We start from the raw sequence: 115343 nt of genomic DNA, 5'->3' as shown, positions 1-115343 counted from the left end.
TTTGATATAGATGATACTTTGATTAATTTAAGGGAATATGCATTCCAGTTATATAATGAAAAGCTCAATAAAAATGTAGAGTTAACAAAATTCAAAGCCTTGAAAACCTTGGAGATTCATGAATTGTTCGAGATGAGTAAAGAAGAAGGCGGAAAAATGTGGAATAGCCTTGCCGAAGAAATCTATTATTCCTCGTGCCCGGCGTTTGAGGGGGCAGTGGAAGCATTACAGACCCTTGAAAACGAAGGACATGAAATCTTTTATATTACGGCAAGAAAAGCCGAGCATGGTGAACGGACGAAACAATGGATGATCGAGAATGGATTCCCTGTAAAGGACGACCATTTTTATTGTGGCATGAAAGACCATGAAAAAATTGAAACGATCAAGAAATTGGAGCTGGACTATTATTTCGATGATAAACCGGCCGTTTTGGAAACGTTGGTGGGCATTCAAACGAAGGTATATGCCATCGATAATTCCTATAACCGTGAGATAGAGTCCATCCCAAGACTGACAAACTGGTCGGAGCTGAAGCAGGTTATATCCAAGTAAGACAGGCATGTATATGAGATGGAGGATGACTGGAAGGTACCCGGATCATCCTCTTTTTTCACCAATAATGAATGGTTATTCATTTATATCTGTTATAACTCACCCAGACAAGGTAGAATGGTTTTAATGATAGAATTCTAAAATGAAAGGGATGGGTCTAAGATGGATATCAATGTGGAAGGTTCGTTGATTGGCGCACTTGGGATAGAAATGAAGGAATTGAGTAATGGGAAAGTCATTGCGACCATGCCCGTCGATGAACGGACAAAACAGCCATTTGGTCTATTGCATGGAGGCGCATCGGTCGCCCTGGCCGAGTCGGTTGCGAGCATCGGTGGTTTCCAGCTGGTCGACGGCACGAAACAAGCGGTCGTCGGGCTTGAAATCAACGCAAATCATGTAAGGGGTGTCCGTTCGGGCCTTGTCACTGCAGAAGGGAACATCCTTCATCATGGGAGAACGACCATGATATGGGATGTGAAGATCCGGGATGAAGAAGGAAACCTGGTCTGCGTTTCCAGATGTACGCTGGCAGTCATCGACCTGCCAAAGTGAGAGTGAACAAAAAGGAGCTGCCGTTGGGTAAAACGGCAGCTCCTTTTTTGCTTCATCGGCTTTTCTTCAAATCATCCTGGACACTTTGATCCCACATTTTAACGCCAGAATGGTAGGCGGAGCGGTTGATCAAATGTCCGGCTACTGGACTGGTCATGAAGATGAAGATGATGGCTAGTACGACACGGAAATCGAAATGACTGTGCTTGTAATAAAAGTATAAGAGTGTCCCAATCAGGATGAACATGATCCCGAGGGTGGAACTTTTGGATACGGCATGATTTCGTGTATAAACATCAGGCAACCGGATAATGCCGAAGGCGGATACCAAGAATAGAAAGACACCGATCAAAATAAAGCCTGCAGAAAGAAATTCAGCGATTTCGGTCATTTTCGATGATCTCCCCTTTCTCAAGGAACTTGGCGAAAGCGACCGTTCCGATAAATGACAGGATGCCGAGCAACAGGATGGCTTCTAAATAAGCATTCGTATCCATGACGATGGATGCGAGCGCCACGAGAGCGATGAGGTTGATGCCCATCGCATCCAGGGCAATGACCCGGTCAGGAACAGAAGGTCCTTTAATTAACCGGTATAGAAACCCGAGCATGGATAGTGAGACACCGAGCAAAGCGATTTTAAGTAAAAGATCGAACATTATTTGCTCACCTCCATGATTGCTTTTTCAAATGTGTATTTAATGCTGTCGACGGCTTCTTCTTTATCAGCGATATCCATCGCGTGGATATAAAGGATGCGATTGTCTTCCGAAACCTCCACAACCAGGGTGCCTGGGGTCAGCGTGATTAAATTGGATAGGACGGTAATCTCCCAATCCTTCGTAAGCACGGTCTCGTATGCGAAGATACCCGGTTTCATATCGAGCCTTGGCTTAAGTATGACCTTAAGTACGCTAATATTGGATAACAGGAGCTCCCTGGCGAAAATGAAGAACAGCCGGATGACGGCATACACTCGGTTGAGATAAAAACGGCTGGTGAAAAAATGACGGAAGATAAACAGGATGCCAAGTCCTAAAACATAGCCAATGATGAAGGTGCTTCCGTTGAATTCATTTTTCAAAAACATCCAGATGATAGCCAGGAATACATTCAGTAAAATTTGAAAGGACATCAGGCATTACTCCTTTAAAACCGCATCGATATAAATATCGGGATTCATTAATGTGTCAACGGCTTGTAAAATATAGGGGTAAACCGCTTCTGTTCCCACTCCGTATAAGACGGAAATGGCGACAAGCAGGACCGCAGGGACAAGCATTGTGTTGACCGTTGCCTTACCTAGGGTATACGCGACTTTCGGGGTTCCCCAAAAACCGTGTATGAAAATTTTCATCACAGAATATAGGACCATCAAACTTGATAGCAAGACCATCGCCAAGCCAATATAGGCTCCTTTGTCGGCTGCCCCTTGAAGGATCATCAGCTTGCCGGCAAATCCGCTGAATGGAGGGATTCCGGCCAGTGATAAGGCTGCGATGAAGAAGGTCCAGGCAAGGCCAGGATATTGCTTGATCAATCCGCCCATATTCCGTAAATCATCAGAGCCACTGATCTTAATCATGATGCCCACCAATAAAAACAGTGCGGCTTTGATTAACATGTCATGAATGATGTATAAGATCGATCCGGATAAGGCTGGTTCATTCATCAACGAAATTCCGAAGATGATGACGCCGACGGCAATGATGATATTATAAATGATGATTTTTTTAACATCCCAATAGGCGATTGCACCGATGACTCCCATGATGATGGTTAAAATCGCCAGGACTTGGAGAAACATATGGGTGAAATCTTGGTCATGATGAAACATGAGTGTATAGGTCCTGAAAATGGAATAGACCCCGACTTTGGTAAGCAAGGCTCCAAATAAGGCCATCACGGGGATAGGCGGTGCATAGTAAGAACCCGGAAGCCACTGGAATAGCGGAAAAATGGCTCCCTTCAAGCCAAAGACGATCAAGAAGCCGATCGCGATGACCGATAGGATGGCAGGTTGTCCTGCCTCTGCTATCCGCTGACTCAGGTGTGCCATATTCAACGTGCCGAGCACCGAATACAGATAAGCGACCATGATGACGAAAAAGGAGGAAGAAAGAACATTGACGGTGATGTACTTCAATGATTCCCTCAGCTGAATTTTCGTTCCTCCCAAGACAAGGAGTACGTAGGAGGCCATCAGCATGACTTCAAAAAAGACGAATAGGTTGAACAGGTCACCGGTAAGGAATGCCCCATTTACGCCAATCAGTAAAAATTGAAAGACAGGATAGTAATAATGGGCCTCACGTTCTTTCCCTATGGAGTAAAACGAGTAAACCAGTATCGCCAATCCAATGATATTCGTGGTCAGAACGAGTAAGGAGGCAAGCATGTCAGCGACAATCACAATACCGAAAGGCGCATCCCAGCTGCCGACTCCCAGTGTCAAGATCCCTTCATTATGAACGGAAAGGACCAAATAGATAGCAATCCCGATTCCGATGAGGGATGAAATGAAAGAAATCCCTCGTTGAAGCTTGATTTTTTTTGAAAAGAAAATAAGGATGATGCCTGTAAAAAGCGGTAATAAAACAGGCAAGAATGGTAGATTAATCATTTGTGTCGGTACCTCTCATTTCTTCCATATCGTCCGTCCCCAGTTCCTGGTAGGTCCGGTAGGCAAGTACTAATAAAAAGGAAGTGACACCGAAGCTGATGACGATCGCCGTTAAGATGAGAGCTTGTGGAAGCGGGTCAACATAAGACGTCGCCACATCCCCAAGCAATGGGACGGAACCTCCTTTTAAACCACCCATCGTTAAAATCAAAAGATGGGCCCCATGACTAAGCAACCCTGTACCGATGATGATCCGCAAAATGCTCTTGGATAGCATCAAGTAGGTTGCACACATAAATAGAATTCCTATGACAATGGCCATTAAAAGTTCCATTATTCACTCTCCCCTATCGTTTGAATAATGGTCATCGTTACACCAACAACCACGAGGTAAACGCCTAAATCAAAAAGTACCGCTGTATGAAGCGAGATGTGACCAAGGATGGGAAAATCGATATAACGGTACACATGAGTCATGAGCGGAACCCCGAACAGGAGCGAACCGGCTACAGTCAGGGCAGAGATGAATAAACCTGCACCTATCATCAGTTTATAGTCAATCGGCAAGATCTCCGCGACGGTTTTAATGTCATAGGCGAGTAAAAGAAGGACAATCGCCGCTGATGTCATCAATCCGCCGACAAACCCGCCCCCCGGTGAGTAGTGGCCGCCTAAAAAGATGGAAACGGAAAAAAGTAGGATAACAAAGGCCGCAACCTTTGTCACCGTTTGAAGAATCAAGTCATTTTGTTTCATGATTTATCTTTCCTCCCAGTCAGTCGCAATTTAATCATCGCGAAGATCCCGAGTGCTGCGATGGAAAGAACACTTATTTCAAACATCGTATCAAGTCCGCGGAAGTCAACGAGAATGACATTGACCACGTTTTTTCCTCCTGCTTCCTTATACGCATTTTCAAGGTAATAACTTGAAATGGAAGCAAATAGCTTATTGCTATGCGCTGATAAAGCAATCAATGTGACGATCACGCCAACGCCAATTGAAATCAAGGCATTATTCAACCTGAATGTCATCCGCTCTTCCTTCCTGCTTGCAAGTAATGGTAAATGGAAGAAACAGAGCAGGAAAAGCGCGACGGAGATGGTTTCAATGACAAGTTGCGTCAATGCCAAATCCGGTGCTCTAAGCAAGACGAAAAATAGGGAAATGGTATAGCCGACCGCCCCTAAGAGGATGATCGATGTTAAACGGGATTTCGCAAATAGAATGGCAATCGATCCAATCACGATGATAGCCGCCAAAACGACTTCATAGACGCCGAATGGAGCAAAGTTTCCTGTATCGAGTACAAAGGCATCTTTCCAGTAAAGGGAAAAGCCTAAGGAAAGGATGAAGAAAAGGAAAATCGAGAGCAGATAGTTTCGAATCGACCCTGTCATGAGAAACTTCATGATGGTAGATGCCGAGCGTTCCATCCCCTTTAATCCATGATCATAAAGGGAGTTCAATGAAAAACGGTCTGGCACTATCCGATAGATGCCGTTCCATTTGGATAACGTTTTGTATAAAATGATCCCTACCACAATGATTCCGATCGTCATCCATACTTCCGGCTGGAAACCATGCCAGAATGCGATATGAACATGATAATCCGGGTCTGCCAAGCTTGGCTGTATACTCGCCACAGCCGGCTCGATGATTGACGAAGATAGTAGATTAGGGAAAATCCCGAATACAAGGACCAAAGACGCAAGGATAATCGGTGAAATCAACATGCCAATCGGTGCTTCATGCGGTTTCTTATCCAAATGTCGAAGTTTCCCTGTAAAAGGCTTAAGAACGACAATCATGCTGTAAATGAAAGTGAAAACACTAGCAACCCAAGCCACTACCGGGAATAACACGCCCCATGTCTCCATATTGAATATATCCAGTTCCAATACATTCACCATGGCAGCCAGGAACATTTCCTTACTTAAGAACCCATTGAACGGAGGAAGCCCGGCCATGGAAAAGGCACCGATGATGGCCACCGTAAAGGTGATGGGCATCAGCTGCATCAAGCCACCAAGCTTGCGGATGTCCCTTGTACCAGTTTCGTGGTCAATAATACCTGCCACCATGAATAGACTTCCTTTGAAGGTTGCATGGTTAATCAAGTGGAAGACGGCGGCCACTGTTGCGGCCAGGTATATATTGTCTCCCAGCGTGTCATAGTGAAGGGCAGCGGCTCCGATTCCCAATAGAGACATGATCAAACCAAGCTGACTGACGGTGGAAAAGGCAAGAATCCCCTTTAAGTCCGTTTGTTTCACAGCTGAGAATGAACCCCAGAATAAGGTGACCAACCCGGCAATCGAAACGAGCCAGAACCAGACACCGGATTCCGCAAACACCGGGCTTAGACGGGCAACCAGATAAATGCCAGCCTTGACCATTGTCGCGGAATGGAGATAGGCACTGACTGGTGTCGGTGCTTCCATGGCATCAGGTAGCCAGATGTGAAATGGGAACTGTGCCGATTTAGTGAAGGCACCCAGTAAAATGAGTAGAAGAGCAGGGATGAAAAGCGGATGATCCAACAGTTCGCCGCTTTGAGCTATCAGTTCCCTTATGCTGTAGGTGTTTCCCATGATGGAAAGGAGCACGATTCCCCCAAGCATGCTTAATCCGCCAAAGACGGTGATCAGAAGGGATTTCTGAGCTCCATAACGTGAGCGTTCCCTTTCGTTCCAATACCCAATGAGTAAAAAGGATGACAAACTTGTAAATTCCCAAAATGAATAGAGAACGATTAAATTGTCGGAAAGGACCACACCAAGCATGGCGCCCATGAATAGTAAGAGAAAGACATAAAACTGGTTCAGTTTTTCTTTTTCTTTTGATAGATAAAAGATGGAATACAAAATAACGAGTGAACCAATCCCCGTTATGAGCAGAGCGAACAAAAGACCTAGCCCGTCTACATAAAAGTCAATATGTATTCCTAGTGAAGGAATCCAAGTAGCCCGTTCAGTAATGGACTCCCCTTGTTTGGTTGAAGAAATGAACCGGGAAAAATAGCTAAATAGAAGAACGGGTAGAATCAGTACAAACCAGCCAGTATGTATTCGACGTAAATACTTGTATAAAAACGGTATTAAGATGGCCAAAAGAAATGGTGATAATACCGCCCAATGAAGCAAAGACATAAACTCCCCCCTTATAAACGAAGTCATCGCCTTATTATGCATTTTTTTACACAATCCTAGACGGTAAAGTATCTTCGTTGAATGTGTTTTTTTTATATGTGTTACGTGTCATTCCTAAAAGTATAACCCAATTTTTGAGGGTTTGCATGACATAAGGAGCGAGGAATGCTGATTGATATCGAGTTTTATATATAGGTAGAAAAGGAGCGTGAAACGGCTCAAAAAATATTTTCAGAGGGGTGCAAAGAGGGGAATATATGTAAAAATCCATTGTGAAATCCTTTTATATCTTGCATAATAATAGGATAAAAGATACATGGATGGAGAAAAAATGAAAAACACGTATTTACTTAGTTATTTCCCGATCATTGCGATACTACTGTTTAGTCTGTCCTTTGCGATTTATGGGGAAATGCAGGTGCTTATCTTATTCGGGGATTTAGGAATCTATCAAGGGATGCTGGAGTTCTTTTCCGAGACAGGAATTAAGCTTGCCTTGATGATTGTGTTGTTGTTGGTCATGTTCATGGTGTTTGCAGCGCTGAAGTTAATCTCGGACACGGTCATTGAGCTTTCCCTTCTATTCTTTTCCAAAGATTCGGATGGGAAAGCATTGACGAGCATCAGGATGGGGTCGGTCATTTATGTGATCGGCGGAGCTTGTTCATTGTTCAGCGTCCAATTCCTCCCGGGGCTCATTTCCATCTTCCTTATCACGAATGTCGTGGCCCTGATTTACTTTGTGTTTAAGTTAAGCTCCAGTGTGAATGTATCTGGGCTGGTCGGGCTCATCTTCTTTCCCATCTTCGTATGGACCGCGTTAGTCGCCATCGTCGCTTATTCAGGATTGAAGTTGTATAACAGCGTGATTGCCAGCCTACCGATATAGCGAATACTCATCCATATACGGAGAAAAGAGCTGCCGGGAACATCCGGCAGCTCTTTTCATCGTGTACTTGGTTCCTTATATCAGTGCGTTGATCTTGTTTTGTATGGAAGTGGCATTCGTTGTGAACAAGATATACGTTTCAGATACAGTATGAAGCACGATACGATCCGTTGTAGCATATGGCGTGCCAATTCTAATCGCACGTTTATCTTCACCCGCATATGTATCATCTTGAGTCACCTTTATGATTTCGGAAATGGGTATTTCTATTGTGGATAGTTGCCATTTAATGATTAAATGATCCTGTGATTTTTCAATTGCGATTCCTAGCATCATAATCCCTCCGTCGTCTTATCATGACTTGCTTTTACCATTCAGCGGCTTGGCTGATTGCCTTCCATATCTCTATCTGGGGCTGTCGCGAATAGACGGCTTGCAGGTTGGCTGGCTTATCTTTCCCAACCCAGACGCCGGTTGTATAGTTTCCTGTCAGGCCGACGAACCAAATGTCTTTGGCATCATTGGTTGTGCCTGTTTTTCCCCCGATATATTCAGACGGGAAATAGGCTGAGCGTGCCGTCCCATTTGTGGTGACTTCGTGAAGAAGCTGCCGCATTTTGCTGACGGTGTCTTTATTCCACACCTTTTTCGATTGATTTTTCCATTTATAAAGAACGTTTCCTTCTTGGTCTGTGACCTTCGTGATTGCCCGTGCAGGCTGGTAGCGGCCATCATTGAATGAGGTAAAGGCATTGGTCATTTCAAGAGGGCTCATCCCGTATTCAAAACCGCCGATGGCCGAACTGATGTGGTGATCTTGGATGGACACCTTTTTGAATTGAAAGGCATTAAGATAGCTGAAGCTCTTTTCTATGCCGGTCTTTTCAAAAAGCCTGATGGCCGGCGTATTATAGGATTGTGCAAAAGCATTCCTTATAGTGACCATGCCGTAGCTCGCCCCATTGTAATTTTGTGGACAGTAGCTGTTGCTACAATAGTTTGCCCCGCTAACAAGCTGATTGATATCCGCTCCCGTTTCTTCTATATAAGGTGCATAATCCAGAAGAGGCTTTATGGTCGAACCAGGTTGCCTGTAACTTTGGTATGCCCGGTTGAAAGAATTTTTTTTATAATCCTTTCCCCCAATCAAAGAGACAAGCTGGTGCGTATGATGCTGTATAACCACTGATGCACCTTCGATATCATTGAATCCGATTTTCGATTGCATGGCCGACTTGGCCTGGGTCTGTAGATTGATATCGAGTGCCGTGTGAATGGTCACGCCAGATTTCAGAAGCTTTGTGACCTGTTCATTCAGTTTGGCTTCCGCTTGATTGCGTGTGACTTCATCCGAGCTTTTCAATGGTTTTGTCAGACCTTCCGCCGAAGCGACCAGGTTTTTCAACTCTTGATGGACATATGTCACATAATCAGGGTATAAATCGATGTTGGTGGACAAGTCCAACCTGATTTCCTTTTTAATGAGTTTATCGAATTCCTTCTGCTCCAGTTTACCTTGGACAACCATTTGTTTTAGTATCCGCTCTTGACGCTTTTTCGTGTTATCAAAGTGTTTAAGAGGGTTATAGAGTTCGGGATTATTAGGAATGGCTGCAAGAAAGGCCACTTCGGCCTTTGATAGATCCTTGATCGATTGGCTGAAGTAGAGTTGGGAAGCCGCCTCGATTCCGTAAGCCCCGTTGTTGAAGTAAATGGCATTCATATAGAGCTCGATGATTTCGGACTTGGACCGTTTCCGTTCTAGCTGGTAGGCGTAAAAGAGTTCACTTAGCTTTCGGTTATACGTCTTGTCATGGGTAAGGAAAACATTCCTGGCCAATTGCTGGGTGATGGTACTCCCGCCTTGTTTGATTGCACTCTTCTGTGAATTGACAAGCAAGGCCCTACTGATCGCGGTTATATCAATTCCCCTATGCTCATAAAATTTTTGATCTTCCGTGACAATGAACAGGTCTTCTAGAAACACGGGGATATCGTCAAGCTTCAAATAGATCCGGTTTTCTCCATTGGGAATTTCACTAATCACTTTCCCATTTGCGGCCGTCATGTAACTGGTCTGAGCCAGGTCAATCTGATCGAAGGGGATGCGTTCATCCAAGACATGATGGGGAGTTTCAGCTAAAGACCACTCCTGATAGGAAAGAAAGATGAAGATGGATAAGACAGGAACTAAGAAGAAAATCGTGATATAGCCAAGGTACGCGCGCATAGTTCAACTTCCTAACTAATATATTTTTAGTAACTTAATGGAAAAGATGTGGGTAAAAAAGAGTGGTCCTTTCGCTTCGTTTCATCCATCATAATCCAATTAAGGAAGATGATAAAGGGTTTCTTCTGAAGTTGCTTAACGCAATGGAGAAAAACTGGCTGGGTGAATGGCTCTGGCTTAATGAAAATCAAATAAAAACTTATTTCAATCTTCTGTTATAATATTCTTACGGAAAAAATAACCAAATTTAGTCGGTGGAAAGATGTCATGAATAAGGAGGGTTCGGAAAATGGATGGACAACAGCAGTATGTATTCATTGATTTTGAATTTACAATGCCCGAAGGAAAGGCAAATCCAGTTGGTTTCTACCCGGAAATCATTGAGGTCGGTTTAATCGCAGTCGTAAACGATACAGTCCAAGAACAGTTTTCTTCCTACGTTAATCCGTCAAGGTTTCCAGAATTGACGAATCGATGCAAGAAATTCCTGAATATCACCCAAAACCAGGTGGATCGTGGAATTTCATTTGAAGAATTGGTTACCTTTTTAGCAAAATTGGATGAGAAGCATCCAACGACCATCGTCACCTGGGGTAACATGGATATGAAGGTGCTTCGTCAGAACTGTCAAAAAGCAGGTCTGAATTTCCCTTTCACGGGGAAACAGAGCGATCTTTGCCTGGAATACAAGCGTTTCTTCGGAGATCAAAATCAAACGGGATTATGGAAAGCCGTACAGGCCTATGGAAAAGAGGGGACAGGTAAGCATCATAGGGCCCTTGATGATGCCATTACCACGTATAATATCTTTAAACTGGTGGAGAAAGACAAAAGTTATATGAAAAATCACGAACCGACGACAATCGGTGACCGCATCGATTTATCCAAAGTATTGAATCATTTAGCGTTATAAAAGCCAAATCAATTTCTATTGATTTGGCTTTTATTATATGTTATTTAAAATAATCCGCTGCTAGGTCTTCAAGCAGCTCCAAACTTTTGTTGTTCCATTCTGTTTGGCTTTCGGTTAAAGTGCGGGCCATCTTCTCAACAGATACCCGTAAGGATTCCTTATAATCTGGAATGTCCCCATCGTATACCCTCACCATATTCATCGGGACATTGGTTTGTTCCCGGAATGCCAGGGCACGTCGTTGATGAAACATGGATACTTCCGTTTGCTTCGGATTATGAAGGTCTCCCTGCATAGGGTGCTTCATGACTGCCAATACTTTTACAAGATATGCAGAAGGACGGATATCGGTGATTTCCCCGATATATTTCCCTGTTTTATAAATGGCGGTTACCTTATCGCCAACCTTGAATTCATGCTCGGACATTCCTTCATCCACCTTTCTTGTTCACTCCCTACATGATACATAAGTACGATGATTTTATACAATGAATTTGTTTACTGTATCAAAGATGCATTTTTTTCCGAAGTCGTGTAAAGTGTAGAAATGAAGGTTAAAGAATGGAGATATGAGCCATTTATTTAAAAACGAAAGAGGTAATGAACCATGACAACATTTCCACAATTAACAACCGAAATATCGGAAAATGAAAAAGCGGTGATCATGCAGACGACGCTTGGTGATATTAAAATCAAGCTGTTTCCCAAGCATGCTCCTAAAACAGTAGAAAACTTCTTAACACACGCTGAGAATGGATATTACGATGGAATCATCTTCCACCGTGTCATAAAGGATTTCATGCTACAAGGTGGAGATCCGACAGGTACAGGAATGGGTGGGGAAAGCATCTGGGGCACGAATTTTGAAGATGAATTCTCCATGGAACTGTTCAATCTGCGCGGAGCCCTTTCCATGGCGAATGCGGGTCCAGGAACGAACGGAAGCCAATTCTTCATCGTTCAGGCACAGCATGTAGACAGCAGAATGGGTGAACAAATGAAGCAAGCCGGATATCCGGAAGAAATCATCAGTGCTTATATGGAAAATGGCGGAACACCATGGTTAGACCACAAACATTCCGTATTCGGCCAAGTTATCGAGGGCATGGATGTTGTCGATACGATCGCCAATGTAGAGACGGTTGCGGGAGACAAGCCAGCTGTGGATGTAGTCATTAAAGGCATTACGATTTTATAAACGAAGGTACGTGAAGCGGGGGGCATAGGGCCTCTCGCTTTTTTAATTTCTAAGGGAGGAACTTGACTAGTGGATTGATTCAATAATTGTTATAATGAGGAAAAAGATCATTTTTCAGGAAGGATGAAATAGATGGACGTTCTATACTCCGCACTATTAGGTATGTTTCTTTATTTTCCGGAAGACAAAAGTGAATATATTCCCGCAGGCATTACCTGTGTCATCTTTTTGATTGCAGCTGGGTTTACGATGAGGGCCATCATCAGATACTCGAAGAAAGAAGAATTGAAGACGAAGAAGTTCGAGGAGGAAGTGACGAAAAGAAACCGGCATCTACAAGATGATTCCCTTTCTTGAACGGCTTTGTGCTTCTGACTACCTTGTTTTAGCAAAACAGGAAAACATGGAACAAATAAACTAGTTCCCATTTTGGCATAAGCATTTTATACTATAAGCTATAGAGAGAGAGTTTTGGGGGCGGAAAGTGTTATGCAAATCATAGCGAAGAGAATGATTGCGACAGATACGGTCAAGAGCTTCTTCATGGAACATTGGGAGACGACTCAAGTCGTCTTTTCAATCGGCATGTTCCATTATGCGGAACTCGATGGATTTGCGGTAATGGATGGGGATGAGAAAATCATGGGGATGGTCACGTATAAAGTGCTGAATCAACAATGTGAAATCATTTCCCTGAACAGTGAGCATGAGAATCAGGGCGTGGGCTCATCCTTACTTTATGTGATTGAGAATATCGCCAAGGAAAAGAATTGCCACTCCATTAAAGCCATTACCACGAATGATAATTTACAGGCTTTGAAGTTCTTTCAAAAACGTGGGTATGTCATTTCCGAGATTGTGAGGAATGCCGTGGAAGAATCAAGAAAGACAAAACCGGAAATCCCGTTTTACAGCTCCGATGGCATTCCAATACGGGATGAAATCATTCTCGAAAAACTAGTTTAAATAGGAGGAATGGATATGTTTAAGAAAATGGCAGCAGATGCTCTGGGTCTCAGTGATATAGGAAGTGTGATTAAGCCTGCTGATTATGATAAGGTCGATGCTGATGATTACATCATGCATGAAGATGACGAGAAAATTTATTTCCTGATTAAATCGAAAACGGATGAATATTGCTTCACGAACCAAGCGTTCATCCATCTCGACGGAACAAGTGCCATCAGCAAGAAACGGATGCTGACCAGATATAGCTATAGCCAGTATGAGTTTTCGCATGTGACATTAGAAACCGCTGGTACCGTCGATTTAGATGCTGAGATTAAATTCTCGATCGGTGCTAAAACCTTCTCGATTGACGTGCATAAGAAATTCATCGAGGAATTGAAGGATCTATTTAAATCACTCGTTAAAATTTCGGAAATTTGCCATGAGAATGCCTATGCCCTTCAATTTGCGCAACAAAGCGTAAACTTGGCCTCATCGACATTGAATCAAGTCCGTACAGATGGCAGTCAAATGGTGTCCAGCTTCAAGGATATCAATGCCGTTGCGTTTGACTGGTTGATGGATAGCCGCAAGAAGTACCATGTGAAAGATTTCGGGTATGTGTTCGAAAAATATATCAATAATTAATATCCATAATCCATACAAAAGCGGACACAGCGATGTGTCCGCTTTTTCGTTTAGTTATTGAGGTCATTCAAACCTGGAGCATGTTCACTAGGCATGTCCGGCATCTCTGGAACTGGAAATCCTTTAGGTGGTTCCATGACAGAAAGATTGCCGCCATTACGGCTTGGTGTCTCCCCTTGGAATACTTCGCCGATCCGGGTTTGGTCAAGCCTGAAGTTGAATTGGGCATTATGGTAGCCCAAATCTACATATTTCCGGCATTCCGGATATTTATTCAGGTCATAATTTGGGACAGGGAAGATTTTACCCCAATCCACTCCCAGTGTTTCTAAAGCCTTTGCAAACGCATTTTGATGGGCGTTGTCACGTACCATGAGGAACGCAATGGTTTCACGCAAGGTTTTATTGGAGCTCATTTCATAAATTCTCGATTTTTGAAGGACCCCCGTCGATTCAAGCATCACATTGTTTAAAAGGTTGGCAATTAAGTTTCCATGATCGTATACCCATGACCCATTCCAAGGGTTGCCTCCTGCATCTACGGGAAGGGAAGCTTTGGCACCGATGATAAAATGATGAGGGTTCGCACCAGACTGGATCACTTCCTCAAGCGGGGCACCATTTGGACCTGAATTTCCCGGCAGGTTCCCACCTGCTTCATTAAGTAACTGATTGATTGTGGTCTGAACAAGCTCCACATGGCTCAGTTCCTCAAGGAACACCCCTCGGATTAAATCCCGATATTTTTTTTCCTTGCCGCGGAAGTTGGCGCTTTGAAACGAAAACTGCATCAATGTACGCATTTCTCCGAATTGGCCACCGAGCGCTTCTTGAAGAACTTTTGCAGCATTGGGATCGGGTTTGTCCGGTACGATCATATTAATTAGATCCTCTTTATAAAAATACAATGAGATAGCCTCCTTTAAGATTTGGTATCATTAGTTAGTTTTTGCAGGATTGTTCAATTTATTCTCGAGGGAAAAAATACCTTTATGGAATGCGCCAAAGAGAGAAATACTAGGGAAAGGTTGATTATGAAAGGGTGTTGCATATGCTATCCAATCAGCAACTAAATAGCTTCCAACAGCAACTTCAGCAAACGAAGCACCGGTTGGGAGAGCAATTAGAGGAATCTTACGCACTTGGCTTAAGAAAGAACGTACGAAATTGGACAGGGGAACTATCCGTGTATGATAACCATCCGGCGGATCAAGGAACGGAATTATTCGAACGTGAAAAAGATTTGGCACTTGGGGAGCATTATCGTGATGAAATCAGGGATATCGATCGAGCGCTTAAGGCCATTGATGAAGGGAATTATGGAAAATGTGAGGTTTGTTCGAAGGAGATTCCGCTTGAAAGGCTGAATATTGTTCCGACCACGACTTTTTGTGTGGAGCATAGCCCATCTCAAGAGACTTCCCATAATCGTCCGGTCGAAGAGGAGGTGCTTGGTCCAAGCTTCGCCACATATGATTGCGATGGGACGAGCTCTGTCGGATATGATGCGGAAGATAGCTGGCAAGACGTAGCTAGATATGGTACATCGGAGACGCCTTCCGACTTTGCCTATCCACCAAGTGATTATGAGGATACGTATATCGATTCGTCTGAAAATGTAGGATTCGTCGAGAACTATGAGAATATAGCCGGTGTGGATCTATATGGGGAAAACTTAACGGTTTATCATAACGTCCAATACCAGGAAATAGAAGATGATTTAATAGAAGAGGATACTCAGACTCCCTTTGGAGATTTGCCGCGTTATGAAAAAGATCCGTATGTCGAGGAAGAAAACCAATAGCCAAAAGCAAAGAACCAGGCAATTCGCCTGGTTCTTTGTCTGTTTTATGAAAAAGCCAGTTTGAGACGAGTTAATCCATCTTGCAGCAGGCTGAGTGAACAGCCGATATTCATCCGGACAAATCCTTCTCCGCCTGCACCATATTTTGTTCCAGGCTCTAAGGCGATTTTTCCTTTATGGATCAGTCGTTCTTGTATTTCCTTATCGGAAAGACCGAGTTCGCGACAGTCAATCCATAGGAGGTAAGAGGCATCAGGATGCATGACGCGAAGGGAAGGAATTTCAGCAGAAATGAACGCCTCGGCCACTTTAACATTTTCTTCAATATACTCAATCAAATCGGTGAGCCAACTAAGCCCATCCCGGTAGGCGGCTTCCATGGCCGTTAAGGCAAAAATATTCAAACCGTGAAAGGCCTGTCTTGTTTGGGCATTCTGCAGTTTGACCTGGAGCTCTTTATTGCTGGTAATCAAGAACGAGGCCTGTAGCCCAGCGATATTGAACGTTTTGCTTGGTGCCATTAACGTGACCGTGATTTCGGCTAACTTGTCCGCCAATGAAGCGATAGGATGATGCATGGCTGTTGAGTGAAAGAGGTCTGCATGGATTTCATCGCTGACAATGGTGACATGATGGGCCAAGCAAAGTTCCCCGATGCGCAATAACTCCTCCTTTGTCCAAATGCGACCGCCAGGATTATGGGGACTGCAAAGGAGGAATAGCTTAACGCCGGTCTTCAACTTTTCCTCAAGATCTTCAAAGTCGATTGCAAATCTGTTAGCTTCCAAGAGAAGGGGACTATTGACGACTTCCCGTCCATTGTTTTTAATCATGTCGAAGAAAGGGGTATAGACAGGAGATTGCACCAGAATCTTATCCCCAGGTTCCGTAAAGGCCTGAATGGTGGAACCGATGGCTGAAACGACGCCAGAACTGAATGTGATCATGTCTTTTGTGATGGACCATTGATGCCGGTCTTTCACCCATTTTTGAATCTCGCCGTACACCGACTCTGAAGGGACGGTATATCCGAAGACCGGATGATTCGCTCGTTCGATTAATGCTTTTTGAATAGGTTCAGGAGAAGGGAAATCCATATCGGCCACCCACATAGGCAGGATGTCTTCCCTGCCATATAATGATGTAAGGGCCATTTTGTCCCACTTTACAGAACCGGTATGTTCCCTACTGATGTGTTCATCAAAAATAGATCTGTTCAATATATTCACCGCCAAATCATTTTTTATCATGCCCTGTTAACGTCTTAACGAAAAGATACTTGTTATGATACTATGATAACATGTTCTTTCCGAAATTATGGAGCAGGTGATTATAATGGATACACAACAAATGAATATAGCGTTTGTGGCTACTTTGCAAGAATGGGATCCGTATGGGATTGGCGGGGAACTATATGAACCGGAGATTGCCGACACGGTCGTGGCCTTACGCGATATAGATGACCTTCAGGAACTGGCGGAAAAAATCAAGTCCATCTACGAATTTGCATTTGATGAACCCGTCCAGTTGGAACGGTGTCTACAGGTTGCACAAAAACTGCTGATCATCAAAAATGATGCCAGCTGCTCGATTTAAAGAAAAGGGATGACTCCGAATTCGGGTCATCCCTCTTTATATGGTTTCGTCTATTCGTCTAAAAACTCCTTGATTAACTGATACACTTCTTCGGGTTTCTCCTCAGGAAGTAAATGGCCCGTGTTTTCCATGACAATGAGCTTGGAATTGGGGAGGTCTTCATGTAGTCTTCTTCCAATGTCGATCGGAACCACTCGATCATACCGCCCCCAAACAAGCAGGCAGGGCGTATCGATTGAATGAAGTTGTTCGGATGATAAATCGCTTTCCTTATCACGTAACATCCTTCCTAAGGCACGAAATATATCATGCTTCTTCATGAAAGGATCGAGATAGCCCTGGCGCATTTCATCGTCGATCATCGTCTGATTATGGACGACATTCCTTAGATTCTTTTCGATGCCGGACCTTTGGAGATATCCCTTTACCCCAAATGAAAAGAAAGGGAAGTAGCTGAGCATCTTCATCTTTCTCGGGAAGCTTGGCTCGTACCCGGATCCGGCAAGAAGGACGGCGCGCTCGACCAGGCCAGGATAAGCTTTGATGAGTTGCAAGGAAACCTGTCCACCCATGGAATGCGCAATGATGCTGAACTTCTTGATGTTCTTTTCTTCCAAAAGCTGTACGACGGAACCTGCGATGTTCCGGAAAGAGTATGTATAGCGATTAGTTTTCCCACTTTGACCGAATGGAGGTAAGTCTATCGAGATGACATTATAGTCTTTCGTTAAATGGGGTATCAGTTTCCGGAAGCTAAAGCTTGATGATAAAAACCCATGGATTAATACCAGGGTGGGGAAAGAGTCATGAACATGAATGTGTTCATAATACATATCGATATCCCCAATCTGCTCAATGTCTTTCTTTACGTAACTTTCCATATTCGTGTTCTCCTCTACCATTCCTAAGCAAAATAAGAAGCTACTGCTGTTGCTTATCTTCCTTAGTTTTAAATAATTTCCTCTTTATCCTGTTACATAACAATACCAGAAATTATCCCCATTAAAAAATACAATTACTATAACAGATATTACGTGAACTTTGGTATAATAGTGTAAGTTTATCCTGACAGAATAGAACTTATTAATTTAATCGTGTCATACATGCCTTTAAACAAGGCTTTAAAAGGAAATTGATCGGGCTTTCTGCCAGCCAAACCATCATGTCTACATTTATGAATTCTAATAGGGAGGTTTTCCAATGCATTTGAATGAAGGGGAATTGGAAGTCTTAAGAATCATTGAAAATAACAGCCGGATCGATCAGAAGGATTTGGCTAAAATGACCGAGTTATCTGAAGCGGACATTGAAGCAACGTTGAAGAAATTGGAAGATATGCGTGTGATTGTACGTTACTTGACCGTGATTAACTGGGCAAAAGTAGATGAATATCACGGTGTGACAGCCATGATCGATGTTAAAGTAACCCCAAAACGCGGAGTTGGTTTCGATGAAGTCGCCAAACGTATATATCGATTCAAAGAAGTGGAGTCCGTTTATTTGATGTCCGGTGCGTATGACCTTTCCGTCATCGTGGAAGGTCGTTCAATGAATGAAGTGGCAAGGTTTGTATCGGAAAAACTTTCGACGCTCGATTCTGTCATTTCCACGACAACTCACTTTATTATGAAGAAATATAAGCATGATGGGACAATTTTTGAACAAACAGAAGAAGACAGAAGGATAGTGGTATCACCATGATTAAAACGAGTTTCGTGTCAAAAACGGTTTCAGAGCTAAAACCATCGGGTATCCGTCGATTTTTCGACTTGGCTGCCAATCTAGAAGGAGTCGTTTCACTTGGAGTGGGAGAACCGGACTTCGTTACATCCTGGGCAGTCCGGGAAGCGGCAATCAACTCATTGGAAGAAGGATACACCTCTTATACAGCTAATGCCGGCTTGATGGAATTGAGGCAGGAAATCAGTGGATATATGAAAAAGCAGTTTGAGGTTTCGTATGATCCCGAGAATCAAATCATTGTTACGGTGGGTGCAAGTCAGGCCCTCGACATTGCCCTTAGGACAATCTTGAATCCTGGTGAGGAAGTCATCGTCGTCGAACCTTGTTTCGTTGCCTATGCACCGTTGGTAACGATGGCAGGAGGGGTGCCGGTCACTGTCCAAACTTCCAGGGAGCATGACTTTAAGTTAATGCCGGAGCAACTCGAAGCGGTCATCACACCAAGGACGAAGGCAATCTTGATTTGTTCGCCGAATAACCCGACTGGAACTCAGTTAGAGAAATCGGAGTTGGCAGCACTTGCTGAAATCATCAAAAAGCATGATTTATTAGTCCTTTCCGATGAGATTTATGCGGAGCTTGCATATGATGAGAAATATACGTCATTTGCCGCCATCGACGGCATGCTTGAGCGTACGATCGTCATCAACGGGTTCTCTAAAGCGTTTGCGATGACTGGATGGCGTCTTGGATTTGTATGTGCGCCTCCGGAAATTTCCGCAGCGATGCTCAAAGTCCATCAATACGCGATGATGTGCGCTCCGACCATGGCACAGTTTGCAGCATTGGAAGCTTTGAAGAATGGAATGCAAGATGTGGAAGATATGCGCCGCAGCTACAGAGGAAGACGCAACTATATCGTAAAGTCATTTAACGAAATCGGTCTGGACTGCCATAATCCAGGCGGAGCTTTTTATGCCTTCCCATCCATTGAGAAAACGGGCATGACTTCCATGGAGTTCGCAGAAAAACTGCTGACTGAAGAACTTGTGGCCGTGGTACCGGGAGATGTTTTCGGGGAAAGTGGTGAGGGGCATATCCGTTGTTCTTATGCTTCTTCCATGGAACAGCTTCAGGAAGCCATTAAAAGAATGGATCGGTTCATGCAGAAATATAGCAAGTACTAAAACCCCATACGCAAAAAAATAGGGATTCGCCGTAATATACGGCGAATCCCTATCCATAGGGGGAATTAGAAAAAAGAGTTAATCTTAATGGATTAACATAGAAAGTGTTAATCATAGTATATCCAGTTTATAGAAAATAATACGCCTGATATGGATATTTTTACAATTTAGTTTGTGTGTTATATAAATGATGCATGATATTTAAAATTTGTTCTTCACTGAAATCTTTCGCGGTACGGAGGATGAGCTTAGCCTGTTTGAGTCCAATTTCCTGAATGAGTTCTTCCATTTCTTCATCCAAACCTGAAGCATTCGCAACGGGGCCATTTTGGATTAGCTCTGAGGCAGGGATATCAAGAACGGTGGAAAGCCGTAAAATGGTCTGGGTATCAGGCGTGACTTCCCCTGATTCATACATTTCAATTTTCTTGGTGCCCATACGTAGTTTCAAAGCCAGTTCTTGTTGAGTGAGATTATGATCTTCCCGGTATTGCCGAATATTCTTTGCGATATTTGACATGTCAATCACTCCTTTTTCAGGAAATAGTAGTAATAAGGTCATTTTACCATATTTTAACTTGTACACAGTGGGAATGATATGGATATTTTGTGAAAAGAAAACGCCGTATCGATTACCGATGCGGCGTTTTGAATGAAGGAAACATTACTTGTCAAATAGACCGATTGAACTCAAAAAGACGACGAGTATCGCTACCGGAACGATATAGCGAATGAGAAAGTACCAAAGTTTGAAGAAAGAGAATACTGGGCTTGCCCCCATTTCGAACTCTTTCTGAACTTGGAGCCTTTTCATCTGATAGCCAATGAAAAGAGAGATGAATAAGGCTCCGATAGGCAAGGCGATGTTGCTTGTCACATAATCAGCGAGGTCGAAGAAGGTCAAGTTGAAAATCTTCACATCGGAGAGTACGCCAAATGATAATGCGCTTGGAATCCCGATCACGAAAACAAGAAGGCCGGCTATCCATGAAGATTTCCGGCGCTTCCGAGCATCGCCCTTTATCATGGATGCTACGATGATTTCCAGAATGGAGAACGCTGAAGTAAGCGTAGCGAATAATAATAATACGAAGAAAATCGCCATGAAAATGCCACCGAAGGTAATTTCATTAAAGACCGCAGGCAACACGACGAAGACGAGTCCTGGTCCACTTGAAGGATCGAAACCAAGGGCAAATACGGCCGGGAAAATGACCAAGCCCGCCAATAAGGAAATGAAAATATTCAACCCGACTACGGATATTGCCGATTTTGTAATATCATCATTCTTACTTAAGTACGAAGCATAGGTGACCATCACGGAAATACCTACACTAAGTGCAAAGAAGGATTGTCCTAGCGCTAATAAAATCGTCTGCTCCGTCAAGGAGGAGAAATCCGGTTTCAAAAAGAAACGGACACCTTCCATCGCACCTTCAAGTGTCATGGAACGAACGAGAAGGACAAGAAAAAGGACGAATAGGGAAGGCATCATGTACTTATTGGCCTTTTCAATCCCTTTGGATACGCCACCTTGTACGACCCAAATCGTCAAGACCATGAAAAGAAGCTGCGCAATGACCGTTTCATAAGGACTGCTGATAACGGTATTGAAAAGGCCACTGTATTCCGATTGGGTTAAATTTGATAGGGACCCGGTAAAGCTTCTCCATAAATAGGAAAGGATCCAGCCACCAACAACACTATAGAAGGAAAGTAAAATGATGGATGCTAGAACTCCGCCATATCCTAGTAACACCCAGGGTTTACCTGGTGAAATGTGCTTGTAGGCCCGAATGGCATCTTTTTGTGCATTCCGGCCGATGGTGAATTCGGCGATAAGTAAGGGTGTGCCGATCATGAGGGTGAAAATCACGAAAAAAAGGAAAAAAGCGCCGCCTCCATTTGTCCCTGTCATATATGGAAACTTCCAGATGGCACCCAAACCAATAGCGGACCCAGCCGCTGCTAGAATGAATCCGATTTTGGAAGACCATTGCTCTTGTTTTGCCATGGTGAAAAACTCCTTTAGAGGTATAGAAATACGTGAATGTAGAGATAAACATTTTCTCATCTTACTACGATTAATCTCAATTTGGTAGTTTTTTGTTATGCTAATTTTTTGAAAAATTAATGATCGAAAAAATGGGGACAAAGAATTAAATGAAAACTTTTAGGATAAGTTATAAATAATAGCCATATATCGAAATGGACACTCAATTACAAAATTTTTACGTTTTAGCGGAAAAAGTATGGTATACTTAACTTTGATTATTTCCAGCTCTGTGATATAATTTTGTATTGCGTGAAAAGCCGAAAAAATATATATAAAATAGGAGTGTTACCATGTCTGAAAAATTCGAAATTGGTGCAGTAGTTACTGGTAAGGTAACTGGTATTCAACCTTACGGTGCATTTGTTGCTTTAGATGATTCAACTCAAGGATTAGTTCATATTTCTGAAATCACTCACGGGTTCGTAAAAGATATTAACGAACATTTAAAAGTGGGCGATGAAGTGAAAGTTAAAGTACTTTCAATCGATTCAAAAGCTGGAAAAATCGGCTTATCAATCCGCGCAACAGAAGAAGCTCCTGAGCGTACTGAAGCTCCTAAGAAAGCTCCAAAAAAACGCCAAGCATCTGTTAAAGCAACATCACACATCGAGTCTACTGAAGGATTCAACTCTTTAAAAGATAAACTTCAAGCGTGGATCGATCAATCTGAACGCGAAGACTTAATCAAAAAATAATTTTTTTAACCGGATGGTCTTAGGACCATCCGGTTTTTTTATTATTCTTCAATAATTGATAAAGCCGGGACATGTTTCATGGACCGGCTTTATTTTATACATATTTTCTTTTAGCGATTCATTGAGTTGGTTTTGTTTCAGTTTCACGAGACGTTTGGGGACTTGGCTTGAAGAGAAGACCAAGATTGATAAGCCCGGCGATTCCCACTAAGCCATAAACGATGCGAGCCAAAGCAGCATCTTGTCCGCCGAATATCGCTGCGACTAGATCGAACTGAAAAAATCCAATTAGTCCCCAGTTGATGGCTCCGATGATTGTTAAAACAAGTGCCGTTTTTTGTAATCCACTCATTGTATAGCCTCCTTTTTTATAAGCATCTTTCTTTACTTATCATGCTTTTTGAAGATAATTATATACACCCCAGAAAAAACTTCTAAACGGATATTTTGTATTTATATGGAATGTTCGTCATAATGAAGGGATAAAATATCCATTGCTGCAGTGGCATGGGGCTGCTGAAAAAAAGGCAATGCAAAAGGAGATTATATATATTGGAAAATTACACGTATAAGAATCCTACTAAGATCATCTTTGGTAGAAACCAATTGAAAAGCGTAAAAGAGGAAATTCCTGCCTACGGAAAGAAAGTGTTGCTCGTCTACGGTGGCGGAAGCATCAAGAAAAACGGGCTGTATGATAAAGTGATGGAGGAATTGAAAGAAATCCAGGTGGAAGTATATGAACTGGCAGGAGTTGAACCAAACCCAAGGATCACGACTGTCCGTAAAGGTGTGGAGTTGTGTAAGGAACATCAAATCGACTTCGTGCTAGCGGTAGGCGGCGGAAGTGTCATCGATGCAACAAAAGGCATCGTTGCGGGTGCGAAGTATGAAGGAGACGCTTGGGATCTTGTCACCAAAAAGGCTCCCGTCAAAGAAGCCCTTCCTTTTGGGACAATCCTTACGATTGCTGCAACCGGTTCTGAAGCGAATTCGGGTTCGGTCATTACGAATTGGGAAACGAAAGAGAAATACGGATGGGGAAGTCCTTTGTTATTTCCTAAATTCTCGGTCCTTGATCCTGAAAATACTTTTTCACTTCCAAAAAATCAAACCGTCTATGGCATGGTCGATATGATGTCACATGTTTTCGAAACGTATTTCCATCAAGAAACGCATGCTCCGCTTCAGGACCGCTTTTGTGAATCACTTCTGGTGACGGTCATGGAAACGGCTCCAAAGTTATTGGAAGATCTCGAGGATTATGAAAATCGTGCTACGATTTTGTATGCGGGCAATGTGGCGTTAAATGGTTCACTGGGAGTAGGATATCTTGGCGATTGGGCCACTCATAATATTGAACATGCCGTCTCTGCGGTCTATGATATTCCCCATGCGGGAGGCCTGGCAATATTATTCCCTAATTGGATGAAACATGTGCTCCATGAAAATGTCGAGCGGTTCAAACAAGTTGCCGTCCGTGTCTTTCAGGTCGACCCAGAGGGCAAATCCAGTGAAGAGGTTGCGCTTGAGGGAATTGAACGCCTTCAGTCATTCTGGAGCAGCTTAGGGGCCCCGTCGCGTCTTGCAGATTACGATATCGACGATTCACAACTTGAAGTCATTGCCGATAAAGCGATGAGCAATGGAGAATTCGGTCGGTTTAAAGTATTGAATCGCGAAGATGTCCTTGCGATTCTACGTGCTTCATTATAAGAACCTTACGATATGCTCCCACTATTCGATAGTGGGAGTTTTTTCTAAAAGACTTAGCGATTTCTTGATTCTGCTAAATACATCAGATAAAGTAAAAGAGTAACCAAAGAATAAAGGAGGAATTGGCATGTCCCATCTACATTTCGATTATTCAAAAGCTCTACCGTTTTTCGGAAAGCACGAAATGACCTATTTACAGGATGCTGTAAAAGTGGCACATCATTCTCTACACGAACAGACCGGTGCGGGCAATGAATTTCTGGGCTGGGTTGATTTACCGAAGGATTATGATAAAGAAGAGTTCTCCAGGATCAAGAAAGCTGCCGCCAAAATAAAAGAAGATTCGGACGTCCTGTTGGTCATCGGAATCGGTGGTTCGTATTTAGGAGCACGTGCAGCCATTGAAATGCTGCAACATAGTTTCTATAACCTTTTACCTTCTGATAAAAGAAACACTCCGCAAATCATATTCGTTGGTAACAACATAAGTTCTACATATATGCAAGATGTCATGGACGTATTGGTCGACAAGGACTTTTCAATCAATGTGATTTCCAAATCGGGCACAACGACGGAGCCTGCCCTTGCGTTCCGGATTTTCCGTAAGCTTCTCGAGCAAAAGTATGGTCCAGAAGCAGCGAAAGGCCGTATCTTCGCGACTACCGATAAAGAAAAGGGCGCATTAAAGACAGTGGCCACGGAAGAGGGATTTGAAACGTTCGTCATTCCGGATGATGTCGGTGGAAGGTATTCTGTACTTACTGCAGTGGGCTTGCTTCCGATTGCTGTAAGTGGTGCGGATATAGATCAAGTGATGGAAGGGGCGGAGAGCGCTAGAGCGGACTTCAGTTCATCGGAGCTTTCCGAGAACCAGGCTTATCAATACGCGGCCGTCCGTAACGTCCTTTATAATAAGGGGAAAACCATTGAAATGTTGATCAACTATGAACCTGGTCTGCAATATTTCTCAGAGTGGTGGAAGCAGTTGTTCGGCGAAAGTGAAGGGAAGGACCAGAAAGGGATTTTCCCGGCAGCCGCCAACTTCTCTACGGACCTGCATTCGATGGGGCAGTATGTACAGGAAGGGCGACGCGACCTTTTCGAAACGGTCATCAAAGTGGAAGAGGCACGTCATGAAATCTCGATTGAAGCAGCAGAAAATGATTTAGATGGTTTGAATTATCTGGCTGGTGAAACCGTACAATTCGTCAATAACAAGGCATTTGAAGGTACCTTATTGGCTCATACGGATGGCGGTGTTCCTAACCTGATTGTTTCCGTACCAAAACTGGATGCCTTCACATTCGGCTACCTTGTTTATTTCTTTGAGAAGGCTTGCGCGATGAGCGGCTATCTGTTGGGGGTCAATCCGTTTGATCAGCCTGGGGTCGAAGCCTACAAGGTGAATATGTTTGCCCTGCTAGGAAAACCAGGGTATGAAGAGAAAAAGGCGGAACTCGAACAGCGTTTATAAAATAAAGTGAAGAAGGCATCATGCTGGACTAGATTGTCCACGCATGATGCCTTTTTTTATCGGATTAAGAAAAAGTTAAGAAAAAAGGTTGATAATGCTATGTAATCCGATACCTAGAAAAGAGGGACTGTGCATGCAACTATCTTCGACAACGAATAGTTACGCTGGAACGATAAGTACCACTTCAACTACGGGAAATCAAAACGCTATGAAGGATCTGGAAAAACAGAAAACAGAGCAGCAGGCAGATATCCAGGAAGCCTATCAATCAGAAGGTACAGCCGAAGCCAATTTGTTTTTTACCCAATCGAAAGAGGATAGTGATCAATAGGGGTTATTTTAAGACTTTTGGGTAAGCTAATTATTAAAATTAGCAAAAGAGGTTTTTAACATGATTGAAATATCTTCTAAATTGGAAGGGAAAACCTTTGGATTATTCGATTTGGAAACGAAGCTTAAACCAGAAGGGTATATGATTGGTGGTGGTTGGGATTATGACCACGGCACCTTCGATTTCAAAATGGACGACAAAGATGGCTATCAGTTTTTGCGTGTTCCCTTCAAAGCTGTGGATGGGTCACTTGATACTGACGGGGCCATGGTTGAAATCATGACGCCGTATTTATTATCTCATAAGTATGAAGATGGCATCGACCGCGAGGGAAATATCGGGAATCTCTCCGCTTCATTTAATCAATTTGCCGAGCCGGAAGACCCCGATGCTGAATTTCCTCAGGAATATATTGCGTATGGGAAATCCCTCGTTCGGGACCTTGAAAAAATCTTATTGGATTAACGATCGATGATGAGCAAGATATCATTTTGATGGATGATTGCATCTGCAGGAGGCTTGATACGTGTCTCGCCTCCTGAAATGATGCCAACCAAGAGAATATCCTTATCTAATAATGTAATCCCCAATTGTTTGAATGTTTGCCCGTTCCAATCGAATTGGACGGGCATCTGTTCAATCTTTAAACCATTTTCGGTGGCCGAATTTTCTTCTTCCCGCTTTTCCATGCCTCTCCATAAACATTCCTGCATATAATCACTCGCAAACTTATTTGTTTCGATAATGGCATCTGCTCCCGCACGTAATGCATTTTCCTTCTGTTCCTGCGTTAAAATTTCAACAAGACAATATACATGAGGGTTCAGTCCTTTTATAGCCAGTAAAGCCAACACGGTGAACATGTCGGTCTGCAGTTCGTTTTGTTGGAGATCGGCAGTGATGAGGACCCGTGCCGCCTGTTTAATATTGGCCTGTTGCAAAACGGAATCCAAACTGGCTTTCCCTTGGACAAAATGTATATTCGTCCGTGGCAAAGGGTGCTTGGTCAATGTGTCGTCAATCAAGACAATATATTGGTTATGCATGCGTTCATGAATGTTCTTGATGATTCGTTTTGAACGTCCATTCCAGCCGATGATAATAAAGTGACCGGTGCCGCTAAACTCCTTTCTTCCGGAAAGGAATTGTTGGTCGCTTGAGATGGACATTTTGGCGATGTAGGCAAAATAAGAAGTGATGAGCCCGACACCCGATAAGATGAGAAGCATCCCGAGGATTCTCCCAAACTTCGTAAGTGGGGTGAAATCCCCATATCCAACGGTCGATATCGTGACGATTGCCCACCAAATTCCCTCGAATATGGAAGGGAAATTATCAGGCTCGACTAGATGAATCAGCCAACCGAATACAAGTAAAAATAGGATGATGGTCAAAAATAGTTTGAGTAAACGTGGAGACCTTTTAAAAGTGTTGCTGAACGGATTGATTCGGATCATGTTATCCCCCCTACGACAGTCCTTTTAGTATGGACAAAATGAACTGAACTCATAAGGAGTTAACGGATATATAAAGAATTCTAGTAAGAATATAAGCATGATAAAAACCTTCCGTGACCTGACGGAAGGTTTTTATCATATGGAGTCACGTATCCGGAAAAAGGACTTCATGCTCAATACTTGATGGTATGCGAGGACCACATGGTATATGCAAAAAAATATGAAAATCCCTCAGACCCGTCGTCGGACATTGAAGTTCTCACTGATGAGCAACCAGTTTTGCGGGAAGGCAAGGCCTAGCTTCCAGTAACTCATTCCTCTAAGGTTCAATTCTTTGATCAAATCGAACTTCGCTTGAATGGACCGGGCGTCTTCAAACCAGACCTCATGCTCCTTCCCATCTGCATCCGTGTAATTGAAATGGGGCGCCTGCGCTTTCTCATCGTATTCTATGGATACATTGTTCGCGGCAGCAATCTGGATGGCCTGCTGAGGGCTGATCGCTTTGGCGATGGAGCCTTGGACAAAAGGCAATGTCCAATCATATCCGTATAGGTTCTGTCCCATCAGAATCTTATTGGCCGGCATTTCGGTGATGGCATATTCCAGTACGTCCCGAACCGGTCCTATCGGGGATACCGCCTGTGCTGGACCGCCGCTGTATCCCCATTCGTACGTCATGATGATCACGAAGTCGACAATTTCACCATGTGCCTTATAGTCATGTGCCTCATACCAGCCACCCTTTTGCTCCGCACTGGTTTTCGGTGCAAGTGCCGTCGAGATGAACCAACCTTCTTTTTTGAAACGGTCCCTTGCTTTACGTAAGAATTGGTTATAGGCATTTTTATCGGACGGGCGTAGAAACTCAAAGTCAAAGTGAATATCCCTGAATCCATATTTCTTGGCTGTGGTCACAATGTTGTTTAGGAACTTATTCTGCACAGAGGTGTTCGTCAGGATGATTCGACCAAGTTCATCACTGAATTGATCGTTTTCCTGATTGGTGATGACCATCATGAGGACATTCTTGTTTTCTCTTGCAATGGTGGGAAAGTTATTGAGCAACGGTTCCTTTAAGGAGCCATCTCGCAGTGCCTGAAAGCTGAATGGCGCTAAGTATGTCAAATAAGGTGCGGCTTCCTGAGCAGCTGTTTCAAGGGCAGGAGCGACTGATGTACCACGGGGCTCGACATAGCCGTTGAATTCAGCAGTCCGTTTTTTTCGGGCAGGAATATAAAGGCGGTACCCCACGGATAAGGAGTCCTGATCGGAAATGCCATTGATTCTCGCTAATTCTTGATAGGGTACATCCACCTTTTGAGCAATCGAAAATAAAGTGTCACCAGGCTGGACAAAATAATAGCTGCCGACGATTGGAATGACAATGGCCTGGCCGATGACAAGATTATTTGGGTTAGGAATTTTATTTGATTCAACGAGCCGGTCAACGCTCACGCTATATGTTTGGGCGATGCCAAATAACGTTTGGCCAGGCCTAACCACATGAATTTGCACGTCTTTTCCCCCTTACTGAAAGTTTCCTAACAGTTTATGAGCATAGGAAGAAATTCATGATAGCGAGCGAAGAAGTTATCTTCCTAAAGTTACGATTATTCAATAAATTGGAAAACATAATTGGAGGGGGAGATGTAAATAAATATATATAAGGAGGTGAGAAACACATGGCAAACAACAATAGCAGCAATCAACTAGTAGTAGCTGGTGCAGAACAAGCTCTAGAGCAAATGAAGTATGAAATTGCTTCTGAATTCGGTGTAAACCTTGGTGCAGACACAACATCACGTGCTAATGGATCAGTTGGTGGAGAAATTACAAAACGTTTAGTGCAAATGGCTGAACAACAATTAGGCGGATCGACTCGCTAATAACTGAATAAACATGGATTGAAAGAGGAGGGGAATGTTCCCCTTCTCTTTCACATTTTATTTGGCTGACATGCCTTTCAGAGTCGTAATGGCTTTCTCAGGAAAATCGGTCATGATGACATCGACTCCCCATTTGACTAGCCGCTCGATATCTTCTGGTTTATTGGCCACCCAAGGGCGGACTTTGTATCCAAGTTTCTTCGCAGTGGCATGAATGGATGGGGTCAGGCTATTTTTGTCAGGATGAAAGCCAGCTTCTTTTTTCTCGGCTAAAATTTCTTCGACGTTTGCTGGCAATCCCTCGAATAATAAAGCCCGCTCCAATTCCGGGGCCAGCGTCTTTACGTTTTCAATCGATCGATGATTGAAAGAAGAAAGAATCACTCGATTTTCCATGTGATGCTGCCGAGTTAAACCCACAACTTTTTTTTCGATGCCTTCGTAAGGGAGCTTATCTGTTTTAAGCTCAATATTCATCCACAATGTATGTTCCTTCGCCCATTCGAAAATTTCACCTAAGAATGGAATCTTCTCACCATGGAATTCCTCGGAAAATTTGCTTCCCGCATCCGCTGATTTTAACTCTTCTGCGGAGAAATCCTTTACATACCCGGAAAGAGTGGTCGTCCGGTCAAGTGTTTCATCATGGATGATTACCAATTCCCCATCCGAACTGAGGTGGACATCGAACTCGATGCCATCCGCCCCGACTCGTAGGGCTTCTTTGAATGCAATCATCGTATTTTCAGGATGCGTTCCTTTGGATCCACGGTGGGCATAGATTTGGGTGTTTTTCACATGCATCACTCCTTTTTCTGAAAAGAAGAACCTTGAATCTATGATACATGTATCTCTTCTTTCTTTCAGCAATGATTAATAGACAATATTTTAAACAACGAGTAAAATACAATGGTATTTCCATTTACAAGCGGAGAAATAATGAGGTGAAAACAATGAATATATGGGAAATTTTTGTGGCCGTTATCCTTGGCCTTGTGGAAGGCCTGACGGAGTTTGCACCAGTATCTTCTACGGGGCATATGATCATAGTGGATGATCTATGGCTGAAATCTACCGAAATATTTGGTAGTGAAGTAGCGAATGCATTCAAGGTCGTCATTCAGCTGGGATCGATACTGGCTGTTGTTGTGCTCTTTTGGGGGCGGTTCATGGACTTGCTCGGATTACGAAAGATGAAGAACCCCTCTGCCGTGGCAGGGAAAAAGTTGAATTTGCTTCAAATCATCGTAGGGTTGCTGCCTGCGGCCGTATTAGGTTTATTGTTCGAAGATTATATTGATGACCATTTATTCACTGTAAAGACGGTAATCGTCGGATTATTCCTCGGTGCTTTGCTGATGATTGCAGCGGATAGGTTCCGACCGAAATTGACAGCCGAAACGGTTGATCAAATTACTTATAAACAAGCCTTAGGTGTCGGGTTGATACAATGTCTAGCCCTTTGGCCAGGCTTCTCCCGTTCGGGTTCCACCATATCAGGCGGCGTACTGCTGGGGATGAGTTACCGTGCAGCTTCCGATTTCACGTTTATCATGGCTGTGCCTATCATGGCAGGAGCCAGTTTGCTGAAAATCGTAAAATACTGGGAGTACTTTACGCCTGACGTGTTACCATTCTTTATCGCAGGGTTTATCAGTGCCTTCATATTTGCGTTATTCTGCATACGTTTCTTCCTATTATTGATTAATAAAGTGAAGTTGACGCCATTTGCTATTTATCGTATGGTCTTAGCCATTATCCTGTTATTTATTGTTTGGTAAGAAGCAGGGTTTAACAAAATGAAAAGAAAAAGGCAGAAATGTTGCGACATCAACATTTCTGCCTTTTTTCGTGGCTTAGCGAGCACAAAAGAATGTTAATGTTATATTCATATTGGATTAAATCTCTATATAAGGATAAAGATATGAATCTGAGGACCTTGTATGCATCATTCCATCGATATCGAAACCATAAATGAAATAACTGAAGATAGAATGGAATTATACGAAATATTATATGTATAATTAACTAAATCATTCGTCTTAAGTCATTTTAAAGTATGAAAACTTGAATTTATAAAAAAATAATTCGTAATTTAGTGAAAATGAAGAAAAGTTAAAATAATTATGAAAACGGATACAATATAGAGATAACAAGGCCTGTAACATAAGATTGATTATTTAGATTATTCGATAAACTATTCTTGTATATTTTTCGTGGTATAATTTTTCTGAGAAAATAGAAGGTGTGTACACGGAAGGAGGACATTATGTGAATGATCAATTGAAAAAAACGATTGGCTTTTGGGTTGGAACATCTATAGTAGTGGGTACAGTCATAGGCTCTGGTATTTTCATGAAGCCGGGAGTGGTACTTGAGTTAAGTGGTAATTCAACGATGTCCTTATTGGCTTGGCTGATTGGTGGCTTGATTACGCTGGCAAGTGGATTGACAATCGCCGAAGTGAGTACACGAATTCCTAAAACGGGCGGTTTATATGCGTATTTAGAAGAAGTGTATGGAAAGTTGTGGGGCTTTCTTTGCGGTTGGGTTCAAACGCTAGTTTATGGACCTGCAGTAATGGGCGCACTTTGTTTATACTTTGGTGCGTTGGTGGCCGGTTTATTTAATATATCCATGGATTATACAATGGGTATTGGAATAATCACGATTGTCTTTTTGACGGCCATGAACTTGTTGGGGACGAAATATGGCGGGTTGATCCAAACCGTTTCAACGGTTGCCAAATTGATTCCAATCGTCTTCATAGCTGTGTTCGGCATGGCTCAAGGTGAGATGCCCGTTTTCAACATGGATGTTGAAACGACGGTGAAGGTGAGTATGGCAGGGGCCATTCTTGCAACACTTTGGGCGTATGATGGCTGGATCAATGTCGGCTTTATGGCTGGTGAGATGAAGAATCCACAGAAGACATTACCTCGGGCCATCATCACGGGGATAGTCGTGGTCATGGTAGCCTATTTAGCTGTAAACCTGGCCATGCTACACGTTCTGGGCCCTGATGGAATCATTGCGAATGGAACGAATTCCGCTAATGTTGCAGCCACCGTTCTTTTTGGTGAGCTAGGCGGAAAATTAATTGCAATCGGAATCTTGATTTCAATCTTCGGTTGCCTGAACGGCAAGCTTCTAACCTTCCCAAGGATTACACTTGCGATGGCTGAGGATAAGATGGTTCCTGGTCATAAACAGATAAGGAAGATATCACCTAGATTCAGGACACCTGTCAATGCCACGATTCTACAAGTGGTCATTGCGATCATCATGATGATTGTGACAGATCCGGATAAGCTATCGAATATGGCGATATTCTCTGTCTTTTCTTTTTATGGGCTAGCCTTCTTTGCAGTCTTCATTCTACGTAAAAAAAATCCGGATGCAAAAACGTATAAAGTGCCGCTTTATCCGTTCATCCCTATCCTGGCAATTATCGGTGCGGTATACATAGTGCTTAGCACATTAATCGATACACCGATGGATGCCCTCTACTCCATAATTATTTTGATAATCGGCTTACCTGTATATTGGCTGATGGTCAAGAGTGAGCGGAAGGATAGACAAGTTCATTAATGATTTTCCATCCCTTCACGCTATCTGTGAAGGGACTTTTTTATGCCTGGCAATCCAATGGGCCTGCTCCTTATTCGTAAAATAGACAATTGAGTTCAGACGTATTAACATAAGAAATAAGGAATTGAAAGGTCTGAGCAGAATTGAATTATATTGAACCTGCGGGTAAATCATTTCGGAAAACGATTTTGGCTTTATTTCTTGGAAGTTTTGTAACATTTGCAGATCTATATAGTACGCAACCGGTCATACCGGTTTTTGCGAAGCAGTTTGGGGTTTCTCCACCAATGGCAAGTCTTACGTTGTCTTTTGCAACCGGGACGCTCTCCATATGCCTATTGCTGGTTTCTTTTTTTTCGGAAAGCATTGATCGAAAGAAGATAATGGGTGTAGCCCTGACCATGTCTGCTTTGCTGTCGATCAGTGTCAGTTTCGTCCAGGATGACATCTACCTGTTGATTGCTATCCGGGCGGTTCAAGGGGCAGTCCTTGCAGGGTTCCCGGCAATCGCCATGGCTTATATCAATGAAGAATTCCATCCGAAAAGCCTGGGGTATGTGATGGGCATCTACGTTAGTGGGTCGTCAATTGGAGGACTGGCAGGGAGATTGATTGTCGGGGTGTTGACGGATCACTACTCATGGAATGTAGCGATTGGAAGTCTTGGCGTTTTAAGCTTACTTATCAGCTTGTTCTTTTGGTGGATGCTGCCTTCCTCTCAGCATGTCACGCACACGAACATGTCTGTGAAGAGAATGATAGAATCCTTACGACATAACATGAAGAATCCACAATTATTATGGCTATTTGGCATGGCTTTCTTATTAATGGGTTCCTTTGTCACCGTTTATAACTTCGTGGGGATTCCCTTGATGGAACCGCCTTATCAATTATCACAAACACTGATCGGTTTCATTTTCCTTATCTATCTCGTCGGGACCTTCAGCTCGACTTGGATGGGGAAGCTCGCTGACCGCTATAGCCGGGGACGCGTGTTACTAACCGGGATACTGATCATGCTAACAGGGGCCCTCCTGACCTTGGCAGTTCCTCTATCGATGAAAATATTGGGATTGGCTCTTTTCACCTTTGGTTTTTTTGGGGCCCATTCGATTGCGAGTGGTTGGGTCGGAAGGTTGGCGGATAAAAACGAGAAGGCCCAAGCCTCGGCTCTGTACCTTTTCTTCTATTATGGAGGATCCAGTATAGTGGGGGCCACGGGCGGTATATTCTTAATCCGGTTCGGCTGGGGAGGAGTCATTTCCGTTGTATCCATCTTGATCATTTTGGCGGCCATTTGTATATGGATGGTGAAAAAGGTAAAATAAAAGAGGAAAACAAAGTCTCTTTTCTATCATATTTACTAGGTTTCTGAATATAATCTATTGAAAAAGGATAGTAAGTAATAGATTGATAAAAAGAAGGGGTAATAGATAGAGTGAAACGAAAAACAGTAATCCTAGGTGGTTTAATAGCCGTTTTAATCATATTATTGGTTGTATATTTAACAGGTCCAGGCCGGTTGGACAAAGTGGTGATCGTCGAGAAGTACTACCCTCATTTTTCCGATGGCAAGGCGATTGGCTTTAAGACGAATGAAGTCATTAACGTGAGCAAAACAGAAGAGGGTTCGAATTGCGCAATGAAATTCGATAACGGAAAGATATTGGAAATAGATTGTGACCGGTATTTATCCTATAAAGTAGATGAAACGGTCTATATCTCTTCGGACGGTGATGAAGTCAAGACTATCCAAAGGAAAAGATAGCGCCGTTCTTAAATAAGTGAATAGTAGAATAGAAAGCTGATTTTGTCCTTGCTAAACAAAATCGGCTTTTTTTATTTGTGATAGATAAGTACTATTTAAGGATAAATGTGGAAATTATAATAGGAAAATAGTATGATAATTCTGTGAGCATTTTAAAAAATTTAAAATCATAGGAGTGGATACTAATGAGACTAATTCAATATATCATTCGGACGAGCTTGGTTGTGGTACCAGGTACCTTCATGATTGGGCTGTTCGTTTGTCTCGCAAATGGTATTTCGGGAATGCCCATGCTATGGAATCTGGTCTTCATTACAATTTGCGGTGTGGTTGTCGGAATTATTTCCTCCGTGATCAACCATCGAAGGTTCATTCGTCCGATTGGATTGATTAATCGTTATCTAGAGAAAATTGCGGACGGTGACCTTAAACAAAGGATAAGTGAAGATCAGTTAGGTTTTTTGAAAACGATTGCACTTCATATCAATCACACTGTGGAATCTTGGAGCGACGTATTGAAAAAGGTTCAGGATGCATCGAAGAATATGAACGCTTATTCCAATGAATTGGCGGAAGGAGCGCATCAGACAAGCAGCGCGACGGAAGAAATCTCCTGCTCGATAGAAGATGTCGCACAAGGAGCCAGAAATCAGGCAAAGGGAGTGAACGAGACTACTGAGGTGATTTATCAGATGTCATCCAGCCTTTCAAGGGTAACAATCGGGGCGGAGAAGGTATCTGGCTCCATCCATAAGTCCTTGGAGAAAGCGAATGCGGGAAAAAACTCAATCGAACAGGCGGGCCAACAAATGGAGTCCATTTATTCGAATGTGAATGAATTGGCAAGGGTCGTCAATGGATTGGGGGAACGTTCCGTCGAGATAGGGAAAATAGTTGAAGTGATTACAGGGATAGCTGCTCAGACGAATCTATTGGCCTTGAATGCTTCCATAGAGGCGGCACGGGCTGGTGATCAAGGAAAAGGGTTTGCCGTGGTGGCCAATGAAGTGAGGAACCTTGCAGAGCAATCAAGCCATGCAACTCAGCAAATCAGTGAAATCATCAACCATATCCAAAAAGAAACAAAGCAGGTGGCCGAGCAAATGGGGTCTGTCAATCGCGAGGTAAGCGAAGGAATCAACGTGATGACCGGAGCTGGAGATACATTTATAGAAATTCACCACTCCATAAACGATCTTTCTGATCAAGTGGGGCAAGTGGGGGAGACGATTGAAAAAATGGAAGAGGGAACGAGGATGGCTGTACAGTCGATGGAGATGATATCCACTGCAGCGGCGGGTTCAGAGGCGGCGACACTAAATGTCTTGACGGCTACGGGGGAACAATCCGCCGCAATAGAAGAAATCAGCGCCTTTGCTGAACACCTGCGGAAATTAGCCGGAGAAATGGATGGCATCATCCATACTTTCAAAATTTAAGCCTCATCGGAAATGAAGACCCAGACCTTTTTGGTCTGGGTCTTCATTTGCCTTTTTCATCTCTATTTTCTTTTTTGTCTTTTTTATTACGACGAAGTACATCTAAGATTCTCCGGCTATTATTTTTACTATTGATCAGTTCAACTAAGTCACTCATATTTTCTGCTTCAAAGTCTTGTTGTTCTTTTTTCATTAGGAATCCCTCCTCCAAGTTATCGTAATACCCTTATTTTAATAAAATGAAACTTCTTTTATCCTATTGGTAATATAAGGTTTTTATATCGCTTTTAAATAAAAATTTGCTAAAATTAAAAAAAGGCTTGATATTTAATCAAGAGCTGAATGGAGGCTGTTGCCGTTTTGGAGGAAGAATTGGTATTGATTGGAGAAAAAATCGAAAAATTCAAATATATATTGGTCCAGCATCTCGAACTTTTCGAAGAAGATTCGCCATATGATTTGGAAACCAGCAAAGTGATTCGGGCACAAATCATTCAAATCCATGCTGATGCCTTGATCCATGGAAAAGCCCAGGCGATGGAAAGCATGAGTGAAATCGGGATGAGAGTTGGGAATCGAATTGTGGAGATGGGCGTTTCGTTAGATAAAATCATTGGGGAGATTCAGCTGGCGCGTAACCTTTTCTGGAGCTTCATTGAAGAGGAAGTCAGCAATCGACACTATTCTATCGAAGTCTTGTTGAAAGCTAGTTCAATCATTGATGCCGTATTGGACGAGTTCCTCTATTGCATGAGTGTGAGTTTTGTGAACTATTATAAGAAAATTGCCAAATCGGCAAACGAGTCTTTAAAGAAAGTAAAAGAAAATCAAGAAGTCATGGAGGAGTTGGCGACGCCAATCGTCCAAACCATGTTAAGCGATGTGTTGCTCGTACCGTTAATCGGACGTATCGACGAATGGCGAATGGGGTCCTTGCAGTCGACGGTCCTGCAAAAGTGTAACGATTCCCATGCTGAAGTAATGATTTTGGATTTCTCCGGCATCACTTATACGCAGGATGATAACATGTTTTCCCTGCTCGACCAGTTGGTTGGCGCGTTAGCATTGATGGGTACAGAAACGATGTTTGTCGGGTTTACACCGGCCGTAGTCAGGCAAATTATCAAGCTTGATTTCTCCCACCAGGTTAAATCATTCTTATCATTCGCCCAAGCCATGGAGTATATCGTTAAACAGAGGGGAATTACAATCCAGTATTCGAATTGAAGGAATCCTTATGAATGAGGATCCTTTTTTTATAGCATATAGAGTGATGATGTTTTTGACCAAAAGTGACCGGTATTTCTTTACTTTGAAGAATCATGATAAAATCAAAAGAAAAGCATAAGAAACAGGTGCCTGCTATCTTCAATCGTATATATGGAAAACATGACTTACATAGACGAAAGGTTGATGAATGAATAGTGGCTTTCAAACAAGAAAACACGCTCAATCCACAAGTAAAATGGTTCAGTGTGGGGATCATGACGGATAACGGCCTCGAATATGAAGAGTATGAGGCGCTATCAAAGCGTATCCTTGATTCAGTCGATAATGTAGGAGCCATATCGGACCTGGTCAGGGTCGAATGGGATAAAGCAAAATTGATTACCTTAAACGAACGATTCAATCATCCGGTTCTTTCGGATCCTTGCTTTATCATTAATGAAGTGATTCCGGAAGATATTGAAAGGGAAAAGAGGCTTTTGCAGGAAAAACATAAGTGGAAAAGATACTTGAATCTAATTTCCCGATATGACTACCTCGAAGCGGAGACGAAAGCCGTCCATGATTTTGATAAGTCCCTTTTGTATACGGATGAAGTGGAGAAGGTGATTGAATATCTTAACCTTAACGCCTAAATGAAACGCATCGGTTCATCGATGCGTTTCATTTGCGTTCAAAAGGAATTTTTCCTTAATCGTACATAGGAAAAAGGAGAGGCATATATCCAATCCTTTCAGAATAAGTAGAAAAATATTGAAGGATTGGTAGGGAAGTCGGATATGAAAGCGAATACTTTAAAGTAGAAAGAGAGAGTTATTAGAAAAGGGAGATGAAACAATGGAAGCAGTCCTACCTCAGTCAAAGCCAAAACCAAAAAGAAAATGGAAAAGACGTGTCCTTTGGGTTTTTGTATCGCTGCTCTTGCTTATAGTGATAGCCGTGATTGCAGCAAATGTATTCTTATCAAGGTCGCTTCCTGAAACGAAGGGGGATTTATTATTGCCTGCTCTTTTGAAACCGGTTACAGTGATACGTGATTCGAGTGGGGTTCCACATATTACGGCTGATAATGAACATGATCTGTATTTGGCTCAAGGGTATATTCAGGCGCAGGACCGTTTGTTTCAGATGGACCTAAGCAGGCGTCAGGCATCCGGGGAATTAAGTGAAGTGATTGGTGAGAAGACCGTGATAAATGATAAATACTTTCGAACTCTTGGGTTAAGGCGGGCTGCCGAATCTTCTTACGCTGGCTACTCAAGTGAGGGGAAAGCAGCATTGGATGTATTCGCTGAAGGTGTGAATCTCTATATCGACGAATTGAAGGATAATGGAAAATGGCCGGTCGAGTTCACTTTGCTTGGCTATGAACCGAAACCCTGGACACCTGTGGATTCATTGACGATTGGGAAGTATATGGCGTTTGATCTAGGCGGGAACTGGGAAGATCAGGCATTCAGACAGTACTTACTCCAAACGTTCCCAAAGGAAAAGGCCTATGACTTATTCCCGGATTATCCAAAGGATGCACCTTATATCATCGGCAAGGAAGAGCTGGACATTGAGAAGAGCTTTGCTGGTGCCGTCATACCTTATGAATTCAATGGCAGTAATAACTGGGTGGTCTCCGGTGAAAAGACGGATACGGGAAAGCCGCTTTTAGCCGACGATCCCCATCTTGGACTCGCCACTCCCTCGGTTTGGTACCAAATGCATCTGAAGGCACCGACCGTCAATGTGAGTGGGGTCATTTTTGCAGGAATTCCTGGCATCATATTGGGTCATAACGAAAACGTTGCCTGGGGGGTGACGAATACAGGTCCGGATGTTCAGGATTTGTATATTGAGAAGAGGAACCCAAAGAACGAGAATGAATTTGCTTATAAGGAGAAATGGGAAAAGGCCAAAATAATCGATGAACCGATCAAGGTGAAAGACGGTAAGACGATTGATTACCAGGTGACCATTACACGTCATGGCCCGGTCGTTTCTGAATTCGCCGGTAAAAGTGGGAAAGATACGGTCCTGGCATTAAGGTGGACGGCACTAGATCCGTCAGCAGAACTGGAAGCGGTTTTGAATATGAATAAGGCAAAGAATTGGAATGAATTCGAAAAGGCTCTTTTGAAATTCGAAACGCCTGCACAGAATTTCGTTTTCGCCTCCAACGATGGGACGATAGCGTATAAGGCGAACGGGAAGATTCCAATCCGTAAAAAAGGGGATAGCATGTTGCCGGTGCCAGGGTGGACGGATGAATATGAATGGAAAAGCTATATTCCTTTCGATGAACTTCCAAAAACGATCAATCCAAAAGAGGGATTCATCTCGACCGCGAATAACAAGGTCATTTCAGATGATTATCCGTACCACATCAGTAATAACTGGGCACAGCCCTATCGTCAGATGAGGATTCAGGAGTTCTTGGAAGCGAATAAGAAACTGACTGCAGGGGATATGCAAAGTCTGCAGATGGATCAGGTGAATTTGCAGGCGAGAGAATTTGTCCCGCAATTTTTAACGATCTTAAACGGGCCATCAGGAAAGCAGGAACAAAAGGCGTTAGAAATTCTACAAAAATGGAATCAGATAGATTCTGCAGATGCCGCTGCACCGATGATCTTCAATGTGTGGATGAAAAAAATCGGGGATGTCCTGCTGACGGATGAAATTCCAGAGGAAACCCTTAAGCTTTTTAATGGAAGGAAATCGGCGATTGATGAATTGCTGCGGGAGGCCCTGAGCGGAAAGCCAGGTCCATGGATCCAAGAAGCAGGGGGACTTGAGCAGGTATTGGCGAAGTCATTACAGGAGACATTGAAAGAATTGGAGAAAACGCAAGGAAGTGACCTAACCGATTGGGAGTGGGGAGAGTACCACCAAGTCCGCTTCGACCATCCGCTTTCAAGCGTTTCCCCATTGAACTATTTGTTTAACGGGGAAGGAGGGATTCCGGTTGGCGGGAGCAGTGTCACTGTCCAGGCCGCTGCATTTCTTGACGACGGTACCGTCAATCATGGCGGGTCCTGGAGGTTTGTCATGGATCTTTCCGATATGAATCAAGCTTATCACCTCGTCGGTCCTGGGCAATCCGGACATGTCAAAAGTAAATGGTATCATGACCAGCTCGAAGATTGGGCGGATGGGACGTATCACAAAACCAGGCTAGATAAACCAAAAGGCGATACGCTGACATTGAAGCCTGAATAGGAGAAGGGACCTCACTTTCTAAAAAGTGAGGTCCTTTTTGTCCTTGAAAAAGGCTTGGACGGAAAGCCACATAAAAAAAGAGCCCCAAGCCCAGCAAGAGCTGAACTTGGCACTCCTTACCGTTTCTGTTTGTTCAAGAATTCTGTCAGGAATTCCTCGAAGTTGGGAGCTTCGATGGCTGCAATTTTTTCATAGGATTCTATGATTTTGAGCTTTATCTCTTGTTCCAGGTCTTTTCTGTCCTGATGGTGTGTATTCTTTAAGGACTTTTTTATTTTGGGGTCTAAAGAATCAATCATTTCCATCAATTCTTTCTTTGATAGTTTGTTATCCACAGTACCTGTTCTCCTTCCTAACATAAATCTCATTCAAATAGTGTTTTCGCAGTTTTTCGAGTCCCTGTTTGCGAATGCTCGAAATATTCTGTGGTGATTCTTTGAAATAAGCTGCGATTTCTTTGTTGGTTAGGCCGTAGGAATAGACCATCGTAAGTACCCTATTTTGTTTGGGCGTTAGTTTTTGTAGCGCATTCACCAGTTGTTCATCACTAATGTGGGAAGAAAGGTCGCCGGTTTCCCCCATCTTTTCAAGTTGAACATCTACATTTCCGATTCGGTCGATGATACCGCCGCTATCCGAGGTCATGTCGAGATCCATTCGATAGCGTTCCCGTTGCTTTCGCGCCCTTTTATCATAATCAACTGAGAAAAAGTAAATTAAAGAGCATAAGTATTTGTACACCTTGGCCCTGTAATAGAAAATTTGGAATGTCTCGTTGAGATGACAAAGATTGTTGGTAGAAGGGGATTCAAGCGTATCCGTGAAAATCTTCAAATGTTCAGGATTTTGTAAAAAAACCTGGATGATGGGTTGATCAAAGAATGAAGCATATCTCTGATGTAACACATCAAGTGAATAAGAAAAGAAATGGGCCGTTAACTTGTTCATTTATTATCCCTCCTTAAGTTCTAAAGTGATGGACAAGGGGAATAAATCAATTATATACGAACATTTGTTCTTTTTGCTATAAACCGATAGTGCTAGATTGATTTTGCTCGGACATTATTCACTTTACTTAATAGATACAAGAAAAGGGGTGAAGAGGATGATGATTGAGGATGCTACTGTGTGGGTATCATTAGTTAGCGATTTTGGCTATCCATTCGTCGTTTCAATGTTTTTGCTCTTCCGCTTCGGAAAAAAACTAAACGAACTAACTGTAGAAGTAGAAAACCTAAAGAAAACTGGCCATAAAAAGAGAAGTTGACATAAGGGTAACGAGGGGCTAGGTTGAAAAATGGATTTTGGATCCTATATTCAATCGGATCCAAAATCTGATTGAACATGAGGTGACGAAGCCTATTTCCTTCTATTCATATTTTGCCCGAATAGGATATTATGTTCCCCTAGCTTGGAATATAACACAAAAAATGGAAAAAATAATCCTCAAATAGAATCATTTTATTGATATAATGCATCGGTCCTTAGAATTAGTGGAAATCCCCCTCCCATACGTTTTTAGTTTTATAGAGTAAAGTGAAAATACTTTTGAAAAAACAACATTTTTATAAGATATGAAAAAAAATGCAGCAATCCATTTGAGGATGCTGTATTTTTTATCGAATAGGAATAAAATGGAATGAAGGATGGGGGGCGAACTATTTTGAATAAAAAACAACTAAGGGACCTTGAATGCTTACAACAAGAAAGTGAACAAGGAGATTTTACATTGAAGCTGAATTGGGATACACTCCGGAGCCGGAATGGCATCATGCAAAATGATTTTCTTCATTACGAAAAAGGACAGCTTGTCGGGTTTGTGGGGTTATATGACTTCGGAAGTAAATTGGAGATGTGTGGCATGGTTCACCCGGAGTTCCGGAGGCGGAGGATTTTCACTAAACTGGTGAATGAAGCATTGGATGCTGCGTTGGGAAGGGAGGCCAGAGAGATCATCCTGAACACTCCAGGACCATCACAATCGGGGAAGGAGTTTTTGAAACGGCTTCCTTGTGAATTTTCTTTCTCGGAGTACCAAATGAAATGGACGCCTACCGAACTGTCAGACTATGAAGATATTGTCATTCGCCCTTCACGAGAAATGGATGCAGAAACGGAGATTCAGTTGGACATTCAGTGTTTTCAATTTCTGGAGAAGGAAGCGAGGGAATATTATCAGCGCATTCAGTTTGAACATACATTGAAGACCTTGATGATCGAGACAGATGGGAAGACCGTCGGCAAGATCCGTGTCGATCATAGTGAAGGGGAAGCATGGATTTACGGGTTTTCTATTTTTCCGGAATACCAGGGGAAAGGCATTGGCAAAAAGGTGTTGAAAAAGATAGTGGCAAAACAGCATGGTCTGGGCTATGATATCTTTTTGGAAGTGGAAGCGACGAACGCCCATGCCCTCAGGCTCTATGAATCATGTGGGTTCAAGACGATACAGCGGCAGGATTATTATCGGTATAAGGAAGAGAACAGGGAGGCTCGATCCGCTCATCTATGAGTTCTCTAAATAGGAGGCGTTCGAGCTTTTAGGTAAAGGAGATGATGGTCTGCTTACACTTTTTAGCTATAACTGGCAAGTAAGAAGCGAGTGGTTTCGTTGGTGTCACGAACTCCATTCTGATGAACTACTAAGGAAGAGAAACGGGGGGATGGGCCAAATATTGAAGACGCTCGCCCATGTCATCGATGTCGAAAATAGTTGGATCAGGGCCATGCAGGGAAAGCCGGATCTCGAGATAGATTTGGATTCCTTTCATACAGTTGAAGCGATTCAGGACTTATCCGCAAGGTATCATCCGGAAGTGAAAGAGTTCTTGGAGACGTGGTCACCTGCCATGGAGTTTGAATGTATAGAGGCACCATGGATGGAAGGGAGTTATGAAAAGGGCAAGGTATTAAGGCACCTGATTGCCCACGAAATCCATCATATCGGTCAGCTGTCGATTTGGTCGAGGGAGATGGGCATCCAACCGGTCTCCGCCAGTTTGATTGACCGTCATTTATAAGGATAAAGGGGGAACTGGTGAATGTACCCACATTTCCAGTTCCTTTTTTGTATGGCCAAATTTTATGATTATCATGTGAAAAATGGGGTATATAGAAATTTAGACTGATATGTTTTCAAAAAGCCGGTTAGAAATGGTAGCTATATTAAAGAATTGATTTTGTTAAAGGGACGTAGAAGATTTTTGGATTCCAGCATTCCGTGATTTAAAGAAAATGAAATAAGCAGCACAGGTTAGCGTTTATTCATGAATAGGCAAGCTCCTTTTTTATCTTCTTGTTTTTATCTAATTCAATTCTTTCCCCTCGAATGACCATTTGTATAACATAACCCATTTCAATAAAAAACCATGCACCTTAGAAAGGAAGAATCGATGCGTTTAAAATTAAACAGCGTTTTTTGGATTTCTGCTATGATTGTATCGTTAGTTGTCATTATAGGAGCGATGGTTCCTAACACTTTTGCGAAAGGGGCCAATGCCGCTCTAGCATTTACTACATCTTCTTTTGGCTGGCTATTTTTGGCCGCTGTCTTCTTATTCGTTGTTTTCCTGATTTATCTCGTTTTTAGCAAATACGGAAAAATTCGTTTGGGCGGGGATGATGAACGTCCGGAATTCCCTATGTTCACATGGATTGGCATGTTATTTTCCTGTGGGTTTGGCATTGCTTTAGTATTCTACGGGATAGGAGAACCGATGACCCACTTCTTTACGCCACCATACAAAGACGTCGAACCATTAACGACAGAAAGCGCCCGATTGGCAATGGGGTATTCCTTCTTTCATTATGGCGTCAGTCAATGGTCCATATTCGCAATCGTGGGACTTGCCATGGCTTATTTTCAGTTCCGGAAAAAGGAAAACGGTCTGGTTTCAACCACGCTTTCTCCTGTAATCGGGAAGGGACGGCATGTGAAACCAACAAAAAAAATCATTGATATCCTTGCCATCACCGCAACGATCATGGGTGTTGCCACTTCATTGGGATTAGGCATCATGCAGATAGATGGTGGTTTGCGTTTCGCCTATAATGTGCCGGATGCAAACTGGATCAAGATTATCATCGTAATCGCGATGACAGCCCTTTTTTTAACTTCTGCCATCACGGGTTTGAACAAAGGGATGAAATGGTTAAGTAACTATAACTTATTTGCGGTATTCGTGATCATGCTGTTCATCTTCATTACGGGGCCGACCCAATTTATCCTGGATACATTCATTGTGGGGATTAGTGATTATATCTCTAATTTCGTATCGTATAGTCTAAGGTTGAATCCATATACGGGCAATCCTTGGGTCTATCAATGGACAATCTTCTACTGGGCTTGGGCGATTGCCTGGTCGCCGTTCGTCGGATCATTCATCGCCCGCGTTTCGAGGGGGCGCACCATCCGTGAATTTATCATAGGTGTGATGGTCGCACCACCAGTCATCGCGTTAGTCTGGATTGCCATATTTGGTGGTACAGCCCTTCATATGGACTTGTTTGAAGGGACGCAAATTGCAACAGCTGTGAATAATGATATAACGAGTGCCCTTTTTACCATGCTTAAAGGACTTCCCTTCACAGGTGTCGTCACGGTTTTCGTCTTGATTTTAATCCTGACTTTCCTTGTGACATCAGTCGATTCAGCCGTTTTTATCTTAAGCTCGATGTCGACGAATGGTAGCTTGAACCCTCCAGTGCTCGTCAGAGTGATTTGGGGCGTCCTGATGGGGGCAATTGCCTTGGTCCTTCTCTTATCGAGTGGATTGACCGGATTACAGTCTGCATCAGTCGTTTCGGCCTTGCCATTCACGATCATACTGATACTCATCATGGCTGCCTTTTATAAAACGCTGCGTAAGGACTTTAGAAAGGCGCCTAAACCTGCAACAGTGAAAAAACACCGTTAAGGGAAGAGGGAAGCACATGATAATCAAATAGATTAGTAGGCCGGTTCATATAATGAGCCGGTCTTTTTTTGCAAGTATATAAGAAAAATAAAATGGTATATTCTCCCTTGTTGTCAATAAATAAATGATGCAAAAGAAGTATTTTATCAAAAAATGTAAGATCATAATAAAATGTGTAAAAATTCTGATAAGAATATGTTATATTATTCTAGAATTTGATAAAATCTGAGAGGTTGTGAAGTATGTCGTTCAAGTCCAAAATGCTAGTCCCTATCCTTGCTGTAAGTTTAATTACAGCACCATTTGCCCTTCCGGTGGATGCATCCGCTAAAGGAGAGGCAAAAGCGAAACCGTTTGCCATATCCGCTCCTTCGGTAAGTTACACAAATGGGGCAAAAGCCACTGTGACCGTTACGCCCAAAAAGGGCAATAAGGGGAAAGAAGCCGTTGTCTTTCAGTTAATGAATGGGACAAAGGTCGTTTCGCAATCAGCAGTAGAGACGGACATCAAGACAGCACAAAAGTTTTCTGCTCACTTCAACACGTACAAGTCAGGATATTGGATCAAGGTATCCGTCGTTTCCAACTATAATGGAAAAACGAGTAATTTCGGAACAAGCTTGGCCACTTCGGTTTCCGACGCGCCATTTGAACTGAGAATCATGGAAACGACAGATATACACACCAATCTAGTAAGTTATGATTATTACAAAAATGCCGTATCGGATTCAGTAGGGTTTTCCCGCACGGCAACCTTGATCAAACAGGCAAGAAAAGAAGTGAAAAATAGTGTCTTAGTAGATAATGGGGACCTCATTCAAGGCACGCCGCTTGGTACATACAAAGCGAATATAGCCCCGCTTAAAAAGGGAGAAGTGCACCCTGTCTATAAAGCGATGAATCTACTAGACTATGATGTGGCTACATTCGGTAACCACGAATTCAACTATGGCTTATCTTATTTGGATGAAGCCATCAATGATGCGAAATTCCCCTATGTAAATGCAAACGTTTATAAAATAGACAAAGACAAAAATCCAAATAACGATAAAAATAAATACACGCCTTACAAGATCGTAACGAAGAAAGTGAAAGATATAAATGGTAATGAAAAGTCCGTGAAAATCGGCTATATCGGATTTGCCCCTCCACAAATCATGGATTGGGATAAAACAAATCTTGAAGGGAAAGTCGTAACAAAGGAAATCATTGCGACAGCCAAAAAATATGTCCCTGAAATGAAGAAAAAGGGTGCAGATGTCATCGTGGCACTTACGCATTCCGGTTTTAGTGGCGACGCCAAAAACACCGAGGATGTTATCTATTCATTAAGTAAAGTGGCCAATATCGATGCCATCACGTTCTCACATACTCATAAAGTTTTCCCGGCCCAAGATGAGGCATCATTGGACAACCTGTTCAAAGACAGTCAAGGCAAAGTCCTTGCGGGCGTTGATAATAAAAAGGGAACGATCAATGGGGTACCAGCCGTCCAAGCAGGATATGGTGGAAGTAATCTTGGCATCATCGACCTTGATATTCAGAATATCAAGGGAAAATGGAAAGTCATCAACTCAGATTCTTCAACCCGGGCAATCAATGACAAAGTAACCGGTAAGAAAGCGGCGGAAGATGCGGCTGTTGTGAAGGCGGTCAAAAAAGACCACGAGGCAACGGTTAAGTATGTTAACACGCCAATCGGTAAAACAACAGCACCAATCCACAGTTATTTTGCCCTTGTGCAGGATGATCCTTCTGTACAGGTCGTAACAAGTGCACAAAAATGGTATGTTGAAAATTATCTTAAGAACAATCGTCCTGAATATAAGGACTTACCAATCCTTTCTGTAGGGGCACCATTCAAGGCTGGCCGCAATGGAGTCGAGGAATACACCGATATAAAAACGGGTGATTTGACAATCCGCAGCGCTGGTGACCTATATTTGTACGATAATACATTAAAAGCCATCAAAATCAAAGGGTCCGTGGTCAAAGAATGGCTTGAAATGTCTGCAGGGAAATTCAATACAATCGATCCTGCGAAAACAGAGGAACAGAAATTACTGAATGAAAAGTTTGCAGTCTATAACTTTGACGTGATTGATGGCGTGACGTATCAAGTCGATGTCACGAAAGCTCCCCGTTATGATGAAAAAGGCGAGAAGCTATCAGATTCAAGCAGGATCACCAACTTGAAATACGAGGGCAAAGCCGTTGATCCAAATCAAGAATTCATCGTCATAACGAATAATTACCGTGCTTCGGGCGGAGGGAATTTCCCAGGCGTCAAAGGCAGTGAATACATTGTCGACTCCGCTGATGAAAACCGTCAGATCTTGATGGATTACATTACACAAGAGAAGGAAATCAATCCGACCGCAGACAATAACTGGTCGATTGCCCCGATTTCCGACAAGGTGAATGTTACATTCACTTCATCGCCAAAAGGTGCAGAATATTTAAATGAAGAAAGTGCTATTTCATATACAGGCAAAACGGATGATAAAGGATTTGGTATCTACAAATTCAATCTAGCCAATAACAACATTCAAGTTCAATTGTTGGGCATCAATGATTTTCACGGTCAAATGGATACTACTTCTGAGTTTGGCGGAGTCAAACAAGGACGTGCCGATTACTTAGCGGCCCACTTAAAAAAGCGTGAGGCAGAGAATCCGGAAAATACCCTGTTAATCTCAGCTGGGGATGCCGTTGGTGCGAGCGCTCCTGTTTCCTCTCTATTACAGGACAAACCAACTCTTCAGTTTCTGAATAATATGGGGTTTGATGTAGGAACGGTCGGAAACCATGAGTTCGATAAAGGAATCGAAACGCTGATGGCCCAAATTAATGGCGGAAAGTCACCCACTTCGGATGTTGTCTTCGATAAGTTGAACTTCCCGTATGTGGTGGCAAATGTCGTGTATAAAGACACAAAAAAACCAATATTAGATCCTTATGTCATTAAAGAGGTCGGCGGTGTGGAAATCGGATTTATTGGTGTCGTCACGAATACGACACCTCAAAAGGTAAGCCCTGCCGGTATCAAGAATGTAGAATTCATTGAGCAGGCCCCAGCCGTCAATAAAGCGGTCGATGAGTTAAAGGAAAAAGGCGTCAAATCGATTGTCGTTGTCTCGCATGATCCAGGCACTGAGAAAGATGGGGTCATTACAGGGGAAGTGGCGGAACTGGCAAAAGATATCGATGATGAAGTCGATGTCATTTTAGCTGGAGACAATCATGCCAAGAATAATAGTACGGTCGATGGAAAGTTAATCGTTCAAGCGTATTCTTACGGAACGGCTTTTGAAGACATTGACTTGGAAATTGATCCGAAAACAAAGGACATTGTCAAAAAATCAGCTGAGATCGTGACAGTCACACAAGACGGAATCACACCAGATGCTGAAACGACGAAGTTCATAAACTCATATTTGGATCAGTTCCCAGAACTGAAAGCGCCACTAGGAACGACGGATGAAAAGATTTTAAGAGCGAACGCCTATACCCAGGAAACGGGTCTTGGAAATTTAATCGCGGATTCAATGAAAGCCGATCTACAATCTGATTTCGCTTTCATGAATCCAGGTGGAATTCGTGCCGATATTCCACAAGGTGAAGTAACGTATGCCGATTTGGCAAAAATCCAGCCATTCGGAAACGTACTGGTCAAACTTGAATTAACAGGTGCGGAAGTGAAAACATTGCTGCAACAGCAGTGGGTCGTTGAAGGCAATCCGAAAACTTTGCAAATCTCCGGATTGAGCTATACCGCTGATTTCAGTAAGCCAGTGGCAGAGCGCGTCACGGAAATGAAGAAAGCGGATGGCACCCCAATCGACGAGTCAAAAACGTACACCGTGACTGTCAATGACTTCATGGCAAGCGGCGGCGATAACTATACCGTGTTAAAAGATAAAGAGCGCGTATTCGGCCATGCCGATTTAGAGGCTTTCGTTGAATATGTGAAAAACACTTTTAAAGGTGGAAAAATTACGGCGGTTACGGAAGGTAGAATCACGAACATCAATAACTAAAATGAGTTTTATCGGTCCATTCAGGAAGGATGTCAGTCCGTTTGGCAGATATATCGGTCAAACTGGATGTTTTATCGGTCCAATTCAAAAAAAGCGAGCATTCCGAAACATGGAATGCTCTTTTTTCTTCATCAGTTGTTTCTGAACATAGAGTAGTTAAGGCCCAAAGCGAAAGTCACCCAGCCGATATAAGGAACCATGGCGAGGCCAGCCGTACGGTCGATGCTGTAAAACTCGAAGGCTGTCAAAGTAATCAAGGTCAATAGGGCGGCCATTTCGATGAAAGCCGTTCCACGCAAGCCCCATTTGAAGAAGAGGAAAGACCATAAAAAGTTCAGTCCGAGCTGGGTATCATAGAGGAGTTCCGGTGATTTTGTGTTTTTTTCCTTCACGGATACACGATACTTCGCGATTCCCATGACGGTATATAGGCCTGTCCAAGCGACGGGGAAAACCCATGAAGGGGGAGCGAATGAAGGTTTCTTGAGGTCATTGTAAATCTCTTTGGAGTTTCTTGTGGCAATTGCCCCGACAATGGACCCTCCGACAACAGGAATCAACACGCTTTTTGCTAATTTTCGATAATTCATAATGCCATCCACCATCTTTCTACATATTTGGTCGTTGTTATACCATTACCTCTAATTGTCTAAATAAAACATTTTAATGGGTTATTAAGTGTAACTTTATTCCATTTTTATCGTAGGGAAAAAGAAGGGAAAATAGCTAAAGAAAGGGTGCCCGTGTTCAATGGGCACCCTTTCTTCGCTATTTATTTTTTTCGCTTATGCAATCCTGTTATGTAGTACAACACGACAAGCAGGATAATCCAGATCGGACCAACGATCAAAGCGATTCTCGTATCAGGAGAAAAGCCGAGAACGACCATGACAAATACTAGAAAGGCAAGGGCGAAATAAGAAGTGAGCGGGAAAAACGGCATTTTGAATGTTAAGTTTTGTTTTTCCTGTCCACTCATTTTCTTTCGGGAACTGATGTGTGTGATAAGGATGGTGCCCCATGTCCATAGTGCTCCAAATGTCGCCACACTAGTCACATAAGTAAATACTTTGTCAGCTTTCATATAATTCAGGTAGACGCCAAAAAGGAGAACGACGGCCGATACGATAATGGCTGTGCCAGGCACGCCATTCTTTGTGACACGACCGAAACTTTTTGGTGATTCGCCTTGCTGTGCCAGGTTAAACAGCATTCGACCCGTACTGAAGATTCCGCTATTGCAAGAAGAGAGAGCTGCTGTCAGTACGACGAACTGGATGATCCCTGCCGCCCCTGGGATGCCGATTCTATCGAACATCATAACGAACGGGCTGTTTTCCCCTGTCATTTGATCCCATGGAGTAATTGAAAGAATGACAGTAAGAGCCAAAACATAAAACAGTAAAATTCGATAAAACACGGTATTGATTGCCCGTTTAAGTGATTTCTCAGGGTTCTTTACTTCCCCAGCCGTCACTCCAAGCATCTCGATGCCTAAATAGGCGAACATCACCATTTGGAATGAAAGAACAACGCCCGAGATACCATTAGGGAAGAAGCCTCCATGTGAGAATAGATTACTGAATCCGACTGCATCCCCAGCGTTACCGATACCAAAGAAAATCATGCCAAATCCTAAAACGATCATTAAGATAATCGTGACAATTTTAATTAGGGCAAACCAAAACTCTAATTCACCATAAGCTTTAACGGCAAGGAAATTAACGGTTGTCATAATCACAAGTGCGCCTAATGCCCAAGCCCATTGTGCAGTGTCTGGATACCAGAACTGCATGTAAATGCCGACAGCCGTAATTTCGGCCATGCACGTTGCAATCCAAAGGAACCAGTAATTCCAGCCTGTAATGTATCCGGCGAGAGGACCGATAAAATCGCTTGCATAGCGGCTGAAGGAACCGGCAACGGGGTTTTTAATGGCCATTTCCCCTAAAGCCCGCATGATGAGATAAATAATAAAGCCGCCAATGGCATAAGCCAAAATAATTGCGGGACCGGCTAATTTAATGGCCGATGCAGAGCCAAGAAACAACCCGACCCCAATGGCAGCGCCAAGAGACATTAATGCGATGTGTCTTTCTTCCAATCCTCTATGTAATTGAGAATCTTTGGAGTTTTGCATAATTTTCCTCTTTTCTTGTGTAGGAATATGGGTTTTTAACGCATTCTACTATTTTATCACTAGTAGAGTTGAGGAGCATAATATGTATTGTCTTTTCTCAAAATATTACAATTAAATAATATATACTAATAGTTTATTTGTAAAGAAAAAAATGAAAACGCTTACCAAATAAGGGAATTTTTAAGAGAATATATGAAGTTTGTAAGGTAATTGTTATTTAGCGAAAGTTAATTAACTAATTTTTCTTACTACTTGATGCCTGTATGAAAAAAGCTGCCCTTAGGAAATGGGCAGCCGGTTTCATTACTCCCAGATGGAAGCAGCCCATTCGGGATGATCGATGAAAGGATTTCGATTATGTTGGTAGTCGTTATAAATGATTTCATTTCGATTTCGTTCAAATGCATCGACTGGATCTTGTTCATGCCAATCAAGCAACACGTCCAGTTTCCCATGATATGGAGCTGAGCCGTTGTTGACTAGGTTATTCAATTCCAAATCGACTTCACCGTTCTCTCCTTCATAGCGCACCGCCATATAGAAGAGCATCCGCGCCACATCTCCTTTCACCTTATCCCGTGGTTCCCATGAATCGGAGTCGTAATAGTTCCCTTTGGCTTCGGAATGTTCGGATCCCCCATTATCAAAGTCGAGATTATTGCGCGTACTATTGACGGACGCATCGGTCGGCCGCAAGTGATGTAAATCGGTGCCAGCACCCATGGATGTCCCGAATCCGCCATGGGATTTTGCCCAGACATGCTCACGGTTCCAGTCATTCACGCCTGCACCATTGGTGGTCTTTGCCTGTGAACGCCCTGTATATAGAAGAATGACATGATTGGAGTTGTTTGGATCTTCATCGGTTTCTCGCAAGGCTTCCCACACATTTGCGTAGGAAATTTTCGTATGGTCATCAATGATTTCATGGAGGGCATCTTTTAGAGCACGCCCGGTTTTTCCGGTAGCCGAGTCATAATAAGATCCGGCATTCGGAGTTCCTGAGTCTGGAGTGCTCCCGTTTTTCACCATGACTGAGGGGTCCTTCAAGCCAGAATGAGAAAAGTAGGAAGTCAGTGTTCCGGTTATGGTGACTTTTTGACCTTTTAAATCAGGATTCGATTGCAATCCGAATTCAGAACGGAAGGAGGAGGGAATTTGGACAAAAAGCATATTCGATACGTTTGTTTCCGAGGAACTATCAGCAATTGCCAGCGCATAATCACTTGGATAGTTGCTGAACTCGACGCTAGTGGCTGAAGTGGGCTGGCCGATTACAAAGCCACTGACAGTACGAATGGAACTATTTTGGTTTACGAAAGCCTGAGAGACGGAGTAAGGAGAAGATGGGCTTCCATCCCCGGTTGCGGCTAAGGATGAAGCTGGAATAAGGAAAGCGAGCACGAGCATGAGGGACAGAAGAATTCTTGGTTTACGATTGGTGTACATGTCATTCCTCCATAAGTCGATTCATACCTGTTTTTAGCGTATGTATGGATAAACTTATGCAAAGGTGGTTCCATTCCCTTTTTGTTTTTCGAAAATGAGTGAATACTGCTAGTGATGATTTGCAAAAATTAGGGAAATAGCCCAGGAAATATCGAACGGTGTTATGGAAAAAGTCACGAGATAAAAAAATCGTCAGCATGTCGACTGACGAGTGTTCCTACTCTTTTTTGACGAGTAAACTTTGAGTGATGGTTAGTAAAAACGAACCGATGAGCGCGCCCCAAAAAGAATGAATGACAAAACCACTGACCACATACGACGTAATCAGAAAAGTGAAAGCGTTGATGATGAAGGAAAACAATCCGAATGTCAGGATCGTGATTGGTAAAGTGATGAGCTGTAGAATGGGTTTAACTAACATGTTCATAATCGATAAGATGAAGATAGCCAGCAAAGCTGTGCCATAAGATTTTATCGTGATGGAGTCGAGAAGCCAGTCTATGAAAAGTAATATCAGCCCATTGGCAAGAAAACGCATGATTATATTCATGGAAACCTCCTAAAACACTATATGCATTCCTTATTATACTAAAACCTCATGCAAATCAGGGGGGAATTTGCTGAATTGGCACAAAAAATCTTCTATATTTAGAGGCATCTTTCGACTGTTTGGCGAATGGGTACACGTGAAAGTAAAATTCACGGAATTTTCACTGATTAAACAGGCTGATTTCCTATAAAATGAGAGAAAGCGAAGCATCTTAATTGATAACACTTCCAATTTCACCCTCTAGTATTCTCGATTACTATTCTATTTTTCTTATAATTGATAAAAAAGCAAGAATAAAGAGAATGCGCCACCGCTGGAGTTATACCAATATATAGATAGTGAATACCTAAATAAGTGCATAATACCTCATTTCCCCTACATATTTTATACTTTACTAGCATTTAGAAAAGAAATTATGCTTATTGAATCTTATTATTATATTAAAATTATTATAAATAAGTATTGATTTTTTTCTAAGAAACTATATTATTATATGTATATTAAAACTAATGAAGAGGTGGTTCATTTATGTCGAATAAGAAAAACCTGACAACTAGCTGGGGTGCCCCGGTTGGCGATAACCAAAATTCAATTACTGCTGGATCACGTGGACCAGTGCTTATACAAGATGTTCACTTATTAGAAAAACTGGCACATTTCAATCGTGAACGTGTTCCTGAACGTGTCGTCCATGCTAAAGGCGGTGGCGCATTTGGTACTTTTACCGTTACGAATGATTTGTCCAAATATACGAAGGCCAAAGTATTCAATGGTGTAGGGAAAGAAACGGAGATGTTCATCCGTTTTTCAACGGTAGCTGGGGAACTTGGTTCTGCCGATACATTACGTGATCCGAGGGGCTTCGCGGTCAAATTCTACACAGAAGAAGGAAACTACGATATCGTTGGGAACAATACACCTGTATTTTTCATCCGTGATGCAATCAAATTCCCTGATTTCATCCACACACAAAAAAGAGATCCTAGAACACACTTGAAAAATCCGACTGCCGTATGGGATTTCTGGTCTCATTCACCAGAATCACTTCACCAAGTAACTACGCTGATGTCCGACCGTGGGATTCCAGCAACATGGCGCCATATGCATGGATTCGGAAGCCATACATTCAAGTGGGTGAATGAAGAAGGACAAGCTGTTTGGGTGAAATACCACTTTAAAACAGAGCAAGGCATCAAAAACCTTGATGTGAACCTTGCTGCTAAACTTGCAGGTGAAAACCCTGATTACCATACGGAAGATCTATTCAACGCGATTGAAAAAGGTGATTTCCCGGCTTGGAAATTATGCGTACAAATCATGCCTTTGGAAGACGCGGACACATACCGCTTTGACCCATTCGATGTGACTAAGGTCTGGTCGCAAAAAGATTATCCATTAATCGAACTTGGCCGCGTGGAATTGAACAGAAACCCTGAAAACTATTTTGCTGAAGTAGAGCAAGCAACATTCTCCCCAGGAACATTCGTACCTGGAATTGAAGCTTCTCCAGATAAAATGCTTCAAGGCCGTTTATTTGCTTATGGCGATGCCCATCGTTATCGTGTAGGTGCTAACCATAACCAACTTCCGGTTAACCGTCCGAAAGTGGAAGCAAACACATATCAACGCGATGGCTTCATGCGTGCCGATGATAATGGGAAAGGTTCCGTTTATTACGAACCAAATAGCTTTGGGGGACCAGCTGAATCAAACGAAAACAAACTTGCGCCGTTTGAAGTGTCTGGACAAGCTGATCAGGTTGCCTATAATCATCATGATCACTACACTCAAGCAGGAGATCTATATCGCCTGTTGAGCGACGAAGAAAAAACACGTCTTGTAGAAAATGTCGTGGGTGCAATGAAACCAGTGGAATTAGAAGAAATTAAACTTCGTCAAATCGGACACTTCTACAAAGCCGATCCAGAATACGGAACACGTATTGCTGAAGGTCTTGGATTAGCTGTACCGCAAGAAGTCTAAGAATAGAATCAACATCTAAACAGGCATCCATTAGTGCAATGGATGCCTGTTTTTTCGTATTAAGCGAAGGTCCTACCTAGTTGTAGATGCCGGTATACAGTTCATGTCAATCACAGCACATGCATCATCTACAGTCTCAGCTTGTGTTTTTAAATGGTCTGCTATTGGATTTTTGAAAGTCTTGACCATCCTGGATGAGATGGGGAAGGAACTAGAATGTTAGGTACAAACGAAAAAGCTCTTCTCTGATTTTTCAGTGGAAGAGCTTTTAATCTTATAAACTATTAGACTGAAACGATGAGGGCTGCTGCAAAGACAAGGGCATGTTAGACAACCCTTGTCCATGACTATGTATGGTGCATATATCTAACAAGTAACTGTTAAGAATCTTTAACAGCCCTTATCCAAGGAGTGCTAATAGTTGTGCGTTAAAAGCGTTTTCCTCCTTTTAACGCTAGTATTGGCCCCGCCTACGCCGAATACTTTGACGGCCACGCATGCCATCCAACCTACTTACATTATAATGGAAAGCGCTTACATTTTCAAAAAGTATCGTAGTACAAATTTCGACATGTATAAGATATCACTCCTCCATTCTGTAAAGAACGGTGCTGATTTCACTGAGCGTACTTGGCATTCCGTCCTCCAATCAAATGGTATCTTCCTTTGTTTATAAAGATTTATGATTAAAAAACAAAATATTTTATATGAAATCAAGAGTTTTAGAGGAAAATTAAAATAAAAAACGAACGAAATATGTTTTTATTAGTATATAGTTCGTATATAATGGTTTTGAACACATGGAGGGGGAGAAGTGGAATATGTATAGAACAAAAAAGGTTTTATTATTGGGCTCAGGAGAATTAGGCAAGGAAGTCATCCTGGAAGCTCAGCGGCTTGGTATTGATACCGTTGCAGTCGACCGGTATGAACATGCACCTGCCATGCAAGTGGCCCATCGAAGTTATGTGATTGATATGTTGGATGAGAAGCAGCTTAGGGAAGTCGTTGAAAAAGAACAACCTGATTTAATCGTGCCGGAAATTGAGGCCATCGCCACTTCCGAATTGCTTAAATTGGAGGAAGAAGGGTTCGCGGTTATCCCAACGGCAAGAGCGGCTAAATTGACGATGGACCGTGAAGGAATTAGAAGGTTGGCCTCTGAAACGCTAAAGTTACCAACGGCAGCTTATCGATTTGCCAATACATATGAAGAATTTGTTTCATCTGCTACAGAAATCGGTTTTCCTAATGTCGTGAAACCGCTAATGAGTTCTTCTGGTAAAGGGCAAAGCGTTTGTCGTTCAAAAGATGATTTGGAAGCCTGCTGGAAAATAGCGATGGAAGGTGGCCGGGTCCAAAATGGAAGAGTGATCATTGAAGAGTTCATTCGCTTTGATTCGGAAATTACGTTGCTAACTGTCCGTGCCGTTAACGGAACGATGTTTTGTGCACCAATCGGTCATGTCCAGGAGGGCGGGGACTATATAGAATCTTGGCAGCCACATGCTATGACGGAAGGACAAATCATCGAAGCAAAAAGGATTGCCAAGAAGATTACAGATGAACTTGGTGGATATGGATTATTTGGAGTAGAGTTATTCCTTTCAGGGGATAAGGTCTATTTCAGTGAAGTCTCCCCACGTCCGCATGATACAGGATTAGTAACATTGGTCACCCAAAACCTATCGGAGTTTGCCCTTCATGCCCGTGCGATTCTAGGATTCCCGATCCCTGAAATCACACTGATCACCCCAGGAGCAAGCCGTCCCTTGAAAGCACCGGTTGAGTTATCAGAATATTCTATAGTCGGGGTAGATAAAGCCTTGGCTCAACCGAATACGCAGGTGCGCGTTTTCGGAAAACCGGTCACGAAGGTTGGCAGAAGGGTTGCTGTTGCATTATCCACAGCTGATTCTGTCGAAACGGCGAGGGAAGCCGCAACCCGTGCACTGAGTTACATGAAGGTTGAAAAATAAAACACAAAAGCACTCCAGGAATGGAGTGCTTTTGCTTAAGGATTATTATTGGTAGATGGATGTAATAGTTAAAAAATGTGTATCACATGAAGGATATGGCCCCAGTCAATATCGCCAATCCAGTGAGAATCAGGGATGAAAGAATGGCCCATTTTAAAGCAAAACGTTGATGGTCACCTATATCTTTCCCAATCATGCCGACTAATAAGATGGTCGAAGCGACTAATGGACTCATTAAGTGAACGGGTTGGCCCAATATGGAAGCCCGGGCAATTTCAATAGGGGCAATCCCATACGCGGAGGCCGCTTCAGCAAGGATGGGCAAGACTCCAAAATAATAGGCGTCGTTTGATAATACAAAAGTAAAAGGCATACTGGTAAACGCTACGATTAAAGGGAAGAAGGCGCCTAAAGATTCCGGAATGATGGAAACCAAGGTGTTGGCCATTGCGTCCACCATTTTTGTTCCGGATAAAATTCCAGCAAAAACGCCAGCTGCAAAAACAAGGATGACCACGATTAGAGCGTTACCTGAGTGAGCTAGCATCCGTTCTTTTTGCTTCTCTAAGTCTGGGTAATTTATCAGCAGGGCAAGGATGAAGCCAATCAGAAACAATACGGGAGCAGGCAATAGGTTGAGTATGAGAGTAGTCATGATGGATAGGACGATCAAGAGATTTACCCACAATAACTTAGGCCTTTTTATATCGCTTTCTTCTTTAATGAGAGTGTCCTCTATAGTAGCGGCAGTCTCAGATTGAGCGATAGAATCCTCTTCTGCGTAAGGGAAAGGGATACTTCCAAGCCGTTTGCGTTCTTTTTTTCCGAGTAAAAAAGCAATGAAGGTCACCCATAAAGCTCCCCCGATCATTGTTGGTATGAGGGGAACGAAGAATTCTGAAGCATCAAGACCCAAAACAGCTATGACCCGTGTAGCGGGGCCTCCCCATGGTGTCATGCCACTCATTACACTTAAGGAGAGCATAGCGATAGTGGCCATTATCAAAGGATTCATGCCAATTCGTTTATAAAGAGGAAGCATGGCTGAAACCACGATCATATATGTGGTTGTGCCATCCCCATCTAATGCTACCATGAGGGATAGAATGGCTGTCCCTATCGCAATTTTGACAGGGTCCCGTTTAACGATCTGTAATATTTTTGCGATAAGCGGGTCGAATAACCCAGCATCAATCATCACTCCAAAAAACAATATAGCGAATAATAATAAAGCGGCTGAAGGTGCAACGAGCTTTATCCCTTCAAGCATCATGGGACCGATATCAGAAGCAAAGCCACCAATTATAGCGAAAATGATAGGTATAAGTGTTAAAGCCACAATCGGTGACATCTTTTTGGTCATAATCAAATATGTAAAGATAGTAACCATGGAAACTCCTAATATAGTTAGCAATGGACGGTTCCCCTCCTTTTGAATACGCTTACAATAAAGACTTTTCTTGATTGATTATTCAGAAAATTAATTTTAAAAATTCCTATTTGCATCACCTCAATGTTGTTATTGGTTATCTTTGTTAAATAGTAATACAGGAAAGTTAATAAGTTAAATATATATTTTTTTCGATTTGTCATTAAAAAAGTTTATAACATATGTACTTCATCACAATCTTAAGGGGAATGTCAGGGGTTCTTTTTTGGTACCTAAAGGAGGAAGTAAAGCTAAAGCATACTAAACTATTTAGGCTTGGAAGAAGTCGAAAGAGAGGAAAGGGTATTCGATAAACTCATAAATTCAATGTATACTTTCTTTAATATCTTATAAATACAAATTATAACATTAGAAAAGGCGGGTTCGAATGGATGAAAAGGATTGGATTTTCTTAAACATACTTCATGAGGAGAAAAGCATTACACGCACGGCAGAACGACTATATATATCGCAGCCAGCTTTAAGCTATCGATTAAAGAATATAGAAGCAGAGTTTGGCGTAGCTTTATTTTTCAAGACGAAGAAAGGAATCGATTTTACCTCTGAGGGCGACTATATAGTCAAGTACGCCGAGGAAATGCAAAGGAAATTGCAACAAACGAAAGACCATGTGATGAATATGAATGATGGAATCAATGGAACGTTGCGTTTAGGTGTTTCCAGTAATTTTGCAAGATATAAGTTGCCTGAAATCTTGAAAAGATTTTCGAAGCAATATCCAGATATACAATTTAATTTAAATACGGGATGGAGTACCGAAATCATGAGCCTCCTGGATTCGTCAAAGGTACATGTGGGGATCGTGCGGAACAACTATCAATGGAAGGGAGAAAAGTCCCTATTATCCCAAGAGAGGTTATATCTGATTTCGAAAAGAGAGATTACGATAGAGGAGCTGCCGAGCTTGCCGTTCATTAATTATCATACCGACAACTCATTGAAAAATTTAATCAGTGATTGGTGGCATGATCAGTTTTCGTCTCCACCTCGTATCACCATGGAAGTAGATAAGCTGGAGACATGCAAGGAAATGGTCAAAAATGAATTAGGGGTGGCAATAATCCCGGAGATGTCTCTACAGCCCAATGATTTTCTACATAAGTTATGCTTAAAAGATAAACAGGGAACACCTTTGCAACGGAACACGTGGTTAATGTACGATGCCAATTTTTTAAATCTTTCGGTAGTAAAAGCTTTTGTGGATTTCCTTGTTAAGGAAAGATAATAAAACGGGCTTAGGGATATGGAATGACTCCATCCTAAGTCTTTTTTTTGTTTGGTTATAAATATTTTTTATCGACTTAAGCTAAATTTATATATTTCATTTATTTTTTGAAGTGTATTAAGCTTAGCTCAAGTAAAAATATGTTAGGAGGAAGATATATGGTTCAATCTAATTTCGATATAATAGTAGTAGGAGCGGGAAATGCCGCTTTATGTGCAGCTATAGCAGCTAGAGAAAAAGGCGCAAGCGTACTAGTACTCGAGCGAGGACCGAAGCAAAAGAGAGGTGGAAATTCATTCTTTACGGATGGAGCCATTCGCACTGCTTATAATGGTCTGGATGATATCAGAAAAATCATTCCTTCTATCACTGACGAGGAAGCCGAGAAAATTCATGTGCCCGTTTATAGTGAAACAGAATACTATGATGATCTCATGAGGGTTACGAAAGGACAGAGTGATCCTCAATTGGCGAAGCAATTGGTTACTCAATCCTATAAAACCATTCAATGGATGCAGGGCCATGGCATTGAATTTGAACTTAATTATGAAAATCAATCTTTTGAAAAAGACGGCAAACGGATATTTTGGGGTGGTCTTCCGTTAAAAACCAATGATAAAGGTGTAGGGCTGATTAGAAAACTGAATGAACGTGTGATAGAACTTGGCATAGAGGTTTGGTACGAGACGCGCGCTACCGAGCTGAAGCTCGAGAATAATCAGATCAAGTCAATCGTTGTACAGCAAGAAGGCAAGGAGCTAACGATCAATACGACAAGCATCGTTTTAGCGTGTGGAGGATTTGAAGCAGATAAAAAGCTACGGAGCGAATTTATCGGTGAGGAATGGAATGCGGCTATTGTGAGAGGAACGGAATATAATACTGGAGACGGGTTAACTATGGCTTTGGCGGTAGGAGCACAGAAATATGGGCAATGGTCCGGCTGCCATTCAATTGGGACGGATTATAATGCTCCAAAAGTCGGTGATTTTACGAAACCAGGAGACATCTTCAAAAAACATTCTTATCCTTTAAGCATCATGCTAAATAAAGATGGAAACAGGTTTGTCGATGAGGGTGCGGATTTCCGAAACTATACATATGCCAAGTATGGAAGGGAAATCTTGAAACAGCCTGATCATGTAGCCTATCAGATTTATGATTCTCAGGTGCGACCGTATCTGCGTAAAGAGTATGATCTTGAAGAGGCTACCATTTATCAGGCGGATACGCTCGAAGAACTTGCTAATTTGCTGCCGGTTAATCAAGCACAATTCTTGAAAACGATTGAGGAGTATAACCATTCTGTACAAGAAGGAAATTATAATCCTACGGAAAAAGACGGTAAAGGAACGGATGGAATTACCCCACCAAAATCAAATTGGGCACTTCGCATTGAACAAGGTCCATTTTATGCTTTCCCGGTAACATGTGGAATCACTTTTTCGTTTGGTGGAATACATGTCAACACGGTAGGCGAGGTATTGAATGAAGAGGAAGCACCTATTGCGGGATTGTTCGCTGCGGGTGAAATGGTCGGAGGGATCTTCTACGAAAACTATCCAGGCGGATCTGGGTTAATGTCAGGTTCTGTATATGGTAAACTTGCAGGAACATCTGCCGCTTCGTATGCCTTGGAAAACCGAAGAGACACGGTTACTCAGTAAAGAATAATGGATGAAGATAAGGAAGCCGACTTTTTCTATATTAGAAAATTCGGTTTTCTTTATTTGGAAAGGAAGCGAGAAGAAGGAGGTTTTAAGATGGGGGAAAAAGATCAAGTTCTTTCCCAATTTGGAAAAAACGCTGCCAACTATGTGACGAGCAAAACGCATGCGAGTGGAGAAGATCTGGATTTACTTATAAAGATCGTGGAAAAGAACAGAAAGGATAATTTTGGATATCGCAACGGGAGGCGGTCATGTGGTCAAAGCTTTAGCTCCACTATTTAAACAAGTGACCGCTCTTGACTTGACCCCTGAAATGTTAGAGAAAGCAGAGAAATTCATCACCTCAAATGGCATTGGAAATGTATCGTTTGTTCAAGGAGATGCCGAGCAGCTCCCTTTTTCCGATCAATCATTTGGGACGGTTACATGTCGGATTGCACCCCACCATTTCCCGAACATAAATCGATTTGTAATGGAGTCAAACCGGGTCTTAGAAAGAAATGGCCTTTTCCTCCTAATAGATAACGTTGCAGCCGAAAAGGATGAATACGATCACTTTTATAACTATATAGAAAAGAAAAGGGACCCTAGCCATTACAGGGCCTATAAAAAAACTGAATGGATTTCACTTATTGAAAACACAGGCTTTATTATTGAAAGTTTTACGACATTCAAAAAAAAGTTCGAATTTAAGAAGTGGTGTGAAATGATGCAGCTTCCTGAAAAGGATCAAAATGAATTGATGGCCTATATGATTGCGGCTGAAAAGGAAACAACCGATTTTCTTTCAATCGAGGTTGTTGAAAACCAAGTTCTCTCTTTCCAAGGGCAGGCGATGTTATTAGTGGCAAGGAAAGAGTGAACAGGTATGTTCGTTTCTTTGAGATTTGTACGAAAAGATGAAAAATAAAAGTGGGAAGGTCATCGAATGGAGCGATTAGTAGATACAATGAAAGGCATTTGGCTAGTGATACTATGCGGCCTAGGAGGGGCTTTTCTGGCGTCAACGGGATTATCCATCGGATGGATGATCGGATCCCTGTTGATGTCCGCCCTGCTTTCTTTTTGGAAGCCAGCTTTCTTGAAGTTACCTGATAGTCAATCGAATAGCATGCAAATTTGGTTAAGAACAGGACAATGCCTGCTCGGCATTGAATTGGGCTTACAACTCAACCTTTCCGTGTTGAGAATATTCATGGAAAATAGCATCACGATCATCATCGTCTTGGCTTTATCGTTGTTGTTTTCTTTAGGCTCCGGTTTTCTTTTGTACAAGTTATGTAAAATGGATATGCTGACGAGTTTCTTTTCTACGGCACCGGGAGGTCTTTCAGCTATGCCAGGAATGGCTCAGGAAGCAGGGGCCAATACCGGAGTTGTGACGATCATACAAACCATCCGGATTTTTTTGGTTGTCATGATTGTACCTTTCTTTGTACTTGGGGCTAATCCATTAGCCTCAACTCCGGCTCGTTTTTTCGGTGGGGTGGAAAGTTTTAATGAAGTTGAAATAGGATGGACGCTTGTGCTGGCTCTCGCTGCCTGGGGTGGTTTCCATGTCGGGAAAATCCTCAAGTTACCTGCGCCGTGGCTAGTAGGCAGTATGTTGACGGTTGCATTTTTTCAAGCTTCCGGTTCACTCATTGCGGGGGTGGATTTGATTGCCTGGTGGCCAGATAGCATCATGATTGTTTCACAAATTATGATTGGGGCAAGTGTGGGATCCAAGTTCAATAGGGGAATGTTCGTAGGAATGAAAAAAATTCTGGTCGTCTCTTCATTAAGTACCGTTGCTTTTATATTCATGATGATCCTTTGTGCATATATCGATTCCAGAATGACTGGAATGTCCTTTATGACTACTTCATTGGCCTTTGCGCCTGGAGGAGTTGCGGAAATGACCGCCACTTCAGTAGCCCTCGAATCCGACCCGATGTTTGTCGTTGCTGTTCAGGTACTTAGGGTGTTGATGGTGTATGTGACTTTGCCGCCATTATTTAAATTACTGAATCAACGAGCGATGCAAAAAAATGGACATCCCGATTTATCAGCATAGTGTTTACGCTATCAATAATTATGTTTTGACTGATGACGCCCGGCCCCAGGGGAAGGCAAAGAATAATCCAGCATGGGCTGCCTCTTCTGGGGCGGTCTTTTTTTAGTGTGTGCTTTCTTTCATGAACTGGAAGACTTCTTTTGAAGTGGCGGAATTGTCTTTGTTGTAGCAGTCCCTGAACCTATTCATTCCCCACCTATTTTTCTTTTCTTTACTATTCATTTACATAAAACCCCCATATATTTACACTCCCTTCACAGTAGGTTCATCTTCATGCGGTATATTTTAACTGAATCATCCATTAAATCAGTAGGAGGTCGTTTTCTTGAAACGTTCATTCAGTAAAAAGATTTTGCCTGTTGCCATCATTTCCACACTAGCTCTTGGAAGTCTTACATGGTCGGTCACAAACAACGATGTCCTGGCAAAAGGAAAGCCTAAGAAAGAACCGGAGATTAGAAACGTCATTTTCATGATAGGGGATGGAATGGGTGTCTCTTATACATCCGCCTACCGGTATTTAAAAGATAGACCTTCTACGACGGTGGCTGAAAGGACGGCATTCGATCCATACTTGGTGGGTCAGCAGATGACATACCCAGAAGATCCGACACAAAATATCACGGATTCCGCTTCTGCAGCAACCGCGATGTCAGCCGGGGTGAAAACGTATAACGCAGCAATCGCAGTCGATAACGATAAGACAGAAGTGAAAACGGTATTGGAAGCGGCCAAGGAAAGCGGGAAATCAACCGGTCTTGTCGCCACATCGGAAATTACCCACGCCACCCCAGCATCATTCGGTGCCCATGACGAAAACCGGAAAAACATGAATGGAATTGCTGATGATTATTACCGGGACCTAATAGAGGGTCAACATAAAATCGATGTCCTCTTGGGGGGAGGCCAATCGAATTTTGTCCGGCCGGATGTCGATTTGACAAAAGCGTTCAAAAAAGATGGATATAGTTATGTTACCGATAAAAAGCAGCTCTTAAAGGATAAAAATAAACAGGTGCTTGGGTTGTTCGCTTCAGGAGGTTTGCCTAAAATGATTGACCGCACCAATGAAACGCCTTCATTGGAAGAGATGACGGACTCGGCGATTCAACGCCTGAATAAAGATAAAGATGGATTCTTCTTGATGGTGGAAGGAAGTCAAATTGATTGGGCTGGCCATGATAACGACATTGTCGGGGCGATGAGTGAAATGGAGGATTTTGAAAAAGCCTACAAGGCAGCCATAGAGTTCGCGAAAAAAGATAAACATACCTTAGTTGTCGCTACGGCTGACCATTCCACGGGAGGGTTCTCAATCGGAGCGAAGGGAGTCTATAATTGGTCCGGTGAGCCGATTAAGGCTGCCAAACGGACACCTGACTTCATGGCGGATGCCATCGTAAAGGGTGAGGATGTTGAAAAAACCTTGAAAAGGTATATTGATCAAAAGAAAGTGAAGCTTACGAACGAGGAAATCCAATCCGTCAAGGATGCCACAACAAGTAAACATGTTACGACGATTGATAATGCAATCGAAGCCATTTTTGATAACAGGTCCAATACGGCTTGGACTACCGGGGGACATACGGGGGAAGATGTGCCCGTCTATGCATTCGGGCCCTACAAGGACCGTTTTGCCGGACAGGTCGATAACACGGATCATGCCACGATCATTTTCGACTTATTAAATAAAGGAAAATAAAACGCTGGGAGGGATTCGGTGAACAAACTACTTTTTGGTGCCTTTTTATTAACCACATTTGGTGCACTTAATACGCAGCCAGCTTTTGATGAAAAACCAAACGTAATAGAAAAGACAGAGGAAATGGAAGAACCATTGGTGAAGAAGGATGTCTATGTTCCTAACCCCCAGTTACCGGATGATCGTGATTTGAAACAAGTCGGCCAACAGGTTTCCGATTCACGAGGCGAATTGACAGTAAAAGAATATAAGCCGATAAATGAAACCGTGAAGGTCGGGCCAATCACGGTAGAAATGAAGGATATCAAGGTGATGCATGTGGTTCCGGATTATAGCAAGATTGACTTCTTTCATGGTTACACCCATGAACACGCATTCGATATCGTGAAAATGAATGTGAAAGTCCATAATCCTACCAATGCGGACGCCAAGATTTCCCCGGTCGCTTTTCTTGAGACGGACGGGGGAGAACACTTGACTTGGAAAGATGATATTTACCTGGAGAATTTGAATGGGGATATAAAAGCGAAGGGCTCAAAGCAAGGGAATATCGGGTTCATCCTCAAAAAGGAAGATGTGAGGAGGATTTCGGTTCTGACCAGTGATGCCGTAAATGGTGAAGGGAAAGTGCTTTCGAAAGGGAAAAAGGTAGAATTTTCTTTTTAAGAAGTAATGTATGTTTACTCGTCCCCAATCCATACTAAAACTGTGATAGGAACCTCCTATTGCTTTGAAAAGAAATATCCCAATCTTTTACGATGAGGTGATACAACATGAGTTATAAAGATCAATTAGATCCACATTCTCAAAAGTTTCACCATAATTGGACAAGACCTAAGCGTTCGAAGTCTCAAGTAAATGGCCATACGGAAGTATCGCAAACGAACATTATACTAAGAAGCAATGCGAAGGCCCACAGGTGGTAATGGATATTTCTGATCATGGAGAAGGAGACTCGTAACGGGTCTTCTTCTTTTCCTTCCTTAAAAAAATACAAGGGTGTCCATTGCCTTTTACTGAACCGCTATGTTCATGCCATGGCTTTTCCGCCAAAATTATGATACCATCTACTTTTAAGGACATGGTAGAGCAAGTGTTGGAAAGAGCTTGAACAAGCCCATTATATTCCACTAGAACATAGTGTGATTTATCAATATGACTATTTCCAGCACTCACATACATATACAAATAGAGGACGTGACTTTTGATGATTAATATTAAAATCCCAGCAGCGGATATCAGCATTAAACAAAGAAAACAAGTGATTGAGGGCGATGAAGCCATCATCCCGGAAATCTTCGGATTCATTGATTTCCATTTGATTCCCCGTGATAAGGGCGGCATCATCATGTTTTATAATGAGAAGGACGAGTTGATCTTTGTCGGAAAGGCACGTAAATTAAGACAAAGAGTCAAAAAGCATTTCGAGGATAATGTTTCACCGATTAAAGAACATCGTAATGAAGTGAAAAAAATTGAGGTTATCATCGTAGAAGATGCGATGGAACGTGAAATCTATGAAACGTACATCATCAATACACTTCATGCTAAATACAACATTGATAAAGTATTTTATAAATAATAGGAGAGCTGATTGCATGCGCAATCAGCTTTTTTATGCGTAGAAGCAGATTTACAGGTAAGACTTCCTTATGATCCTATGAAATTTTATTGCATAATCCCAGAATTTATATTGCTAAACTGGAGTTTTGTGACATAATTAGAATAATTAAAATATTTGAATAACTTATCAGGTCATTTGGAGGGGTTTCTGTGTCAAAAGTGAATACGGCAATTATTGCTGGTGGGGGCATCGGCGGGCTTGTTACTGCCCTTAAACTTCACCGCGTTGGTGTATCAGTGCAAGTTTTTGAAAGTGTACAAACGATAAAAGCATTGGGAGTGGGCATCAATCTTCTTCCACATGCTGTACGGGTCCTTACGGAGCTTGGATTAGGGGAAGAACTTCAGAAGATTGGACTGCCTACGGCCGAGTTGAGTTTTTTCAATAAATACGGTCAACAAATTTGGCAGGAACCGAGGGGGTTGAATGCAGGATATCGGTGGCCACAATATTCCATCCATCGTGGAAGTCTGCTGATGCTGCTACTAAAAGCGGTCAAGGAAGAGTTGGGGGAAGAATCGGTCATAACCGGTCACCATCTATCTTCATTCCAACTGTTCGATGATTGCGTGGAAGCTCAATTTGTGAATAAAAAAACAGGGGAAAATCTAGGGGCATATAAAGCAGACATCATGATTGCAGCAGATGGCATCCATTCCACAGTTCGAAAATTCTATTATCCGAATGAAGGTGACCCTAAATTCAGCGGCCGGATTTTATGGCGTGGCATCACAGAATCGTCATCTTTTTTAACCGAGAAGACAATGATCATGGCTGGCTATCAAGACCAGAAATTCGTTGCTTATCCTGTCGATCCTTTGGCAGAGAGTGGTCGTTCGCTTATGAACTGGATTGCGGAGTTGACGATTGAAGGGGATGCGCCTTCCCGAAGTGATTGGAATCGGAAAGTAGAGAAGGAAGTCTTTGCCCAAGCTTTCGCCGATTGGGATTTTGGATGGTTGAATGTACCTAAATTAATAGAGGAAACGGAGTCCGTTTTCGAATTCCCAATGGTCGATCGCGATCCTCTTCCACGCTGGTCCTTTGGCAGAATCACGTTGCTTGGTGATGCCGCACATCCGATGTACCCAATTGGTTCCAATGGAGCTTCCCAGGCGATACTGGATGCGGATGCGTTAGGGGAAGCCATTTTAAGTGGAGTACATGCAGAAGCGGCTTTATGTGCTTATGAAGAATCACGTCTTGAGAAGACGGCGGCCATCGTGCTGGCCAATCGTCAGAATGGACCGGAAGAGGTCATGCAGATTGTCGAGGACCGGGCTCCAGAGGGATTCGATCATTTACATGATGTCATATCACAACAGGAACTAGAGGATATTGCCAATAAATATAAACAAATTGCCGGTTTTGACCGTCATGTTTTAAATAGCAGATAAGGGTGAGCAGAATGGTTGAACATATTGTTTTGGTTAAGTTAAGTGATGATGTAACAGGTGATCAAGTGGATGAATTGATTTCTAGGACTTTGGCTCTAAAAGATGTTATACCAGGTTTACTGGATATCCAGCAAGGAAGGAATTTTGCGGGGCGCAGTCAAGGGTACGAGATAGGCATGACTGCCAGATTTGAGGACAGGACGACATTTGAAGCATACTTGCCGCATCCATCCCATCAAGCGATTCTTGCCTATTTAGAAGAGATTGGACTTGAAGATTTAATTGTGGTCGACTTTGATACTAATTGATTAAAGGTGCGTGTCATACGCATCTGTCTGTTCTTTTGCTTTTGTGCTTCAACGTACTAAATAAAAGGAAGAAGGTGTAGGATTGAGGACAGTCCATGCTGGTGAAACGATAGATAAAAGTCGTTTTAACCTGTTTCATTTACTATTAATTTTTTGGGGTTTTTTCATTATCCTGGTCGACGGTTATGATGTGGTCATCTATGGTTCTATCGTTCCTTCATTGATTGAGGAGTGGTCCATATCATCGGTGACAGCGGGAGCAATCGGCAGTTATACGGTAATGGGTACGGTTGTCGGAGCGGTCTTTTTTGGCTACTTGGCCGATACGGTCGGACGTAAGAAAATCATCTTATTTTGTACGGCTCTCTTCAGTCTTTTTACTGCTTTATCCGGGGTGGCTGGTGGACCAGTCTTGTTCACCGTTTTTCGTGTCATTTCAGGAATCGGACTGGGAGGCGTGATGCCGAACGTGATTGCCCTGACAACGGAGTACGCACCGAAAAAGATTCGGAGTGCGATGATTTCCTTTGTATTCTGTGGGTATTCGGTCGGAGCGATTGCAGCCGCCCTAGCCAGCCGTGCCATACTCCCGGAATTTGGATGGAGGCCGATTTTCTGGATTGCGGGTTTGCCGCTATTGATCCTACCCTTTATAGCTAAAGCGATTCCAGAGTCGGCGGTCTTCCTATTGGAAAAAGGGAAAAACGAGGAAGTAAAGCAGATTCTTAAGAAAGTCAATCCAGAGTTAAGTTTGAATGGGGAGACAAGACTCGAAAGAACGGAAGCACCTGAACAAGGTTCAACCATTGTGAAATTATTTGAGAAAAAACGAGGGTTCAGTACAATCATGTTTTGGATTTCCTGTTTCAGCTGCTTTGTCCTGATATACTCGATGAACACGTGGCTGCCGAAATTGATGATCCAGGCAGGGTATAGTTTAAGTTCTAGTTTGCTATTTGTTGCGATGATGAATGTCGGTGCGATCGTCGGAACGATTGCGTTCGGTCCGCTTACGGATAAACTAGGTTTCAAAAAAGTCATGATTCCCCTGTATGTATGTGGAGCCATTGCCCTTGCAAGCATCGGTCTTACACAAAATGCGGTGCTTGCCTATATATTGATTGGTTTCATCGGTGCATCGTCGGTCGGGGTGCAGAATATAAGCAACGCGATGGTATCACAATATTACCCACCTTCCATGCGCTCCAGTGGCGTGGGGGCATCGATGGCGTTCGGTCGCCTAGGTGGGATTTTTGCACCAACTTTTGTAGGCATCCTCTTAACGATGAACCTGCCAGCTCAAATGAACTTTTCCTTGATTGCAATCGCTGCGGTAGTAGGAGCGATCGCCATTGCTTTCGTTCAGGAAAAACATGCACATTATAGCATGGCCGGAGAAGGTCAACCCGAGGAGAAGCGGGCCGTTTAAATCATGAGACAAGGGGCTGTCTAATAAGTCCTTATTCCATTGAATTTCGCAAAAACAAAGAGGCAGAAATGTTGTTAAATCAACGTTTCTGCCTTTTACTATTTATTCAATTACGGGGTAATTACACCTTTTGGGACAGCCCCTGAGCCATTGAAACCTATTCAAGAACCTGATGATAGACTTTCGTCAGGATCTTTTTATATGCCCGGTTCATTTCTTCCTCATCCACGTGTGTAAGGGTGCGATTGAACATGATCCATTCCCCGTTGACCATTACATGATGAATGGATGGTTCGCTCGTTTCAAGTAAAAGATTATGCACGGTCGTGGAAAACTCGTCTGTATCGACCTCTGGAATAAGGGGGTTCTTTTTTATGAAGACAAGATCTGCATGAAATCCATCCTTGATTCTTCCACTCATGTTCTGATGATAGGCGGACGCGCCATTTTGCGTTGCCATTTGCCAGATGTTCTCCGCTGTGAACGGATGTGTCGGGGACATCGTTTTGAGTAGATAATAGGCGATTTTCATATTTTCCCATAAATCGGTACTGGCATAATCAGATCCCATGCAAACATTCACCCCTTTTTCAAGCATGCTGGATACGGGGGCTATACCTGCTCCAGTGCTTAGGTTCGAGACGGGACAATGGACGACAGAGGAACCTGCCTCAGCTAGTAAATCGATATCTATTTCATTCAAGTGAACGCCATGGAAAAAAATCGTCTTGTTATCGAGTAGCCCTTGCTCTTTATATAACTCGATGGATGACTTTCCGTATTGAGAATAAATCAGGTCCCTTCTCCATTGGTTTTCCATCCCATGCGTGGTATAGAGGGAATCAAAGTCCTTTTTACTAGAAACACAGAGAGCAAGGGTTTCATCCGTGATATCCTCTTCTTCTAGCAAATGCGTACCAAAGTTGACCTGCCCACTTTGCAGATCGTGATATTCCGGAATCTTCTCATAGGTATCGACAAAACCTTTCATTCCAATGCGGTTGATGGTTTCGGCAATCGCATCCGGCCAATTACTTGGCTCTGATTCACTGACGAACGTGATTCCTTTCTTCACCATATCTGCGTAAGCCTTCATACAAATCGTTTCATATTCCCTTCTGGTCAGTGCATCGATTTTCTCAAAATATCCGGATTGAAGGTGTCCTTGTTTGCTGTCATTACACCACTCTTCAATTTTCATATCCCTTTGAAGTCCTTGGGCAGTTAATGAATAACCATGAAAATGAGCATTGTATAATCCGGGTATTAGTATATATCCTTCACAATCCATTTCTTCGACAGAAGCATTCCCTTCAGAGAGAGAAGGATTTGTGACGATTTTCCCTTCATGTATTAACAGATTTCCCCTTGAAATGGCATACTCTTCATTCAAGTATGTTGTGTTTTTTAATAACATGCATTCCCCTGCCCTCTTAAATGATAGTGTTTAACAAATAATATTTATTTTACCACCATGCTCCATTTAATTTTTCCTTTTCTTAACCGATAAAAGAAAAGGAAACTATTACTCCTTGGGAACATATTTACCGTCCACTTTAATTGTGGGCTTTTTATATGAAAAGGGATAGATAAGCGTGACCATTACAAAAGAAATAGAGGGGTAAAAAAGAATGAAATTATCCATAAAGAATAAGTTACTACTAAGCTTTTTTCTTGTCTCCATCATTTTTGGAGTTTCAGCTTTCATTTCTTATCACAGTATGAAAGATATGAACAAGAAGTATGATTATATTCTTGATAATATCTCTGAGGTTCAATCAATCACTCAAAGTATCCAGACGGATGCAGCACGTCAGGTAACGTATTTAAGAGGATATCTATTATATGAAACACCTGATATGAAAGAGAAGATGTATGAATCGAATGAAAACATCAATGAATTAATAAAAGAAGCGAGAGATTTGTCGCACTCAGATAAAATGACCAAAGAGCTCGATGGAATCAAAGCATCAAATGACGAATGGATTGAGGAGAGTCGTAAATCTGTAGAAGCGGTACGAGCCGATCCTGAAAAAGCCAAGGCCCTAGCCCGGGATAATGTGGTTCCCATCAGTACCAAAATGGTTGAGCAAACGAATTCATTCTATACATGGATCAAAGACGACATCATGGTGCAAAAGGTGAAAGAGGTTCAGGATAAATCAAAGTCGGCAACTAAGAAGATTATCATTCTAAGCCTGATAGCTTTCGTGCTTGCAATGGCTGATGGATTATTGATTTCAAGCGTTATTTCCAAACCAATCGAGAAGTTGAGTAAAATGGCTAACCGGGTCGCTGAAGGAGATTTGAATATAGAAAAAATCGAGGTAAGAACCCGCGATGAGGTTTATGTGTTAAATCAATCTTTTGAAAAGATGACCCAAAATCTGCATCAGACGATTACGGCCATCTCCTCCAATACGAATAAAGTTACATCATCGGCTGAGCAATTAAGTGTCAGTTCTGAACAATCGAAATTGGCAGCAGAAACAATCGCTCTTTCGATACAGGAAATCTCCGGGGCTTCTGAAAGTTCAACAAGGCAACTGGAAATTAGTCTCGGTTCACTGAATGAAGTGAGCCAGGGTGTGGAACGGATTACCGAAAGTACGGCTAGCATGTCAGAGCTTTCAAAAGAAACCGAGAAACAGGCAGAAGAGGGCAGCCACTATGTCGAGGAGAACTTGAAGCAAATGAGATTCATCCATGAATCGGTTAACCAATCGAATCAGGTTATCGATTCTTTATCGGAACGTTCTAATCAAATCGGGAATATTATCGATGTAATCACGGGCATTGCCGGACAGACGAATCTATTGGCATTAAATGCAGCAATCGAAGCCGCAAGGGCGGGCGAACATGGTAAGGGATTCGCAGTGGTGGCCGATGAAGTGAAGAAACTGGCTGAACAATCCCAGAACTCTACTAAATTGATCACGGATTTAATCATGGGGATGCAAGACGACACAAGGAATTCTGTTACGATCATGAAAGACGTGATGGATAATGCGGAACAGGGCGTGAAGGTTTCAGTGGAAACATCGAATAAATTCGCCCAGATCCTTCAAAGTACGAGAGACATTACTCCGAAAATCGAAGAAATCACGGCTTCCATTCAACAAATTTCAGTCAGTGTAGATGAAGTATCGGAAACGTCGAATAAATTAACGGCACACGCACAGGAAAATGCGGCCAATTCAGAAGAAGTGGCGGCTTCAACGGAAGAACAACTGGCATCGATGGAAGAAATCAATTCATCCGTGCATTCATTGACCTCTATGGCAGATGAGCTAAAGCAAGTGGTTCGTAAATTCCAGATTTAAAGATGTATTTTTAGAAAAAAGCAGGCTTCCTGACATGGTCGGGAAGCCTGCTTTTTCTTTATGTAGATAGTTGATGTTGAGTAGGGAACCAAGGGGAAATCGAAAAAGCTTACGAAAAAACTTGCAAATAGTAATCATTACGTTTTATTATATAAAGGTAAACATCATAAACCGTAATCATGACGATTAAGGATATTTATAAAACATTTAGGAGGGAACAAACATGAGAGTAAACATTACCTTGGCATGTACAGAGACGGGAGATCGGAATTATATAACGACGAAAAATAAGCGAAACCATCCTGATCGAATCGAATTGAAAAAGTACTGCCCGCGCTTAAAGAAACACACACTTCACCGTGAAACAAAGTAATCCGGGTACAATATAATCATTTTTATAGAAGGGGAGATAACTAAGGTGGCAAAAAAGTCAAAGATAGCAAAGGCAAAAAAACAGCTGGAAACAGTAGAGAAGTATGCAGAGGTTCGACAGGAACTTAAAGTGAAAGGAGATTATGCAGCATTGGCCAAGCTCCCAAGGGATGCTTCGCCAACACGTATTCACAATCGGTGTGGAGTTACGGGAAGACCACGTGGATATATGCGGAAATTCAACATGTCTAGGATCGTTTTCCGTGACCTTGCACATATCGGGCAAATCGCGGGCATCAAAAAGGCAAGCTGGTAATTTAAGATAGAATGAAAAAGGTGATCACTGGGTATTTACACCCGGAATCACCTTCTTCTAGCATTTGATACTCTCCTATTCAAAACCCCGATAATTCTGTTGAAGTTCCTTTCTTAACGTGAAAATCTCTTGGTTGATTCAAGTAGGTTTCATCATTTCTATTTTCCTAGTACATACTTAATTAGTTATTCATCTTTATCTACGACCGTAATAAAATCTGCCCTCAATACTTGAAAGTGGACGTATGATTTAGGGTTAAAATCCAAAACCTTTATCATTCTTCGAAAATTTTACCAGGTTAATCAAAAAAGGTAAAAAGTTTAATGAGATATATGTACTAGATTAAGAGAATGTCATTATTGTATTCCATTTTCATCCGATACTTCATATAATTGAAGAATCTTACCGGAAGAAGGATGGAATATGCATATTTTTTGGACGATTTATTTAGGGATTTTAGGAACGGTGGCGATTGCTTTTTTGCTTAAAGGCCTTCGCACCCCTTCTTTAATAGTGGATTTCATCATTTCAGTTATTACGTGGATCGGACTATTTGGATTTGTGACGAATACAGCCATACTCACGCCTCTAATATGGAAATTCGTGTTTGTAGGAGGTTTACTGTGGGATGTACTTTTCAGTTATATCGGAAAGCATGATGATGGAGAAGCAGCAATGGAAGATATATCGGGACGTGCGAAAAGTATCCTCATCGGAGTCACATTACTCATTACACTCGGACCGTTATATTATGGGTTATATCAATATGCATTCTAAAGGAAAGGGCCAATAGGGTCTTTTTTTGATTAGTTCCCTGTGTTTTTTTAGTATGGTATGTTATTAAATGACAATAATTAGTGATATTGAACTACTAAATGGATATGGGGGCTAATAATATGGGTTTTCTCAAAAGTGCCGGTGAAGGTGCGGGATGGTTAGTTGGCGGTGTGACTGGAGGCATTATTAAGGGAGTTGGAGAATTAACGGGATCTAAGTTCATCCAAGAGGTTGGCGATGGTGTTAAGAATTCAACGGAGTTCACAGGTAAGCAACTAGGGAATGTTGCTGAGGGAGTTTGGAATCTTGGAAGTGGACTAGTATCGAAAGATGATGGGAAGGTGGTTCAAGGGTTCAAAGATTTAGGGGACGGTGTTGGGAAAACAGCGAAAGCAGTGGGACAAGGTATTAAGGCGACGGTGGGGAATGTTGGAGATGTAGCCGGAGGACTTAGGGATGGAGACGAAACACGTTGGAAAGAAGGATTACGCAATGTGGGGAAAACAGTCGCCGTTGGTGCGTTGGGGGTATCCATTTTGGATATGGCGGACGTTATTGATGTAAATGGGAATGAAGGCGGATTGGGTGGTTCGGATCTTGCACTAGAAAATGGGTCAGATGGATCATATATAATAGAAGAAAATCATCAAGAACATGGTGTGGAACCTCATTGGCGGACATTGGAGAATGGAGAGAGAATTTGGATTGATGGTGATGGGGACAGCAGTATCAATCAATCCGTGGAAGAAGGCGGAGGTTGGAACCAGAGCAATCCCGATTACCGGATACCGGTAGACGAAGCTTGATAACTATTTATTTATTGGACTCATTAAAAAAAGCAGAAGCTGATCGCTCTGCTTTTTGTGTTCATCTCTGGAAGAACTCGATCCATTCTTTCTCTGGTCCGTATATGTAGAAATAGCGATAGCCGTTTGGCAAGGTGACGATTTCTTCATCAATCAGTTCGACATTCTCAAGGCTTTGGATCCGCGCGTATTCTTCTTCGATATCATCCACGGTAATGGCAAAGTGGTGAATCGTTGCTTCTGATGGCAACGTGTCACTATATCCTTGGATCAATTCAATTTCGGTTTCATCTGAACCGTCATACCCAAGAAAGGCAAGCTGAATGATACCATTCGTATGGGGTACACGCGCTTTCAATTTCAAATCCAACACTTCTTGATAAAAGGAGATGGATGTTTCTAGATCTCTTACAACGATGCCGATATGATCGACTTTCTTCATAGTCAAAGGGGATTCCTCCTTCTTGTTGTTAATAAGCAATACTAGTATATATGATTAGGTATAAAATTACAGCAATATAAACAAAATAGTCTGAATGATTTAAATTCTAGCGATTTCCCCCACTTTACTGGATTTTTTATTGAAAAGGAAAAGAATTGCCCTTTTTTAAAGCAAAAATTTGTTTCTGTATGGAATAGTAGATATACTATGGAAACAAACCCATTTTAAATGGACTTGAGAGGAGAGATTATGATGGGAAGTATTCGCGAAGGTGAAGTGTTTACCCTTACTGACGACAGTGATCAAGAGCACGAGGTTGAAGTTCTGGGAACATTGGATGTTGAAGGAACGGAATATGTAGCTGTAGGTTTGCTAGAAGACATTGAAGAAGACACAGAGGAAGATATCGATATTTTCTTTTTCAGAGTTGAAGGCGAAGGAGAGTTAAATGATATCGAAACGGACGAGGAGTTCGAAAAGGTATCATCTGCTTTCGAAGCGGCTTTTGATCCACAAGATTGATGACTAGAAAAGACGGCACATCTACGTGTCGTCTTTTCTTATGTATATCGTGTTAAATTATTGTGCGTATACCATGATAGTGGTTACATGCTATCCAATCTTAATAAGTTACATGCTTCTATGAACCGATAGTTGGAGAATGTAAATATAATACATTTAAAGGGAAGAGCTAAATCTGCATGACTGATTTAGCTTCTTTTTATTGGGTTTTCACTACATTGATAGTGAAAACTACTATAAAATACTGGTAAATGATTTACTGTTACTGTAAAATTGAGTAAGTGAATTTTCGGAATTGGAAAGGAATAAATCTGTTGAAAAAGCTAATTAATGATAGACAAGGGCAAGTGGAAGAAAAAGTAGATGATATCACAAAGCAGCTTCAATCTTTCATGGAACAAAGTGCGGATGCCATTTCCATCGTTGATCTAGATGGTAAAACCCTACAAGTTAATGCTGCCTTTGAGGAGTTTTTTGGCTGGATGAATGACGAGGTATTTGGTAAGCCTTTTCCGATCATCCCCGATTTCCTGAAGGAATCTGTTGACGAGTTGCATAATAGGGTCAAGTCGGGGGAACAAGAGAAGGGGTTCGAAACGGTCAGACAAAGAAAAGATGGCCAGCTAATTGATGTGAGCATCACCCTTTTTACGATCAGGAATAACGAAGATGAACCGACGGCATTGGCGTTCGTATACAGGGACATTACGAATCAAAAGTTGGCTGAAATAGCGTTGAGGGAGAGCGAAGAACGGTATCGCAACCTGATCGAGGTGTCACCTGAAGCAATCTTTGTGCATCGAAATGGAATCATTGAGTATATGAATCCCGAAGGTGCCAGAATGCTGGGCTTGTCTGTGGAAGAAATTATGGGGAAGTCCGTTTTTCAGTTCGTGCATCCCGATTCTCAAGACACGGTCGGCAAGCGAATAGAAGTGATGAGAGATGAGGGGAAGACGGTCGAGTTACTGGAGCAAAAGTTCAGGCGCTTTAATGGTGAAGTATTTTATGGTGAAACCATCGCCCTTCCGATTATTTATAAGGGACGACCGGCCATTCAGGTTTTCTGTAGAGATATTACCGAACGTAAGAAGACAGAAGAATTATTATGCAAGACGAATATGCTTTCTGCGGTCGGTCAGATGGCGGCGGGCATTGCCCATGAGATAAGGAATCCACTAACTGCCATCAAGGGATTTTTGCAATTAATGGGTGAAACGCCTGACAAGCAGGAATACCTTGACCTGTCAGTGAAGGAAGTGGACAAGATCGAACGGTTGGCTAAAGAGTTTTTATGTCTTGCCAATCCCCAATTGCAAACATGTGAATATACCCGGATACCTGCCATTTTAGATAGTGTCATAACGTTGGCCAAGCTTCAGGCGAATCTGAACGATGTCGAAATAACGATGGAAACTAAAGTCGACGATTCAACAGTGTTTGGTGAACCTAATCTATTAAAGCAAGTGTTTACTAATGTAGTGAATAATGCGATTGAATCCATGGAAAATGGCGGGAAACTTCATATCCAGTTGGATGAATATGATCCAGGGAACCTGGTCATCCGCTTCATTGATTCGGGTAGTGGGATGACAGAGGAACGAATGAAGCATTTAGGTGAGCCTTTTTATAGCACAACGGAAAAAGGGACCGGCCTGGGGCTAATGGTGAGTACAAAAATCATTCATGAGCATCAAGGGCAAATTAAATTTAGTAGCGAGGTCGGCAAAGGAACCACCGTCGATATCATCCTCCCTATTCAAAGGCACATTAAAAGGTGACGAGAGCCAGAGCTAACGTCACCTTTTGTTTTTTATAATTTGACGATTGTCCGTCCCCTTGCTTGACCTTTCAGTAAGGTAGGTAGGACATCGGGAAGTTCCTGCAAGGAAATTTCCTGTTGAATGAGCTGTTCTACATGATCCAACTTAAAGTCGGTTGCTAGGCGTTTCCAAACTTTCAGCCTCGTATCCATAGGGCAATTCACTGAATCGATGCCAAGCAAGCTGACGCCTCTCAAAATGAATGGGAAGACAGTCGAAGGCAGGTTTGTCCCTCCGGTTAATCCACTGACCGCCACCGATCCACCATATTTAACTTGGCTCAGGACAGAGGCCAATGTTTCTCCACCGACCGGGTCAACGGCACCAATCCATTTTTGCTTGCCAAGTGGACGAAGCGTGCCATCATAGACATCTTCACGGGATAAAATCTTCGTAGCACCCAGTTCCTTTATGTACGCGTGTTCTGATTTTTTCCCGGTGCTCGCTTCTACCGAATAGCCGAGCTTGGAAAGAATCGAGACGGCAAAACTGCCGACGCCTCCAGTGGCTCCTGTGACGAGAACATTTCCGTCCTCTTGCTTGAGTCCATTTTCTTCTAGACGCATGATGGAAAGTGCAGCGGTGAAACCGGCAGTTCCGATAACCATGGCTTCTTTCAATGTTAGGCCTTCAGGGAGCGGGACAACCCACTCTGCTGGAATACGGGCGAACTCACTGTAGCCCCCGAAGTGTGAAACGCCAATCTCGTAGGAGGTGGCAATCACTTCGTCTCCTTCTTTGAAACGGGAATCCTTAGATGAAACGACAACACCTGCCAAATCGATGCCAGGGACAATCGGATAGCGGCCAACGATGTTTCCGTTAGGGATCGTCGCTAGGCTGTCTTTATAGTTCACGCCAGAATAATGCACGCGGATGAGCACTTCACCTTCTGGAAGATCGCTGAGTGAAAGTTGCTGAATGGTTAAGGAAAAGTCATCTTCTTGTTTGTTTACGAATAAGGCGTCAAATTGTTGGGTCATTGTTTTTTTCTCCTTTTTTAGTGAATATTCCCTATTATAAGAGAAGAAACGCACGCTGTATAATAATTGAATCTGAAAACACAGCGCTTTCTTTTCTTTCTCTTGCTAAAAATGGTACTATTAAGACTGATTCAGTTCATTTTAAAGGAGATGTTTTATAATGGCTAAAAAAGGATACATATTGATGGAAAACGGAGAGAAAATCGAATTTGATCTTTTCCCTAATGAAGCACCAAACACAGTGGCTAACTTTGAGAACCTGGCAAACACAGGCTTTTACAATGGTGTAGTCTTTCACCGTGTCATCCCTGGCTTCGTAAGCCAAGGTGGAGATCCAACAGGTACAGGTGCAGGCGGAAGCGGCACACAAATCAAATGTGAAACAGCTGGAAACCCACACAAGCATGAAGCAGGCAGCTTGTCCATGGCGCATGCCGGAAAAGATACGGGCTCAAGCCAATTCTTTATCGTTCATGAACCACAACCGCATCTAAACGGTGTTCATACTGTATTCGGTAAAGTAACATCAGGTCTAGAAACGGCTAAAGCAATGAAAAATGGCGACAAAATGGAGAAAGTAGAAGTTTTTGACGCTGAATAATAAATGAAGAAAGAGGGGGCCTAGGCTCCCTCTTTTTCGTTATAATAGCTTTTTTAGTGGACCAAACAGGATGTTGAATATTTGTGTAGGTCCCGGCATTTCCGGAAAGAATATGAGAAGGATTGCCAGAACCCATCCGATGGCCAGTAAAAGGACCACCGTTTTTTTCTCTCTTTTATGGGAGCGGTCGATTTTAGGATAGTTGAAAAGAAAAAGGAGGAAGAGTAAGACAGTCACTCCCAATATAGCGGCCATTTTCAAATCCTACTCACCTCTCTTTATCGTTCCTAATGTTTTCGTCATCAAACCTGGTTCTTGTACTTTCAAATGGATATCCATGTTTATTGTGACTTGTGGGAATACATACTTCCAATCGTCTTTTACCTTTTCCCACTCTTCTGGATACTTTTGATGAAAGGATTCAGCAATACCGAAGGCATCCGTCCCCATGCCATCCCTCACCTCGGTAATGGCAGCCTCTATATCTCGTTCTATTTCATGCTGTAAATAGGTCTCAATCTGCTTCGAGCTAGATTCATCCATGATATCCAGATTGCTGCCGTTCTGAACCAGTAAACCGTCTACGTTCACATCAACCGTTACACTCCACTTTCCGTTTTCAATCTTGGGAATCAGCTTTGTCGATTGCCGAAGTGGGTGCACCGAGATTTTCCTTCCATCTGGGGTCGATGTGGTTATCGCTCCCAATTTATTTTGATTCCGGATCCATAGCAAACCTTGCGTGACATCTTCTTTAATCGATCCTACCATTTTATCCTCTTTGAAAATAGCGACACCAGAAAACGTGGTAATGGTCTCTGTTGCCTTTTCTGGTTGATCAGGCTTGGATATTTCAAGAAGGGGGAGTATGCCGCCCTTGGAATCACTGATGGTCATCAGCTGGAAATCCTTGACTGTGATCGGTTTTTTTATATACAATTCCGATGATTTTTGTAAAACATCCCCCATATAACTTTCTAGAGCGGGGACCAATTCGAGTATCTCGGAAGCCGGCCCCTTGCTGATAAATAAGTCACCACGTGCCCGGGGTTGAGGATGGCGATTGATGAAATCAATCTGATCATTCAAATGGCCTTTAAGGGCAAATTTTTCTCCGAAAATAAAGGCATCACAGTGGCCCCAGAAAATCTGGCGAGAAAATAACTTTTGCAGGTTCACCATGGCATCCGCCATATTTTCCCCTGTTGCGGATTTAACGAGGACAAGGCTTTCGACTCCACCCGTCCCAGGACCGGCTCCTTGCTGTTGACTGCTGGCGGCCCGGGGAATGAAAACCTGGATGGTAACTTGCACTTGATCTTCTTCTGTAATATCTATCCCCGCTGCCATGACCAAGGCCATATTGGAAAGCTCTTTGCTACCCCAACAGCCAGATAGGGTACAAGTGAAAAAGCAAAGCATGGTCACTGTAATGGCTTTTTTGATTGGCTTGGAAAGAATGGTATTCATGCTTTGGAGTCCTTTCCTCTCATCCTAAGGTTTTTCTGATTGGGGTGGTTGTCTTCATTAAAAAATCTCCTCCGTTTCTGTAAAGATTGCCAAGGTGCCCGGAATAGTGCGTCTTGCCATGAACCATTCTTCAAAGGTGGTAGGTAAGGTACCCCAATGGAGGTCAACTTGCATAGATGAATGACGATAGTGATGATCCCAAGCATCAGCCCGAATAATCCCAGTGTCCCGGCAAGGAGGATAATGGGGAAGCGTAATAATCGTAAGGCGATACCCTGCGAATAGCGAGGCACTAAAAAGGAGGCGATCCCTGTAAGAGAAACGACGATGACCATCGGAGCGGAAACGATTCCGGCTTGAACCGCGGCCTGTCCGATAACTAGCCCCCCGACGATGCTGACGGCTGCACCGATTTGTTTAGGAAGCCGGAGTCCTGCTTCCCTTAGAGCCTCGAAGGTGACCTCCATCAGGATTGCTTCCACGAATGCCGGAAATGGTATGGCTTCCCGTGATGAGGCAATGGTAATTAACAGGGTGGTCGGAATCATTTCCTGGTGAAAAGTCAGGATGGCGACATACAAGGACGGGAGGGTAACCGAGAAAAAAATAAATAGGTAGCGTAATAGTCGTACAGAAGAACCGATTAAAAAGCCAAAATAATAATCTTCCGGTGACTGGATAAAAGAATAGAAACTGACCGGGGCGATTAAAACGAAAGGTGTCCCATCGACTAGGATGACGATACGTCCTTCCAGCAAATTGGCAGCCACAACATCGGGTCTTTCCGTTGTTAGCAATTGTGGAAAAGGCGAATATGGATTGTCCTTGATGGATCCCTCGATATATCCTGTTTCCAGAACACCATCCAATTCAATCTCGTTGATCCTGGTTTTCAATGTCTCCAATACTTGTTTATCAGCCTTACCCTCTATATAGGCAATGACAACCTCCGTTTTTGTATAACTCCCCACTTTTACTTTTTCCATTTTAAGCGTGGGGGAGCTGATTTTTCTGCGAATGAGAGATGTGTTGGTTTGTATGGATTCGATGAATCCTTCGCGGGGACCACGTACCACACTTTCAGCTTCGGGGTCCTCAATCGGGCGCTTATCAACTTTCACAAGGCCCAGAGCCAGGGCATAATCCATTTTTTGTACCAAGAGAATCGAGTAGCCGGTAGAAAGATAGGTGATGCATTCGGCAAACGTACGAATTTCTTTTGTATCAAGAACTTGAAGCCTTTCTTTCACGGCTTCATGGATGTCAGAAAATGAGAGGGACTCTTCCATCAGCGTATTCATCACATTATTTTCAATTTGTTTCGTATCGGATAGTCCTTCCATATAAAGGAGGGCGGCATCCGTATGTCCCCCAATGCAAAAGGTCCGAAAAACCACATCGTAACAATTGGAATAAGTCGCTTGTAAATAGGAAAGGTTTTTGGGGAGATCCTTAAATAGCGGCAAGTCCTGCTTTATTTTCTCTTGTTCGGATTGGTTCATGACATGCCTACTCCTTTCTACAGGCTAGTTTTTAGTTAGGGATGAAGAGCCATTCGGAACTTCTTTCTTTTGGTATAAACGTCTTTTCAATTTAGCTATTACTAATAGCAGGACCGGGAGCAGTGTCAACATGAAGGGAAGCAAAAAAGGAAAGACGGTTCTAGTGAACTCGGTCTGACCCTGTAAGTTGTAAAACTCCCAAAAACCAAATAATGTAACCAGGAATCCTAACGGTAGAATAAGCGGTTTATAGCTAGGAAGATTCAGGCACTGAGCAGTACCCACAACTAGGATATAGAAGAACACCGTGAGCTTGATGTATGCCCCAAGCATCCATCCTGGTATGATCGCCGCTTCAAGGTGCTCAAAGAAATTCATGAAACTGATGTAGCGAATCGCCTTGAATACGGGAAATGTGTAGTAGCTCGTGAGATCACCGAAAAGGAACAAGGCAGTTAGATTCAAACAAATAAGGCTCAGCATAATGGCGATGATTGAGATGATGATCCATTTCATCCCCTGCTTTCGATCCCTAAGGAATGGTAGAAGTATCGCAATGATAAAGACTTCACTGAACCAAGCCTGTGGAACGGCAGCGCCTAATAGTGGCGGCTTTAGACCATTTTCCAATATCGGAAAAATCCTGGTCGTATCGTAGTCCTGAAAAAGAATCAACATAATGAATGGAATCGGGATGATGAATATGGGAATGAAAAGAGATGAAGCACGTCCCAGCACCGATACACCGCCAGAAACGGCGAAGGCAGACACCAAGACCAGGCTACCCATGATGACGACTCTTGGCGTTTCCGGCAAAAATGTGATGATGATGAAATCGGCATACTCCCTTAAAATGAAGCCCGACATGTAAAGGAAAAAGAAAACATACAAACAAGTCAGGACCTTTGAAGGAAACTTGCCTATAATATGCTGGCTGTATTCGAATATCGTTTCATTCGGGTACATCTTATGTAATTGGTATAGGATATAAGCTGTTAAAAAACCATTCAATGAGCCAATGATCGGAGATATCCACATATCTCGCCCCGCATATGAATGGGATATGTTTGGCACGGTCAAAATGGCTGTAGCAAAGATGGTTGGGTAAATAATCAGTGCCAATTGATAGGAAGTAATTTTTCCGTTTTCAAGCATGCTTGTCCCTCATTAATTTTTTTTATAGTATCTCTCTTAAAAGGGAAATTACGCATCTTTCATGAAAAAGGACGAAAAAAAAGAACAGCTGGTTCCTGTTCTATAGAGAAGCATCATGATCGGTTTATATTGGCAAAAGTGAAGGGATACTGAACACCTGTCATGGATTCTGAAGTCTCCCATAACCTTTCTGAAGTGTTTTTGTCATATAGAGAATCGATGATGGGATCTTTTTTAGGGAAGCCCTTTCTTCCCTTTTTTCCATCCGGGCCAATATATTCCCCACCTCTTAAGGTAGGTTCCGTTGCTGCGTAAAGCGTGGGAAGGGCACCCATATTGGCGGGCTGGGTGAAGGTCTTGGAGAGGTAGTGGACAAACTTATTCAGGGGCTTGCCAGATCCGCGTGACATGAGGTTCGTATGGGAAAGTCCAGGGTGGCAGGCGACACTGATCGAGTTTGCTTGGTGCTGTTCGAATTTGTTTTGCAATTCCCGGGAAAAGAGAAGATTGGCAAGTTTGCTTTGGGCATAGTACCTCATTGGTTTATATTGATCCTTCCCATCCAAGTGATCGAAGTCTATGTTCCCGTTATTGGCGGCTAAACTGCTTAATATGACGACCCGTGATTTTGGCGTCGAAAGGATTTTGGGAAGCAATAGGCCGGTCAAGGCAAAATGCCCAAGGTGATTGCTGCCGAATTGTAGCTCGAACCCATCCTTCGTTTGACTATAAGGGGGAATCATGACCCCTGCATTGTTGATTAGAATGGATAAGGAATCGTAGTTCTCCAAGAATGAATCGCTAAACTGATGAATGCTCCTCAAATCACTTAAATCGAGTGGCATCACGGAGACATTTGCCTTAGGATGGGCAGACGTGATTCGATCCACCGCCTTTTCCCCTTTCGAAGCATTCCGGACAGCAAGAATGACTTCTGCTCCTTTCCCCGCTAATACAAAAGCCGTTTCAAAACCAAGGCCGCTATTCGCCCCTGTAATCACAACTGTTTTCCCCTTTACATCTGCCATTTGGTCGCCATTCCACTTTTCATTCATACCATCGACTCCTTTCCTGCTCATTCTCTCTCTATCATATACCCATATTATTCCTATATGTCTCGTTTTAAGAGGAATAAAAAGTAAAAAGTGGCCCTTTTTTATAAAGGGCCACTCAAGACGTTCAATCTGGCAAGAGGGTATTAGGAATCTTAATGGGACTGGACAGTTTAGAATGATCACGATAGGAACGATAGGAGATGATATCGTGATTTTTGATGTGGACATCCAACTGGAGGATGTGGGCATTTTTCATTTCCAAATGGTAGGTCGCTCCTTCTTTCTTTAGAGAATAAAAGGTATAGGTCTTCCCTAAAAGTTCCTTGTCGATTCGATTCGTCTCCGGTTGGTTTTGAATATAAAGAGCGAGCTCCATAATTGTGATGGAGGTTCCTCCCGTAAGTTCTATTATCTTTTCCTTCATATAATCTACAGCATGACTCAGAGAGGCCTGTGCCCTACCAGCAAGTTTTTTTACCTTATCATCCATGAAGTCTTCTCCTTTTTATTGGGTCATACTGTAGTATGGGGCACATAGCTTAGGCTTTATACAAAAAACCTCTGTCCCTTGAGGGAACAGAGGAAGAGTGATTATTTTAGAGAACCGGGAAAGAACTTGTTCAAATAGCTACCGGCAAATCCAGCAATATAGGAAAGAATAAAGCTACCGATAAAGACCTGGACAACACTGACGCCGAGGGAGAAGGTAATGGCATTTTCTCCATCCCCCATATCAAATAGACCATTCAGCGAAATTGCCGAGAAAGATGCTATTGCGCTAACGAATAGACTATATACAAGGCTTAGTACAGCCAGTGATACGAATGAAGACTGTTTGGACTTAGCCATAGAATAACCGGCAAATATCAGCAATAAGATAGGAAGGATCATCGCTAGCTTCAAGTAAAGGTCGATGTTCGTAAAACTGAAAAATAAATCTAGATATGAAAGATCTCCTCCTTCCATAACGTCACCATCCGTGCTAAAGCCGGAGAATACGGAGAAACTAATTTCTCCACTTTCTCCGTCCCCTTCTCCTTTTAGGGAGAGTGGGGTGAAATGGAGCATACTATAAACGATGGAAGATAATTGCACACCTAGATAGCAGGCTGCCAAGGTGGTCTTTTCTAAAATTTGTTGACTAACACCGGGTACATCAAGGACCGAGAGCATTTCTTTTGCATCATTGATTTTACTGATAAGGATGGCGACCATTACAATGGTAAGTGTAACGAAACCACGGATAAATGCAGAAAACCCTTGGTGGACGGCATTCCCATAAGGAATCAATGATTCAAGTTGCTTGGTTATTTGGCGGTAGTTAATACTAAATAACATCCCCAGCATGCTAAAGACGATTCCAAACAATAAACCTTTAAAGAAGGTTTGGAAGAATGGATAAGCAGTTGTTATGGCTAGATTCAAGCTTTCTCCGCTTTCAGAGTGCTTGATTTTATAATCAAAACCACTGAATAGAGATAAGAACGTCAACAAAAGGCTGTAAATCAATGCTATTCCAACGGCTCCTGAAAGGAAAGATTGTATAGAGATATCAGTATGTTTCTTTCTGTATACAATGCCACTTACGAATAAGCATAATAAGGGAATGATAATGAATAAAACATATGTGAAGGAAAGGCTCAATTCGCCGGACCCTTTATAATCTTCATATGAGTTATTGCTTTCCATATCTAACGTATAACTTGGTGAAAGTGTATGAGACATCATGACCGTATCTGAGAATCCGAATATAGCTCCAGGTTCTTTGAATTTGAAGCCAGACTCATCCGCCATGTTTTCGGCAGCTTCCTCTGGGGTGAACCCAAACGATTCTTCAAATATGTCCTCATAAAAATTAGTATTTGTCGTATACACTAAAAGATTTAAAAGAAGCATGAGAATAAAAGCTGCAATGGCAGGTATAAGGGCTTTTCGTAATGTATCTTTAGATAATAGAGAAGTAAACGAGAAGGTCCTTGAATTTAATATTCGTGGTGTTACTTTCTCGTTCATGGAAATCTTTGTTGTGCCGAATTTAAGTAGGGAGTTTCCGCAAGAATTGCAGTAATTATCAATCTTATTAGTTCCTTCTCCACATTCGGGACAAAAGTTCGTTTCATTATTTACTAATTGTAACTGTTGCAGAGATGATGAATTTCCTAGTGCAGTCCCATCATGTGAGCAATAGTTGCTATAGTCCGGATTAGATTCTCCGCATGTTGTACAGAACATAGCTATCCTCGTCTCCTTTCATTTCATTCATGATGTCTTTAAACCGCAACAGTTGCAGAAGACAGCATGTAATGGGATTTGTTCTTCACATGAAGGACAGGAAGATGTTTCTATTTGAGTATCCAATTTTGGTAACTCCACTTTGGCTCCGCAGCCTCCACAAAATTTATCTTCACTGGTGACCGGAGACCCACATGAACTACAGGCATGCTCTGTTTGACTTTGAGAGTTCAATTCAGTAATAGACTGTTGTGCCTTGTATATGACGTGGTCAAATTCCATTAAAGATGTCATTTTTTTTGTCAGTTCTTCAGTGGGATGGATTTCGTTGCTACGTAATTTTTTATATAATTCCTCCCCTAACTGTAAAAGTATTTCGTTCCGTTTCATACCGGTTTCTTGTATGCTCCTTTTGTACTGGTTAATTGTTTGGGCATTTTGAAGCTTTTGTTTGTTCGTTTGTAAGCTATCCTGAATCTTATTGAGTCCACTTCCTAGCTTATCTTGCAATTCATTCAAATTTACCACTCCTTCATATTTTCCTAAGCTATCAAACAATTCAAAAGTTATATGTATAATTAGATAGTGATAGGTCTAAATTCATAAGATTTGTTGCGTTGTCATGTTACATAATATAGTATTATTGAGATAATATGAATCGATTTTTATAATTTAGCATATATTTTAAGGGAAAAAAGGGGAGAAAACATTGCATTGTAATAATTGTGGGGAAAAAATAAGTGGGAATAAGGCCTTTTGTACTAAGTGCGGAACGACTATAGAAAATCAGAATCCTATTGCTGAAACACGGATAAAAAGTCCTAGATCGGGTTCTTTTTTTAAGTCGAAAAGTTCTAAGGTTCTCTCCATTTCTGTAATCCTATTGCTAATGGTTGGATTTGCTGGTTATATAACAGTACAGAGTATGTATAAACCGGCTAAAGTAGTTAAACAATTTGAAGATGCCATTAAAAGTAACAATACTAAGGACGTAGCGAAGATTTTGAATGGTGGACAGGATGTGATGAAGGTAGAAGAAGCGCATGCGAAGATGCTTATTCAATATTTCGATGAAAATCCTGATCTTCTAGCCGAAACCAAGTCAAATCTGAAAAAAACGGCTCAATACTTGGAAAATGATAATGTAATAGGTTCTAAAGGTGAAGGTTTTTTAACCTTGCAAAAGGTTAAGAAAAAATGGGGAATCATTAAGCAATATGGTGTTAGCTTTCAGCCAGTTTACATAAAGGTCTCAACAAATCAGCCACATGCCTCCGTTTCCATTAATGAGAAAGGCGTGGGGGAACTGAAAGAGGGAGAAGAGCGGACATTCGGGCCATTCTTACCGGTTGAGCATGAGGTTAAAGGCTCCTATAAAGGGGAATATACAACGGTAACTGATAAGGTTAAAATTGATTCATTAGAGGAAGACAGCCATAAGATTCCCGTTGGTTTGGATTTGACGGGAGATGATGTGTATCTAACCTCTAATTATGATGAAGCGACCGTTTTCGTAAATGGAACGAGCACGGGCAAAACCGTCGAGGATCTAGAATCATTCGGTCCGGTGTCTTTAGATGGGAAGATGAAGATTCATGCGGAAGTAAAAGTGCAAGGAAAGACCTTGAAAAGCGAAGAGGTCTCGGTTAAAAATGCTTCAATAGATTTATGGGTGGATGATACGGAAATCGCGGAAGCTGAAGAACGAGCTTACCAAGCAGCTGCTGCAAAAGAAACGGAAGAGGAAGATGTAATAGCGGTAGTCAATGAGCATTATGAAGAGATTACAAACGGAAATTATGAATCAGCTTATAATTTATTCAGTACCGGCAGAAAAGGGAAAAATAAATTCAGTAGCTGGGAAGAAGGAATGAAGGATAACATGAGTGATGAAGTGACGTATGTAGAAGTTGAATCATTGAATGATAACAAGGCCACTGTCTCGTTTGAAATGGTCTCTGAAGATTGGAAAGGTGGAGAGACACTTGTCCAAACATGGAAGGGAAAATGGCATCTGGTGAAGGAATCTTCTGATTGGAAGCTTTCAGACCCTGAAATTAAATTAGTGGATAAGAAAGTCCAATGAAGAAAAGGTATACATACATTGGACTCCTCTTCATTGCGCTTCTCTCATTTTTAACGGTCGTACTCATCCAGTTGAATATGGATACGAATCTTCCAAGTGGAAAGACAGAGAATCGTGGTACCAAGGAAGCCAATAAAAAAGAGGAAACAACCGTACAAGAGAATAAGATAAATAAAGAGGATACAAGTGATAAGGAAATTAATGCATTGACCAATACCGATGAAAAAGTGGAGAAGATGCTAGAAAAGATGACGCTCGAAGAAAAAGTCGGGCAGCTCATGATGATCGGGTTTTCGGGGACGGAAAAGAGCACCGAGGTTCAGGAGTTCATCGAAGAAAAGCATATAGGCGGCATCATTTACTTTGACCGTAATATGAGTTCTCCTAAACAAGTGGCCGAGTTATCCAACTCCCTGCAGGAATCTGCAAAAGGTAGCCGGTTCTCCCTTCCACTCATGGTTGCCATCGATCAAGAAGGGGGGGCCATTACCCGGATGAGGGAACAGGTTTCCCCTATCCCTTCGCAACAGAAGTTAGGGGAAAAGGCCACTGCGGATGAAGTATATCAGGTGGCTAAATTGAATGGTAGAGAGCTGGATTCGATGGGAATCAACCTTAACTTTGCCCCTGTTTTGGATTTATCGAAGAAAGATAGCCGTTCATTTGGGACGGACCCCAAAAAAGTCCATCAATATGGGGAAAAAGTGATTCAAGGGTTGAATGAAGCATCCGTTACAGGAGCCCTGAAGCACTTCCCGGGGAATGGCCGTAGCGAGATTGATCCACATGTCGAGACCTCTTCCGTGGAAGCAAACCAGCTTGACCTGGAAAACTCGGATATCTATCCGTTTAAAGAAATCATCAAGGAAGTGGATAATGACAAGTTTTTCATGATGGTGACGCATATAAAATATCCGGCTTATGATAAAGAAAAACCTGCCAGCCTATCCAAGGTCATTATCGAAGACCTGCTACGAGAGAAGCTGGGCTACAAAGGAATCGTCATCACGGATGATATGGAAATGGGAGCCGTGAAAAATTACTTTTCCTTTAAGGACATGGGCAAAGAAGCGATTCTTGCAGGCGTGGACATCGTCTTGGTCTGTCACGAACATCCCCACCAATTAGAGGTGTATAACGGGATAATCGATGCCGTTAAAAAAGGGGAAATCCCGATGGAACGAATCGATGAATCAACAAAGCGCGTCCTGACTTACAAACTGAACAACATTCAACAAACGATCGTTGACCCAGAACAAGCTGCAAAAGTAGTGAAAAGTCCTGAAAGCGTGAATTATATCAATGGTCTGGGCCTTGAATGAATGGGCAAGAAGTAGAACCCGAACGGTGTCGTTCGGGTTCTTTTTCGTCTTTTGAAGGAACTGGCTTGGTAAATATGTATATTTAATGGATGTGGAGATTGAAATTGCTGAAATGTGTCCGATATATGACTAGAAACAGGAATTTTTGATGAGGGAGAAAAAAATTGCACATACATGGAAGCTATAACATAGGGCTTGTCATTTTATCCTTCATAATTGTGACCTTGGCTTCGTATTCGGCTTTGGATCTTGTGGGAAGAATCATCCATTCAAAACAGAAAGCCAAGAAATATTGGCTGGTAGGTGGAGCGATTACGATGGGTCTAGGCATATGGTCGATGCATTTTATCGGGATGCTGGCTTTACAGGTCCATGAAACAATTACGTATGATTATCTTAAGGTCCTGATATCGGTTGGGATCGCCATTTTTGCTTCAGGGATGTCCTTGTTCTTTGTCAGTCGTGAAACGATGAATTGGAAACAGCTATTGATTGGAGGTGCCTCATTGAGTACAGCCATCCTTACGATGCATTACACGGGAATGGCTTCGATGCGTATGGCGGCGTCCATTCATTACGATCCGCTATTGGTGATCTGTTCCGTACTGATTGCTTGTTCCGCTTCAGTCGCGGCTTTAAAGATCAATTTTCGCTATAAACACCAAAAGGCTACCCGGCTAGTTGAAAAAATCATCAGTGCAAATATCATCGGGATAGCGGTTGCAGGCACGCACTATACGGGAATGGCGGCTGCCACGTATCACAGCAATCACGTGGTTTCCCCAACCAGTTCAGCTCTTCCTATTGGAACACTCTTCCTGGCACTCGGAATCGGAAGTGCCATGCTTTTCATTCAGATAGTTGTCCTCTTTTTCATTAGCCTTGATAAGAAACTCACCCTACAGAACAAGGAGCTGCTACTAACCCAGCAAAAGTACGATTCCCTTGTTACTTATAATCCGGATATCATTTTCAGGATGAATAAGGAAGGGAAGTTGGAAACAATCAACCCGGCGGTTTTCAGGATTTTAGGTTATACACCAGAGGAAATTCAAAGATTGTCGATTGAAAGTCTTGTATCTGAAGAGGAATGGCAGGAAAGTAAAAATTACTATATGGATACGTTAAAAGGGACCCTTCGCTCTTATGAAATTATGGCCATCCATAAAAATAAGAGCAAGGTCACTTTTAATGTCTTGACCGTTCCGGTATATGTCGATAATGAAATCGAAGGTATATACGGAATTGCCAAGGACATCACCGAGCAGAAAGCGGCCTTGGCCAAAGTCAATTATATGGCCTATCATGATGAACTTACAGGGTTGCCAAACCGAAGATCCTTTAAGGAAAAAGCAAATATCTTCATTGAGCAAAATGTGGAAGGCATGTCTGCTTTGCTCCTGATGGATATTGATCGATTCAAGACCATTAACGATACCTTGGGGCATGGGCAAGGGGATTGGTTTATAAAAGAAATTGCCAAACGGTTTGACGATTGCCTGGAACCAGGAGAACTCCTAGCTAGAATCGGGGTGGATGAATTTGCGGTATTCCTGCCGCAGATATCCGGGCTTGAACAAGTGGAAATCGCCGCCCAAAAGTTACTGGAATCTTTGGTAGAACCAATCAAGCTCAATAACCATGACATCTACACAACCACATGTATTGGGATATCAGCTTACCCGCAGGATGGGGGGGACATCGAAGAACTTTTGAAAAGAGCGGATCTGGCGATGTTCTTAGGAAAAGGAACGGGAGACTCATCGTATAAGTTCTTTAAAGAGTCCATGGAAAGTAGATTGGATAAAATCCTGATTGAAGAAGAAATGAGGACGGGGATTCATAAAGATAATGAATTTCTATTATACTTTCAACCAAAGATCGATACACAGACTGAGAAAATATCAGGTGTAGAAGCTTTGGTCCGTTGGAACCATCCAAGGCTGGGATTCGTCTCACCAGCTGAGTTCATTCCATTGGCTGAGGAAACGGGGCTGATCATCCAACTCGGTGAAAAGATACTCGACTTGGCATGTGCCCAACTCCATGCCTGGCATAAAGAAGGATTCGATTCCATTCATATCGCCGTCAACATATCGACGCGGCAATTCATGCAGGAGAATTTCATCGAAAAGTTGAAGTGCATGTTGGACAAATGGAATATAGATGGCAGGAATCTGGAGTTGGAAATAACTGAAAGTACGGCGATGAACAATGTGAACAGGGCCATCTTTACCTTTGAAAGGTTAAGGGCGCTGGGCGTGAAGATCGCCATAGACGACTTCGGCACCGGATATAGTTCCTTTGCTTACTTAAAGGATTACCCCATCAATACATTGAAAATCGACCAATCGTTTATCAGGAACTTGGCAACCGGTGGACCGGATGAAGCAATTGTGGCGTCCATCATTGGGCTGGCCAAAAACATGCAGCTGAATATCGTGGCAGAAGGCGTTGAATACCAAACGCAATTCGACTTTTTAAAAGAAATGGAATGTAACCAGGTACAGGGTTACATGTTCAGTAAACCGTTGCCAGCACACGAATTAGAAGACAAGTTTCTACGCAATCTATATGCGTTTCCGGTCGCCTGAAGGATGGAAGTCTGGGTCTCCTTGTTTAAAGAAGTGGTTATAGGGAAATACTATACTATACTAAAATATAAGGAGGAAACTCAGATGCCATCAAACAAAATGATTGGAACCGTCGTATTGGGAGCAGCTGCTTACTTAATGCGCAATAAAGAAACGCGTGAGAAAACAATAAGCCAGATCAAATCAATCGCTAATCCTGAAATGATTGATAAGGTAAAGAGCCAACTCCAATCCTTCACTAAATCAAAATCAAGTAATTCAACAATCAATTAAGGTAGCATGAAAAAAGCTCCATCAAGGGATAGCATATCCTTGATGGAGCTTTTTTGGTTTCCCGAATTACGTAAAAAGCACCTGCCTTTAAAAAACTGGAGAAAGTTTTTTAAACGGCAGGCGCTTTTATGTCATCAATTACTCAGCTTCTTCACCATTGTCTTCTTTATTGAACCATAATGGATCTTCGTTATCGACCTCACCATTATAATTGATGGTAATCTCTTCTCCCGCCTTAATATCGGTATAAGCGAAGAAATCGAATGTATGATGATCAAAGTTTATGTCATATGTGGCATTCGGCGTATAGGAGTGGTTAAATAGCATGCCATATCCTAAAAGCAGGCAAGTATGGTTGATGCCATACTCAAACGCATAATCCGCTAGCAATGTTTTCTCGATATGAACATGCTCTTCATTTGGATAAGCGATAACCGGTGCTTCATGCAACAGCTCACCTTTTTTAATATCACGTTTTGCGAAAACGCCTCTATTGAACTCTCCATCACTGAGTGTGGAATTTTTAACTTCGATCATATTCGTCACCTACTTGTTCTTTTCTTTTATAGTCCAGATTGTATAAGCTTGACAGCAATTAGGAAGAAAAGCAACTAATTTAGGGAAATTAATCGTTATCCTCTTGAAGAATCCCCAATAAGTGCAAAATATCGTGGCACAAAAACGCAAAGAAATATGGCGTAAGTGCAAAGGAATTTGTCTATATCGCGGTTTTATTGGGTGAAGATGTAGGATTTTGCTGACAAGTGAAAAGTGGCATGAAAATTGCTGAAAGAAAAAGAATAATTAATCCATTCAGAACTTTCAAGTAGTATAATTCCTAAAGTGGGAATTTTCTGAACTGCGTGCAAAAGCAAAAGGGGATGTACATATGATAGTAAAACGCGAAGAGGAAGTCTTTGAGTATCCAGTCGAAACACCGAAAAAAGAACAGGGGTTAAACAGAGGGTTGAAATCTCGTCACTTAACGATGATTTCCATTGGAGGAGCCATCGGAACAGGATTGTTTCTTAGCAGTGGGGCTGCCATACATACAGCGGGACCAGGCGGTGCTCTACTTGCTTACGCATTGGTCGGGGCCATGGTGTACTTTGTCATGACAAGCTTAGGGGAACTAGCTGCCTTTATGCCAACCAGTGGGTCATTTAGTACATATGGAACGAAATTTGTCGATCCTGCCTTTGGATTTGCCTTGGGTTGGACATATTGGTTCAACTGGTCCATGACTATAGCAGCCGAGTTAGCCGCATCGACCATCATCATGAAATTCTGGTTTCCGGATAGTCCATCACTATTGTGGAGTTTCTCATTTTTAGTGCTTATTTTTCTATTGAACTATCTTTCTGTCAAAGGCTATGGTGAAGGGGAATATTGGTTTTCTTTCATTAAAGTGACGGCCATCATCATTTTTATCATTGTCGGCTTACTCATGATTGTAGGCATTATGGGAGGGGAAGCGGTAGGCTTTAAAAATTTCACAGTGGACGATGCTCCTTTTCCAGGTGGGTTCATGGGGGTATTCATCGTTTTCATAGCAGCAGGTTTTTCTTTTCAGGGGACGGAAATCGTTGGTGTTGCAGCTGGGGAAAGTGAAAACCCAGCTAAAAATATACCGAAGGCCATTAAAAGCGTCTTCTGGAGGATTCTCCTTTTTTACATATTGGCGATTTTTGTGATAGGGCTGCTTATCCCTTATACGAATTCAAGTTTACAAGGCGAGAATGTTATGGTCAGCCCATTTACGCTCATATTTGAGAAAGCGGGAGTGGCCTTTGCGGCTTCCTTGATGAACGCCGTGATTTTAACAGCGGTATTATCTGCGGGAAATTCAAGCTTATATGCCTCTACCCGTATATTATATTCGATGGCTAAAGCTGGGCAAGCACCCCGGATTTTTGCCAAACTGAACAAACGAGGGGTCCCAGTGGCGGGGATGATCTTAACCTGTGCCATCGGGATGCTTGCCTTTTTGGCTTCCATATTCGGTGATGGCACCGTATATCTATGGTTAATGAACGCGATCGGGATAACGGGGTTTATCTTCTGGCTGGGCATTTCCATAAGCCATTATCGATTCCGTAAGGCATATGTGTTACAAGGGCATTCATTGGATAGGTTGCCGTACAAGGCTTTATGGTTTCCAATCGGGACGATATTTGCCATTACGATTGGAATGGTCGTCATTTTGGCTCAAAATATCCAAGCGTTCTTTTCGGACCATATCGATTGGGGAAGTGTGGTGGCGGCGTACTTAGGAATCCCTCTTTTTCTCGCCCTCTGGTTTGGGTATAAACTGATTAGGAAAACGAGATTCGTTAAGCTCGAAGAAGTAGAAATTAATTTTGATGAAAAGTATGACTGAAAACTTCCGGACCATGTTCACAGACATGGTTCCGGTTATTTTATTATTTTAAATTGAACATGTACCAATGTTAGTCGCATTGAATTGGATGTGAATGTTGTTTTGCAGGAAACGAAAGGGTGGAAGAAGAATGAGTATAAAAGATAGAAATCCCAACTGAGGAAGAATGCATCCATTTGGTAGAAAAGGAAGGTGCATGAACGATGACACTGTTGACCAATCTGAAAGTGCTAGACTTTTCGACACTTTTGCCAGGGCCATTCGCTACGCTCATGCTTGCAGACTTAGGAGCGGAAGTGTTGAAGGTAGAACGGCCGGCCAAGGTTGATACATGGGGAGTCAATCAATATTTGAACCGTTCAAAAAAATCGGTTGCCCTTGATTTGAAACGGCAGGAGTCGATTGATGCCGTAAAGAATCTAGTGAAGGAATATGATATTGTCCTTGAACAGTTCCGGCCGGGTGTCATGGATCGGTTGGGGCTGGGATACGAAGAATTAAAACAAATCAATCCAAAGTTGATTTACTGTTCGCTTACTGGCTTTGGTCAGACTGGTCCCTACAAGAATCGTCCAGGTCATGATATCAACTATATTTCGATAGCGGGATTGTCCGGTTACTCAGGTACGCAAAAAGGAGGACCTGCAAAAAATGGAACACAAATAGCCGACCTTGCAGGAGGCTCCTTACATGCCGTCATCGGGATCTTGTCGGCAGTCATCTACCGGGAGCGAACGGGTGAAGGTCAGTTCATCGATATCAGCATGACTGATTGCAGTTTCGCTTTGAATGCAATATCCGCGCCCCTACATCTACAGGGCGGATTGGAGCTTGAACCGGAAAAGCTGGTATTGAATGGCGGGACGTTTTATGATTTTTATGAAACGAAAGACGGCCGTTACTTCTCGGTTGGTAGCTTAGAGCCATCATTCCGTGAAGTGTTATGTGAAGCAATCGGACAGCCTGAACTGTTCGAGTTAAGCATGAAGCAAGATGCGGAAAGCAGCATCCAATTCAAAAGGATCATCAAGCATGCATTCCTTGAAAAGACATTTGAAGAGTGGCAGGGCATATTCGAAGAGTTCGAGGCTTGTGTCGAACCGGTGCTGACCTTTTCTGAATCGACCCTTCACCCGCAACTGCAAGCGCGCGGCATGATAGTCGAAGTGCCTGATGGAGAAGGAAAGATGCAGAGGCAGATAGCTTGTCCCATCAAAACATCGGTCTTCACTCCAGAGTATAAACATGTTGGGATGAAGCCGGGAGAAAGTAATGATGAGGTTTTTGGCACTCTTGAAATGGAGCGATAACAACGGATGGACCGGCAGATAATCTGCCGGTCTTTTTGTGGATTAAAGGGGAGTCACTTAAGACATGTGAATATTTACTAGTTAAAACGGATCCACACCGGGTAAGAGAGTATCATCCTTCGAATAAGGACTTGTCTGTATACACCAAGCTCAAAATAAGGAGGATGATTGGCATGTTCGGTTTGTCTGATATCACTAAATTTCTCTTTTCCTTTTTTCTGATTTTACCGGTTGTCACGCTCATTCATTTAGGTGGGCATCTATTCTTTGTCACGCTGTTTGGCGGTACGGAGAAAAAAATCAAGATCGGATGTGGAGATAAGATTTTCTCCTTTTGCAATATAGAAGTGAGAAAATACTACTTTTGGAATGGGCATTGTGAGTTCAAGGGATTAAAATATGATAATAAGTTCACGAATAGTTTGATTTATCTAGGGGGAGCCCTCTTTAACCTAATAAGCATGTTGTTGATATATAGTTTGGTTTATCAGGGGATCTTGGAGAAATCGGTCCTCTGGTACCAGTTCATATATTTCTCTTTCTATATTATGTTCTTTTCCTTATTTCCAATGTATTTTTCCGATGGGTCGCCAAGTGATGGAAAGGCGGCAGAATTGACATTGAAGAACCAGCTCAATGATAAGGTGACAGATGATGTAGTAGGGAAGAAAGAGGATGAGGACGATCGATGTTGTTGAATAAAGGGACGAGCATAGGCTCGTCCCTTTTTGTTCTTATCCCCAGACTTCTTTGGCGACATCCACAACGAATTTTAACTTTTCCCATTGCTGCTCTTCCGTTAGCTTGTTGCCAAGATGTGTGGAAGCGAATCCGCATTGAGGGCTTAAGCACAAGTGTTCATGTGGCACGAATTGTGCCGCTTCTTTAATACGTGATTTAACGGTTTCTTTATCTTCAAGTTCGCCATTCTTCGAAGTGACCACGCCAAGAACGACTTGTGCGCCGTCATTTGGAATGTGTTCTAATGGTTTAAAATCCCCTGAACGATGATCATCGTATTCCAAGAAAAATCCATCTACATTTTCCTTGGCCAATAGAGTTGGGGCGATACGGGCATAGCTGCCTTCAAAAGCCCAAGTCGATTGGTAATTTCCACGACAAAGGTGAGTCGTGACAACCAAATCCTCTGGTTTTCCCTCCAACGTCCCATTAATCACGCGCAATGCTAAATCGATTAATTGTTCCCTTGTATATTTCCCCTCTTTGAACTGGAAGTCCGGAGCGGAAAGCCTGGCTATGTATACATCATCTAATTGTAAATAACGTACACCGGCATCGTAAAAGGCTTGTAAAGCATCTTGATAGGCTTTGATAATATCTTTTGCATAGTCTTCGATGTCAGGATAGATTTCTTCATTATGGACACCTACCGCAAATAATTGATTGGGACTAGGGATGGTTTGTTTCGCCACAGCCCGTCCGTCCACGATTTCATTAAACTCAATAAAGTCTTTAATAAAGGGGTGATCGGGGTTGAAAGAAATCTTTCCTGTATTCCGAACGTTATAACGTTCTGTTTCAATTCCATCAAAGGTGAGGCCTTTTTCCGTGACATACCCTTCGATTCCATTTAAATGTTCCAAGAAGTCAAAGTGCCACCAGGTGCGTCTGAATTCCCCATCAGTCACTGCCTCTAAACCGATTTCTATTTGCTTATCGACGATACGCTTGATTTCCTTCGTTTCAACGTCGCGTAATTGTTCTGCGGTAATGATTCCTTCTTTCTGTTGCTTTCTTGCCAGATGTATACTTTCTGGTCTTAATAGACTTCCTACGTGGTCGGCTTTGAATGGAGCTTTCGTTAAAGTGATAGACATGGTAGATTCCTACTTTCCTTATTAAAATATAAAAACCTCTTCTTTCAAAAAAAGAAGAGGTATAATCAGCAATGCTTATATTCTCTTCTTATCTTCAAGTTGAACACTTCTGGAATTAGCACAGTACAGTAAAGTCTGTTGCTGAGGTATCAAAGGGCCAGTCCCTCCACCTCTCTGGATAAGAAAATGAACTATTCAATTAATTACGACTATACAGGTAGTATTAGTAAAGGTCAATAGAAAACAGATAATTTAGAATATATGCGTTATTAGAAAGTAAGTTTCTCTTATTCAAAATACTTTTATACAATTTCGCGGTGAAGTATTAAAAAAATCCTTTGACTATTGTCAGAATATTTCTTATAATTGTGTGCATTATAGCGAGATAGGGGATTATTTAGATGAAAGATTTTTTTAATAAATTATTAACGGGGATGAGCATAGGGATTGTCGTTTCATTAATTCCGAATGCTTTGTTAGGGGAAATACTTAAACTATTGATTCCACATTTTCCCGTGTTACAGCATATATTCGATATCACCGTTTTCGTGATGAGTTTGTTACCTGTCATGATTGGGGTGATGGTCGGGATTTCGTTCAAGCTACCATCCATTCAAACGGCCAGTATCGGGATAGCGGCCATGGTCGGAAGTGGTGCCATCCAGAAAACGGCTGACGGTTTATTTGCCCTTAATGGGATTGGCGTTGTCATCAATACCGGAATTACCGCGGCATTGACCGTATTGTTCCTGCAATTAATTGGCGACAAATTAAAGGCGTATGCGATTCTCTTGATGCCGACTTTAAGTATCTTGGTACCAGGCATGATTGGATACTTCATTCTGCCATACGTAAAATCCGCTACGGGACTATTAGGAGTCGGCATCGCTAACGTGACGTCCTTGCAACCCATTTTGATGGGAGCCATTATTTCCGTTATCTTCTGTCTTATTATCTTATCGCCCATTTCAACGGTTGGGGTAGCGACGGTCATTATGCTCTCAGGGATAGGATCTGGTGCGGCCAACCTAGGCATCGTGGCAGCTGGTGTTGGCCTAGCCATTGCAAGCTACAAAGCGAATTCATTAGGGACGGCTTTAGCCCATGTGTTGGGTTCCCCTAAGATTCAAATGAGGAATTTCTTCATGAAACCGAAAATTGCGTTTCCCATGTTAATCACGTCAGCTATTCTTGGTGCGTTGGCAGGTTTGTTAAACATACAAGGGACCCCATATAGTGCTGGATTTGGTTTATCGGGATTGGTCGGTCCCTTGAACTACATGAAACTGGCGGAAGGCGGATGGATTTTCAGTAACATATCCATCATGGTCATCATTTTCTTCATTCTTCCGATTGTGTTGAACCTTGTACTAATCTACGTTTTCTCAAAGAAATTAAAATGGATTAAAGCAGAAGACTATACCTTGCATTTTGAATAATACGAGGGTAAATGAAAGAAGCAGCCAGGCAAAGGGACCTGGCTGCTTCTTTTGATGGTGCGGCTATTTTCAAAGGGAATGTAACCTTTCAATCTAGAATCTCCCCGGTACTGATGTTGGCCCTGATTCATTTTCATTCTCATGGCCTCGTCCTCACCCCGTTATGAGTTGGTGGATGGGGTGAAGGTCTCTGCGATATGAGAAGTGATTGGACCGTACTTTTCCTGTTCGCTAGCGGGATAGCTAATGATAAAGGTAGTGCCCACTTGATCATTAAAGTAGTACCTCTTATAGATAACGTTCCCATTTTCTTCGTAGGAAATGACATACCAATCGTCCGTAAGTCGCTGATAGGCGATTTCTTCTGTGATATTTTTCAAAGCATCTTCATAATACATTTCAATCGTTTCTTCATCGTTGATTATATTCGTATGGCTAGCAAAGGCGGTAATTTCAAATTCCTCATTATAGAACCTGGCTCCATCACCATTGGTTGGCGGGGTGTCCATATTTAAGCCTTTGGGATAGTACATGGAGAACCCATAACGGCCATTTTGATATAGTTGGTACGCAGTTTTTTGACCGTCGGCTTTTTCTACGGTTTTCTTATCTTCAGTTTTCTTTACTTTCTTTTCTTCTGGTTGCGTTTCTTCCTGGTCTTTCAGGGCAAGATCGACTTGTTCCGTAAGTTTAGTCAACTCAGATTGATAGCTTGATAGCAATTCATCCGACTCGAAGCTTTTTTCTAAAAGTTGTAATTTCTTTTGTGCTAAACTGTAACTTTCTTTTGCGATAAGTTCCTTCACAATCTTCATCGTGTCTTCAAACGAAGAAGTTGTTTCCTGATCAGCAAGGATTTCCTCTTTTAGTTTTTTAGCTTCGGTCTGCAACGTGTTCAACGTGCTTTTATTCGTAATGACGGCATTTAGAGATTCAAGGGAAGTATCAAATTCTTTTTCTTCATATGCAGTGACTGCCGTATCCATATGATTTGCCTGATCTAGATAAGCGGAGGAATCCTCATCCCTTTTTTTCTCCTTTAAGGCCAATTCGAATTGGATGGCTGCCTGATGGTAATCCCGTTTTCCTAGATATTCAATCCCCTTGTCCAAAGCATCCTGGTACCCATCATTTGAACATGAAGCAAGGAAGAATAAGCAGAGGAGGGTAACGGATAGTGAAAGTCCTTTTTTTATCATGTAATCTCCTATTCTATCGTTCGCCATTTTAGCGTGAATTAATTTTACCAGAATTTTAATGCTGTAGGGAGTAATACCAAATTTAAATTATTTTGTTTGAGGGCATTCATCTGTCTTTGTTTTATAGATGAAATAGCTTTTAATTTCTTTTATTTTACTTATAAACCTTATTTTTCAATTATTTATGATAAAATACCTATATCATATTTAGGTATTTAGGTAAGAGATCAGGGGGAGAATATAGTATGAATGTAAGCAAATTATTCAAAATGATGATGGCCATCCTTTTCATTAGTAGCCTAGCATTTCCGTTCACCGCGACAGCCGATGCGGCGAGTACATCAAGTGCCACTGTGACAGCAAGCAACTTGAATGTCAGGGAGAAGGCTTCCGATAAGGCGAAAAAAGTGGGCTCGTTGAAAAAAGGAACCAAAGTAACGGTCTATTCCAAAACAAAATCAGGATGGTCCGAAATCCGTTATAATAAGAAAAAAGCCTATGTATCCACGGAATTTCTAAAGTTCAAGAAAAAAGTGGCGAGTTATAAAATGGATACGTCCAAAGTGTATGTCTATAAAAGTAATGGAAAAAAATATACCTACTCTAGCACAGGGGCAAAGTACAATAAGGTTTGGACAATCTGGAACGTAAAGGGAGCCGGGGAGAGCTGGACGGATATTGAAAAAGAAACGAGTGAGGGTTATTATATTGGCTGGCCCGAATCAGAGTATTTTATCGCTTTAGGTTACCCGCTAAAGGTCGGAGCTAAATGGGAAAGCTGGGATGGAAGTAATACGTATATCGCTAAGGTTACATCGATGAGTAAGACCGTCAAAACACCAGCAGGGACCTTCAATAAGGTTGTGGAAGTAAAGGAAAGTGATGGTTCTACTAGATATTACGCGAAAAATGTGGGCCTGATCAAAGCCTTCGTCAATGGTGAAAAAACCAGTGAACTAGTCGAATTGAAGAAGAAAAAATAAGACGTTAACTGCCGCTCATCCCGAGTGGCGTTTTTTATTTAAAGGTGGTCACCTGTTAGAACAGGGCAGATAATATGGTAAGAGGGAGTGAAGGGGAGGTAATGGGTCGTTCCGCAATTACCCAATCTTGAATAAGATGATTCAACGGAGTTTTTTGCATAGGGCAAGGGAGGGAAACCATGTTTGATAAATTCAAGGATATAATAAATAAGGCTACAACGGAGGGGGTTTCCATCCCCATTACGGCAAAGATGATGGCAAGTTTAATAGAAAAGAAGTCAGGTGAAGAAGACATTGATGTGCATATTTCACCAGAGTATATCGTGCTGCGCGGGACTACAGAGGTGAAGAAAATGATGTTGAAGAAAAAGGTTGCCTTCACCGTCACGTTGAAGCCGGTGCAAATCGAAAAAAGAACGATTCTGTTTCAGCTTGTTGGGATGAAACCGGTTAATGTTAATTTCATCAACCATAAACTGTTTAATAGACCACCCTTCTTTGAATATCATAATCGGATGATCAAAATTGATTTTAACGCTTGGGATATGGTGAAAAAGGTACCGTTCGGGCAGATTAAGTCATTTGAGCTGGTTGAGGGTGCCTTGAATATCAAATTGGCTCTTTGACTATCAAAAAACAACAAAAGGCCTAAATAATGGCTCTTTATTTAGGTTTTTTGTATGCTTAGGGTACATGCATTCTTTTCTAGTGGAATTTGGATAAATGCGAGCGTCCTTATGGAATGATGGTGGGACCTATTGTTTTTACGGCAGGTTCTGATTATGATGGGATTGTTAGCATAGGAGGAGGATATGATGGATCAGAAGATACTGCCTGCTTCGGCAAGCATGAAGGATTTCGAGAGGTTCTTGGAGAGTTCCTATGAGATAGGGGTTTTTCTGGATTTACATATATCACAGCTGAAAAATGTGAGCTTGATGGCCAAGCAACGTAATAAGAAAATGATTTTCCATGTAGATTTGATTCAAGGAATCAAAAGTGATGAGTATGCCACGGAATTCATTTGCCAGGAGGTCCAACCTTATGGCTTGATTTCGACAAAGTCCAGTGTGATTTTAAAAGCGAAGCAAAAGGGCGTTGTCGCGATTCAACGGATTTTTTTAATAGATTCCCATGCGTTGGAGAAAAGTTATAAGTTGGTAAAGAAGACAAAGCCTGATTATATCGAAGTGTTGCCAGGTGCCATGCCCTGGATGATTAAAGAGGTGAAGGAACATTTGCAAACGCCGATTTTGGCCGGAGGGTTGATCCGTAATTCAGATGAGGTCCTGAACGCACTTGAGGCGGGAGCATCGTCGATCACCACTTCCAAAACGGAGTTATGGAATATGTTTAAATAAAAAATATAAAACAATTTTCTATTTTTTGATAAATAGTTTGACAGCGTTTTCATTAACTAGTATATTAATCTAAAATACAAGTTAATAGATGTGACGGAGATAAGGAGATTCACAACGGAAAATTCCCATTTACTTGTGGGTTAGTTCTGCTGTGGGCCTCCTTTTATTGATTTATGGTCATTATTCTAGAGGGGAAGAGGTTTTAATATGACACCATTTTGGGGAGAAGTAGTAGGTACGATGATTTTGGTTCTTTTTGGTGCAGGCATCGGGGCGGGATCTTCATTGAAAGGATCTTATGCCAAAGATGCTGGATGGATTGTCGTGACGATTGCGTGGGGGTTAGCTGTGACAATGGGTGTTTTTGCAGTCGGTTCCATTAGTGGTGCCCATTTAAATCCGGCTGTCACCATAGGTTTTGCACTTATCGGGGAGTTTCCTTGGGGAGACGTTCCAGGATATATCATAGGTCAGTTAATTGGTGGGATTCTAGGTGCAACATTAGTATTCTTGCATTATTTACCGCACTGGAAGGGTACGAACGATCCGGGTGCCAAGCTTGGTGTATTCGCGACTTCACCAGCGATCCCACATACTTTTTCCAATCTATTAAGCGAAATGATTGGTACATTCATCCTTGTTCTTGGTTTACTATTTATAGGGGCCAATGAATTTACGGAAGGGTTAAATCCATTTGCAGTCGGTTTATTGATTGTTGTGATCGGGATGTCCCTAGGTGGGACAACAGGATACGCCATTAACCCTGCCCGTGACTTGGGTCCACGTATTGCACATTTTCTTCTTCCTATTCCAGGTAAAGGAGATTCGAATTGGGGCTATTCATGGATTCCAGTCGTAGGTCCGATAGTAGGTGGGGGACTCGGAGCCATCTTTTATAAAGCATTCTTTTTAGGTGAAATCACGATAGTAAGTTGGTCTGTTTTTGCAGGAAGCCTAGTATTATTGATAGTGGCTTACGTATTTGGAAAAAAACAGTCGCATGAAATAGAGAGTAAGAATATAGCTAGTTAATTTAAAGAGGTTGGGGGAAAATACTATGAAAAAATACATCTTATCTTTGGATCAAGGAACAACAAGCACACGGGCAATATTGTTCAATGAAAAGGGCGAGTTGGTCCATGTAGCCCAAAGGGAGTTTACACAGCATTTCCCGAAACCGGGCTGGGTTGAGCATGATGCCAATGAGATTTGGGGGTCGGTTTTAGCCGTCATTGCGAGCGTCATATCGGAATCCGGCATAAAGCCTGAACAAATTGCCGGAATCGGAATAACGAACCAGCGTGAAACGACAGTCGTATGGGATAAGGAAACCTCAGTCCCTATCTATAATGCCATCGTATGGCAATCCAGACAGACGAGTGCCATCTGCGAAGAGTTGAAGGAAAAAGGTCATAATGATATGTTCCGTAAGAAAACGGGATTATTGATTGATGCTTATTTTTCCGGTACAAAGGTGAAATGGATCCTTGATAATGTGGAAGGTGCACGTCAAAAGGCCGATGAAGGCAAACTACTATTTGGAACGATCGATACGTGGTTGATCTGGAAGCTCTCAGGAGGAAAAGCCCATGTGACGGACTATTCCAATGCTTCAAGAACGTTGATGTATAACATCCATGAATTGAAGTGGGATGAAGAGATTCTGGAAATCCTGGATGTTCCAAAGTCCATGTTACCGGAAGTCAGACCTTCTTCAGAAGTGTATGCGAACACGATCGAATATCATTTCTTCGGGCAATCGATTCCAATTGCCGGTGCAGCAGGTGACCAACAAGCCGCTTTATTCGGCCAAGCTTGCTTTAATCAGGGAATGGCGAAAAATACGTATGGAACAGGATGTTTCATGCTTATGAATACGGGTGAAAAAGCAGTCGATTCCGAACATGGCCTATTGACGACGCTTGCCTGGGGATTGAATGGCAAGGTTGAATATGCACTGGAAGGCAGCATATTCGTAGCCGGTTCTGCAATCCAATGGTTACGTGATGGCATGCGGATGCTGAATAACGCCCAGGATAGTGAGGCGTATGCAAAACGAGTGGACAGCACGGATGGCGTCTATGTGGTGCCAGCCTTCGTAGGACTGGGAACCCCATACTGGGACAGCGATGTACGTGGCTCTGTATTTGGACTAACACGTGGGACAACGAAAGAGCACTTTATACGCGCTACCCTTGAATCCCTTGCCTACCAAGCGAAGGATGTCCTGGATGCGATGGAAGCAGACTCAGGTATTGCGCTGAAGACATTGCGAGTGGATGGCGGGGCAGTGAAGAACGACTTCTTAATGCAATTCCAAAGTGATTTATTAGGGGTACCCGTGGAAAGGCCGACACTGAATGAAACGACAGCGCTGGGTGCCGCATACTTGGCTGGACTAGCGGTTGGCTATTGGAAGGATCAAGAAGAAATCGCCCAGCAGTGGGTAATAGACAAGACTTTCACGCCTTCCATGGAAGAGAAGGAAAGTGAAAAATTATACGAAGGCTGGAAAAAGGCCGTGCACGCGGCAATGGCTTTTAAATAAAATAAGCAAAGTCTTTTAAATACAGGCAACACTATGATATACTGAAAACAAGTTAATAACTCGGCCGGAGAATAGGAGAGACCACGAATGCGTTATCGAGAAATCGATGATGTGCATTTGTGGTCTCTTTCTCTATATTTATATCCTGATTATGGTTATTGGCTTACTAGAATGGGAAGATAATAGAGTATATGCTGATTATTAGAAGAACCAACAAGATAACACCCCAAGGAGGAGTTAGATATGAGGTTTTCAAATAGATATAGAAAAGAAACAATCGATAAATTAAAAAAAGAGAAATTTGATTTAGTTGTAATAGGTGGAGGAATCACCGGTGCAGGGATAGCATTGGATGCGACCGTACGCGGCATGAAAGTGGCATTAGTTGAAATGCAAGACTTTGCGGCTGGTACATCAAGTCGATCAACCAAGCTTGTCCACGGTGGATTGCGTTACCTTAAGCAGTTGGAAGTGAAGATGGTTGCCGAGGTAGGTAAAGAGAGAGAAATCGTTTTTGAAAATGGACCGCATGTAACGACACCGGAATGGATGCTCCTTCCGATGCATGCAGGTGGGACATTTGGCAAATTCAGCACATCTATCGGTCTCCGTGTCTATGATTTCCTTGCAGGCGTCAAGAGAAGTGAACGGAGAAAAATGCTTACTGCGGATGAAACCTTGAAGAAAGAACCGCTTGTCAAGAAAGACGGGCTTAAAGGTGGAGGGTATTATGTTGAGTACCGTACGGATGATGCGCGTCTGACGATTGAAGTCATGAAGGCGGCCGTCGATAAAGGGGCGACTCCCATCAACTATACGAAGGTAGAAAAATTGGTCTATGAAGATGGTAAAATTGCTGGAGTAAAAGTCCGGGACGTACATTCAGATGAAGAATACGAAATACTTGGAGCAAAAGTGGTCAATGCAGCTGGACCATGGGTCGATTCAATTCGTGAAAAAGATAACTCGAAAAAAGGAAAAACGCTTAAGCTATCCAAGGGTGTTCACATCGTCATTGACCAATCGAAGTTCCCTTTGAAACAGGCCATTTATTTCGATACGCCGGATAAACGGATGGTCTTTGCCATTCCGCGTGCGGGTAAAGCTTATGTTGGAACGACAGATACCTTTTATGAAGGAGATCCGATAGATCCGGGTGTAACGCAAGAAGACCGTGATTATATCTTGAAGGCGATAGCTTTCATGTTCCCTGAAGTGAAGGTTACGGATGCAGATATCGAGTCAACCTGGTCCGGTGTAAGACCATTGATTCTGGAAGAAGGCAAGGACCCTTCTGAAATTTCACGAAAAGATGAAATATGGGTGTCCGATTCAGGTCTTATCACGATTGCCGGTGGGAAATTGACCGGGTACCGCAAAATGGCCAAAACGACCGTAGACCTAGTGGCCAAGAAGTTTTCAGAGGACTTGAACAAATTGTTCGCTGATCATAGTACAAAACGGATCCGCGTTTCAGGTGGAGATGTAGGTGGGTCGAACAACTTCCCTGAATACATCAAGAACCATATTCAAATGGGTGTAGATGCAGGGCTCTCTGTTGAAGATTCAAGAAAGATCCTGTCCATGTACGGGTCGAACGCGCCGGTGTTATTTAACATTGCCATCAATGAAAAGGATGGGGGAAGCCGTACAGGCCTACCGCAAGTGTTATTCGTACAATTGCAATATGCACTGGACCATGAAATGGCAGCCACTCCTGTAGATTTCTTCTTCCGCAGAACTGGAACGCTTCTGTTTGATATCGATTTGGTTCAAACTCATAAAGAAGCCGTAACCAACTACATGGCTGAATACTTTGGTTGGAACGAATCAGTTACAAAGAAAAGAACAAGTGAACTGGAACACGCAATACAAGGCGCTACTTCAGTCTTGTGACCTCCATATGAAAGTAGAAACGCCAGCGGATAACGCAGGCGTTTCTTTTTTATGCTGTCAAGAAGGTTCCCCTTTTTTACGACAAAATTATTTCAAATGTAAGAAAAACTAACATAACATATTGTGGAAAAATATAAATTGTTATATAATTTTGAATATTCTAATCGATAAAAGGGGGAAACTTACTTGAAGGAATTCATAGATGCTTTGAATGGAGTGTTATGGAGCTCGCCGGTCATTTATATCTTATTGGGGGTCGGGCTATTATTCTCCATATTGACGCGTTTTCTACAAGTTAGGCATATTAAAGAAATGATTGTATTGATGTTCCGGGGAAAGAGTTCGAAAGCGGGGGTTTCTTCATTCCAGGCTTTATCCATTGCCCTTTCAGGACGTGTCGGGACAGGGAATATAGCTGGGGTGGCGACGGCCATCGCCTTCGGTGGACCAGGTGCGGTTTTTTGGATGTGGGCCATTGCTTTCATAGGGGCATCCAGCGCATTCATAGAATCTACGTTAGCCCAGATTTATAAAGTGAAGCAAGACGGTCAATATCGTGGGGGGCCTGCTTATTATATTGAAAAAGGGATAGGGTGGAAATGGTTCGCCGTCCTCTTCGCAGGCGCGGCACTTATCGCAATGGCGATTCTTATGCCAGGCGTCCAGTCCAATTCCATTGCCGCTGGAGTGGAAAATGCCTTCGGTGTTGAGCCGTTCATCACAGGAATTGCCGTGGTCCTTTTACTTGGGTTCATCATATTCGGTGGCGTAAAGAGGATCGCTAATGCAGCACAACTAATTGTTCCGTTTATGGCCCTCGGGTATATTCTATTATCCGTTATCATCGTCTTCATGAATATCGCAGAATTACCCGGTGTCATATCATTAATATTTAGAAGTGCTTTTGGTCTGGATTCTGCATTTGGTGGGTTGATCGGGATGGCCATCGCGTGGGGAGTGAAACGCGGCGTGTACTCGAATGAGGCTGGTCAAGGAACGGGTGCTCACCCAGCAGCTGCAGCCGAAGTTTCCCATCCGGCCAAGCAAGGCCTTGTCCAAGCTTTTTCCGTTTATATAGACACCCTATTCGTTTGTTCGGCTACTGCCTTCATGATCTTATTCACGGGCATGTACAATACGCAAGCGGAAGATGGGACACCAATCGTGAATAACTTAGGAGAGGTGGAACCGGGTCCAGGCTATACACAAGCGGCCATTGATAGTGTGATTCCTGGGTTTGGTGCAGGATTCGTGGCTATAGCCCTCTTTTTCTTCGCCTTTACGACCATCATGGCCTACTATTATATCGCAGAAACGAACATTGCTTACCTGATGCGAAATCGGAATAGTAAATGGGCGATGCACACCTTGAAGGTCATTATCCTTGCCGCCACTTTTTATGGAACGATCCGAACGGCAGAAGTGGCTTGGGCCTTAGGGGATGCGGGGTTAGGAATCATGGTATGGCTCAATGTCATAGCGATTCTGATTCTAGCCAAACCAGCACTCATAACATTACGGGATTACGAGAAACAAAAGAAACAAGGGGTGGACCCAGTTTTTGATCCAAAAGCATTGGGGATTAAAAATGCGGATTTCTGGGAGCATGAATATATGAAGGATGAAGAGAAAATATCATAATCCTATGAAATGATATATGTATTTCAATTAAGCTAGCTCGAGTGATTGGGCTAGCTTTTTTTGATGTCATTACCAAAAAGGGAACTACATATTATGAGTAAAGAAATGGATAGCGGACTAGCGGAGTCGGGCGTGTCTTCATATTCACAAAGGTGGTAAATGGACCAATATTATACATTTGGTTATAATGAGACTATCTATAGGTAATCGTTCGTTCAGTTAATGTCACGGAAAAGGGAAAGTAAATAATCCTTCACTTAAGTTTGGTGAGAAGTTCGTAAAAAAGTGGTGGTAAAGGGAGGCGAGTGGAATGGTTGCCGTATTGGTTGCTGTATTTAAAGAAGTTGGAGAAATAGTGAGCTTGGTATTAGGATTGATTATCGCCTTGATGCTGATGGTTGGGTTGGGTGTAGCCCTTACAAAAGTACAAGAATCCGTTCTAGTACCCGCTGTTCGCAAGATCAAGAAAATGATGAGTAGAAGTTAGCGTAAATGCCTTCACTCCCCGAATCATTCTCGCAATATTCCCTACCTGACGAGATAAAAGCGGAGTGTAAAGAACACTCCGCCGTGTACTACTATTTTAATATAAAACTTTACCGTCTATGCTTGAATTAAAGGGTGACAATAATCGGGCCATTTTTAGTAAGGATAATCGTATGCTCCAATTGAGCTACAAAGCTTTTTTCTGTGGCATAGGTCCAATTATCTTCTTTTTGGAATACTTCTTCTTCAAAGGTTGAAATAAATGGCTCGAATGCGATAACCATCCCTTCCTTTAGTATTTCGTTATCCCAAGGATCATAATAATTACAAATATGGGCAGGTGCTTCGTGGATCTTTCGTCCGACACCATGTCCCGTAAGATTTTCGATAACAGTGAATCCATGTTGTTTCGCGGTTTCAAAGACCGCTTTTCCGATTTTGCTTTTCTTGGCACCAGGTTTTGCTTTCTTGAGACCTGCATCAAATGCCTTTTTAGCGACATCGCATAGTTTCGTTAAGACTTCATTGCCCTCTCCTACTACAAATGAGATTCCTGTATCTGCGAAATAACCATTCTTTGAAGCGGAGACATCTATATTTACGAGATCCCCTTCTTGAATAACCCGTTCACCTGGAATGCCATGCGCCACTTCTTCGTTAATGCTAATGCAAGTATAACCAGGAAAATCATATTCCCCTTTTGGGGCGGAAATGGCACCTGCCTTCTTTAGCAGTTCTCCAGCAATATCATCAAGTTCTTTGGTCGTTACGCCAGGGACTGATCTTTGTACCAATTCATCTCTAATGGAGGCAATAATTTTGCCAATTTCTTTCAAGCCATTAAAATCTTCTTCAGTCTTTGCAATCATTCTTTCACCTCATTAATTATTTATATAAGAGTTATTAATTGTACCCTTATTTCCACTTTAGTTAAAATAAATGTGAAAAAGTGCCTGACGAATTTATTCCGAAAACAGTTAGCTCCTTCACTCTTCTAAAAATATCAGAAACACAAGAAAAAACAACTGATGAGTGGCTGGTTTGAATCGTCCGATGTGAGATGAGAATGGTATCGAGGCAAGGGTAAGCAAAATGTAGCTATTTCAACGTAGAGGGAAAAAGCATGAATTACTGTTAAGGCGATTATAAAGGGAAGTTTTTTGAGAAGAAAAGGGGAGGGATACAAAGAAAAACCCTTTGCTTAAAAGCAAAGGGTTTCGAAGTATGGAGACTAGGGGGATCGAACCCCTGACCTCTTGGCTGCCAGCCAAACGCTCTCCCAGCTGAGCTAAGCCCCCGGGTTATGGTACAATAATTATTTTATTCGGAATCCGAAGAAAAGTCAATATTAAATTTTATAATTTGTAAAATGAGTAAGAAAAACCCGTTTGAAGGAATTCAAACGGGTTTTGTACATTAGCCATTTTCAATTTCCACTCTGGATATTTCACTGAGTTTAGAGACGGTATAGTACACCTCGGAAGTCTTGACTTTATAATCGACCAACACTTTTAGTGTTAAAAGGTGAAGGTCTTCTTCGACATCTTTAATCCGAAGCGCCTTGATGTAAATATTCTCTTCTTTAATTTTCTTCAGTACGATAGCAATATCATCTTTACCCTTGATCTCTAGCTTTAGAAAGATTTCCTTTTGTCTCAATTTTCTTGGTCCGAGCCAAGTGACAAGGGACGGCACCAATTCGACACTGATGATTAACAGGATGACTCCAGCGATCGCTTCAAGGAAGAATCCTGCCCCGACCGCAATCCCAATACCTGCGGCACCCCATATGATGGCGGCGGTCGTTAAACCGGAAATGCTGTTATTATCGCGACGCAGGATGACCCCTGCACCGATGAAACCGACCCCTGATACGATTTGGGCCGCAAGACGAAGAGGGTCCATCGTGATATTAACATCGTCACTGCCTGGAAATTTATAAGCTGATTCCAACGAAACGATTGTTAATAAACAGCTGACGATGGAAATGACCAGACTTGTTTTTAGTCCGACTGGTTTCCGTTTCATCTCCCTCTCTAACCCAATGATTAATCCGAGGAGAGCCGAAATCCCTAACTTTATCAATATCTGCAGTTCAGATTGAGGTTCGAACACCCATTCCATACCATTCACATCTCCTCAGAAAAGATAGAAGAATTAATAATCTATTCAATATTGCCCATTTCAAATAAACTATCCCTTATAATTCTACCATAGTAAAATAAACTTCAAACTAGAATTCGGGGAAAGAGGAGAGAGAATGCAGCCCAAACCAAAAATGAATCCCTATTTGGCTTTAGCTATAGGAGTAGCCTCGGTTTCTTTTTCGGCGATCTTGGTCAAATTAGCAACTGCGCCTTCGGGAATCATTGCTTTTTATCGATTATTATTTACCGTTCTATTGATGCTTCCTGTTTTCCTTATCAAGTACCGGCATGAACTCAAGCTCATCCGGAAAAAGGACTGGTTGTTATCGATTGCCGCTGGTGTGTTTCTAGCCTTTCATTTCATACTGTGGTTTGAATCGCTCAATTACACATCTGTGGCCAGTTCGACAGTCCTTGTCACACTTCAGCCGTTATTCGCTTTCGCGGGGGCTTACTTCTTTTTTAAAGAAAGGTTTTCGTTGAGAGCGATAGGTAGTGGCGTCATCGCGATAGCCGGAAGTTTTGTCATCAGCTGGGGAGATTTCCGAATCAGCGGGATGGCACTTTGGGGGGATGTCCTAGCCCTTATCGCATGTGCATTAGTAACGGGTTACCTATTGTTTGGACAGAGTGTTGTAAAACGTATCTCTTCTATAACATACACATTTGTCGTGTATAGCATTAGTGCGGTTACTTTGTTCGTCTATGTTCTTGTTAAAGGCGAGGCACTCGCGCCCTATGCCGTTGAAGATTGGATCTATTTCATTCTTCTTGCCATCTTTCCAACGTTATTAGGACATTCGTTATTCAACTGGACATTGAAATGGCTAAGTACTACAACCATTTCGATGGCGATACTTCTGGAGCCGGTAGGAGCCACGGTCCTTGCTTACTTTATTCTCGATGAGCCTATTCTATGGACTCAAGTTCTCGGAGGCACCATCATCTTGGTTGGTCTAACGACGTTTTTAAAAGCTGAAGGGAAAGAAGGTTGAAAAAGACTCATATAAAAGCAGTAAGTCTGACGCGACTTACTGCTTTTATTCATAGGGATAGAATAAATAGGTCATCCTGGTGAAAATCAAGGCGAAGGTAAAGCTGAATAAGAAGGTCGTGCCGTTCACTTTCCCTTTTTCTTTACTGAATTTAATGGCTTCATAAAAAGCGGTGCAGAATAAATAAAGAGCCATGCTATAACAAATGAGTAGCGCAACCAATAAAAGATTCATCATTTCACCTCATAAAAAAGATATCAATCTATCTATATATAAATTCAAGATGAAATATGCGGGATATTTTAATTTTGTTACGGAGATAAAGTGAATGCAGGGGAAGTTTATATAGAAGAAATGAAAATGAAAACTTTTTTAAAAAAACTTTGTAAAAATATATTGCAAACATTTTTTATACATGGTATATTATTTCTTGTCGCTAAGACAGCAACTTAAACGGCTCAACAAGCTGTTGAAAATTATTTTAAAAAAGTTGTTGACAAACAGCAACGAAACATGATAAACTAACGAAGTCGCTTTGAGAGAAACGACAACGAAATTGCTCTTTGAAAACTGAACAAAACAAAGCGCCAACGTAAATTTTGAGTGAGCACACACTATAAAAAAAGCAAAATGAGCAAGTCAAACATTTCTTCGGAGAGTTTGATCCTGGCTCAGGACGAACGCTGGCGGCGTGCCTAATACATGCAAGTCGAG

General features: G+C 42.4%; 113 protein-coding genes, 1 tRNA gene, 1 rRNA gene, 1 pseudogene and 1 riboswitch (1 of these 117 running past the window's edge). Of the genes and pseudogenes, 71 read left to right on the top strand and 45 right to left on the bottom strand.

Features of this window, described 5'->3' with window-relative positions; all coding sequences use genetic code 11:
• Together ACIQXH_RS18095 and ACIQXH_RS18090 are read left to right on the top strand one after the other, a co-directional pair.
• Positions 1-555: the 3' portion of a 5' nucleotidase, NT5C type gene (locus ACIQXH_RS18095; RefSeq protein WP_402871341.1), read on the top strand. 12 nt of this gene lie to the left of the window's left edge; the window shows 555 of its 567 coding nt (coding positions 13-567); the start codon falls outside the window, past its left edge; the stop codon is at positions 553-555.
• A 162-nt stretch (positions 556-717) separates the two neighbouring features.
• A complete protein-coding gene (locus ACIQXH_RS18090; RefSeq protein WP_402871057.1) occupies positions 718-1110 on the top strand; it encodes a hotdog fold thioesterase in 393 nt (130 codons plus the stop codon).
• A gap of 52 nt (positions 1111-1162) precedes the next feature.
• On the opposite strand, the gene mnhG is transcribed toward ACIQXH_RS18090, so the two are convergent.
• The 7 genes from mnhG to ACIQXH_RS18055 are packed head-to-tail and all read right to left on the bottom strand — an operon-like array spanning position 1163 to position 6885.
• The gene (gene mnhG, locus ACIQXH_RS18085; protein WP_403125165.1) at positions 1163-1501 is read right to left on the bottom strand and encodes a monovalent cation/H(+) antiporter subunit G; all 339 of its coding nucleotides are present in this window, start codon (positions 1499-1501) and stop codon (positions 1163-1165) included.
• Entirely contained in the window at positions 1485-1721 is a 237-nt protein-coding gene (locus ACIQXH_RS18080; protein WP_402871344.1) for a Na(+)/H(+) antiporter subunit F1, read from the bottom strand. Before ACIQXH_RS18080 ends, mnhG begins: the two co-directional genes overlap by 17 nt.
• Before the next feature lie 47 nt (positions 1722-1768).
• The gene (locus ACIQXH_RS18075) at positions 1769-2245 is read right to left on the bottom strand and encodes a Na+/H+ antiporter subunit E (RefSeq protein WP_402871061.1); all 477 of its coding nucleotides are present in this window, start codon (positions 2243-2245) and stop codon (positions 1769-1771) included.
• A gap of 6 nt (positions 2246-2251) precedes the next feature.
• Positions 2252-3733, bottom strand: a complete 1482-nt coding sequence (locus tag ACIQXH_RS18070) for a Na+/H+ antiporter subunit D (RefSeq protein WP_403125163.1) — start codon at positions 3731-3733, stop codon at positions 2252-2254.
• Complete coding sequence (locus ACIQXH_RS18065) at positions 3726-4067, bottom strand: Na(+)/H(+) antiporter subunit C (RefSeq protein ID WP_402871066.1); 342 nt, start codon at positions 4065-4067, stop codon at positions 3726-3728. Before ACIQXH_RS18065 ends, ACIQXH_RS18070 begins: the two co-directional genes overlap by 8 nt.
• Positions 4067-4489, bottom strand: coding sequence for a Na(+)/H(+) antiporter subunit B (locus tag ACIQXH_RS18060; protein ID WP_402871069.1), 423 nt, complete (start codon positions 4487-4489; stop codon positions 4067-4069). The genes ACIQXH_RS18065 and ACIQXH_RS18060 overlap by 1 nt, the downstream gene beginning before the upstream one ends.
• Positions 4486-6885: a Na+/H+ antiporter subunit A gene (locus tag ACIQXH_RS18055; RefSeq protein ID WP_403125159.1), complete on the bottom strand. Its 2400-nt coding sequence runs from the start codon at positions 6883-6885 to the stop codon at positions 4486-4488. The genes ACIQXH_RS18060 and ACIQXH_RS18055 overlap by 4 nt, the downstream gene beginning before the upstream one ends.
• A gap of 316 nt (positions 6886-7201) precedes the next feature.
• Between ACIQXH_RS18055 and ACIQXH_RS18050 the strand changes: the two genes are divergently transcribed.
• On the top strand, positions 7202-7774 hold the full coding sequence (locus ACIQXH_RS18050) for a DUF5366 family protein (RefSeq protein WP_403125155.1): 573 nt from the start codon (positions 7202-7204) through the stop codon (positions 7772-7774).
• 75 nt (positions 7775-7849) lie between these two features.
• Here the strand turns inward: ACIQXH_RS18050 and ACIQXH_RS18045 are convergent, their stop codons facing one another.
• Positions 7850-8107, bottom strand: a complete 258-nt coding sequence (locus ACIQXH_RS18045; RefSeq protein ID WP_403125152.1) for a SunI/YnzG family protein — start codon at positions 8105-8107, stop codon at positions 7850-7852.
• Positions 8108-8141: 34 nt separating this feature from the next.
• A complete protein-coding gene (locus tag ACIQXH_RS18040) occupies positions 8142-10004 on the bottom strand; it encodes a transglycosylase domain-containing protein (RefSeq protein ID WP_403125149.1) in 1863 nt (620 codons plus the stop codon).
• Between the two features lie 289 nt (positions 10005-10293).
• On the opposite strand from ACIQXH_RS18040, the gene kapD reads away from it, so the two are divergent.
• A complete protein-coding gene (gene kapD / locus ACIQXH_RS18035) occupies positions 10294-10917 on the top strand; it encodes a 3'-5' exonuclease KapD (protein ID WP_402954291.1) in 624 nt (207 codons plus the stop codon).
• 40 nt (positions 10918-10957) lie between these two features.
• Here kapD and kapB read toward each other — a convergent pair whose 3' ends face one another.
• Positions 10958-11344 carry a kinase-associated lipoprotein KapB gene (kapB, locus tag ACIQXH_RS18030; RefSeq protein WP_402871080.1) on the bottom strand — a complete coding sequence of 129 codons (387 nt, stop codon included), beginning with the start codon at positions 11342-11344 and terminating at the stop codon, positions 10958-10960.
• 180 nt (positions 11345-11524) lie between these two features.
• Here kapB and ACIQXH_RS18025 point away from each other — a divergent pair, with 180 nt between their 5' ends.
• The 4 genes from ACIQXH_RS18025 (at position 11525) to ACIQXH_RS18010 (ending at position 13711) form a co-directional block, all read left to right on the top strand.
• Positions 11525-12115, top strand: coding sequence for a peptidylprolyl isomerase (locus tag ACIQXH_RS18025; protein WP_402871083.1), 591 nt, complete (start codon positions 11525-11527; stop codon positions 12113-12115).
• A 132-nt stretch (positions 12116-12247) separates the two neighbouring features.
• Positions 12248-12472, top strand: a complete 225-nt coding sequence (locus tag ACIQXH_RS18020) for a hypothetical protein (RefSeq protein ID WP_402871085.1) — start codon at positions 12248-12250, stop codon at positions 12470-12472.
• A gap of 132 nt (positions 12473-12604) precedes the next feature.
• Positions 12605-13081 (top strand): GNAT family N-acetyltransferase, encoded by a 477-nt coding sequence (locus tag ACIQXH_RS18015; protein WP_402989966.1) that lies wholly within the window; start codon positions 12605-12607, stop codon positions 13079-13081.
• A 15-nt stretch (positions 13082-13096) separates the two neighbouring features.
• Positions 13097-13711, top strand: a complete 615-nt coding sequence (locus ACIQXH_RS18010; RefSeq protein ID WP_402989964.1) for a PH domain-containing protein — start codon at positions 13097-13099, stop codon at positions 13709-13711.
• Positions 13712-13761: 50 nt separating this feature from the next.
• Here the strand turns inward: ACIQXH_RS18010 and ACIQXH_RS18005 are convergent, their stop codons facing one another.
• Positions 13762-14619: a manganese catalase family protein gene (locus tag ACIQXH_RS18005; RefSeq protein ID WP_402989963.1), complete on the bottom strand. Its 858-nt coding sequence runs from the start codon at positions 14617-14619 to the stop codon at positions 13762-13764.
• Positions 14620-14762: 143 nt separating this feature from the next.
• On the opposite strand from ACIQXH_RS18005, the gene ACIQXH_RS18000 reads away from it, so the two are divergent.
• On the top strand, positions 14763-15515 hold the full coding sequence (locus ACIQXH_RS18000; protein WP_402989960.1) for a TraR/DksA C4-type zinc finger protein: 753 nt from the start codon (positions 14763-14765) through the stop codon (positions 15513-15515).
• Positions 15516-15559: 44 nt separating this feature from the next.
• Here ACIQXH_RS18000 and ACIQXH_RS17995 read toward each other — a convergent pair whose 3' ends face one another.
• A complete protein-coding gene (locus ACIQXH_RS17995) occupies positions 15560-16765 on the bottom strand; it encodes a MalY/PatB family protein (RefSeq protein ID WP_403125146.1) in 1206 nt (401 codons plus the stop codon).
• 85 nt (positions 16766-16850) lie between these two features.
• Here ACIQXH_RS17995 and ACIQXH_RS17990 point away from each other — a divergent pair, with 85 nt between their 5' ends.
• Positions 16851-17111 carry a DUF1871 family protein gene (locus ACIQXH_RS17990; protein ID WP_402954276.1) on the top strand — a complete coding sequence of 87 codons (261 nt, stop codon included), beginning with the start codon at positions 16851-16853 and terminating at the stop codon, positions 17109-17111.
• Between the two features lie 50 nt (positions 17112-17161).
• On the opposite strand, the gene ACIQXH_RS17985 is transcribed toward ACIQXH_RS17990, so the two are convergent.
• Positions 17162-17992: an alpha/beta fold hydrolase gene (locus tag ACIQXH_RS17985; protein WP_403125143.1), complete on the bottom strand. Its 831-nt coding sequence runs from the start codon at positions 17990-17992 to the stop codon at positions 17162-17164.
• Positions 17993-18311: 319 nt separating this feature from the next.
• Here ACIQXH_RS17985 and ACIQXH_RS17980 point away from each other — a divergent pair, with 319 nt between their 5' ends.
• Together ACIQXH_RS17980 and ACIQXH_RS17975 are read left to right on the top strand one after the other, a co-directional pair.
• On the top strand, positions 18312-18812 hold the full coding sequence (locus ACIQXH_RS17980) for an Lrp/AsnC family transcriptional regulator (RefSeq protein WP_402871106.1): 501 nt from the start codon (positions 18312-18314) through the stop codon (positions 18810-18812).
• Positions 18809-19981, top strand: coding sequence for an aminotransferase (locus tag ACIQXH_RS17975; RefSeq protein WP_402954273.1), 1173 nt, complete (start codon positions 18809-18811; stop codon positions 19979-19981). Before ACIQXH_RS17980 ends, ACIQXH_RS17975 begins: the two co-directional genes overlap by 4 nt.
• Positions 19982-20141: 160 nt before the next feature.
• Here the strand turns inward: ACIQXH_RS17975 and ACIQXH_RS17970 are convergent, their stop codons facing one another.
• Positions 20142-20501: a helix-turn-helix domain-containing protein gene (locus ACIQXH_RS17970; protein WP_402954270.1), complete on the bottom strand. Its 360-nt coding sequence runs from the start codon at positions 20499-20501 to the stop codon at positions 20142-20144.
• A gap of 144 nt (positions 20502-20645) precedes the next feature.
• The gene (locus ACIQXH_RS17965) at positions 20646-21995 is read right to left on the bottom strand and encodes a sodium-dependent transporter (protein ID WP_403125139.1); all 1350 of its coding nucleotides are present in this window, start codon (positions 21993-21995) and stop codon (positions 20646-20648) included.
• A 332-nt stretch (positions 21996-22327) separates the two neighbouring features.
• Between ACIQXH_RS17965 and yugI the strand changes: the two genes are divergently transcribed.
• The gene (yugI, locus tag ACIQXH_RS17960) at positions 22328-22732 is read left to right on the top strand and encodes a S1 domain-containing post-transcriptional regulator GSP13 (protein WP_402871118.1); all 405 of its coding nucleotides are present in this window, start codon (positions 22328-22330) and stop codon (positions 22730-22732) included.
• A gap of 118 nt (positions 22733-22850) precedes the next feature.
• Here the strand turns inward: yugI and ACIQXH_RS17955 are convergent, their stop codons facing one another.
• Positions 22851-23084 (bottom strand): DUF378 domain-containing protein, encoded by a 234-nt coding sequence (locus ACIQXH_RS17955; protein WP_402871121.1) that lies wholly within the window; start codon positions 23082-23084, stop codon positions 22851-22853.
• 200 nt (positions 23085-23284) lie between these two features.
• Here ACIQXH_RS17955 and ACIQXH_RS17950 point away from each other — a divergent pair, with 200 nt between their 5' ends.
• The 4 genes from ACIQXH_RS17950 to ACIQXH_RS17935 all read left to right on the top strand — a co-directional run bounded on the left by ACIQXH_RS17950 (position 23285) and on the right by ACIQXH_RS17935 (position 26718).
• Entirely contained in the window at positions 23285-24448 is a 1164-nt protein-coding gene (locus ACIQXH_RS17950) for an iron-containing alcohol dehydrogenase (protein WP_403125135.1), read from the top strand.
• Positions 24449-24575: 127 nt separating this feature from the next.
• Positions 24576-25922 carry a glucose-6-phosphate isomerase gene (locus ACIQXH_RS17945; RefSeq protein ID WP_402989946.1) on the top strand — a complete coding sequence of 449 codons (1347 nt, stop codon included), beginning with the start codon at positions 24576-24578 and terminating at the stop codon, positions 25920-25922.
• A 133-nt stretch (positions 25923-26055) separates the two neighbouring features.
• Positions 26056-26253, top strand: a complete 198-nt coding sequence (locus ACIQXH_RS17940; protein ID WP_403125132.1) for a hypothetical protein — start codon at positions 26056-26058, stop codon at positions 26251-26253.
• A gap of 60 nt (positions 26254-26313) precedes the next feature.
• Entirely contained in the window at positions 26314-26718 is a 405-nt protein-coding gene (locus ACIQXH_RS17935; protein WP_402871129.1) for a YugN-like family protein, read from the top strand.
• On the opposite strand, the gene ACIQXH_RS17930 is transcribed toward ACIQXH_RS17935, so the two are convergent.
• Both ACIQXH_RS17930 and ACIQXH_RS17925 read right to left on the bottom strand, forming a co-directional pair.
• Positions 26715-27710 (bottom strand): potassium channel family protein, encoded by a 996-nt coding sequence (locus tag ACIQXH_RS17930; RefSeq protein WP_402954255.1) that lies wholly within the window; start codon positions 27708-27710, stop codon positions 26715-26717. The genes ACIQXH_RS17935 and ACIQXH_RS17930 overlap by 4 nt on opposite strands.
• 231 nt (positions 27711-27941) lie before the next feature.
• On the bottom strand, positions 27942-29228 hold the full coding sequence (locus ACIQXH_RS17925; protein WP_403125129.1) for a glycoside hydrolase family 18 protein: 1287 nt from the start codon (positions 29226-29228) through the stop codon (positions 27942-27944).
• A 167-nt stretch (positions 29229-29395) separates the two neighbouring features.
• Between ACIQXH_RS17925 and ACIQXH_RS17920 the strand changes: the two genes are divergently transcribed.
• Positions 29396-29599 carry an alpha/beta-type small acid-soluble spore protein gene (locus ACIQXH_RS17920; RefSeq protein WP_402871137.1) on the top strand — a complete coding sequence of 68 codons (204 nt, stop codon included), beginning with the start codon at positions 29396-29398 and terminating at the stop codon, positions 29597-29599.
• Between the two features lie 57 nt (positions 29600-29656).
• Here ACIQXH_RS17920 and ACIQXH_RS17915 read toward each other — a convergent pair whose 3' ends face one another.
• On the bottom strand, positions 29657-30397 hold the full coding sequence (locus ACIQXH_RS17915) for a glycerophosphodiester phosphodiesterase (RefSeq protein WP_403125126.1): 741 nt from the start codon (positions 30395-30397) through the stop codon (positions 29657-29659).
• Positions 30398-30552: 155 nt separating this feature from the next.
• On the opposite strand from ACIQXH_RS17915, the gene ACIQXH_RS17910 reads away from it, so the two are divergent.
• The 5 genes from ACIQXH_RS17910 to ACIQXH_RS17890 all read left to right on the top strand — a co-directional run bounded on the left by ACIQXH_RS17910 (position 30553) and on the right by ACIQXH_RS17890 (position 36397).
• Positions 30553-31380 (top strand): undecaprenyl-diphosphate phosphatase, encoded by an 828-nt coding sequence (locus ACIQXH_RS17910; protein WP_402871142.1) that lies wholly within the window; start codon positions 30553-30555, stop codon positions 31378-31380.
• Positions 31381-31870: 490 nt separating this feature from the next.
• Positions 31871-33190 (top strand): APC family permease, encoded by a 1320-nt coding sequence (locus ACIQXH_RS17905; protein ID WP_403125123.1) that lies wholly within the window; start codon positions 31871-31873, stop codon positions 33188-33190.
• A gap of 143 nt (positions 33191-33333) precedes the next feature.
• A complete protein-coding gene (locus tag ACIQXH_RS17900; protein ID WP_403125118.1) occupies positions 33334-34518 on the top strand; it encodes an MFS transporter in 1185 nt (394 codons plus the stop codon).
• A gap of 110 nt (positions 34519-34628) precedes the next feature.
• Positions 34629-34958 carry a hypothetical protein gene (locus ACIQXH_RS17895; RefSeq protein WP_402871149.1) on the top strand — a complete coding sequence of 110 codons (330 nt, stop codon included), beginning with the start codon at positions 34629-34631 and terminating at the stop codon, positions 34956-34958.
• Between the two features lie 185 nt (positions 34959-35143).
• Positions 35144-36397, top strand: coding sequence for a methyl-accepting chemotaxis protein (locus ACIQXH_RS17890; RefSeq protein ID WP_402871152.1), 1254 nt, complete (start codon positions 35144-35146; stop codon positions 36395-36397).
• Between the two features lie 43 nt (positions 36398-36440).
• Here the strand turns inward: ACIQXH_RS17890 and ACIQXH_RS17885 are convergent, their stop codons facing one another.
• Entirely contained in the window at positions 36441-36590 is a 150-nt protein-coding gene (locus ACIQXH_RS17885; protein WP_402871155.1) for a hypothetical protein, read from the bottom strand.
• A 167-nt stretch (positions 36591-36757) separates the two neighbouring features.
• Between ACIQXH_RS17885 and ACIQXH_RS17880 the strand changes: the two genes are divergently transcribed.
• The 3 genes from ACIQXH_RS17880 to ACIQXH_RS17870 all read left to right on the top strand — a co-directional run bounded on the left by ACIQXH_RS17880 (position 36758) and on the right by ACIQXH_RS17870 (position 40834).
• Positions 36758-37624: an STAS domain-containing protein gene (locus tag ACIQXH_RS17880; protein WP_402871157.1), complete on the top strand. Its 867-nt coding sequence runs from the start codon at positions 36758-36760 to the stop codon at positions 37622-37624.
• Positions 37625-37821: 197 nt separating this feature from the next.
• Positions 37822-38259, top strand: coding sequence for a hypothetical protein (locus tag ACIQXH_RS17875; protein WP_402871160.1), 438 nt, complete (start codon positions 37822-37824; stop codon positions 38257-38259).
• 202 nt (positions 38260-38461) lie between these two features.
• The gene (locus ACIQXH_RS17870) at positions 38462-40834 is read left to right on the top strand and encodes a penicillin acylase family protein (protein ID WP_403125115.1); all 2373 of its coding nucleotides are present in this window, start codon (positions 38462-38464) and stop codon (positions 40832-40834) included.
• A 116-nt stretch (positions 40835-40950) separates the two neighbouring features.
• Here ACIQXH_RS17870 and ACIQXH_RS17865 read toward each other — a convergent pair whose 3' ends face one another.
• Positions 40951-41169, bottom strand: a complete 219-nt coding sequence (locus ACIQXH_RS17865) for a hypothetical protein (RefSeq protein WP_402871166.1) — start codon at positions 41167-41169, stop codon at positions 40951-40953.
• The gene (locus tag ACIQXH_RS17860) at positions 41162-41782 is read right to left on the bottom strand and encodes a sigma-70 family RNA polymerase sigma factor (RefSeq protein ID WP_402871169.1); all 621 of its coding nucleotides are present in this window, start codon (positions 41780-41782) and stop codon (positions 41162-41164) included. The genes ACIQXH_RS17865 and ACIQXH_RS17860 overlap by 8 nt, the downstream gene beginning before the upstream one ends.
• Positions 41783-41939: 157 nt before the next feature.
• On the opposite strand from ACIQXH_RS17860, the gene ACIQXH_RS17855 reads away from it, so the two are divergent.
• The 5 genes from ACIQXH_RS17855 to ACIQXH_RS17835 all read left to right on the top strand — a co-directional run bounded on the left by ACIQXH_RS17855 (position 41940) and on the right by ACIQXH_RS17835 (position 49790).
• Entirely contained in the window at positions 41940-42101 is a 162-nt protein-coding gene (locus tag ACIQXH_RS17855) for a YvrJ family protein (protein WP_402871171.1), read from the top strand.
• A 396-nt stretch (positions 42102-42497) separates the two neighbouring features.
• A complete protein-coding gene (locus ACIQXH_RS17850) occupies positions 42498-43346 on the top strand; it encodes a GNAT family N-acetyltransferase (RefSeq protein ID WP_402954231.1) in 849 nt (282 codons plus the stop codon).
• 49 nt (positions 43347-43395) lie between these two features.
• Complete coding sequence (locus ACIQXH_RS17845; protein ID WP_402955108.1) at positions 43396-43854, top strand: DinB family protein; 459 nt, start codon at positions 43396-43398, stop codon at positions 43852-43854.
• Between the two features lie 372 nt (positions 43855-44226).
• Entirely contained in the window at positions 44227-45750 is a 1524-nt protein-coding gene (locus ACIQXH_RS17840) for a BCCT family transporter (RefSeq protein ID WP_403079512.1), read from the top strand.
• A 242-nt stretch (positions 45751-45992) separates the two neighbouring features.
• On the top strand, positions 45993-49790 hold the full coding sequence (locus tag ACIQXH_RS17835) for a bifunctional 2',3'-cyclic-nucleotide 2'-phosphodiesterase/3'-nucleotidase (protein WP_403125112.1): 3798 nt from the start codon (positions 45993-45995) through the stop codon (positions 49788-49790).
• A gap of 131 nt (positions 49791-49921) precedes the next feature.
• Here ACIQXH_RS17835 and ACIQXH_RS17830 read toward each other — a convergent pair whose 3' ends face one another.
• The 4 genes from ACIQXH_RS17830 to ACIQXH_RS17815 all read right to left on the bottom strand — a co-directional run bounded on the left by ACIQXH_RS17830 (position 49922) and on the right by ACIQXH_RS17815 (position 53929).
• The gene (locus tag ACIQXH_RS17830) at positions 49922-50380 is read right to left on the bottom strand and encodes a TspO/MBR family protein (protein WP_402871182.1); all 459 of its coding nucleotides are present in this window, start codon (positions 50378-50380) and stop codon (positions 49922-49924) included.
• Positions 50381-50562: 182 nt separating this feature from the next.
• Positions 50563-51930, bottom strand: coding sequence for an amino acid permease (locus ACIQXH_RS17825; protein ID WP_402871185.1), 1368 nt, complete (start codon positions 51928-51930; stop codon positions 50563-50565).
• A gap of 303 nt (positions 51931-52233) precedes the next feature.
• On the bottom strand, positions 52234-53379 hold the full coding sequence (locus ACIQXH_RS17820; protein ID WP_403125109.1) for an endonuclease: 1146 nt from the start codon (positions 53377-53379) through the stop codon (positions 52234-52236).
• A 217-nt stretch (positions 53380-53596) separates the two neighbouring features.
• Entirely contained in the window at positions 53597-53929 is a 333-nt protein-coding gene (locus tag ACIQXH_RS17815) for a phage holin family protein (RefSeq protein ID WP_403125106.1), read from the bottom strand.
• 528 nt (positions 53930-54457) lie between these two features.
• On the opposite strand from ACIQXH_RS17815, the gene katA reads away from it, so the two are divergent.
• Together katA and purT are read left to right on the top strand one after the other, a co-directional pair.
• Complete coding sequence (katA, locus tag ACIQXH_RS17810) at positions 54458-55912, top strand: catalase KatA (RefSeq protein ID WP_403125104.1); 1455 nt, start codon at positions 54458-54460, stop codon at positions 55910-55912.
• A gap of 821 nt (positions 55913-56733) precedes the next feature.
• Positions 56734-57891, top strand: coding sequence for a phosphoribosylglycinamide formyltransferase 2 (gene purT / locus ACIQXH_RS17805; protein ID WP_402989901.1), 1158 nt, complete (start codon positions 56734-56736; stop codon positions 57889-57891).
• An 82-nt stretch (positions 57892-57973) separates the two neighbouring features.
• Here the strand turns inward: purT and ACIQXH_RS17800 are convergent, their stop codons facing one another.
• Positions 57974-59305 carry a CitMHS family transporter gene (locus tag ACIQXH_RS17800; protein ID WP_402989898.1) on the bottom strand — a complete coding sequence of 444 codons (1332 nt, stop codon included), beginning with the start codon at positions 59303-59305 and terminating at the stop codon, positions 57974-57976.
• Positions 59306-59708: 403 nt separating this feature from the next.
• Between ACIQXH_RS17800 and ACIQXH_RS17795 the strand changes: the two genes are divergently transcribed.
• The 11 genes and pseudogenes from ACIQXH_RS17795 (at position 59709) to ACIQXH_RS17745 (ending at position 70752) form a co-directional block, all read left to right on the top strand.
• Complete coding sequence (locus ACIQXH_RS17795) at positions 59709-60566, top strand: LysR family transcriptional regulator (protein ID WP_402871202.1); 858 nt, start codon at positions 59709-59711, stop codon at positions 60564-60566.
• A 158-nt stretch (positions 60567-60724) separates the two neighbouring features.
• Positions 60725-62233, top strand: a complete 1509-nt coding sequence (gene tcuA, locus ACIQXH_RS17790; RefSeq protein WP_402871205.1) for an FAD-dependent tricarballylate dehydrogenase TcuA — start codon at positions 60725-60727, stop codon at positions 62231-62233.
• 96 nt (positions 62234-62329) lie between these two features.
• Positions 62330-63098: pseudogene (locus ACIQXH_RS17785) on the top strand (class I SAM-dependent methyltransferase).
• A gap of 66 nt (positions 63099-63164) precedes the next feature.
• On the top strand, positions 63165-64292 hold the full coding sequence (locus tag ACIQXH_RS17780; RefSeq protein ID WP_402871210.1) for an AbrB family transcriptional regulator: 1128 nt from the start codon (positions 63165-63167) through the stop codon (positions 64290-64292).
• 325 nt (positions 64293-64617) lie between these two features.
• Positions 64618-65994, top strand: a complete 1377-nt coding sequence (locus ACIQXH_RS17775) for an alkaline phosphatase (protein WP_403125103.1) — start codon at positions 64618-64620, stop codon at positions 65992-65994.
• 18 nt (positions 65995-66012) lie between these two features.
• Positions 66013-66660 (top strand): DUF4352 domain-containing protein, encoded by a 648-nt coding sequence (locus ACIQXH_RS17770; RefSeq protein ID WP_403125101.1) that lies wholly within the window; start codon positions 66013-66015, stop codon positions 66658-66660.
• A 107-nt stretch (positions 66661-66767) separates the two neighbouring features.
• Complete coding sequence (locus tag ACIQXH_RS17765; RefSeq protein WP_402871217.1) at positions 66768-66920, top strand: YpzG family protein; 153 nt, start codon at positions 66768-66770, stop codon at positions 66918-66920.
• Positions 66921-67201: 281 nt separating this feature from the next.
• Entirely contained in the window at positions 67202-67576 is a 375-nt protein-coding gene (locus ACIQXH_RS17760; RefSeq protein WP_402871219.1) for a nucleotide excision repair endonuclease, read from the top strand.
• A 191-nt stretch (positions 67577-67767) separates the two neighbouring features.
• Positions 67768-69015: a flavin-dependent oxidoreductase gene (locus tag ACIQXH_RS17755; RefSeq protein ID WP_403125098.1), complete on the top strand. Its 1248-nt coding sequence runs from the start codon at positions 67768-67770 to the stop codon at positions 69013-69015.
• A gap of 11 nt (positions 69016-69026) precedes the next feature.
• Positions 69027-69323, top strand: a complete 297-nt coding sequence (locus ACIQXH_RS17750; RefSeq protein ID WP_403125096.1) for a Dabb family protein — start codon at positions 69027-69029, stop codon at positions 69321-69323.
• An 82-nt stretch (positions 69324-69405) separates the two neighbouring features.
• Positions 69406-70752 (top strand): MFS transporter, encoded by a 1347-nt coding sequence (locus ACIQXH_RS17745; protein ID WP_403125093.1) that lies wholly within the window; start codon positions 69406-69408, stop codon positions 70750-70752.
• 157 nt (positions 70753-70909) lie between these two features.
• Here the strand turns inward: ACIQXH_RS17745 and ACIQXH_RS17740 are convergent, their stop codons facing one another.
• The gene (locus ACIQXH_RS17740; protein ID WP_403125091.1) at positions 70910-72169 is read right to left on the bottom strand and encodes an amidohydrolase family protein; all 1260 of its coding nucleotides are present in this window, start codon (positions 72167-72169) and stop codon (positions 70910-70912) included.
• Positions 72170-72383: 214 nt separating this feature from the next.
• On the opposite strand from ACIQXH_RS17740, the gene ACIQXH_RS17735 reads away from it, so the two are divergent.
• From ACIQXH_RS17735 to ACIQXH_RS17715, 5 genes are all read left to right on the top strand, one after another.
• Complete coding sequence (locus tag ACIQXH_RS17735; RefSeq protein WP_403125089.1) at positions 72384-74075, top strand: methyl-accepting chemotaxis protein; 1692 nt, start codon at positions 72384-72386, stop codon at positions 74073-74075.
• Positions 74076-74298: 223 nt separating this feature from the next.
• Complete coding sequence (rpmG, locus tag ACIQXH_RS17730; RefSeq protein WP_402871234.1) at positions 74299-74448, top strand: 50S ribosomal protein L33; 150 nt, start codon at positions 74299-74301, stop codon at positions 74446-74448.
• 45 nt (positions 74449-74493) lie between these two features.
• Complete coding sequence (gene rpsN / locus ACIQXH_RS17725; protein ID WP_402871237.1) at positions 74494-74763, top strand: 30S ribosomal protein S14; 270 nt, start codon at positions 74494-74496, stop codon at positions 74761-74763.
• Between the two features lie 423 nt (positions 74764-75186).
• The gene (locus tag ACIQXH_RS17720; RefSeq protein WP_402871239.1) at positions 75187-75540 is read left to right on the top strand and encodes a hypothetical protein; all 354 of its coding nucleotides are present in this window, start codon (positions 75187-75189) and stop codon (positions 75538-75540) included.
• A gap of 119 nt (positions 75541-75659) precedes the next feature.
• Positions 75660-76346, top strand: coding sequence for a hypothetical protein (locus tag ACIQXH_RS17715; protein ID WP_402954192.1), 687 nt, complete (start codon positions 75660-75662; stop codon positions 76344-76346).
• A 61-nt stretch (positions 76347-76407) separates the two neighbouring features.
• On the opposite strand, the gene ACIQXH_RS17710 is transcribed toward ACIQXH_RS17715, so the two are convergent.
• On the bottom strand, positions 76408-76788 hold the full coding sequence (locus ACIQXH_RS17710) for a VOC family protein (protein WP_402955105.1): 381 nt from the start codon (positions 76786-76788) through the stop codon (positions 76408-76410).
• A 252-nt stretch (positions 76789-77040) separates the two neighbouring features.
• Between ACIQXH_RS17710 and ACIQXH_RS17705 the strand changes: the two genes are divergently transcribed.
• Complete coding sequence (locus ACIQXH_RS17705; protein ID WP_402871248.1) at positions 77041-77310, top strand: DUF1292 domain-containing protein; 270 nt, start codon at positions 77041-77043, stop codon at positions 77308-77310.
• 314 nt (positions 77311-77624) lie between these two features.
• Positions 77625-79091: a PAS domain-containing sensor histidine kinase gene (locus tag ACIQXH_RS17700; protein ID WP_403125086.1), complete on the top strand. Its 1467-nt coding sequence runs from the start codon at positions 77625-77627 to the stop codon at positions 79089-79091.
• A 32-nt stretch (positions 79092-79123) separates the two neighbouring features.
• On the opposite strand, the gene ACIQXH_RS17695 is transcribed toward ACIQXH_RS17700, so the two are convergent.
• Entirely contained in the window at positions 79124-80116 is a 993-nt protein-coding gene (locus tag ACIQXH_RS17695) for an NADPH:quinone oxidoreductase family protein (protein ID WP_402871253.1), read from the bottom strand.
• 160 nt (positions 80117-80276) lie between these two features.
• Here ACIQXH_RS17695 and ACIQXH_RS17690 point away from each other — a divergent pair, with 160 nt between their 5' ends.
• The gene (locus ACIQXH_RS17690; protein WP_251540275.1) at positions 80277-80717 is read left to right on the top strand and encodes a peptidylprolyl isomerase; all 441 of its coding nucleotides are present in this window, start codon (positions 80277-80279) and stop codon (positions 80715-80717) included.
• A gap of 39 nt (positions 80718-80756) precedes the next feature.
• Here the strand turns inward: ACIQXH_RS17690 and ACIQXH_RS17685 are convergent, their stop codons facing one another.
• The 8 genes from ACIQXH_RS17685 to ACIQXH_RS17650 all read right to left on the bottom strand — a co-directional run bounded on the left by ACIQXH_RS17685 (position 80757) and on the right by ACIQXH_RS17650 (position 88650).
• Positions 80757-80978 (bottom strand): hypothetical protein, encoded by a 222-nt coding sequence (locus tag ACIQXH_RS17685; RefSeq protein WP_403125083.1) that lies wholly within the window; start codon positions 80976-80978, stop codon positions 80757-80759.
• 3 nt (positions 80979-80981) lie between these two features.
• The gene (locus ACIQXH_RS17680; protein ID WP_403125081.1) at positions 80982-82187 is read right to left on the bottom strand and encodes a Ger(x)C family spore germination protein; all 1206 of its coding nucleotides are present in this window, start codon (positions 82185-82187) and stop codon (positions 80982-80984) included.
• Entirely contained in the window at positions 82184-83689 is a 1506-nt protein-coding gene (locus ACIQXH_RS17675) for a spore germination protein (protein ID WP_403125078.1), read from the bottom strand. The genes ACIQXH_RS17680 and ACIQXH_RS17675 overlap by 4 nt, the downstream gene beginning before the upstream one ends.
• A gap of 24 nt (positions 83690-83713) precedes the next feature.
• Entirely contained in the window at positions 83714-84844 is a 1131-nt protein-coding gene (locus tag ACIQXH_RS17670; RefSeq protein WP_403125075.1) for a GerAB/ArcD/ProY family transporter, read from the bottom strand.
• A 113-nt stretch (positions 84845-84957) separates the two neighbouring features.
• Complete coding sequence (locus tag ACIQXH_RS17665) at positions 84958-85899, bottom strand: oxidoreductase (protein WP_403125073.1); 942 nt, start codon at positions 85897-85899, stop codon at positions 84958-84960.
• A 124-nt stretch (positions 85900-86023) separates the two neighbouring features.
• Positions 86024-86389 carry a hypothetical protein gene (locus ACIQXH_RS17660; RefSeq protein ID WP_403125070.1) on the bottom strand — a complete coding sequence of 122 codons (366 nt, stop codon included), beginning with the start codon at positions 86387-86389 and terminating at the stop codon, positions 86024-86026.
• 101 nt (positions 86390-86490) lie between these two features.
• The gene (locus ACIQXH_RS17655) at positions 86491-88131 is read right to left on the bottom strand and encodes a zinc ribbon domain-containing protein (protein WP_403125067.1); all 1641 of its coding nucleotides are present in this window, start codon (positions 88129-88131) and stop codon (positions 86491-86493) included.
• Positions 88132-88158: 27 nt separating this feature from the next.
• Positions 88159-88650, bottom strand: a complete 492-nt coding sequence (locus ACIQXH_RS17650; RefSeq protein WP_402989860.1) for a zinc ribbon domain-containing protein — start codon at positions 88648-88650, stop codon at positions 88159-88161.
• Between the two features lie 190 nt (positions 88651-88840).
• Between ACIQXH_RS17650 and ACIQXH_RS17645 the strand changes: the two genes are divergently transcribed.
• The 4 genes from ACIQXH_RS17645 (at position 88841) to ACIQXH_RS17630 (ending at position 94406) form a co-directional block, all read left to right on the top strand.
• Positions 88841-90217 carry a TcaA 3rd/4th domain-containing protein gene (locus ACIQXH_RS17645; RefSeq protein WP_403125064.1) on the top strand — a complete coding sequence of 459 codons (1377 nt, stop codon included), beginning with the start codon at positions 88841-88843 and terminating at the stop codon, positions 90215-90217.
• On the top strand, positions 90214-91539 hold the full coding sequence (nagZ, locus tag ACIQXH_RS17640; protein WP_403125061.1) for a beta-N-acetylhexosaminidase: 1326 nt from the start codon (positions 90214-90216) through the stop codon (positions 91537-91539). The genes ACIQXH_RS17645 and nagZ overlap by 4 nt, the downstream gene beginning before the upstream one ends.
• 164 nt (positions 91540-91703) lie before the next feature.
• Positions 91704-94133: a bifunctional diguanylate cyclase/phosphodiesterase gene (locus tag ACIQXH_RS17635; RefSeq protein WP_403125058.1), complete on the top strand. Its 2430-nt coding sequence runs from the start codon at positions 91704-91706 to the stop codon at positions 94131-94133.
• An 84-nt stretch (positions 94134-94217) separates the two neighbouring features.
• The gene (locus ACIQXH_RS17630; RefSeq protein WP_402871278.1) at positions 94218-94406 is read left to right on the top strand and encodes a hypothetical protein; all 189 of its coding nucleotides are present in this window, start codon (positions 94218-94220) and stop codon (positions 94404-94406) included.
• 138 nt (positions 94407-94544) lie between these two features.
• Here ACIQXH_RS17630 and ACIQXH_RS17625 read toward each other — a convergent pair whose 3' ends face one another.
• Complete coding sequence (locus ACIQXH_RS17625; protein ID WP_402871281.1) at positions 94545-94943, bottom strand: SET domain-containing protein; 399 nt, start codon at positions 94941-94943, stop codon at positions 94545-94547.
• Positions 94944-95295: 352 nt separating this feature from the next.
• On the opposite strand from ACIQXH_RS17625, the gene ACIQXH_RS17620 reads away from it, so the two are divergent.
• From ACIQXH_RS17620 to ACIQXH_RS17610, 3 genes are all read left to right on the top strand, one after another.
• On the top strand, positions 95296-96786 hold the full coding sequence (locus ACIQXH_RS17620) for an amino acid permease (protein ID WP_403125055.1): 1491 nt from the start codon (positions 95296-95298) through the stop codon (positions 96784-96786).
• A gap of 203 nt (positions 96787-96989) precedes the next feature.
• Complete coding sequence (locus ACIQXH_RS17615; protein WP_403125052.1) at positions 96990-98096, top strand: CaiB/BaiF CoA transferase family protein; 1107 nt, start codon at positions 96990-96992, stop codon at positions 98094-98096.
• 173 nt (positions 98097-98269) lie between these two features.
• Entirely contained in the window at positions 98270-98794 is a 525-nt protein-coding gene (locus tag ACIQXH_RS17610; RefSeq protein ID WP_403125049.1) for a hypothetical protein, read from the top strand.
• A gap of 36 nt (positions 98795-98830) precedes the next feature.
• Here ACIQXH_RS17610 and ACIQXH_RS17605 read toward each other — a convergent pair whose 3' ends face one another.
• Positions 98831-99934 (bottom strand): 5-methyltetrahydropteroyltriglutamate--homocysteine S-methyltransferase, encoded by a 1104-nt coding sequence (locus tag ACIQXH_RS17605; protein WP_403125046.1) that lies wholly within the window; start codon positions 99932-99934, stop codon positions 98831-98833.
• Between the two features lie 85 nt (positions 99935-100019).
• Positions 100020-100119, bottom strand: a riboswitch (SAM riboswitch).
• Positions 100120-100335: 216 nt separating this feature from the next.
• On the opposite strand from ACIQXH_RS17605, the gene ACIQXH_RS17600 reads away from it, so the two are divergent.
• Entirely contained in the window at positions 100336-101373 is a 1038-nt protein-coding gene (locus ACIQXH_RS17600) for a PTS sugar transporter subunit IIC (RefSeq protein WP_403079488.1), read from the top strand.
• Positions 101374-101384: 11 nt separating this feature from the next.
• Positions 101385-101540, top strand: a complete 156-nt coding sequence (locus ACIQXH_RS17595; protein ID WP_403079486.1) for a hypothetical protein — start codon at positions 101385-101387, stop codon at positions 101538-101540.
• On the opposite strand, the gene ACIQXH_RS17590 is transcribed toward ACIQXH_RS17595, so the two are convergent.
• Complete coding sequence (locus ACIQXH_RS17590) at positions 101535-102572, bottom strand: outer membrane protein assembly factor BamD (protein WP_403125044.1); 1038 nt, start codon at positions 102570-102572, stop codon at positions 101535-101537. The two genes, ACIQXH_RS17595 and ACIQXH_RS17590, sit on opposite strands and share 6 nt — an antisense overlap.
• Positions 102573-102817: 245 nt before the next feature.
• On the opposite strand from ACIQXH_RS17590, the gene ACIQXH_RS17585 reads away from it, so the two are divergent.
• The 8 genes from ACIQXH_RS17585 (at position 102818) to ACIQXH_RS17550 (ending at position 111488) form a co-directional block, all read left to right on the top strand.
• Entirely contained in the window at positions 102818-103555 is a 738-nt protein-coding gene (locus tag ACIQXH_RS17585) for an SH3 domain-containing protein (RefSeq protein ID WP_403125041.1), read from the top strand.
• 179 nt (positions 103556-103734) lie between these two features.
• Positions 103735-104181 (top strand): hypothetical protein, encoded by a 447-nt coding sequence (locus tag ACIQXH_RS17580; RefSeq protein ID WP_402876043.1) that lies wholly within the window; start codon positions 103735-103737, stop codon positions 104179-104181.
• Between the two features lie 189 nt (positions 104182-104370).
• The gene (locus tag ACIQXH_RS17575) at positions 104371-104916 is read left to right on the top strand and encodes a glycerol-3-phosphate responsive antiterminator (RefSeq protein ID WP_402876044.1); all 546 of its coding nucleotides are present in this window, start codon (positions 104371-104373) and stop codon (positions 104914-104916) included.
• A gap of 207 nt (positions 104917-105123) precedes the next feature.
• Entirely contained in the window at positions 105124-105948 is an 825-nt protein-coding gene (locus ACIQXH_RS17570; RefSeq protein WP_402876046.1) for an MIP/aquaporin family protein, read from the top strand.
• Between the two features lie 25 nt (positions 105949-105973).
• Entirely contained in the window at positions 105974-107464 is a 1491-nt protein-coding gene (gene glpK, locus ACIQXH_RS17565; protein ID WP_402876048.1) for a glycerol kinase GlpK, read from the top strand.
• Positions 107465-107707: 243 nt separating this feature from the next.
• A complete protein-coding gene (locus tag ACIQXH_RS17560; protein ID WP_402876050.1) occupies positions 107708-109360 on the top strand; it encodes a glycerol-3-phosphate dehydrogenase/oxidase in 1653 nt (550 codons plus the stop codon).
• 186 nt (positions 109361-109546) lie between these two features.
• Complete coding sequence (locus ACIQXH_RS17555) at positions 109547-111001, top strand: alanine/glycine:cation symporter family protein (RefSeq protein WP_403125036.1); 1455 nt, start codon at positions 109547-109549, stop codon at positions 110999-111001.
• Between the two features lie 310 nt (positions 111002-111311).
• Positions 111312-111488, top strand: a complete 177-nt coding sequence (locus ACIQXH_RS17550) for a hypothetical protein (RefSeq protein WP_402876053.1) — start codon at positions 111312-111314, stop codon at positions 111486-111488.
• 127 nt (positions 111489-111615) lie between these two features.
• On the opposite strand, the gene map is transcribed toward ACIQXH_RS17550, so the two are convergent.
• The 3 genes from map to ACIQXH_RS17535 all read right to left on the bottom strand — a co-directional run bounded on the left by map (position 111616) and on the right by ACIQXH_RS17535 (position 113611).
• Positions 111616-112356, bottom strand: coding sequence for a type I methionyl aminopeptidase (gene map / locus ACIQXH_RS17545; RefSeq protein WP_402876055.1), 741 nt, complete (start codon positions 112354-112356; stop codon positions 111616-111618).
• A 356-nt stretch (positions 112357-112712) separates the two neighbouring features.
• Positions 112713-112785: transfer RNA gene (locus ACIQXH_RS17540), tRNA-Ala, on the bottom strand.
• A 118-nt stretch (positions 112786-112903) separates the two neighbouring features.
• A complete protein-coding gene (locus tag ACIQXH_RS17535; protein WP_402876056.1) occupies positions 112904-113611 on the bottom strand; it encodes an MgtC/SapB family protein in 708 nt (235 codons plus the stop codon).
• A 136-nt stretch (positions 113612-113747) separates the two neighbouring features.
• Between ACIQXH_RS17535 and ACIQXH_RS17530 the strand changes: the two genes are divergently transcribed.
• Positions 113748-114629, top strand: a complete 882-nt coding sequence (locus ACIQXH_RS17530; RefSeq protein WP_402954150.1) for a DMT family transporter — start codon at positions 113748-113750, stop codon at positions 114627-114629.
• A gap of 45 nt (positions 114630-114674) precedes the next feature.
• Here ACIQXH_RS17530 and ACIQXH_RS17525 read toward each other — a convergent pair whose 3' ends face one another.
• The gene (locus ACIQXH_RS17525; protein WP_403125032.1) at positions 114675-114863 is read right to left on the bottom strand and encodes a hypothetical protein; all 189 of its coding nucleotides are present in this window, start codon (positions 114861-114863) and stop codon (positions 114675-114677) included.
• 414 nt (positions 114864-115277) lie between these two features.
• Between ACIQXH_RS17525 and ACIQXH_RS17520 the strand changes: the two genes are divergently transcribed.
• Positions 115278-115343 (top strand): 16S ribosomal RNA (locus tag ACIQXH_RS17520); the annotation flags it as partial.

It is taken from the genome of Peribacillus sp. NPDC097225 (assembly GCF_044761955.1).
Lineage (GTDB): Bacteria > Bacillota > Bacilli > Bacillales > DSM-1321 > Peribacillus.
Note: the sequence above shows the minus strand (reverse complement) of the source record. Positions and strands in the feature narration are given on the sequence as shown.

What these genes read in the sequence shown, in the direction of transcription:
- ACIQXH_RS18090 (WP_402871057.1), top strand. Translation starts at nt 718, where the DNA reads ATGGATATCAATGTGGAAGGTTCGTTGATTGGCGCACTTGGGATAGAA.
- mnhG (WP_403125165.1), bottom strand. Translation starts at nt 1,501, where the DNA reads ATGACCGAAATCGCTGAATTTCTTTCTGCAGGCTTTATTTTGATCGGT.
- ACIQXH_RS18080 (WP_402871344.1), bottom strand. Translation starts at nt 1,721, where the DNA reads ATGCTCGGGTTTCTATACCGGTTAATTAAAGGACCTTCTGTTCCTGAC.
- ACIQXH_RS18075 (WP_402871061.1), bottom strand. Translation starts at nt 2,245, where the DNA reads ATGTCCTTTCAAATTTTACTGAATGTATTCCTGGCTATCATCTGGATG.
- ACIQXH_RS18070 (WP_403125163.1), bottom strand. Translation starts at nt 3,733, where the DNA reads ATGATTAATCTACCATTCTTGCCTGTTTTATTACCGCTTTTTACAGGC.
- ACIQXH_RS18065 (WP_402871066.1), bottom strand. Translation starts at nt 4,067, where the DNA reads ATGGAACTTTTAATGGCCATTGTCATAGGAATTCTATTTATGTGTGCA.
- ACIQXH_RS18060 (WP_402871069.1), bottom strand. Translation starts at nt 4,489, where the DNA reads ATGAAACAAAATGACTTGATTCTTCAAACGGTGACAAAGGTTGCGGCC.
- ACIQXH_RS18055 (WP_403125159.1), bottom strand. Translation starts at nt 6,885, where the DNA reads ATGTCTTTGCTTCATTGGGCGGTATTATCACCATTTCTTTTGGCCATC.
- ACIQXH_RS18050 (WP_403125155.1), top strand. Translation starts at nt 7,202, where the DNA reads ATGGATGGAGAAAAAATGAAAAACACGTATTTACTTAGTTATTTCCCG.
- ACIQXH_RS18045 (WP_403125152.1), bottom strand. Translation starts at nt 8,107, where the DNA reads ATGCTAGGAATCGCAATTGAAAAATCACAGGATCATTTAATCATTAAA.
- ACIQXH_RS18040 (WP_403125149.1), bottom strand. Translation starts at nt 10,004, where the DNA reads ATGCGCGCGTACCTTGGCTATATCACGATTTTCTTCTTAGTTCCTGTC.
- kapD (WP_402954291.1), top strand. Translation starts at nt 10,294, where the DNA reads ATGGATGGACAACAGCAGTATGTATTCATTGATTTTGAATTTACAATG.
- kapB (WP_402871080.1), bottom strand. Translation starts at nt 11,344, where the DNA reads ATGTCCGAGCATGAATTCAAGGTTGGCGATAAGGTAACCGCCATTTAT.
- ACIQXH_RS18025 (WP_402871083.1), top strand. Translation starts at nt 11,525, where the DNA reads ATGACAACATTTCCACAATTAACAACCGAAATATCGGAAAATGAAAAA.
- ACIQXH_RS18020 (WP_402871085.1), top strand. Translation starts at nt 12,248, where the DNA reads ATGGACGTTCTATACTCCGCACTATTAGGTATGTTTCTTTATTTTCCG.
- ACIQXH_RS18015 (WP_402989966.1), top strand. Translation starts at nt 12,605, where the DNA reads ATGCAAATCATAGCGAAGAGAATGATTGCGACAGATACGGTCAAGAGC.
- ACIQXH_RS18010 (WP_402989964.1), top strand. Translation starts at nt 13,097, where the DNA reads ATGTTTAAGAAAATGGCAGCAGATGCTCTGGGTCTCAGTGATATAGGA.
- ACIQXH_RS18000 (WP_402989960.1), top strand. Translation starts at nt 14,763, where the DNA reads ATGCTATCCAATCAGCAACTAAATAGCTTCCAACAGCAACTTCAGCAA.
- ACIQXH_RS17995 (WP_403125146.1), bottom strand. Translation starts at nt 16,765, where the DNA reads ATGATAAAAAATGATTTGGCGGTGAATATATTGAACAGATCTATTTTT.
- ACIQXH_RS17990 (WP_402954276.1), top strand. Translation starts at nt 16,851, where the DNA reads ATGGATACACAACAAATGAATATAGCGTTTGTGGCTACTTTGCAAGAA.
- ACIQXH_RS17985 (WP_403125143.1), bottom strand. Translation starts at nt 17,992, where the DNA reads ATGGAAAGTTACGTAAAGAAAGACATTGAGCAGATTGGGGATATCGAT.
- ACIQXH_RS17980 (WP_402871106.1), top strand. Translation starts at nt 18,312, where the DNA reads ATGCATTTGAATGAAGGGGAATTGGAAGTCTTAAGAATCATTGAAAAT.
- ACIQXH_RS17975 (WP_402954273.1), top strand. Translation starts at nt 18,809, where the DNA reads ATGATTAAAACGAGTTTCGTGTCAAAAACGGTTTCAGAGCTAAAACCA.
- ACIQXH_RS17970 (WP_402954270.1), bottom strand. Translation starts at nt 20,501, where the DNA reads ATGTCAAATATCGCAAAGAATATTCGGCAATACCGGGAAGATCATAAT.
- ACIQXH_RS17965 (WP_403125139.1), bottom strand. Translation starts at nt 21,995, where the DNA reads ATGGCAAAACAAGAGCAATGGTCTTCCAAAATCGGATTCATTCTAGCA.
- yugI (WP_402871118.1), top strand. Translation starts at nt 22,328, where the DNA reads ATGTCTGAAAAATTCGAAATTGGTGCAGTAGTTACTGGTAAGGTAACT.
- ACIQXH_RS17955 (WP_402871121.1), bottom strand. Translation starts at nt 23,084, where the DNA reads ATGAGTGGATTACAAAAAACGGCACTTGTTTTAACAATCATCGGAGCC.
- ACIQXH_RS17945 (WP_402989946.1), top strand. Translation starts at nt 24,576, where the DNA reads ATGTCCCATCTACATTTCGATTATTCAAAAGCTCTACCGTTTTTCGGA.
- ACIQXH_RS17940 (WP_403125132.1), top strand. Translation starts at nt 26,056, where the DNA reads ATGCAACTATCTTCGACAACGAATAGTTACGCTGGAACGATAAGTACC.
- ACIQXH_RS17935 (WP_402871129.1), top strand. Translation starts at nt 26,314, where the DNA reads ATGATTGAAATATCTTCTAAATTGGAAGGGAAAACCTTTGGATTATTC.
- ACIQXH_RS17930 (WP_402954255.1), bottom strand. Translation starts at nt 27,710, where the DNA reads ATGATCCGAATCAATCCGTTCAGCAACACTTTTAAAAGGTCTCCACGT.
- ACIQXH_RS17920 (WP_402871137.1), top strand. Translation starts at nt 29,396, where the DNA reads ATGGCAAACAACAATAGCAGCAATCAACTAGTAGTAGCTGGTGCAGAA.
- ACIQXH_RS17910 (WP_402871142.1), top strand. Translation starts at nt 30,553, where the DNA reads ATGAATATATGGGAAATTTTTGTGGCCGTTATCCTTGGCCTTGTGGAA.
- ACIQXH_RS17890 (WP_402871152.1), top strand. Translation starts at nt 35,144, where the DNA reads ATGAGACTAATTCAATATATCATTCGGACGAGCTTGGTTGTGGTACCA.
- ACIQXH_RS17885 (WP_402871155.1), bottom strand. Translation starts at nt 36,590, where the DNA reads ATGAAAAAAGAACAACAAGACTTTGAAGCAGAAAATATGAGTGACTTA.
- ACIQXH_RS17870 (WP_403125115.1), top strand. Translation starts at nt 38,462, where the DNA reads ATGGAAGCAGTCCTACCTCAGTCAAAGCCAAAACCAAAAAGAAAATGG.
- ACIQXH_RS17860 (WP_402871169.1), bottom strand. Translation starts at nt 41,782, where the DNA reads ATGAACAAGTTAACGGCCCATTTCTTTTCTTATTCACTTGATGTGTTA.
- ACIQXH_RS17855 (WP_402871171.1), top strand. Translation starts at nt 41,940, where the DNA reads ATGATGATTGAGGATGCTACTGTGTGGGTATCATTAGTTAGCGATTTT.
- ACIQXH_RS17840 (WP_403079512.1), top strand. Translation starts at nt 44,227, where the DNA reads ATGCGTTTAAAATTAAACAGCGTTTTTTGGATTTCTGCTATGATTGTA.
- ACIQXH_RS17835 (WP_403125112.1), top strand. Translation starts at nt 45,993, where the DNA reads ATGTCGTTCAAGTCCAAAATGCTAGTCCCTATCCTTGCTGTAAGTTTA.
- ACIQXH_RS17830 (WP_402871182.1), bottom strand. Translation starts at nt 50,380, where the DNA reads ATGAATTATCGAAAATTAGCAAAAAGCGTGTTGATTCCTGTTGTCGGA.
- ACIQXH_RS17825 (WP_402871185.1), bottom strand. Translation starts at nt 51,930, where the DNA reads ATGCAAAACTCCAAAGATTCTCAATTACATAGAGGATTGGAAGAAAGA.
- ACIQXH_RS17820 (WP_403125109.1), bottom strand. Translation starts at nt 53,379, where the DNA reads ATGTACACCAATCGTAAACCAAGAATTCTTCTGTCCCTCATGCTCGTG.
- ACIQXH_RS17815 (WP_403125106.1), bottom strand. Translation starts at nt 53,929, where the DNA reads ATGAATATAATCATGCGTTTTCTTGCCAATGGGCTGATATTACTTTTC.
- katA (WP_403125104.1), top strand. Translation starts at nt 54,458, where the DNA reads ATGTCGAATAAGAAAAACCTGACAACTAGCTGGGGTGCCCCGGTTGGC.
- purT (WP_402989901.1), top strand. Translation starts at nt 56,734, where the DNA reads ATGTATAGAACAAAAAAGGTTTTATTATTGGGCTCAGGAGAATTAGGC.
- ACIQXH_RS17795 (WP_402871202.1), top strand. Translation starts at nt 59,709, where the DNA reads ATGGATGAAAAGGATTGGATTTTCTTAAACATACTTCATGAGGAGAAA.
- tcuA (WP_402871205.1), top strand. Translation starts at nt 60,725, where the DNA reads ATGGTTCAATCTAATTTCGATATAATAGTAGTAGGAGCGGGAAATGCC.
- ACIQXH_RS17780 (WP_402871210.1), top strand. Translation starts at nt 63,165, where the DNA reads ATGGAGCGATTAGTAGATACAATGAAAGGCATTTGGCTAGTGATACTA.
- ACIQXH_RS17765 (WP_402871217.1), top strand. Translation starts at nt 66,768, where the DNA reads ATGAGTTATAAAGATCAATTAGATCCACATTCTCAAAAGTTTCACCAT.
- ACIQXH_RS17760 (WP_402871219.1), top strand. Translation starts at nt 67,202, where the DNA reads ATGATTAATATTAAAATCCCAGCAGCGGATATCAGCATTAAACAAAGA.
- ACIQXH_RS17750 (WP_403125096.1), top strand. Translation starts at nt 69,027, where the DNA reads ATGGTTGAACATATTGTTTTGGTTAAGTTAAGTGATGATGTAACAGGT.
- ACIQXH_RS17740 (WP_403125091.1), bottom strand. Translation starts at nt 72,169, where the DNA reads ATGTTATTAAAAAACACAACATACTTGAATGAAGAGTATGCCATTTCA.
- ACIQXH_RS17735 (WP_403125089.1), top strand. Translation starts at nt 72,384, where the DNA reads ATGAAATTATCCATAAAGAATAAGTTACTACTAAGCTTTTTTCTTGTC.
- rpmG (WP_402871234.1), top strand. Translation starts at nt 74,299, where the DNA reads ATGAGAGTAAACATTACCTTGGCATGTACAGAGACGGGAGATCGGAAT.
- ACIQXH_RS17720 (WP_402871239.1), top strand. Translation starts at nt 75,187, where the DNA reads ATGCATATTTTTTGGACGATTTATTTAGGGATTTTAGGAACGGTGGCG.
- ACIQXH_RS17715 (WP_402954192.1), top strand. Translation starts at nt 75,660, where the DNA reads ATGGGTTTTCTCAAAAGTGCCGGTGAAGGTGCGGGATGGTTAGTTGGC.
- ACIQXH_RS17710 (WP_402955105.1), bottom strand. Translation starts at nt 76,788, where the DNA reads ATGAAGAAAGTCGATCATATCGGCATCGTTGTAAGAGATCTAGAAACA.
- ACIQXH_RS17705 (WP_402871248.1), top strand. Translation starts at nt 77,041, where the DNA reads ATGGGAAGTATTCGCGAAGGTGAAGTGTTTACCCTTACTGACGACAGT.
- ACIQXH_RS17695 (WP_402871253.1), bottom strand. Translation starts at nt 80,116, where the DNA reads ATGACCCAACAATTTGACGCCTTATTCGTAAACAAACAAGAAGATGAC.
- ACIQXH_RS17690 (WP_251540275.1), top strand. Translation starts at nt 80,277, where the DNA reads ATGGCTAAAAAAGGATACATATTGATGGAAAACGGAGAGAAAATCGAA.
- ACIQXH_RS17680 (WP_403125081.1), bottom strand. Translation starts at nt 82,187, where the DNA reads ATGAATACCATTCTTTCCAAGCCAATCAAAAAAGCCATTACAGTGACC.
- ACIQXH_RS17675 (WP_403125078.1), bottom strand. Translation starts at nt 83,689, where the DNA reads ATGAACCAATCCGAACAAGAGAAAATAAAGCAGGACTTGCCGCTATTT.
- ACIQXH_RS17670 (WP_403125075.1), bottom strand. Translation starts at nt 84,844, where the DNA reads ATGCTTGAAAACGGAAAAATTACTTCCTATCAATTGGCACTGATTATT.
- ACIQXH_RS17665 (WP_403125073.1), bottom strand. Translation starts at nt 85,899, where the DNA reads ATGAATGAAAAGTGGAATGGCGACCAAATGGCAGATGTAAAGGGGAAA.
- ACIQXH_RS17660 (WP_403125070.1), bottom strand. Translation starts at nt 86,389, where the DNA reads ATGGATGATAAGGTAAAAAAACTTGCTGGTAGGGCACAGGCCTCTCTG.
- ACIQXH_RS17655 (WP_403125067.1), bottom strand. Translation starts at nt 88,131, where the DNA reads ATGTTCTGTACAACATGCGGAGAATCTAATCCGGACTATAGCAACTAT.
- nagZ (WP_403125061.1), top strand. Translation starts at nt 90,214, where the DNA reads ATGAAGAAAAGGTATACATACATTGGACTCCTCTTCATTGCGCTTCTC.
- ACIQXH_RS17630 (WP_402871278.1), top strand. Translation starts at nt 94,218, where the DNA reads ATGCCATCAAACAAAATGATTGGAACCGTCGTATTGGGAGCAGCTGCT.
- ACIQXH_RS17625 (WP_402871281.1), bottom strand. Translation starts at nt 94,943, where the DNA reads ATGATCGAAGTTAAAAATTCCACACTCAGTGATGGAGAGTTCAATAGA.
- ACIQXH_RS17620 (WP_403125055.1), top strand. Translation starts at nt 95,296, where the DNA reads ATGATAGTAAAACGCGAAGAGGAAGTCTTTGAGTATCCAGTCGAAACA.
- ACIQXH_RS17615 (WP_403125052.1), top strand. Translation starts at nt 96,990, where the DNA reads ATGACACTGTTGACCAATCTGAAAGTGCTAGACTTTTCGACACTTTTG.
- ACIQXH_RS17610 (WP_403125049.1), top strand. Translation starts at nt 98,270, where the DNA reads ATGTTCGGTTTGTCTGATATCACTAAATTTCTCTTTTCCTTTTTTCTG.
- ACIQXH_RS17605 (WP_403125046.1), bottom strand. Translation starts at nt 99,934, where the DNA reads ATGTCTATCACTTTAACGAAAGCTCCATTCAAAGCCGACCACGTAGGA.
- ACIQXH_RS17600 (WP_403079488.1), top strand. Translation starts at nt 100,336, where the DNA reads ATGAAAGATTTTTTTAATAAATTATTAACGGGGATGAGCATAGGGATT.
- ACIQXH_RS17595 (WP_403079486.1), top strand. Translation starts at nt 101,385, where the DNA reads ATGAAAGAAGCAGCCAGGCAAAGGGACCTGGCTGCTTCTTTTGATGGT.
- ACIQXH_RS17590 (WP_403125044.1), bottom strand. Translation starts at nt 102,572, where the DNA reads ATGATAAAAAAAGGACTTTCACTATCCGTTACCCTCCTCTGCTTATTC.
- ACIQXH_RS17585 (WP_403125041.1), top strand. Translation starts at nt 102,818, where the DNA reads ATGAATGTAAGCAAATTATTCAAAATGATGATGGCCATCCTTTTCATT.
- ACIQXH_RS17580 (WP_402876043.1), top strand. Translation starts at nt 103,735, where the DNA reads ATGTTTGATAAATTCAAGGATATAATAAATAAGGCTACAACGGAGGGG.
- ACIQXH_RS17575 (WP_402876044.1), top strand. Translation starts at nt 104,371, where the DNA reads ATGGATCAGAAGATACTGCCTGCTTCGGCAAGCATGAAGGATTTCGAG.
- ACIQXH_RS17570 (WP_402876046.1), top strand. Translation starts at nt 105,124, where the DNA reads ATGACACCATTTTGGGGAGAAGTAGTAGGTACGATGATTTTGGTTCTT.
- glpK (WP_402876048.1), top strand. Translation starts at nt 105,974, where the DNA reads ATGAAAAAATACATCTTATCTTTGGATCAAGGAACAACAAGCACACGG.
- ACIQXH_RS17560 (WP_402876050.1), top strand. Translation starts at nt 107,708, where the DNA reads ATGAGGTTTTCAAATAGATATAGAAAAGAAACAATCGATAAATTAAAA.
- ACIQXH_RS17550 (WP_402876053.1), top strand. Translation starts at nt 111,312, where the DNA reads ATGGTTGCCGTATTGGTTGCTGTATTTAAAGAAGTTGGAGAAATAGTG.
- map (WP_402876055.1), bottom strand. Translation starts at nt 112,356, where the DNA reads ATGATTGCAAAGACTGAAGAAGATTTTAATGGCTTGAAAGAAATTGGC.
- ACIQXH_RS17535 (WP_402876056.1), bottom strand. Translation starts at nt 113,611, where the DNA reads ATGGAATGGGTGTTCGAACCTCAATCTGAACTGCAGATATTGATAAAG.
- ACIQXH_RS17530 (WP_402954150.1), top strand. Translation starts at nt 113,748, where the DNA reads ATGCAGCCCAAACCAAAAATGAATCCCTATTTGGCTTTAGCTATAGGA.
- ACIQXH_RS17525 (WP_403125032.1), bottom strand. Translation starts at nt 114,863, where the DNA reads ATGAATCTTTTATTGGTTGCGCTACTCATTTGTTATAGCATGGCTCTT.